This is a genomic window from Candidatus Thiodiazotropha sp. AKAK3 (assembly GCF_058244645.1).
The window spans coordinates 1-108,404 of sequence record NZ_JBSYOQ010000018.1 but is presented as its reverse complement, the minus strand read 5'-3'; the positions used below and the strand labels follow the sequence as shown (position 1 = coordinate 108,404).

Here is a 108,404-nt window from a genome sequence, read left to right as displayed (position 1 = left end):
CCATGCCCCACCATATAAGGTGGGAAATAGTGATAAGTTGCAGAGATATTCGTTCAGGATCCAGAGTGATCATCGACTATATGTCTACTTCTCAGCCCTTTTGGTGGGGCATGGCCCCACCCTACTGGGGGAAGATAATTTCAATCCGCTTTATAAGAAACTGGCATCAACCTGAATGGTGAATGGCCCGGTTGGCCTTAAGTTGATCTGGCATCTGGGGATGCCAAGCACCACGCTCTCCACATCACATTGTCCTGCTCCCCATCCTCCGAAGCTATTACCGGCGCCTGGTGCCGCTTCAAGAAAGAGAGGCAGTGCCTCCAGATTATTCAATACGGTATCTGGTGCTGTATACGATCCTGAGCATAGACCTGAAGCGCATGCAATTGGACTACCAGCTATTGGTTCAGCAAATGTAGAGGTGACAACACCTGTAGCACCTGAGACGTTTACATTGATATTAAATGTGGTTAGAGCTGAATAGTTGGCGACACAGACTTTTCCGCCATCCATAAGAATAGAGGTCTGATTTGGATCAACGGCATCTGGTGTACCACAATCAGTGCCTCCTGCAGGCCAGCCGGCAAAGTAGTCTCCACTGGCAGTATGATGTGTCAGTACTACAGTGGTACTGTCTGCAACATTAGCATTGCAGGTACCGGGACAGTTGATAATCTGATTCATTCCGGCATCGACACCAGTGACATAGCTGCCATTGATATTGTTGTTCATGATCACTGTGAGTGAATGGGGGCCAGCAATGTTAGGAATAAAGACAGCTCTGCAACTGATATCTGCTGAAGGAATGGTAACTTGACCGTTGGTACATCCGTTACCTTCCCAAGTATAAAACTGATAGCCTGGGTCAGCATTTGGAGTGAGTGTGATGAGGCTGCCTGAGGTGTAGTCTTCGGTGCAGTCTCCAGGGCAGGCGATGCCTGCTGGCGCGCTGTTTACCGTGCCGCCTACATCAGCTGTACGCACGCCATTCTCTTCTCTGACTACAGAGAGATTGAGGCGATAGGTGTTAGTATTTACCGGTGGCGGTGAGTAGCTGATGACACAGGTTTTTGGCCCATCCATGATCACTGTCGATTCATTCCGATTGTTCGGGGTCGGTACCCCGCACTCTCTCCCTCCACTAGCCCAACCACTGAAGTAGTCGCCAGCAGCGGTGTGATGTGTCAGTACCACTGAACTGTTATCTGCGATATCTGCGTTACAGGTTCCCGGACAGTTGATAACCTCATTCATTGCTTCATCGACACCAGTGACATAACTACCATTGTTGTTGGAGATGATGATCCTGAGTTGTTGGGTCTGTTGCGCATCGGGTATAAATATTGCGCGACAGGCGACATCAGCGGTGGGGATGGTAACCGCGCCATCAAAACAGGCGCTGCCTTCCCAGGCGTAGAATCGGTATCCCGGATCGGGGTTTGGTGTCAGTGTGACCAGGGCGCCAACTTCATAGGTTTGAGTGCAATCCCCTGGACATACGATACCTGCTGGACTACTGGTCACCGATCCACCAATGTTCGGTGTGCGTACACCACTATCGTCGAGCTCTACATAGACCATCAGGTCTTGTGAATCTGTAGGGGGCGTTGGCGGGTCTTTGGTAAATTCTGCAATACAGTATTCATCAGCTGTGGATAGGATGACAATGCCATTTTCACAGTTGCCTATACCAACCTGAGAGTCGTTGAATCTAAACCAACCGGAGAAACTATACCCTTCGTCAGGTATTGCAGTCAGGCGAATCTCTGTCTCACCGTTGAGTTTGTCATGGGGTTCGCTAAAGCAGCTATCCGGACAATCGATACCTGCGGGTTGACTGGTGACACGTCCACCTATATCGGAGGTTCGTTCTCCATCTTCAACGCCGACAACTTCCACCTGTAGATAGTTGAGTTCATTTGAACCTGTCCGTTCAAATACCACTTTACAATGTTTTGTGTTGTCCATGTTGATCAGAGTGTCCGGGGTTTGCGCAGAGCAATCCCAGCGCCACTCCAATAGAGATGAGCCTGGTTTTGGCGTGGCAGTAAGGGTGACATTGGAGCCAACCGGCAGGCTTTGCCAGCAGATTTGTCCTGTGCATCGCAAGCCTGGCACGCTGCTTTCCACAACACCATTGCCAGTGCCCGATTTGTATATGATCAAACGGTGACCTGCTGTCCCGGAACAGGTAGTGTCATCCCCCAGGTTGAGCACAGGGGTTGGCCAGGCCCAGTTAGCGCCGGTTCCATCGCCTCTGCTGCCACCCGTGTTATTTCCCCAGGCAAGCATACGACCAACTGATGGATAGTCTGCAACACCACAGCTATCGTCGGCCTCTACCGCCATGGCTGTGTTACCACCAGCGCGAATGGCGATTACGTTATTGGTGGCGTTAACCGGGCGAGGGACTGCAGATTGGCCTCCAGGCAGTCCGGTCATCTGGCCGAAACTGTTATCTCCCCAGACCCAGGCTGTCCCGTCGCCTTTGCGGGCAACGACGAAATGTTTCCCGGTTGCTACCTCAACCACACTATCGATCTGTTGATTCAGTACGACCGGACAATCTCTATAGATTGGGCAGGAGTATGGATTCAAATCCTGCTCAATATAACCAAGCTCACCATATTGGCTATTACCGAAACCATAGATTTGACCCTCTTCGCTCAGGGCAATCACAAAGTCACCACCTCTGTAGATGCTGGCTATTGGCGGTAGCCCACCAATCTCTTCAAGTAGTCGATAACTCAGTACGTCCTGATCCAGACTGCCGAAAGGCACTTCATTGAACCCACCAGTGATATGGGTCTGGGCTTGATAAAAGCCAATAGTGCCATCCTGGTGTAATCCAAACAGGTATTTTTCATCTTCCCAATGAGTAACCAATCCTCCAATCCTGACTCGCTCCATGCCGACGATTTGACGGTTATGGTGTACTTCCCACAGTTCGCCATTGGCCAACCATGCCCAGGGCCAGGTATAGGGGCTGTCGTTGAAACGGCAGAATAGCGAAACAATGTTGCTGAGTTGGTTTTTCTGTTCCAGTTGTCGAAAATCGAAAGCGTTATAGTTTTCTGTAACGATGGGAGAACTGAAAACCCAGACACTGCCATCCCGATCCAGGGCATATCCCAGTGTTCCCGAGCAGAGACCAAAATCTTCAATACTGTCCAGGCCAGGTAGTGGGCTGGGAAACATATGGGCAGGCCCTTTGTTGAGGTCTTTATTGCTGTTTTCAGCCAGTTCTGTTGGATCATAGTCAAAGTACTCTTCACCCCACGACCAGAGCTGGCCAGTGGTATCTAGAGCAAGCGACCAGGGGGTATCGGAATGTGGGGCAGGTGCTACCTCGAAATCAACGACTGGGGGTGCGTTAATTGGTGCGGCATCAAAAAGCGTTACAGGCAGGTGACCTTGCAGATGCCTCTCTAAAACCGGTTCGCTGCTACCCGCTTGATCCTCGCCGTCGATAAGCAGTGCAGCACGTACTCTTCCTGTCCTGCCTATTAGCTCATTAGTGGCTGTGGCTGGAGCAGTGACGGTTCTAAGTTCACACAGAGGATCATTGTCGACGCAGGGGAGTGCTCCGCTTAGGGTAAAGCCCGCTTCACTGAGTTGGGCGTAGCGCAATGCAAATGACTGATTACTCTCTTTACTCCAACGAAACTCGACCTGTTCACTCTCTCCTGGTCTGAGCACCAGTGAGGCAGGCACCGTGCCCAATGTGGGTAGAGTCCACGGAGTTGAATCTTCACCACCACAACCGGTGAGTAGTATTGACAGACAGAAGAGTGTTGCCAAAAAGCGTTCTATATTCATAGGCCATAGTCCTTGAGAGCTGGTCGTATCCGGGCAGGATTGATCCGGCAGCTTAGGGAGCTGATTGGTGGCTGAACTCCCCATCAGGCTGAATCACAAGCCCTTCTCTGATATTGTTTCTTATGGCTGGCAGTGTACGAAGAGTGACCTCACAGGTAGCTCACATCCGGGGTCCGTTAACCCTGTGAATATTACCGTTGGTCGGTTGAGGTATCTGTGATATGGGGAGAGAGGAAGAGAGTTACACCAGAATGATTAAGCCGTCATCTCTTTAACCAGTGTCAGGATGGCATTACCAGGTGCAATACCCAGTTCCTGATCAAAGATACGACTGCAGCGCTGATAGATCCGCATGGCTTCGCCTGAACGTCCCTGGTCGAGGTGGTAACGAATGAGCTGTTCATATATTGGCTCGGACATAGGGTCGATTTGTAAAGTGTGCTCCCAGAGTTCGACTGCCAATTTGGTTTGTTCATGAGATAGCAGTGCATCAGAAATTTTTAGGGCGAGATGTAGAAAACTGCTATGCAAAGACTCTCTCGGTGCCAGGAGCCAGCCACTCTCATCACCAGCAAATAACCGACCTCTATACCAGCGCATCAGATGGTTCATGGCTGTGATGGGATCACTGTCGGTGAGTTTGACTGTTTTCAATGCTTGCGTGGCCCAGGTATCCAGCCAGACATATTGAGGATTGAGGGAGACTCGGCCAGCGTTGACTTCAATGGCTTCAGCCCCTAATAGTTTACGCAAGCGATGCAGCAGGTTATCCAGAGCGTGACTGGATTTGTCTGCATCCCTGTCGGGCCAGAGATGATCGATAAGCAGCCACTTTGCAACATCTCTACCCCCTTCGGCGATGAGGGCGCTGAGCAGTTCGACGGGTCTTTTGTGTTTACCAAGACTCAAATCCAGCACGGTACCATTTTGTATTATCTCAAAGTGGCCTAGGGCGCGAATGCGTAATGGCCAGGGCCAGTTGTCGTCCAAAGGGGAGAGTTTTTCAGGGTGTAATTGCCAGCGACTGACCAGTTTCTGTATATAGCCAGACCAGATATCTTTTTTTGCCGCGAACAGAGCGAGATCAGCCACCACAAAGTGGATAAATCCCTGGTAGGCGTAAATGCCCTCTTGTTCTGCCAGGGTAAATGCGGTTTGCAGATATGTAGTGCAAGAATCAATGTCGCTCTCGGTTAAAGAGAGCCAGGCACGACTGATGTCATGCATGACCAATAGCATGTGACTTCCGCTTTCGTTACAAAGATGTTTCAGTTCCTGCAGCTCCTCTTGGGCGGCAGGGATATTACCAATTGCTGCGAATAGCTGTGCGCGTAGATTGGTATTCAGTGCCACACCAAAATCAAAAGCCAGATCTGCACTGAGCAGCTTAGACTCTTCACTCTGTGCCAATGCTTGTGCAGTATCTCCACTCAATGCTGCAAGCCAGGCGGACATGAAGTCGTGATGGGCAATATCCATTCGGTGACCAGGTCGAATCAGCTCATGAAACTCCTTCAGCCCTTGTTGGGCCTGCTGGTTGCGTCCCGCCATGATGTCACAATAGACACGATAGGCTCGGGGGTTACTGCGGAAGGCACCCCCGGCGGCACTTTGTGATAACAGAATTGCACCATCCAGGGTCTCTTCGGCTGTCTCCTGGCCAGCAATAAGTTGATGCAGACCAACCATCGAACAGGCTAACAGACGTAGTGGTGTTGGCAGTGCCGGGTTGTCGAGTGCGGGGAGCAGGTGTTTTGCCTGGGCATGAAGACGAGCAATCTGCCCGGTACTGGCGTAGTGGAAGGTGAGATAGGAGAACATTGCCAAACGTGGCGTCTTCAATGGCATCATACGGGCACAAAACTCACTGAAACGAATCAGGGTGCGTAAACGGGGATGCTTTGGTGCAATCAGTGTCATGATCACACCAGCAAAGGTGGCAGTTTTGGCCCGCATGGGGAAATCAGGACAGCGTGGGTGTCGACGCCGAAGCTCGTCATACTCCGCGAGCCACTGTTTAAGTGGATGGAGGTCATCGAAGACCAAGGCCATCGATTCGGAGATTGCCAACCAGGATGAATATTGACCCAAAACATCTTCGCAATCACGAAACTGGTTGAATGCAGTCTCGAGTAGCGGCCAAGCCTGATGGGGTTGATCGAAACGTTGGCAACTGCCAAGCCAATAGCATAACCAGGGGTCACTACTACGAACATTCTCAGGCAGCATCTCTATCCAATGTTTAAGCACCTGGGTGCTGCCATCCAGTAGCATTGTTTCCGCACGTTGTTTAATCAGCTTGTGCAGTTCAGGCCACTCTTCAGCACTGATATAGCACTCGCCTGCATCATAAAAACGGTTCTCCTTTGTTAAGGTTTTAGCTATGGCAATGGTGCTGTCACTCCTGTTCAACTCAGGCATCTCATGCCATTTCCGGGTAAAGGTTTTCAGCAGCAATGGATGGAGTCGATAGATTCTGGTGCTATTTCCTGTCGTCTCTACAAGTGGTAGTTCTGCCAACAGTTGATGGCTGCGTTTAGCATCGGCACTGTTCATCGATGAGGTGATCAGGGCGGGTGTTATTTCCGGGAGTAAACTGAGTTGAAGTGCCAGCTTTTGATCTCTGGTATTGAGTGTTTGCCAGAGGAGGTGGCCAGGGTTTAGCTTGCTGCCACTACTCTCAGCAGGTGGATAGGCATGGATTGTGGCAGCAAGGGGACCAATCCACCCTTCGCTGAGCCGATGAAGGGATGCAGCAGATTTGCTGTTGCTGGGCTTTTTCCTGAGATGACCGGCTATCTCTCCACACTCTATCTGGGTCAAACGCAGATCCTCTGGATTTATACAGCAGATCTCATTGTTTGCTTGAAGATATTCCGGGAGGGTGGATTGGCTGATGTGAAACGTCAATCCAGAGGATTTGCGTTGAACTGAAAAATCATACAAGGCCTCGATATGTGTTTTGTTATCACTCAATAGCTCGATATTGTCCCAGACAAAGGAGGCGTTTTCGGCAAGCTGAGATGCTATTGAAGAGAGCAACTCCTTGAGTGAGAGCAGAGGATCATCGAATGGTGCTGGCTTGGGGTATTTGCCCAGTAGAGGGGAGAAAGCCGTGTGGAGCCGCTGAAAAAAAAGTGCAGCATCTCTATCTCTATGTTCAAGACGAAACCAATAAACCGGGATGTCAGGTTGGTTGTTCAGGTGTTGGGCTACAGAGGATGTTTTTCCTGAACCGCTTGGTCCATTCACCCAAAACATTTGATGCTTTTTCTGAAGGTTGATCCACTGTTGGCTTAAGCGAGGGATCGGGACAAGATGATCTGTTGTCGGCGGTGATGTGGATAGAATATGAATCGATTTCATAACCCGCTATTCCCAAGAAAGCCAGGTCTTCCATGATGATGTAGTCCCTTCTGGCCACGAAATGTGGTTTTGTTTGAGGAACTTTACTGATTGGGAAGAGTATAAGCAAATTCGCTGAGGCCTTCTGAAATCAGTTTACTGTTCGAACTGTGGCTCATTGTTTTAACCATGAATAAACACTTATGTCATAAGCTATGATGCTCATTTGTCGGTTTCCTTTTGTAAGTGGGTGGTGTTTGAATGATTGGAGTGATTCAATCTAAACTTGCGCTATAGCATAAGATGCAACTATTCGAATATTGTGAATTAGATGAAAGCTAAAATTAAACACCAGGATCTTGAGAACGAGTTTTATACTGATGAGCTGTGTCATATTATTGAGGTGTCTAACTCTAATGATGATCCCGGTCTATCGATCGCAAGAGCGAGAGTGGAAGCGGGTGTAACTACCCGTTGGCACCGGCTTAAGGAAACGATTGAGCGCTATCTCATTGTCTCAGGTCGTGGGCGTGTGGAGATAGATGATCAAAAGCCTGTCGAAGTGGGTGCCGGTGATGTGGTAATTATTCCGCCAATGTGCCGTCAGCGTATTACCAATTATGGAACAGATGATCTGGTTTTTTATGCTATCTGTTCACCTCGTTTCTTGAGTGTGAATTATCTGGATAGTGACTCTGCTTAGCGTTGGTTATAAAAATGTGACGTACATGGTGACGCCATGCCTCACCAATAGGTAGTCGAGAAGTTGTAACTTTAAAACCGCGTCATAATGGAATAAGAGAAGGGGGCAGTGAAAACGTTGTAGTTAACTCTTGTAGGAAGGTAACTGATTGATGTTGGATATTGAACGTGACATTACGCTTTTGGAAAGCATCTTAAATGACTGGAAAAATGTGATCGGTCCTGACTATTTGGGTTACAGAAATCATGTTTATCGAATGGTAAATTTCTCTCTTGCGCTAAAGCCATGCAGTGATGAGGAGCGGGAGAAGGTCATCATTGCGGGTGCTTTTCATGATATCGGTATATGGATAGAAGATACGGTTGACTATATTCCGCCTTCAATACCACCGGCAATGGATTATTTAAAGTGCAGAGGTCTTGAGTCCTGGTCGGAAGAGATTCGATTGATGATCGAAGAGCACCATAAAATTCGTGAATTTAAAGATGACGCATCTCCTCTGGTGGAGCTTTTCAGGAGAGGGGATCTGGTCGATTTTTCATTGGGTTTGTTTAAGTTTGGTCTTCAAAAAACATACATCGATCAGGTGAAAGCTGCGTTTCCAAACGAGGGGTTTCACAGGAGTCTGTTAAAGCGGGCTGGAAAGTGGTTGCTGAAGCATCCATTGCGACCGCTTCCGATGATGAAGTGGTAATTTAATCTGCTGGTGTAATCAACTACTCTCCGCGGTGCGGGCATCTGGATCAAAGGTGTGATTGAAGCTTATCGATTTACAGCCCAGATGGTGGGGCATGGCCCCACCCTACAATAATCGATTGGTAGGGTGGGGCTGTTCGGGATTGGTAGGGTGGGGCCATGCCCCACCATAAGCCAGAATGGGGCGTAGGGTGCCGGCCCTGCCGCACCATTGAGATAGAGATGATATCTGGAGTAAGGATCTCTTAGTAAGGATCAGGAATTACCTTACGCTTCTTAAACCGTCGGTGAATCCAAAGATACTGTTCCGGGGCATAGGCAACTGCTTTTTCAATCAGCCCATTTATGCGTGTTGCGTCATACTGAATATCCTCGGAGGGAAAATCCTCAAGGGGAGAGTGGATCACCAGTTTATAACCGCTGCCATCCGCTTTGCGGTAGCCTGAGAAGAGTATCGTCTGAGCACCACTGATCTTTGCCAGGCGAGAGGTTGCGGTGTTGGTGCCGGCAGGTTCGCCGAAGAAGGGGGCTAGGGTGCTGTTCTGTCCCTTGAAGCTCTGGTCCGGTGCGTACCAGACAGGCAGGTTCTTTTTTAGCGTGCGTATTACCTGACGGATTTCGTTTCTCGGGATGGCCGCTTCGAAACGCTCACGCCGGTTGCGATTGAAGGCCCATTCGATGACCGGATTTTCATGGGGGCGGTACATCACAGCGAAGGGTTGAAACAGACTCAGCAGACGACCGGTAACCTCAAGGTCGGTGAAGTGGGCGCTGAGCAGGATGATTCCTTTGCCCCGTGCAAGGCTCTGTTGCAGATGTTCTAATCCTTCGATCTCGACCAGGGGTTTCAACTTGCTCTCTTTGGCCCACCAGGCAAAGCCGATCATCAACATGCCGATGCCGAGAGATTCGAAGTGTTGGCGGAGAATGGTCTGCCTCTCCTGCTCAGTCTTGTCTGAAAAGCAGATCCCCAGATTGACCGCGGCAATGTGTTTGCGTTTAGGCGAGAGGTGGTAGATCAACCGTCCTATGGCGCGGCCAATGGAGAGTGTCATGGAGTAGGAGAGGAGTTGGCTGGTGAGCCAAAGCAGGCCTAAACCGAGCCATGCAGGCCAGTTATAGGGTGAATAGAGTGAGTGTTTACGCTTTTTTGCCATGCTCTGTTCTGGAATTCAGCTTGTTACTACCTGTCGCCCCCCCTAAACTAGGGCGTTTGTCGCAATATATGTTAACGGTTTGATGCAATTTCAGCTTCCTGACTTCAGTAAGGCGCGTGTTCTGGTAGTGGGCGATCTGATGCTTGATCGCTACTGGCAGGGTGCTGCCGCCAAAATCTCCCCCGAAGCCCCGGTTCCCGTGGTTCATGTGCATGATACCGAAGAACGCCCGGGGGGTGGGGCAAATGTTGCCTTGAATATGACCAGTCTCGGTGTGGAGGTTGGTTTATGCGGGCTGATTGGTGAAGACGAAGCGGGTAGCCGCTTGGTCACTGAGCTGACCAATGCGGGGGTTCAGTGTCTGCTGCAGAGAGAGGTTGGGGTACCGACCATAACCAAGCTGCGGGTCATCAGTCAGCATCAGCAGTTGTTGCGTTTGGATTTTGAGCAGCCCATGTGGCAAGTAGACCTGACCGAGCTGGAAGGGCTGTACGAACAGCAGCTGGGCGACTGCGACCTTGTGATTCTGTCTGATTATGCCAAGGGTACCTTGCAGCAGCCACAGCGTCTGATTGCCGCAGCGAGGGCGCAGGGTGTGCCGGTATTGGTAGATCCGAAAGGGAGTGATTTCGAAAAATATCGTGATGCGACACTACTGACCCCGAACCTGAAGGAGTTCGAGGCGGTGGTTGGCCATTGCGAAACCGATCAGGTTCTTAATGAGCGGGGCATGGCGTTACGGGAGAAACTGAACCTGCAATCGCTGATGATCACCCTGAGTGAGCGGGGATTGTTGTTGATTCAGAAAGATGTGCCGCCCCTGCATCTGCCCACAAGGGCAAGGGAAGTGTTTGACGTCACAGGTGCCGGGGATACTGTGATCGGTGTATTGGGTGCCGGAATGGCTGCAGGTATGCCGATTCAGGATGCGGCTGGGTTGGCCAATGTTGCTGCCGGTCTGATGGTCGGAAAGCTGGGTGCCGGCAGTGTCAGCCTGGAAGAGCTCAAAGGGGCACTGATCAGTCAGGGTGATTTCGATTTTCATACCATTCTGAGCCGGGAAACCCTGGCTGAGGCGACCAGGGTGGCGCGCCAACAGGGTGAGCGGATCGTGATGACTAACGGTTGTTTCGATATTCTGCATGAGGGGCATGTGCGTTATCTTCAACAGGCCAAACAGTTGGGCGATCGTCTGGTTGTGGCTGTCAATGAGGATGATTCAGTGCGTCGTCTGAAAGGAGCTGGGCGGCCGATCAATACGGTCGAGCAGCGGATGGCGGTACTGGCTGGTCTGGCTTCGGTGGACTGGGTGGTGCCATTCGGTGATGATACCCCCGAGTCATTGATCTGTGAGATCAAACCAGACCTGCTGGTGAAGGGAGGTGACTATAAACCGGAAGAGATCGCTGGTTACGACTGTGTAGTGAAAAACGGTGGTGCGGTTCAAGTGCTCGATTTTCTGCCCGGTGTGTCGACCAGCCGTATCGTGGAGGCGATGCGCGATGTCGAATGATAAAGGTGGGGTGGATGGGCCCGGTATGTCAGGTCGTGAGCTCTATCTGCGTCTGTTGCAACGGGTAAAACCCTACTGGAGACAGTTTGGTGGGGCGCTTGGGGCGATGGTACTGCTGGCATTGACTGAGCCGGCGATTCCAATCCTGATGAAACCGATGTTGGATGGTAGCTTTGTTGCGAAAGATCCTGACTATGTTTTCTGGTCTCCGATACTATTGATCCTGCTGTTTACTGTGCGTGGGTTGATGAACTTCGTCACCAATGTGGCTTTTGAATGGGTCGCAGGAAAAGTGGTTCTCGATCTTCGCAGGATGATGATCGAGCGCATACTCACCATGGGAACGACCTATTTCGATGCCAACGCCACCGGAACCCTGATCTCCAAGGTGACCTATAACGTCAACCAGGTGACGATGGCGGCGACCAAAGTGTTAACCACGCTGGTCAAAGATACCATCGTGGTGATTGGTCTGATGGCCTACATGCTCTATCTGAACTGGATGCTGACGATGGTGATCTTTCTGGCCTTGCCGCTGATCGTGGTCACTGTTCGTCTATTGGCGGTGCGCTTGCGTCGGGTTAATCGTTCTCTGCAGACGACCATGGGGGTAATGACTCAGGTGCTCGAGGAGTCGGTGCGCGGCCATAAGGTCATTAAGATCTTCGAAGGGCGTCCCTACGAACAGAAGCGTTTTCTGGAACGGGCCAATTGGGTTCGTCGTTACAACATGAAGAGCAAGGTTGCAGGCTCCGCCCATATGCCGCTGGTGGAGATTGTAGGCGCAACCATGATTGCATCACTGGTCTATGTGAGTACCCATGATACCTTTCTGGGTGAATTGACTATTGGTGGATTTGTCTCATTGATGGCTGCTATCGGCCTGCTGTTCTCACCACTCAAGCGGCTTACCGGTATCAACCAGCCACTGCAAAAGGGGCTTGCGGCAGCTGAGTCAGTATTTGGTCTGATCGATGAACCTGCAGAGGTCGACACCGGTAGCAAGCCATTGCAGCGTGCAGAGGGACGGGTAACTTTCGAGTCGGTTTCGTTTCGTTATCCCAATATGGAAAAGGATGCGCTGAAGCCGATCAGTTTTGATATCGAACCGGGTACTACAGTGGCCTTGGTGGGGCACTCCGGTGGCGGTAAGACCACGATTGCGAACCTGATTCCCCGATTCTATAACCCAACAGGCGGACGTATTCTGATTGATGGGATAGATGCCCAGGAGCTTAGCCTGCTCGGCCTGCGTCGACAGCTCTCCTATGTTGGGCAGGAGTCGGTTCTTTTTGACGATACCGTAGCGGCAAATATCGCCTATGGCGCAACGGGCGAGCCGACCAGGGAAGAGATTATCGAAGCGGCAAAAAGTGCTCATGCTCTGGAATTTATCGAGCGGCTTCCTGACGGTTTCGAGACCCGCATCGGAGAGGATGGGGTCAGACTTTCCGGTGGTCAGCGTCAACGTCTGGCGATTGCCAGAGCATTGATCAAAGATGCACCGATTCTGCTACTGGATGAGGCCACATCAGCGTTGGATACCGAGTCGGAACGCCATGTACAAGCCGCACTTCAGGCACTGACCCATGAACGCACTACCCTGGTGATCGCCCACCGGCTCTCCACTATTCAGCATGCGGACAGGATTCTTGTGGTGCACGACGGTGAGCTTATAGAGCAGGGAAAACATCAACAGCTGATCGATCAGAAGGGCGCCTACTATCAGCTCTGTCGCCATCAATTCAGTGAGCAGTTTGAGGATAAGGATTAGTCCAATCAACTGCCATGCGATATATCTATACCCTACTGTTGCTGCTGCTAGCGCCACTCTATCCATTGCGTCTTTTCTGGCGGGCCCGCAAAGCCCCAGCCTATAGGGAGCGATGGCTGGAGCGTTTCGGACTCTTTGACCTGCCAGAGCGGCAGGAGGGTATCTGGATACATGCCGTTTCAGTAGGTGAGGTGCAGGCGATCGCCCCCCTGGTTGGTCGATTGCTGGATCAGTATCCATCGCATCCGTTGCTGATCACCACCACCACGCCGACAGGGGCTGATCGTGTCAAGGCGCTGTTTGGTGCAGAGGTGGAGCATCGTTATGCGCCTGTTGATCTGCCCTGGGTTGTGCTGCGTTATCTTCAAGCCTTTCGGCCACAGCTGTTGATTCTGGTTGAGACAGAGATCTGGCCTAATCTGATCTACTACGCCAAGCGGGAAGGTGTGCCGACCCTGTTGGCCAATGCCCGCATGTCAGTACGCTCTGCTCGGGGCTATCACAAGCTGGCGGGTCTGACGCGTCAGGCATTGCGTAACCTGACCATGATTGCACCTCATGCAGAAGCTGACGCAGAACGGTTTCATACCCTGGGTGCAAGACCCGAGCAGCTGGAAGTTATCGGCAGTATCAAGTTTGATATCCATCTTCCCGGCAGTCTGCTGGAACGGGCCGATGTCTTGCGTCGTCAGTGGGGCGCTGGGCGACCGGTATGGATCGCTGCAAGTACACACGAGGGTGAAGATGAGTTGCTGATTCAGGCCCATATTGAGGTTCAGCGAACCATTGCTGATGCCTTGCTGGTGTTGGTGCCCCGTCATCCAGAACGTTTCGAACGGGTCGCTCAGCTGGTTGAGGAGTCGGGCTTTCAACTGGTCAAACGGAGTGAGCAACGACCCTGCGACCCAGAGGTCGGGGTGTTCCTGGGGGATACCATGGGTGAGCTGACCCTGTTCATAGGTGCCTCTGATGCAGCCTTTATCGGTGGCAGCCTGGTGCCTCATGGCGGACACAATATCCTCGAGGCTGCTGCACAGGGTGTTGCTGTGGTGTTTGGGCCGCATATGTTCAACTTCAGCGAAATCAGCGAACTTTTCCTCAGCCAGCAGGCAGCGGTTCAAGTGGAGTCACAGCAAGTGTTGGCTCAGCAGATTACCCAATGGCTGAGCGATGCCAGTGAACGAAGTCGTTTTGGTGAGGCCGGTAGAGAGTTGGTGGATCAGAATCGTGGCGCACTGGATAGATTGACCAGACTGGTAGAGCAGTTGCTCGATAACTATTGACCCTATAGTTTATTTTCAACTGCATTGATACTCGCTCGAGTATTACCGCTCACGTTTAACCTGTTTCAGAATCTAATGCTATTTGTTAGAAGGGTGTGCCCAACCTCACCCTAGGGCCTATTCAATTAGTGTTAACAGGTCCGAGGCAACTATCTATAGGAAATATGGTGCGGCAGGGCCACACCCTACGTAAAGTAGGAAATAGGCCCTGAATAATTGGGGAATTCGCTTAATAAGGGATATTCGCAACCTATACTCGATGGATATATGGAATATTGACGCTCGTTAGCTGCATAGGGGCGTAATGGAGGGGGCGTGAAGAAGAACCGAACCAAGTCATCGAGTTCCAAGCAAGCTAAGTCCAAAGCAGTTAACAGGAAAAAAATTAAACAGCCTGAGACCACTCCGTTTGCTGATCTTGTGGCGCGGGAAAACCTTGCTGAGCTGCAACGCACAGTAAGGCGTTTGGCAAATCGTGACGGGCCAAAGGTCAGCGCTATGATGCGTCGACTCAGTAAGCCTCTCTACACTTTGCAGCAGTTGCATCGTCTCGCCAGCTCTGTGCTGAAGCATGAGCCTGATGCTGATATAGCGCTACGCAGTGCAATCAAACAGATCCTGGAATCCCATTCTCACCTCTCCGGCGGTCGAAAACGGCTAGCGGATCGAGCGCGCTCGGCGCCAAAACAACATGCCGACTTCGATCAGGCCCGGATAGTCCAGCTGGGTGGCCTGGCGGGTCTCTACATGGGGGCTACCATGGCCTATCGTGGTGGTGCAGGAATGTCCCAGGCCTTCGATGTCATTGCCGGGTTGAGTGAGTGTGTTGGGTATCTAGAAGTGGCGCGAGGGGCTCAGTGGCGTGGAGGGGATGCGGGATTAAGCAGTTTTCTGCAGCAGAACCAAGCCCTCAACTGGGGAGAACCTGGCTCGGGTGATCCCTCTTACCCTAATGGGGATCCCACTGGAGATCCTTGGGGGCCAGGTGATCCCATCGATCCTGAAGGCGACCCTTGGGGGCCAGGTATCGACCCTGGCTTTGGCCCAGGTTCACCCTGTCCACCACCACCTGAAATTCCAGATGAACTGGTGCGTGCAGGCTGTGAAGATCAGCTGCTTCAGGTACTTGAAGAGGGGGCGCCGTCGGTAGCCTGGTATGGACGGATAACCGCCTTTGCCGATGGTATCGAGAGCATCGTCATGGAAGGGACCTGTGCTGGTCAACTGTTGATCATCCACGGCTCTGGGTTTGGTTTCACCCAGCCGGATAACCGTCTGTTGGTACTCCGTGTCAGTGGCCGATGTCGTACTGTTGAGGCAGACTCCTGGAGTGATACAGAGATTGTCATTACTCTGCCTGATGGTGTGCAGCCAGGCCCAGTCGGTTTCTATGATCCTCACGGTGTCAACGCCTGGAACCAGTTTGCCGGTCAGGCCAACGCCGATGCCCGGTCGATCCTCTCCGCAAGCCGATGTCTTGGGTCGCCACTGCTGTTTCCGCAGTGGCCGACAATCAGGGGCATCCCCTGTCCTCCCGATATCGGGGTCAACTACCTGGATGTTGGTGAACCTCTAATCAATCTCTTTGAGGCTGATTCACGGGACGATGAGGGGTTGGGAGAGGTTGGTGATTCAGTGTTGGCATCACCAGGTGATTCGGTGGTGCTGCGTTGGTTTGTTGAACGTGCAGAGACTCTGACTCTGCGGCGAATCAGCAACGACGGCCCAGATTTTGGGGGTAATCCTGAGGTGGTTATCACTACCGGTAGCGCCTGGACCCTTCAACCCCTGACCCACACTGAACCAGCGCTATTCAGCTATGAGCTTGAGGCGAGTAACGAGTGTGGGGTGATGCGAAAGCAGGTTCGCATCCTGGCGAGTAAGCGGCCGCAACTTGAGATTACTCATGCAGAGATTACCCAGGGTGTGCAAACTGAAGAGAATGAGGTGGTGCTGGTGGCGGAGAAGAGAACCGGTGTACGTCTCTTCGCAACCCATCAGCTTGCAGGCTTCGGCGCTCTTGATCGGCTGCCAGGGGTGAAGGGGCGACTGCGGGTGCGTGAACATGGAAACAACCCCTGGTGGCCCTGGATGGATGCGGTCAATGGCTCTGCAGATGCTACGCCAAATCCGGGTGTAACCATCGATCTGCCTGTTGAACCTGAGCGGCGTGAAATTGAGGATACGCTCAACTTCCTTATCCCTTTTACTCTCTGTTTTGGTGAGATCGATATTCAGCTTCAGGTCAGGGTTGATGATGCCGCAGCACCACCAGGTGAGCGGGGTTATCAGGACTCATTTTCGATGACCATCGAAGCGGTAGAGTTTGCAGCTCGGGCGAAGCCCTTTGTCCGCTATATTCCGGCAACCATTGTGATTACCGATGCCACCCCTGCAGTATCTTTTGTGGCAACGAATCCTCCCACCAACAGTGAGTGTATAGAGGTGATCAACAGCGCTTACCAGCGTTATCTGCCAGCGGTGCCTGAGGTCGTTGAGCGCCATCCGACCCTATCCGTTACCATTGGTGCAGATGCCTGGGTGATAAGCACCCCGGCAGGTAATATCGATGTCCCATCCGGTTGGTCGCCCTCGAACCAGTTCGATATTCTCGGAAACGCCAATCTACAGTGGCTGCAACTGATTCGTGCTTGCCAGTTTCTTGATTTTACGGGGTTTCTCTGCTCCGATGAGGATGATGCGATATGGACTTTACTCACCCCGATCAACTCCTGGGGGCGAGCACTTCCTGAATCCAATATCCTGCTCTCGCCGGTGAATCAAGAGACCCTTGCCCATGAACTTGGCCATATCTATGGCCAATCACATCTTGCGATCACCTGCCCGGACGACGATTCACCTCCTGCTGCCAATCCACTGGATGAGACCACCCACCCGGATTACTGGGAGGATGGTGGAGAGGTTACCGATGTGGTCTGGGATATCGACAACAATGAACTGATCTTTGCAACTGACGATGAGGCAGGACGGGTATTCGACCTGATGACCTACTGTACAAGACGCTGGACCCATCCCCAGCGTTGGCAGATGATGTTTGACATCATCGGAGAGTGAATCATGAAGCGATCACAGATCCGTCACGCGGCAACCTTTCCCACTAAGGGCGAGCGTGGTATTGAATATATCGAACTGGCTGGTGTGATCGATGTTAAAGGTCGATTTCATACCTTGCCGATACGGTCTAAAGCGGTAGTCCGGTCACAATCCAGATCGTTTCAAATGCAGGAAGAGCCGCCACTCGAGCTTGAACTGCTGGATAAATCGGGCAAGGTATTGAGTCGAGAAAAAGTGATGCAACACCATCCAGTGGTTTGTGCCCGTCAGGATCCCGGCTGGTGTCTGGTGCGAGGGCGTATTGCATTGGTTAGTGGAGCCTACAGCTTAAGACTCAACCGTGCAGATCGAGTCATCATAGAGCGGTTAATAACGGATGCACCAAGGCTTACTCTTGATTGGCCACATAAGCGGGTTTCACGCAAAAAAAGCTTCACCCTGGAGTTGGATTATTCGACACCGGAAGAGGGTGCGTTGATCGAGGTTCATTTGATCTGTGATGGCAGCCGTTCCCGCTTTATTGGTGCCGGTAGACCAAACAAAAAACTGACACTACGATTTGATGATCTGCCCGGAGGCAAAGCCTGTCAGTTGTCAGTGACCTACTCCAACGGAGTTCGCAGCACTACTGTGTTGAGTGAGTCGTTTGAGCTTGCGCCAAGGCGGGGGCGTGTTGAGCTGGTTCATCCGGAGGAGGATGTAAAAGTACCCTCATGGCAGCCGATCCCACTCTATGCCAGATACTCTTCTGCTGAGATGGATAGTCCGAAAGAGACGCGAAAGGTGGTTGCGGAGTTGGTATGGAAACTTGATGGACAAGAGGTAGGGCGAGGACCGAGAGGATTACTTGCGGCACAGGATGAAGGTAAACATCGTCTGACTTTACATGCGAATGGCAAAGAGATTGAATCCCGGAAAATCCATATAGAGAAGTCAAAGAAGAGTGCAGGGTTGGCAGCGTTTGAATGGTACAAAATCTATGACGCACCACACTAGGTGATTTCCAAAAGCCGTTTTGCGGTGATGCGAAATTCTGAAGGGTAACCAAAAGCATTGTTGATATATTCGATGTTGTCTATTGTTGTTCTGCAGTTGACATGGCTATGTCCATAGATATGGATGTTTGCGTTCAGGTTGCGTATCTGCTGATCAAGTAGCGGGCTGCCTAAAACCGGGTATATGTCACGGAATCTTTTAGGGATATAGCTCGGCATTAAATCGATACGTGGCAGGAAATGTGAAAAGGTGATAACGGTTTGAGAGTCAGGCCGCTTAGTGACCTCATTCTTCTGCAGGAAAAAACCATTTTGAGCAGATGGGGTGTCTAATGCTTCAGGCCATTTGCAATGGGTAAAGTCCATCCATCTAGCCAGCAACGCCTCACTCATCTCACCAAAACTCAGATCGTACCAGGAAAAGAGAGGTATGATGGATATCCCCTGTATCGTCATTTGTTCCGTTATCACGCCATGCTGCTGAGCCAATGACAGAAGTTCGGAAAACTTATTGATAGAGTCTGTCTGTGACTCACCTCTAACCCATATATCGTGATTGCCAGGCACATAAAAAACGAATTTAAACTTACTGCTCAATTGTTCGAAACATTTAGCAGTACGGGGTGTTGAATCTGAAATGTCACCCGCCAGGATCAGAGCATCATCGACATAGTCAGAGTGGGAAAGTGATTCAAGCCAGCGATCATTCTCTTTGTAGTCGATGTGGATGTCAGAGATCGTGAAAATTCTCATAGAGTGGATGGGGTGCTCTGGTTATTAATGGACATTCGACGCCTTAGGGTGTTTTGGTGGGGCATGGCCCCACCCTACCCGAGAATAAAATTTGTCATTCAGCAAGACTGCTCTAACGAATAATGACAGGCGGTGGTTTTACACCGATTCCAGTAGTCTCTGCAACAATCTTCTGTGCAAGGGATTGACCCAGTTCCTGTGCCTCGGTCTGTTGCATCTCAGCGTTTGCTCCCGCTTCCTCACCCTCCTGTTTCATATAGAGTGTCTGCGTGGGGAAGGCGAACTCGACTCCGAGCCCTTGAGCCAGACGAAGAATATCCAACATAAAGCGGTGACGCTCTCGTAATTCAGTGCTCCACTCCGGAGTCTCCCAAAAGACATAGAGCAACACATCCAGAGAGGAAGCGGCAAACTCATTCAGGTAGACGTGATAGTAGTCTTTACGCATATAGGGGTGTTGCCGTACCAACTCTCTAACGCCTTCACAAAAGGCTTCGATACGATCTGGTGGCGTGTCATAAGTGAGCGAAAGCTTGCAGGATAGACGGCGATAGCGACGTTCGCCCATATTGTCCACTGTGGCGGTAATGAATTTTGAGTTGGGAACGGTGACCACCGAATTGTAGAAGGTTCTGATCCGGGTGCTGCGAAAACCGATCCGTTCAACGCTGCCTTCAGCGCCATCGACAATGACCCAGTCTCCAACCGAGAATGTGCGATCCATCAAAACTGTTACCGAACCAAACAGGTTCTGAACCATATCCTTGGCAGCCAAAGCAAAGGCCAGACCACCAAGACCAAGGCCGGCGAGCAGACTTGAAATGTCGACGTTGAGATTATCGGCGATGAAAACAAAGCCGATCACAGTAACGAATATCTTCAGTGTTCTGGGTATCAGTGGGACCAGCGCATCGTCCAGTTTATTGTCGGTAAGCTGAGCGCGCTTGTGTAAAAATGCTGAGACCAGATCAACCAGGCGATAAGCTGCCCAGACGCCAGAGATACTGGCGAGAAACTTAACCGCCACCAGCAGTATCAGCATTATATTTTCAGTCAGCCCTATCAGATTGATACCACTCCACCAGATGAGTGCCATCGCCATCAGGCCCAGGGGGCGAAGAATATCCTCAGAGATCTCCTTGAACTCATTATGGATGGTTTTATTACGCCAGCTGCGAACGCCGGAGCGTAGAAAAGAGGAGAGCAGTTTGTCGGCTATAACACCCAGAAGAATGGTTCCGAAAAGAGCTAGCCATTGCCAGTTAGGTAGTAAAAAGGTAGAAGATTTCAGCGAGTCAGGGATCTTCTGACGAAAACGGATGTGCCAGGGAATCTTGCTGGACTCTTCATCTTTGCCACTGACCCGATCGGTATCGGCAACCTCATCCAGGATGGCTGCTAATTGGCTGACGGTGTTTTGATCAAACAGCCAGGCACCGGACTCTGTGCGAGCAATTCTAATATCTCCATTTTCATAGCTGTGAAAGAGATAGGTTTGTCCATCGGGATTGTTTGGGATTTTATCCAATTCAATTACCCGAGTTCGATCCAGAACCTCGATCAACATCCAGGAGAGATCGCTACCCTGTTCCTTCCTTACCAGAGAGTTGATGCTGGAGAGATCCAGGGTAGAGATTGCAGCCTCAATACGTTCTGGTGATCCCCGTTTGATGTCGTTCATGGCATGGAGAAAGGTCTCCATGGTGGCACGAGGGGATTTCAGGGTTTGCGGGATGGTTACAGATTCAGTTTTACTCTCTTCAGGGTTGGTTTCAGAGGTCTCTTCCGCCCAGCTGCTGTTAATCAGACAGGTGAGAAGGAGAATGAAGAGGAGTGTGTTGAGGTGGTTTATCCGGTACATGTGTCTATTTCTTGAGTGTTATTTAATCTGGAGGTTAGTGTACCTCGTCATAGATTCTGTACCATTCAGAGCGGGCGTATTGGGGCGGCTCCCTCCGGGCGAGCCTGGAAGGGGTTATCCGCGGTGTTATGCCTCTTGGCAAGGGAGGGGCCATTCCCTGCGAGGCATGCCTTGCACCCCAAGGGCACTTCCTTCGGGGCGCGGCTAACCCCTTCCAGACTCGCTGAATGGTACAGAATCTATGACGAGGTGCACTAGTTTAACCTAAAAAAGATCAGTTGGACGGCACGAAGTGTGCGTTTGTGGTGGTGCAGGGCAAGGGTCGCTCCTGCACATCCCTGTGCCCGCTACACTTGTGGCGTCTCTGCACAGCGCGCAACGACGCGGAATAGTTCGCTATTCCAAGGAGTTGCAAAACAGCCACGCGTCGTCACAAATGTGTAATTCACAGTGTAGCGTTTTTTTTAGCCACCAAGTGACCATGTGCATCGAAGCTATTTTCACCCTAATCCGCTCAAAAGTTGCAGTGGGGGCGATCTGGATCGTCTCCCGAGGTCTCCGGTACTCGTCTTCCCGTTTTTTGAGGTCTATTTTTAGATACATAGGCTGTGTATGGAGTTACAGGAGCAGCTCCGATGCCATTAATTGATGCAGTGGGACTATCCCTTATAGAGAACCTCTACACTCTTGTCGACAGGCTTAAAACCCTGAAGGCGACATACTCAGTCGTCGGGTTACTAGTAATAGTTGGTTAACTTTATTTTGCGGATATCATGAGGGCCATCGACTACCTCAACTCTTTGTGCAAAATCTTCGGATTTTTCATAGCTCCAGCAGATAGGATCTTTCGATGGCAAAACTATCAAGTCTACTGGCGCATGTTCTCTTTCATGAAAATCATCAGCCATTAAAAAACTGATCTGTTTCTTGATGGCTGTGAATGGAATTAGTGAATAATCGCCCCAAACAGGTAGTGTTTTAATTTGTGACATGCCTTCATTGATTTTTAACTGATTTAAATCATCTATCTTCATATCTTTTAATGGAGAAAAAACAGCTTCTTCCGGCGGTGAGATGGTCGTGGTCGTTATCTTGGTGTTGGCTCTTTCAAATGTTGTGGAATGAACAAGCCTGTGTAGTATCGAAGCACCTGTACTGTAGCCTATTATTTTTATAGTAGTTACATTATCAGGTAAACTATGTAAATGATTATTCCAGAGCGTGGCGAGTTGATCGATGGATTCTGTATGCTCGTATCGAACAGCAAAGACACTTTTGCCAACAGCTGGTGGATATATGCTGATCGGCTCAAACGGATCGGCAAATAAACCGGTGATGAAATAGATGACACTGTTCTGTATATCACCTGTATCGAAGCGATCGAAAACAGGGAACTCCCTGTCAGCTATGAAGTTATAAGTAATTTGGTTGGGTATATTTGAATTACTGTTCTCATCGAATAGTGTTTTGAGTTGGGTGAAGCTTAAATCCTTTACTTTTGCCAAAGGTACTTGAATATGGTATTCGCGTTCAAGTTTCTGCACAATTTCAACACCCATTAACGAATCAATACCGTAGTCCAGAAATAGTTTCTTCTCATCGAGCTTAGTATCGTGGTTTAAACCGAGAATACTTTTGATGCTTTTAGTTAATGTATCAAAATCTCCAACTTCAATACTGCTTATGGGGGCGATGCCTTGAGTTGATAAATCTTTATTAAGCGGCACGTAGCTAGCTACGACAGGTGGGCTGCCACATAGGATCTTATTTAATGATGAGAGGCAGGATTTAAGGCTCTGCTCCTGGGTTGCCAGTGCTTCAATGTGGACCTTCTCTCTGTTCTCAGATACGAACCCAACATCCCCAATTTCTCCCCACTGTATCGAGGTTGCAGGTAGCCCATCGTTTCTACGCTTGGTTGAAATAAGATCTAATGCACTATTTGCATAACCATATGCAGATTGGCCAGGATTACCAAGGCTGGCAACCAGTGAAGAGAATATTACAAAATGTTGCAGATGCTCGCAGTAGAGTCGCGTCAGTATGTCGATATTTGATGCGGCATCGACTTTTGTAGTTACAACCTTCTTATAATCTTCATGGGATTGGTTTATATAGAAGGCATCTTGCAAAACCATGGCGAGGTGGAATATGCCAGCTATTGGCGAAACATCATTGAGTTCCAGAAGTAGGTCCTGTGCCTGTTCCCTAAATGCGACATTCTTGGTTGAAATAATGACATTGATACCCAGGGATCTGAAATAGTCGACTCGCAGGCGCTGATATCCGTTTGTTATTCCCCGCCGAGAGGTTAGGCAAATTGTTTTCGCGCCTCTTTGAATTAACCAGTCAGCCAGCTCCAATCCAAATCCACCCAGTCCACCGGTAATTAAATAGGCCCGTCTGGGATCGCACCAGAATTTTTGTTGGCATACCAGGAGTTCCTGTTTTGTGGCAAGTTCTTGCTCGTCCTTCACTTTTATGATGACTTTGCCTATGTGCTTACCATTTGCCATAAAACGGAAGGCATTTTCAAGATCAGTATGGTGAAATTGATGGTTGGTGAGTGGTTTTACCATGCCATTTGAAATGCCATCAGCCAGCAGGCTATTGACTAGTGCAAGTTCATCGCCATCCTCAAGAATAATGTTGTTGACGCCAACGCCTTTGACAGAGCAGTCACGAAGCAGAATCTCCATGCCGATCTGGGTGTTGTTGTTTGCATCATATTTGCCGATCTCCAGGAATTTGCCAAAACTGTCCAGAAGCCTCAATCCAGTTTTTAATTTATCGTCAGATAAGGAGTTGAGTATTAGATTGACCCCCTTACCTTTGGTCAGGTTCATGATCTCTTTTTCGAACTTGGTATCTCTTGAACTGAATATGTGGCTATCAGGAATCTCAGGAAACATCGAATTGATGAATTTGCGCTTCTCATCATTACCTACAGTAATAAATATTTCGCACTCATGGTGAAGCGCAACACGGATTGCTGCCTGACCGACACCACCTGATCCAGAGTGGATCAGTACTCTATGACCAGTTTTAATTTGGCCCCGAATAACCAGGGCTAATATGGCGGTCATGTAGACAACCGGGACTGTAGCGGCTTCTGCCAGAGACCACTCTTCGGGTATCTCCCAGATGTGATGTCTGCTGCAGCTCTTAAGTTTGATTTTTGTCTTCTGGTTGAGGCCAAGGTAGCCCATTACACGTTGACCACTGGTACTGATTCCTGAAAACTCACCACCGATCGGAATTTCGAGTCGTTCATCAAATGCAGATGATGGCAGTTTGCCGCTGGCAAGCATGACGTCTTTAAAATTCAGGCCGCAGTAATAGACGTCGTAATCATGATCTGATTCAAGGTGCTGTGGGCTGGTTGTCCACTTGAGACTGGATAAATCACCCAGTTGTGAAACTACCATGGTTGCATTCCCAGACAAAACTTCGTCAGAAGGTTTGAAATTATGATAACGATAAGAGCCCCATTCTCCCTCCTTGAAAACATTCATGAACAGATCTTTCTCATAAGCTTGCGTTAACATAGTCGGTGATGGCATGTTGTTATCTTCGAAAAAGAGACATCTGAGGCTTTTGGTTTCCTCTTTTCGAAGGCAGTTCATCATTCCAGGAAGACCAGGTGTTGTTTTTGCATCGCCAGAGACCCAAATGCGCTGGTTGTTGGCCTCTTCTTGTGCGGTTAATGAATGTTGTATCTTTTTGCGAAATTCTGCCGTGTAGTCGTTGTATTGAATAGATTTGTGTGCGTTTGATCTCTTTTTTCTACACAAATAGAGGGTCAGAAGTATGCCGTCATCTTTGATGGATACAATCTCAAACCCTGCCTGCTTGAGTAGTTGTTGCCATGTCTCGTGGGTAACCAGAGCGCCATAGCTACGGACGTCAGGATCGTTGTAATCCCAAAGTTCGTCGATGAAGCCCCACATGCAGGCATTTTGTGCGCCACCATGCGTTGTTTCGTGAAGAAGAAAAAATCCATCATCATTCAAAGCATGATAAATATGCTGTAATGAATTCAGAATATTGTCAGCAGCATGGATAGCATTACTTGCGACAATCAGGTCTAAATCTTCTCCTACATTGGCGGGCGCCTGCTGGTCAATGTCCCAGATTTCAAAGCGAGTTATTGCTGAATATTGCTTGAATTCATCTTCTAGTGGTTTAAAAAAACCGCTAGATATGTCAGTGATAAAGTAGGTATCTTCAGTGGACTGTATCAATGGTAGCAAGTGGCTTGTTATGCCGCCGGTGCCTGCGCCAATCTCACATACCTTTAGGGGCTTTTTATGGGGTATGTTTTCCAAAAAAACAAAATGGAGTTCTTCCAGGTAACCCTCAGAAAACAGATACGAACCTGCCAAGTCATTATTGTAAAGTGAGCGATACTCGTTAAAAGAGAGTATTGCAGAAAGTGGCTCATCGCGAAGTATTTCCGGATTGCTATATAGATGCTGCGCCAGCCTTAACGATATCCCTCGAGGATGGTTTAAATAGTATTCGAGTTTGCTCTTATCTATTTCAGTGTATTGTAATTCCTTGATCTGTTGTTCGAGTTGAAGAATGTGAGGAGGGAGTGGCTTGGAGTCAAGTTTTAATTCTTTGATAACACGCTGCGCGTTGTTGAATATATACTGTGTTGTCAGCTTAATGTAATTCCTGATCTCATCATTTGCTTTTTCATTGAATATATTAGACTCAAAATAGGGTGTAAACTCATAGCTTTTCAGTGCACTGATTGTGCGATCTTTGTGTGGTGGTATTACGGTAAATTTTGCGCCTTCAACTAATATTGAATGGGTATAGAATTGATTTAAGTAGGGCTCGGAATAGGCGGGCAATATCGAGTAATCAGGTTGCCGCGTAGGATCTATATTGATCTTTCTGACAAAAACAGGAATCTTGGTTTGCCTCTTTGTATCCCGGACAATGGTTGTATGAACAAGACAATCCAGGAATGTTGCCCAATTTCCATCCCAGTGAATTTTGATTACACTGCCATCCTGGCTGATGCTTTCAACTTTCTTGAATTCAGGGCCGTAGTCATAACCACGAAGTCTCAGTTCTTTATACAAGTCGTGGCTTGTTAAGAATGACTCCCCTTCATACTCTGCGATGGATTGCTCTACCTGGTCCCCAATGCTCCAGGCGTCCTGGTCAGTGACTGTTACATGACCGTGTACAACCAGATTACTACCCTCGGTTACTTCAAATGATTCAGATACCGGGAGATAGCGTACTGTCAGAGTGATTTTGCCACTCTTACTTAGTGTGGTTGCTCGTTTTAGTGTTACATCTCTGAACTCGACAGGCGTCTCATCCAATTTGCGCATTTCTATTTCTGCTAAGGTTTGCCAGACAAGATAGAGATACCCCACACCTGGAAATATTATTTTACCATTTAATACATGGTCAGAGATGAAGGCATATTGCTCGTCTTTTAGGTCTATCTCGAAGTTGCGCTCATATTTTCCTGAGGAGTTGGGGTTATAGTGAAAAAAGTCAGCAACCTCCCAGTCGGCATCATGGTTCCAGTCTACTCTATGAAGCGAAGGTAGAGATCTTGAGTAGCACTCTTCATCCTCTGGGTACAAGGCAGGCCAGGCTATGTCCTGGCCTAAACAGAATAGTTTGCCCACGGCTTGATGAAAGCTATCGGTATTGTCAGAGTTTCTGCGCATTAAACCCATATAGTTGATGGCAGGTTTTTGCGCGGTAATTAGAGAACTCAATAGCAAATGAGGCCCAACTTCAATAACTGTTGCATTGTCTGGGATATTCTCAATGCCCTGTTTGAAGTGAACCTGGCAAAGCAGGTTGTCGACAAAGTAATCAGTTGAAGCATATTCAGCCTTATGCCAATCATCTTTCGGATGGCATGTGCATATCCATTTTTTCGATCTTGCTTTGGGCTGGATAATAATCTTTTCAAGTTTAGAGCGAAATGCTGCTTCGGCTGGTGCAATCATTGGGCTATGAAAGGCTATACCGGCAGACTTTACATGCCTAACCTCAATATCTCTTCTTTTCAGACCCTCTGACCACTCAGCTATTTTATCTGTTGGGCCTGAAAATGTTACGCTCTGGTCATTATTATGGCAGGCAGGGAAAATATCTTCGTTACTCAATTCTTGAGCCGATAACCAATCAATGGCAACACTAGCCATACTGCCTTTTGCTGAAGGCGTCTCCTCAACTACCCGGCCTCTCCAGTAGGCAATTTCCATGGCTTGTTCTTTTGTTATTGCACCATCAGCATAGGCTGCTGCAATTTCACCAATGCTATGCCCAACAAAACCATCAGCCAGAATATTAAGTTCTTGAAAAGCATCAATAAATGCTATCTGAATAGCTGCTATACCAATGAATGAGTTTAACGCAGTATCAAATGAATCAGATCTGGAGCTGGTTAATAGCCCTGCCAGATTGAAGTCAAACTGTGTTAGATGATCATGGCAGGCCAAGAGTGACTTATTCAGGATAGGGACATTGAGCAGTGCTTTACCCATCCCTTGCCACTGAGAGCCCATACCATTAAATACATACCATATCTCGTTTTGGGTGCTGTCTTTTTCTCCACTGATAGTTTGAACATTACCGTTTGAGTTTATAAGCAAGCAGTGTCGATAGGGGAATTTTGCAGTTGGACGATTGGCGATATTCCGTTGATGACTTGCTATGTCAAGAGAAGTTGATGAAATTCTCTTCAATGACTCAATGATTGTTCGATGTCCATCTTCGGTGCGACAGGTAACAGGGATAATTTGAATCGGCTGATAATCTTCAGTGGTTGCTTTGGATGCCTTATATTTTGCTAGAACTGCATGCGCATTCGTACCACCGAAACCAAAGCTGTTGACTCCAAGAATCCCTCCACAATATTTTTGATTACTGGTAACAACATTAATCCGCCCATTATGCAGTCCGGGTATTTTTTCGTTAGGTTGATTAAAGTGGAGGTTGGCAGGTATTGTATTGTGCTCCATGGCGAGGAGTAGTTTGATCAGGCCAGCCATTGCTGCAGCACCCTCAGAGTGACCCATATTGGATTTGACTGATCCTATGTTGAGGGGTTTGTTCCGCTCTTCAGTAAAACGGGACAGAGCATTCACCTCTTGTGGGTCACCTGCTGGTGTGCCTGTGCCATGTGCTTCTATGTATTCGATCTCCTGGAGGTCTATATCTGCCCTTTTATAGGTCTCTTCCAATAGTGCCTGGTGTGCAGAGCCGTTAGGGAATGTGATCCCTTCAGTAGTATGTCCATCGCTGTTTACACCTGAAGCTAATAGTACTGCACGCCTCCTCGCTTTGATTCCTTCTCTTGTCAGAAAAAGTACACCGATTCCCTCTGAACGGACGTAGCCTTTACCGTTATTGTCAAATGAGCGACAAACACCGTCACTTCCAACCATTTGCAATTTATGAAAGCCTAAACTTATGGCTGGATTTAAAATAATGTTTGTTCCACCAACAAGAGCGTAATCACAGCGGCCTTCCCGTATTGAGTTTAATGCGGCATCTAATGCGACAAGGGACGATGAACAGGCAGTGTCTATCGTCATAGACGGGCCTGTAAAGTTGTAGTAGAAGGAGAGGCGGTTGGCAAACATCGACAGAGTAGTGCCAGTATTTTCGTAACCGCTGAATTTATGAAGCTGATTACTGAAATTTGATTGAGAGTCGCTGGAGTGGGCGCCGATGAAGACGCCGACTTTTTTTGTTTTCAGGGATTCGGGTTGCAGGCCTGAATCTAGAATTGCTTCATAGCTTACTTCAAGCAACTTTCGAAGCTGGGGGTCCATTTTATGGGCCTGTTTTGGGTGCACTTCAAAAAAATCGGCATCAAATTTTTCGATGTCTTGAAGTGTGCCTAGTCTCTTCGGTATACCAAAGGCCCCACTGGGCCAACGCTTTGGCTCATTCGAAACCATATCCACGTGATTGGTGAGATTGTTCCAGAACATTTCTGGTGAGTCGGATTTTGGAAAACGGCATGAGAAGCCGCTTATATAGACTTTACGAGCCACTGTAAGCACTCCATTGCATCAATTATCATTGTGTTTTATTTAGTGCATATTAAATTTTTGAAATCAATCCGGCTTTTAGCATCCCTTACAAAAGTTTCGAGATTAATCACACATATTTAAACATCATTGGCTATTAATGGGGCCGTACTATCTGATTAAAGCTCTCATTACCTAATGAGGTTAACTACCCAGTCTGAGCTGAAGGATTGTTAAGCTCGTGACATGAATTTTCCTGTACTGGTGTTGATCTTGATGGTTTCACCTGGTTCCAGGTATTCAGGTACTTGAATTTCGAGTCCTGTAGCCAGGGTTGCCGGTTTGTTACGTCCTGTAGCGGTAGCACCCTTGATGCCGGGTGCAGTATCAACGATATCCATGTTGACCGTGGGTGGCAATTCGATGGCCATTAATGCACCGTCCACCAAAAGAGCGGTTATTCCTTCCAGGCCATCGGTTATATAGGGGATCTCATCCTCCAGCTCATTTTCATTGAGACTGTATTGGCTGTAGTCATCCAGGTTCATGAAGACATAATCCTCCCCGTCCTTGTATGAGTATTGAACTGCCGTGCGCAAACAGTCAGCCTCTTTCAGCATGTCGTCGCCTTTATAGGATTCATCCAGTTTCTGGCCAGTTTTCAGGTTGGTAAAGCGAATCTTGTAGAGGGTCGAGGCGCCACGGGAGGATGGGCTTTTGGCATCGACATTTTTAACGGCATGGGGTATGCCATTGATCTCTATAACGACGCCTTTTTTTAAGTCACAGGCTTTTGGCACAGGTGAATCCCCTTATAATACGAGCTTATGGTTAATCATTATTAACTAAAGTAAGTTATTGACATGTCTGGTTAAATATTGGATTTTATCACTATACTAAAGTGTAAGTTCAGTAAACCGACAAGATTTAACGAAAATCCATGTTCAACTGAAGACGCTAGGTTAAACAGTATGATTGAATCTAGGGCGGCAATTATAACCAGTAGCATCAGCAAAGCGAAATAATGAATATTTGTGCTCAATTAAATAGGAGCGATTTGCTTATTATATGGTTTCAAAACAGACACTATCGTGTATGAATAAAGTGCTAGATCAATTTCTGAATCAGATTCCTGGTTTCCGATGAACCAGTATAAGACCCTTGCGATGCTCGTTATTGGCCTCTGGTATATACTACTGGGTATTGTATTTTTCATAGTTCGTCCTGAGCTGGCATACAGCTATGGCCATTGGTTGCATGGATTTTCAAACAACCTACCTCAGATCACCGCTTCGCTAAGCCTGCCAATACTTGGCCCAGCTTTCAGCTCTACCATACAGACATACAGCACACTGTTTTGGCTTGCTTGGGGCTTGCTTTCTCTGCCACCGTTGTTGTTGTTGTACTTCGTGTGGCGCAGCAACGATAGTCAATGGGTAGTTGCTGGAACGCTTTGGAGTGGTGTCTATCTGCTGTTAACAGCGATTCTGTTAATTTTCGTTGCGTTTGGACTTTGGCTGCCTTTTTCCGTTGCTTAATAACGTGTTATAGGTACTTAAAATGAGGTTGTTTACATAAGGCTGAAGCATTTTATCCTTGTTCAATGACCCTGATAAAAAGAGTCACTTAGCGCTTTGGGATGGTACTAATAGCAGGTTTGGTCAAACACAGAGTTTCACATAGGCGATGTGGGCTGCGACTATGCCACCAAAGGTGAGGTAGATGCTGATGACCAGTGCTAGCGCCAATGAGATGATGGCAAACTGGCGGGTACGAAATGGGAATAGAATCAGGAACAGAAGGAGCGGGAGTGTGGTAATAAGATATAAACCCGGGGTTCCTAATGCTTGGTACCACTGAGTTAATAAAGGCAAGGTTTCATGGTCTGCTGTAAGGCGGATATCCTGGGAGACACCCTCCAATATTGAGACTGCAAGATAGGTCAGCGGTAGGACGAGCGGCGGCCAAAGAAGTGCTAATAGCCAGTATGCGTGGTTATTGTTTTGAACAAGGACTCGTGAATTCATTAAGCTACTTACAGTAGTAAGAGAAATAACTGATAAGCTTTTTTTGCATTTTATTCAGGTATTGTAGAGTCATAGTATCGGTTGTATTTTCTTAGCGAAAAAGTGGCATCTGAAAATATTCTGTCAGTATATTCTTTTTCAGCGTTATAAGCACCTTCACCTGAAAACCAACTCCATTTTTTCGATTGATGCTCTCCTCTTGCTCCTATTGCTGCACCCTCCGGGCTCGATATGGCACCAGCAGAGAGCAAGCCAAAGCCATGATACCATGGGCCAAGTTTATCGCCGGTTTTATCATCTGCTGGCCTAAGATTGTGAAGTTTTTTTGCTAGGCTGCTATAGGGTTTTAGTTTTTTCGCTAAGTCTGGAATTATTTCCCATTTCCCATTTCGTGCACGAGCAAACATACGTTCGATTACAGATCTTCCCTTTTTTGTATTGATCTTAAGAACAGCATGCCCGGTCATTACAGCTAAAGGATAACTTCCATCACTGACATCAAGCGATAGTTTTAAAACATCTTCTGGTAACAAGGAGTGTGGTATTGCTCGCATGATCTTTTTCTGCAACGCCACTTCTGTTGATGCGGTCATGGCTGCATAGGGATTATCATGTCGATGGTCTGGTGGAAGATCGTCTCCGGAAAGCAATTGGATAAACTTTCCTTCTCCAGCCACCATTGATACAAGTGGTGCATTTCTCAGGTACCCCCTGACTACTCCATCCCGTTGATCAGTGATAGTCTCGCCAGGTATTACAGCCTTATTATTAATGCCATTATAGGATTTTGCAGTTTCAATAAGCTTATCTACATGTATCTTAACCCAGCGCTCCCAAGCTCCTCTTGAAATTCTTTTGTCATCCAGGCCTCTAAAATCTCTCACTTCTTGAATATTCTCCTCAAGCCATGTGAGAATTAATCTATTTTGTCTACCTTGAAAGGTATTTACCTCTTTTTCATAGTCAATTTTGGCTTTAGGGTCGTAGTAGGTTTTTTTTAGTTTTTTATATTCTTTATCGAAGTCATCATAACTTAAAGGTTTTTGCTGAAGAATTTTTGTTAACTTTAATTTTTCAGCAACAGATTTGTATTTATTCGAGAAGCATTGCTTATAATTATTTTGATGGACTTTAAGTTCAGACTCTCTGATGTCATATCTCTTATTGAATTCTGTATCGCTGAGAGAGGTGTTAGCGTTAAGTCGTTTCATAGCGCTTTTGGCGTTTCTTATATCGGAATCATACTGCGAACAAGAATGGGTTTTTTTAATCCCAATTTCTAACTTGAACATTTCATGCATCAACGAAACCGTAGAGATCTGTTCGCCAAGTTTTTTTACCTCTTCTGCGGGAGGGGGGCTGCCAGTACGAGAAACGGCGGGTGATGTCGAGGCAATACATATCAGGGTAATAACAGATAGTATAAATAAGTACGAGGTATTTGATTTATTATCTAATGACTCGGACGGAATCTGCCTGCTCATATTCTTTCTCCATGCCTGACAATAAAGAAGGCATTGAAATGTTATTATAATCTATCCGCTATCTAGAAAAGCCGATAAGTTATGATCACTGCACGGGTTTGGCTTAGGGATCAGTCTTAATTCGGAGATGAACCAGGACAATAGGTATGTTTTAACCCTTTCCACTTGTTATTCTTACAGACAACACATGAACTATTTCCCGCTGTTCCGAGTGGTCCTGGAAAGAACCCCCAGTAGGGTTGACCATCTGGATAATATTTACCATTTGTTGGGTTTGGGCAATAATCATTGTACCCGCTATCCCCGTAGTCAGCGTAAGTGTCAGTTGGAGCGGTGCGCCGTCTCTCAGGAACGCTATTTACATCTGTCCCTCCCTGGTCTTCTTCAATACTAAATATCTGATTCAACATCTGCATTTGCTGATCACGGTTGCGCTTTTTCTCGAGGTTCCTTTGCTCACGTAATCTATTTTTTTCTCTTTGCGCTTCACGCTGAGCTGCCCATTTTCTGGTCAATTCGGAACTGTATTGCTCTGCTGAGCTAAGCCCAGGAGTAATTGCTGTACTCATGAAAATGATAACAATGCTAAGTATTAGAAATAGTGGTTTCATGGTAAATCCAAAATTAGTAATGAAAGACAAGTAAGCGTTAGGTGATGGGTTAACTATTTGCAGGCAACAGTAATATAAGTAATATGAATTTTATAGCGAGTGCTTTGATTGTCTTTGCCGGCGAATATCAGTAGTTGTAATTCATCTTCAGGATAGTCCCTATAGTCAGCAGTAAATTCAAAACTATGCCTGCCTCTACCAAGATTCCTGGAATTTCCCTCTATGGCTTTCGCAGTGCCACTTCCTGAGTGTTTTATGACCATGACATAAAAGGGATATTCGCTCTCTAATTTTGTTCGAAAGATAGCATCATTTTCGAAGGTTATACGCTTGCTTATAGCCTTGTGTTTTGTGCCATATTTCGCTTGGTCCGGATATGTAGCACTGCCGGATGCGGGCCATATTTCTCCAATATTACAACTTGAGGCAAAAGTATGGAGTGGTATGAAGAGCAGGAAAAGAAGCGTAATGGCACTTAAAGTAGAGGCGTCAATTGATTTAATTAAATTGGATTGAGACTGGCAGCTATTTTTGTTAAATGGGGTCGTTGTATTGTTAATATCAATCCAGTTAATGTTCGATTTACTATCTGATTGGTTATTTTCTTTATTTACTAAAGATGGTTGCACTATTATCTACTCCAGAATGCAAAACCGACTTATAAATCAGTATTATCATGTAAAGATTGGGATTCTTGTCTTATATGGTAGACAGTGTCGAGTATGTTTGCTTATTAGTGAATTGACATGGGTCAAATGAATAACTATTAGAGGCATTTCATAAACCAATAATGAAATGTTAAAGCACTGCGATGGTGATAGGATTAAACGCAATATTTCAGACGATTGTATGGAGATGCGGGTAATCAAAACAGTGCGTTGCATAATATGCCCGATACTCTCTATGTTGGCTTATTATTTAACTTGCATCCATGCAGGCACCAGAATAGCAACTGGGAGAGTGGCTAATAAGAGTTTATCCAGCTGTCGCGATTTAACCCCAAAGTTAGTTAGGGAACAAGAGTGTTACCCTATCCCAGGAATTAAAGGAGTTGAGAGGTCAGTAGCTACTTTGAGTCTATCGCTTCCGTCCGGAATAATTCTGGGTGCAGCCTGCCGCACTATATTCAACTCAAAAAAAACACCTGATGAGCAAGCCTACATCCATCTACACAGACATGGGTGAGTTCAAGGAAAGCAAGAGGAATTCTGGTGAACCCATACCCTTATGGACGACAGGGTCGCACACAAACTGAGATCTTATTGAGTATACGTGATTTTGTGTAAGCCAATTTGGTGCTGTTCATCAATTACGGCAGTTCTCCAGGTATATGTACGCAGCCCTCCATTAAGATGCGCGCACTACGGCTCATGATGACTTTTTCAACAATCCAGTTGCCATTCTGCTGAAATGCGGCCGCTCCGACTTTTAGTGTACCGGAGGGGTGTCCGAAGGTAACCGATTCCCGCTCTCCGCCACCTGCAGCGAGATTGACCAGAGTGCCTGGGATTGCTGCTGCAGTACCAATGGCAACGGCGGCTGTTCCCATCATTGCGTGATGAAGTTTGCCCATTGAGAGGGCACGCACGTTGAGGTCGATGGCGCTTGCTTTGATCTCTTTACCACTTGAGGCGGCATAGCCGCCAGGTGGTGCGACAAAAGCCACTTTGGGAGTGTGTTGTCGCTTGGCTGCCTCTTCCAATTTTTCAATCAGCCCCATCTTGATTGCTCCATAGGCTCGAATGGTTTCGAAGCGCTCCAGCGCAGCAGGATCACCATTGATAACTTCCTGAAGCTCTGTGCCGCTGTAGCCAATCTCACCTGCATTGAGAAAGATGGTTGGTATGCCGGCATTGATCATGGTGGCTTTGAATGTGCCGATTCCGGGGACTTCCAGATCCTCCACCAGGTTGCCGGTGGGGAACATGGCTTCGGAGGGATCGACCGGACTCATGAATTCTATCTTTACTTCTGCAGCTGGAAAGGTAACACCATCGAGTTCGAAATCACCGGTCTCCTGTACCTGACCATCAGTAATGGGTACATGGGCGACTATGGTTTTTTTAATGTTCTTTTGCCAGATGCGCACAACCGCGATGCCGTTGTCGGGGATACGATCCTTCTCAACCAGTCCACTGGCGATGGCAAAAGAGCCTACCGCTGCAGTGAGATTGCCGCAGTTACCGCTCCAGTCGACGAAGGCTTTATCGATGGCAACCTGGCCGAAGAGGTAGTCCACGTCGTGATCCGGCTTTTCACTTTTTGACAGGATGACTGTTTTACTGGTACTGGAGGTAGCCCCTCCCATGCCGTCGGTCTGTTTGCCATAAGGATCCGGGCTGCCAATGACTCTTAACAGCAGTTTGTCTCGGGCTTCGCCGGGTACCTGGGCTGCCTCAGGCAGCTCTTGCAGATTGAAGAAGACGCCCTTACTGGTGCCGCCTCGCATATAGGTGGCAGGGATTTTAATTTGTGGTGCGTGAGCCATTGCTAAACCTTATGTCGATTGAGTTACTGTTGATCTCTTCGTTTTCATCTTATGTGTGGGAATCTATATCCACCATGAGCCTCCTGCCTGGTTTTCCCTCTCTCCCGCATGGGGAGAGGGGGGGTATGGCGGAGAAAATTGTGGTAAGGACGGATTCGGTTTGATTCATGATTTCATGGTTCCAGAAGCGTAGCAGTTGAAAACCCTGCTGGCGTAGCCAGGTGTCGCGCCGGTGATCTTTAGTGCTTTCATTGTGCTGGCCCCCATCGCATTCGATAATCAAACGGGCACCAAAATGGACGAAATCCACCACGTAAGGCCCAATGGGTTGTTGGCGACGGAATTTCTGACCGGAGAGTCGATGGGCTCGTAGCTGTTTCCATATGAGCCGCTCGGCGTCGGTCATGTTTTTGCGTAGTCCTTTTGCGAAGTTTCGTTGATCCATGTTGTTCTTCCTTGATCTGGTTTTTCCTTTGGTCGGAAGGGAGGTTTTCTCCCCCTCTCCCCCAGCCCCTCTCCCGCAAGGGGAGAGGGGAGTTGATATGGAGAAACGCTGTATATCCCTGCACATTATCCATGAGGTGTCCCTCTCTCCCTTTGTTCGGAAGAGAGGTTTTCTCCCCCTCTCCCCCAGCCCCTCTCCCGCAAGGGGAGAGGGGAGTTTGTATGGAGAAATGGTGTATGTTCCTGCACATTATCCATGAGGTGTCCCTTTTTCTCTTTGTAGGATAAGAGTATTGATGGGAAAGAATGCTGCATCTCCTTGCACACTATGCATGAGGTATCCCCCTCTCCCCTTGCGGGAGAGGGGTTAGGGGAGAGGGGGAGAAAACGGCCACACAGGGTGTGATCAACATCAAACTGTTCCCGACTGCAGAAAGTCCTGAGCAAATCGCTGCAGCACACCACCTGCACCGTAGACCGATACCTCTTCTGCTGTATCGAGGCGGCAGGTGACTGGAATCTCGAGGCGCTCGCCATTGCGCCGCTGCATCACTACAGTCAGGTCGGCCCTTGGGGTCGGTTCACCGATAACATCAAATGTCTCCGTACCGTCAATCGAGTAGGTCAGGCGGTCATCTCCCGCCTTGAACTCCAACGGCAACACGCCCATGCCCACCAGGTTGGTGCGGTGGATACGTTCGAAGCCTTCGGCCAGAATCGCTTCCACGCCAGCCAGACGAACTCCTTTCGCAGCCCAGTCTCTGGAGGAGCCTTGACCGTAGTCGGCGCCGGCTACGATGATCAGCGGCTGTTTGCGGGACATATAGGTTTCGATGGCTTCCCACATGCGCATTGGCTCACCCTCGGGTTCAAGACGGGCCAGTGAACCCTGGATGACCTCGTTTTGATCATCTCTGCACATCTCATTGAGCAGTTTGGGATTGGCAAAAGTGGCCCGTTGCGCTGTCAAGTGGTCTCCGCGATGGGTGGCGTAGGAGTTGAAGTCCTCTTCCGGTAGCCCCATTTTTTCCAGATACTCCCCCGCTGCACTACTGGAAAGGATGGCGTTGGATGGGGATAGGTGGTCGGTGGTGATGTTGTCACCCAGAACTGCCAGTGGACGCATACCACTGAGACTACGCTCTCCTGCCAGTGCCCCTTCCCAGTAAGGAGGGCGGCGTATGTAGGTGCTTTGAGGTCGCCAATCATAGAGGGGGCTCTCGGCCTGCTCCCGCTCACCCAGCTCGAACATGGGTTGGTAGATCTGTATGAACTGCTCCGGTTTTACCGACTGACTGACAATGGTGTCGATCTCTTCATCGCTGGGCCAGATATCGTTAAGGGTGATCGGGTTACCCTGTTTGTCGTGGCCAAGTGCATCCTTCTCTATATCGAAGCGCATGGTACCGGCAATAGCGTAGGCTACAACCAGGGGAGGGGAGGCGAGGAACGCCTGTTTTGCGTAGGGGTGAATCCGACCATCAAAGTTCCGGTTGCCGGAGAGCACCGCTGTTGCGTAGAGATCACGGTCGATGATCTCTTGCTGGATTTTTGGGTCGAGGGCGCCACTCATGCCATTACAGGTGGTGCAGGCATAAGCGACAATACCAAAGCCGAGTTGCTCCAGTTCCGTCAGCAGTCCTGAGGCTTCCAGGTAGAGTTTTGCCACTTTTGAGCCGGGGGCGAAAGAGGATTTGACCCAGGGCTTGCGAACCAGGCCCAGTTCGTTAGCCTTACGCGCCAGCAGTCCTGCCGCGACGACATTGCGGGGGTTGGAGGTGTTGGTACAGCTGGTGATCGCAGCGATGATGACGGCGCCGTCTGGCATCTCTCCAGGTCTCTCCTCCCAGTGGCCGGCAATGCCTCGCTCAGCCAGGGCTGAGGTTGGCAGACGGCGATGGGGGTTGGATGGCCCGGCCATGTTGCGTTCTACTGTGGAGAGATCGAATTCAATTACTCGTTCATACTCCACTTCCTGCAGCGCATCGCTCCAGAGACCTGTTGTCTTGGCATAGTTTTCAACCAGCGCCACCTGTTCTGCCTCACGGCCAGTCAGCTTCAGATAGGAGAGGGTCTGCTGGTCGATGTAGAAGAGGCCTGCAGAAGCACCGAACTCAGGGGTCATGTTGGAGATGGTGGCCCGATCACCAATGGTGAGGCTCTCGGTACCCTCACCAAAGAATTCAAGATAAGCAGAGACTACCCGTTGCTGACGCAGAAACTCGGTTAGCGCCAAAACAATATCTGTTGCAGTAATACCCGGCTGCCGTTGTCCGCTCAGTTTAACACCGACGATCTCAGGCAGGCGCATCATTGAAGCCCTGCCCAGCATGACATTCTCAGCCTCTAATCCGCCAACGCCGATGGCAATCACACCGAGTGCATCAACATGAGGCGTATGGCTGTCAGTGCCAACGCAGGTGTCGGGGAAGGCTACACCGTCCCGTGTCTGGATGACAGGTGACATCTTCTCAAGATTGATCTGATGCATGATGCCGTTACCGGCGGGAATCACATCGACATTGTCGAAAGCGGTTTTACACCATTCGATAAAGTGAAATCGATCCTCGTTACGGCGATCTTCGATGGCGCGGTTTTTTTCGAAAGCCTCCGGGTCGGACCCCGCATGTTCAACTGCCAGTGAGTGGTCGACAATAAGTTGTGTCGGCACCACTGGATTGACCTTGGCTGGATCACCACCCTTGTCGGCAATCGCATCCCGCAGGCCGGCCAGGTCGACCAGTGCTGTCTGGCCGAGGATATCGTGGCAGACTACCCGTGCCGGGTACCAGGGAAAATCCAGATCACGCTTGCGTTGTATGAGTTGCTTCAGGGCATCTGTCAGCAGGTCATGATCACATCGACGCACCAGCTGTTCCGCAAGCACCCTTGAAGTGTAGGGGAGCAGTTCGTATGCGCCGGGTTGGATTGCATTTACTGCCTCGCGGGTATCGAAATAGTCAAGGTCGCTGCCTGGTAGGGGTTTGCGGTAATCGGTGTTCATGATGATGTTTTCTCTTAAACCAAGCGGTAGTTTGGTGGGGTACGGCCCCACCCTACATTATGGATTACGCGGTGGAGGAGCAGAGTCTCACCCTACACTCCGGTCTCACGGTAGGGTGGGGCCATGCCCCACCACGGCGGGTTAGTGGTCAGTCAGAGTCATTCGACTCGAATAGCCTCTAGCTGTGCTATCCGCGCTCTTCAATAGATACGAACTTACGATTCTCCGGGCCGGTATAGTTAGCGGAAGGTCGGATAATCTTGCCGTCTTCGCGTTGCTCGATCACATGCGCACCCCAGCCACTGACACGAGAGATGACAAACAGGGGCGTGAACATATCGGTGGGTACACCCATCTGGTTATAGGAGACTGCAGAGAACCAATCCAGATTGGGGAACATCTTCTTGATCTCCCACATCACGGCTTCCAATCTGTCAGCAACACTGAACATGGTCATGTTGCCTGCCTCTTCAGAGAGACTTTTTGCTACACCCTTGATTACCTCGTTGCGAGGGTCTCCTACGGTGTAGACCGGATGACCGAAACCGATCACGATCTCTTTGCGCCCAACACGCTCGCGAATATCAGCTTCTGCCTCATCAGCAGTGTGGTAACGACTCTGGATGCGGAAGGCCTCCTCGTTGGCGCCGCCGTGCTTTGGGCCGCGCAGAGCGCCGATGGCGCCGGTGATGGCGGAGTACATATCGGAGTTGGTGCCGGCGATGACACGAGCGGCGAAGGTGGAAGCATTGAACTCATGCTCTGCATAGAGCACCAGCGAAGTGTGCATTGCACGAACCCAGCTCTGCTTAGGCTTCTCCCCGTGCAGAAGATGGAGAAAATGGCCACCGATGGAGTCATCATCGGTTTCTACCTCAATGCGTTTACCGTTGAACGCATAGTGATACCAGTAGAGCAGGGCAGACCCAAAGCTGGCCATCAGTTTGTCGATGATCTGGCGTGCCTCAGCGGCTGGATGACTCTCCTTCTCAGGTATGCAGCTACCCATTATCGAGCAGGCAGTACGCATCACATCCATCGGATGTGCAGAAGCGGGAATTGCCTCCAGTGCCTGCTTCAATGCCTGGGGCAGGCCTCGCATCGACTTTAGTTTGGCCTTGTAGGCAGCCAGTTCTGATGGGGTTGGCAGGGTACCGTGAATCAATAGATAGGCGATCTCTTCGAACTCTGCCTTTTCGGCGAAGTCGAGAATGTCGTAACCACGATAGTGCAGGTCATTTCCGGTACGTCCAACAGTACAGATGGCGGTGTTGCCTGCTGCAGTGCCGGAGAGTGCGACAGACTTCTTGGCCTTGGGGAGTATTTGATTGGGCTCGCTCATTAGGCGTTCTCCTCTGATACGAAAAGTTGATCTAACTTCTGTTCGAAATCGTGATAACCGAGATAATCGTAGAGATCAGCCCGACTCTGCATGGTGTCTACAACGTTCTTCTGAGTACCCTCTTTACGAAGGGTCTGATAGACATTAAGCGCAGCGGCGTTAGCCGCCCGAAAAGCACTCAAGGGATAGAGCGCGATACTGACACCTGCTCCAGCAAGCTCCTCAACTGTGAAGAGTGGTGTGGAGCCAAATTCAGTGATGTTAGCCAATACCGGTACCTTTACCGCATCGACAAATTCGCGATATTGAGAGAGTTCGGTCATAGCCTCGGGGAAGATCATATCGGCCCCGGCTTCGACACAGGCGCAGGCCCGGTCGATAGCGGACTGCATGCCCTCAACAGCAAGCGCATCGGTGCGCGCCATGACTACGAAGTCGTCGTCCAGTTTGGCATCCACTGCAGCCTTGATACGGTCGACCATTTCAGTCTGGGAAACAATGGCCTTGTTGGGACGATGCCCACAACGCTTCTGCTGCACCTGATCCTCCAGATGGACTGCGGCAGCACCAAACTTGTTCATGTCTCGGATGGTCCGGGCGATATTGAACGCTCCTCCCCAGCCGGTATCAATGTCGACTAAAACCGGCAACTCAGTGACTTCGGTTATACGACGCAGATCGGTGAGGACATCTTCCAAAGTGGTAATGCCGAGATCAGGAATGCCGCAGGAACCGGCGGCGACACCACCACCTGAGATGTAGAGAGAGCGATACCCTGAGGCCTCAGCGAGGCGGGCGTGGTAGGCATTGATCGCACCCACGCACTGCAGAGGTTTCTCCTGTTCAATGGCGGCCCTGAATTGGGCGCCAGGGTTCTGGTGTTGGGTCATTTCATATCCTCAAATTGATAAAAATGGTTTTGAGCGTTTTTAGTGTTCGCTATGCTCACTGTTCATTCGATCCCCTCACCCCGGCCCTCTCCCTGTGGGAAAGGGGATCTACTTAATAAAATTGGGCGCAAGTGGTCTTATTTGCTATTTCCCCAATCTCAAATGTGGCGATTCAGCCGATTCAAGATTTCCCTCTCCCCAAGGAGAGGGCCAGGGTGAGGGGATAAAAAGCAAATAAAAATTCATACCTTCTCCTGGCACGGTGCGGCAGGCCGCACCCTACATTTGGTATTTGTCCGTAGGGTGCGGCCCTGCCGCACCATTACCCACTCATCACTCATAACTTTTCCAGATGTTGCCGATTTAAGATTTCCCTCTCCCCCAGGGAGAGGGCCAGGGTGAGGGGATAAAAAGCAAATAAAAATTCATACCTTCTCCTGGCACGGTGCGGCCCTGCCGCACCATTACCCACTCATTACTCATAACTGTTCCAGAAAGACTGCCTCCACATTCCTGCGGGAAGAGCGGATATGCTGTCGCATCAACAGCTCAGCCATCTCAGCATCCCGGGCGGTGATGGCATTGATCAGGTAGTGATGCTCCTCATAGGCCTGTTGGGAGCGTTTGCTGCGCATGCCGAACTGATATCGGTACATGCGTAGCAGGTGGTAGAGGTCGTTGCATAACAGGGCGATCAGCTGATTGTTTTTACTGCCTTGAACAATGCGGTAGTGGAAGTCGAGATCCCCCTGTTTCTGGAAGTAGGCCTGGCCACGCTGTTCGGCTATCTGTTCACCATGCTGCTGCAGCAGGGTTTGCAACTCCTCGATCTCCATCTCTGTCATATTTTGTGCTGCCAGGCGGGCTGCCATGCCCTCCAATGCCTCTCGAAGTTGGAATATTTCGATCAGCTGCTCATACGAGAGGGTGACAACCCGTGCGCCCAGGTTAGGCTTGCGCTCGACCAGCTTTCGGGCCTCCAGTCTGGCGATGGCCTCTCTCAGGGAGCCTCGACTGACGCCGTGCTGGCGGGCCAGTTCAGGCTCACTGATCTTGCTGCCCTGGGGTATCTCCCCCTCGACGATAGCTCTCTGCAGGGCATCGAAAAGGCGATCTGTGAGGGTGATATTGATCGTATCAGCACCGTTTGTAGTCGATTGGTTTTGCATATGATTGCTCAAAGTGTCGACATAATTAGCTTATATATCTAAATAATGCCTAATATATAGACTATATTTTTAAATGTGTCGACACATTTTGTTTAAAAAAGTCTGTGGAGTGATAATTGAGCATGAGAATTTTCAGGCTCTCACTCCCAAATAAGGCTATTTGCCATAACCCATCTGCTGAAGAGATGAGGAGATTTCATCGAGGATTGCCGGGTCATCAATGGTCGCTGGCATTTTCCACTCATTCCCATCCGCAATCTTGACCATAGTGCCGCGCAGGATCTTTCCGGATCGGGTTTTTGGAAGACGATTGACGATTGAGATATGTTTGAAGGCTGCTACAGGCCCAATCTGATTGCGTACCAGTTTCACCAGTTCGCTGCACAGCTCATCCACAGGGCGATCCACACCGGTTTTCAAAACCACAAGACCGAGGGGTAGCTGACCCTTTAGCTGGTCGGCAACACCGATTACAGCACACTCCGCCACATCACTATGGCTGGCCAATACCTCCTCCATCTGACCGGTGGAGAGACGATGACCGGCAACATTGATGACATCGTCGGTTCGGCTCATGATCCAGAGATAGCCATCTTCATCTTTATAACCAGCATCGCCAGTCAGATAGTAGCCGGAGTGTGCCCGCAGATAGGCATCCACGAAACGCTGTTCATTGTTCCATAGCGTTGGCAGGCAGGCGGGGGGAAGGGGCTGCTTGATAACAATGTCGCCCATCTCGCCATCAGGCTTCTCTTGACCCTGTTCATCAAGAATTCGCACATCATAGCCAACCATTGCGACGGTCGGCGAGCCAGCTTTTACCGGTAGTGGCTCAATCCCCATGGGATTGGCTGCAATGGCCCAGCCGGTTTCGGTCTGCCACCAGTGATCGATGACAGGTTTTTCCAGCATGGTCTCTGCCCAGTGCAGGGTATCCGGATCACAACGTTCACCTGCAAGATAGAGTGTATCCATACAGCTGAGATCGTACTTGGACATGTAGGCGCCCTGAGGGTCTTCCTTTTTTATGGCGCGAAAAGCGGTGGGCGCAGTAAACAGGACTTTCACCTTGTATTCACTGATCACCCGCCAGAATGCGCCTGGATCGGGGGTTCCGACCGGTTTTCCCTCATAGATTACAGTGGTGCAACCCGCTAGTAGAGGCGCATAGACAATATAGCTGTGGCCAACCACCCATCCGACATCTGAAGCAGCCCAATAGACATCCCCTGGGTCGATGTTGTAGATGTTTTTCATAGACCAGAGCAGCGCAGCGGCATGTCCTCCGTTGTCTCTGACCACCCCTTTGGGTTGGCCCGTGGTACCGGAGGTGTAGAGGATATAGAGTGGATCGGTTGCCGCAACCGGGACGCAATCCGCCGGCTCTGCCTGGGCTAATGCTTGATCCCAATCAGAATCCCGCCCATCTTGCAGTTCTGCGGTCAGTTGAGGTCTCTGCTTGATGATGCAGGCATCCGGTTTATGTTGAGAAAGCTCGATCGCTTCATCCAGTAGAGGCTTGTAGGCCACCACGCGACTGGGTTCGATGCCGCAGGAGGCAGAAAGCACCATTTTTGGTTTCGAGTCGTCGATTCTTGTGGCCAGCTCTTTGGCTGCAAATCCACCAAACACCACTGAGTGTATTGCACCGATCCGGGCGCAGGCGAGCATTGCGATGGCGGCTTCAGGAATCATCGGCATATAGACGATAACCCGGTCACCTTTTTCTACGCCCCGGGCAGTTAGTGCCCCAGCCAGTCTGGCTACACGCTCGCGTAGTTCGTAGTAGGTGAAGGTTTGCTTCTGATTGGTAACAGGGCTGTCGTAGATCAATGCCAGCCGATCGCCATTGCCCGCATCGATATGTCGATCCAGGGCATTGAAGCAGGTATTGAGCTGACCGCCGACAAACCAGCGGGGTGAGGGTTGGGCGCTCTCATCCAGAACCTTGTCCCAAGGCTTATCCCAATGCAGTCCCTGGGCAACATCACCCCAGAAGGCTTGTGGGTCATCCAAGGAGTGTTTATAGATCTCAGCATATTTGGACATGTGACGGGTTCCTCTGGTGTCTGTTTGTCGATTATATGTCGACATAATTTGGTAATAACTGCCTCAAGGTCTCTAATATATAGCCAATGAATTGAAATATGTCGACACTTTGTGCCTAATACCGCTAAATTTATATGGATAAATCTGCTTTTTGAGTGGTAGAAGATCAGAGGTAAGGATCAACAGGGCTGTTGATGGCATGAACAGTTATGGGGATCTGCTGTGAGGCGGGCATAAGCAGGGCGACATGGTAGCGCCTGCCCGAGACACTGATGAGGGGATGCTCTGATCGAATGGATTCGATCAGAGCATCGGTTCAGTCTATACCTTGAAACGGTCGACCAGAGTCTTGAGTTGATCTGCCAACCTGGCCAGTTCATCGCTGGCCAGAGCGGTCTGTTGAGCACCTGATGCAGATTGTTCAGTCACAGAGTTGATACTGAGAATGCTGCGGTTAATCTCCTCGGTAACCGAACTCTGCTCTTCAGCAGCACTGGCTATCTGGGTATTCATTTCAGAGATGCGAGTCACTGCAGTGTTGATTTTCTGCAAAGCCTCTCCAGCTGATGCCGCCTGTTCAACACCGGTTTGAGTCATCTCCTTGCCATTTGACATAACCTTTACTGCATTGTCAGCGCCATGCTGGAGTTTACTGATCATCTCCTCGATCTCTTGAGTCGAGTCCTGGGTGCGTCCGGCCAGGGTTCTAACCTCATCAGCCACAACAGCAAATCCACGACCCTGCTCTCCGGCTCGTGCAGCCTCTATTGCAGCGTTGAGAGCCAGCAGGTTGGTCTGCTCGGCAATGCTTTTGATGACATCCAGGACACTTCCGATATTGCGGCTTTCATGCTCAAGTTCCTGAATTACTGTTGCCGCTTGTTCCACCTCTTTCGCCAGGTCGCCAATGCCTTCGATGACTTGATCGATGACCTCTCTGCCCTCGACAAAGGTGCTGTCTGCCTCTTTTGCTGCAGTTGCTGCATCGACCGCATTATGCGCCACCTCGTGTACGGTGGCACTCATCTGATTGATCGCCGTTGCAACCTGACTGGTTTCGGTCAGCTGCTTGTTGATGCCTTCAGTGGTCTGATTTGTGACTGAGGAGGTCTCTTCTGCCGCCGAGGCCAGTTGCACCACTGAGTCCTTGACCTGGTTCATGGCATCATGGAATTTCTCTGCCATTTGGTTGAATGAGACAGCGATGTGTCCGATCTCGTCTTTGCTGCTGTAGTCTATCCGGGCGTTCAACTCTCCATCCGCGAGCTGTTTCGCGGTCTTCTCAACCACACTGACGCCTCTGGAGATGCCGCTGATGGTGATGTAGGCCAGTGTCATACTGATCAATGCACCCAATACCAGGCTGGTAGTGATCAGGGTTATCATGCTGTGGTAAGACTGATCCGTCTCAGTGAAAGCGAGTTCAGCTTGATGCTCAACCGAGTCCAGTAGTTTTTTGGTTGTCACATTGATTTTATGCAGGGATGGATTGATGACCTTCAATAACACTTCATTGGCTTTATGGTATTCCCCCCCTTCAAGTAACTTAGTGGTGGCTTTCAGTCCTTCACTCTCATAGCGCTTTAGTTCTCTATTGAACTCATCGGCCAGTTGTTTTTCCTCACTTGTCAGGTGAGAAGCGATAAATTCCGCCCAGTGTTCGTCGACCGATTCTACATTTTTATCGACTTTCTGGATGTGCATGGATGGTGGGTGGTTATGCATGGCCGCAAAGGGTGAGCTGGGGTCATGCTGGAGTGACAGCAGAAGTTGTGCGCGACTGTCTTCTAGTTTTTCAAGAATTGTCGACAACAGATGCATATGTTCCATATCGGTGTGGTATAGCTCATCGATTGCATGGTCAGCCTGCTGCATACCCCTGAGTCCCAATAGTCCCACAAATAGCGAAACGAAGAGCAAAATGCCCACAAGAATATAGAGTCGTAGTTTGATGGGTAGGTTATTTAGAATTGACATCGAGATCACCAGAAATTGAGTGTTAAACTGACCTGACATTCGGAAAGCGCTCTCCGAATGGCTAATAGTTAGTCTTTTTCCTCAATATCCCTGAGTAGGAGAGGTTAATTCGAAGTCAGAAATCGCTGTGTATGATGAATATAGCGATGTTTAATTGGATAACTTGAGTCTCTTTTTCATAATAAATATGAATAATTGTTAACTTTAGCGGTGGTGCAGAAATGCAGAGTTGTGAGGGATAATTCAGAGTGAATTACCCAGGTTTACCAAACATACAGGTTATGCATCGAGGGGTGGCTGGATTGTGGGCGTCGAAAGTTGTTAGCAGTTAACGACTGATTCAGGGATCGGTGTACACTAGCCATACCCGATCCCGAATCAATCATTTGCGCCTCATCTGATTAACTGAGAAATCTCTTTGAATTTGGGGTGGGTTGCATCGCCCATCCATTCAAATATGACAGATTCCATATTGGTGATGTTGATACCGCCGCGACGCATGCGCATGATGGCGTTTTCACGGTGGACGGCCTTACGGGATGCGATGCCATCTTCCGCGACGAAGACCTGGTATCCCCACTGTTGTAGACCGGCCGCAGTTTGTAAGATACAGATGTGGGCCTCCAGGCCCACCATCACAATCTGTTTCCGCGCACCGTTTTCAGCCAGCTCCTCTTCGAATCCGGGGGCGGTACAGCAGGAGAAGGTCAGCTTATCTTTAGCCTTGGTGTGTGGGGGAAGGTGCTCGGTGATTTCAGAAAGTGTATTTCCCAATCCCTGCCCATAGTGTTCCGAGAGGATGATGGGAATGTCCAGCATACTGGCGGCTTTGCTCAGCTGGACGATGCTGGGGATCATCAGTGCCAGATCCTGATCAGGCATTGCCTTGGTCAGTCTCTCCTGGGTGTTGACAATCAATAGTTGACTGGTTGCTGCATGTGTCAGTGGTAATGTGCTCTTATTTATGCTCATGATATCCCTCTACTCGTCATAATAATTATATTTCCCACCCTGCTGCTTGGTTCCAATCAAAGGCAGCTAGGGCCTATTTGATTAGTGTTAACAGACCCTAGAGGAGGGGTTAGAACTCAAACTCCACCGGAGCGGGAGCATTCTCTAAAGCTGCTACTTCGGTTTCAAAAATGCTCTCTTCCTGGAATATCTTCTCTTCATGTCTTGTGATTAGGATGCACTGCATCACGGGTGGGACACCGATAACAACAAACATCCGTCCCCCGATAGCCAGCTGTTGACGAAATATTTCAACCTGCTTGCTGGTAGGCAGTGAGCCGGTAACAGCTATCGCGTCAAAGGGGCCTCCCTCCACGGGCTCTGCCAGGGCGTCACCTGTCAGCAGTGTTACATTTTGCAGGCCTTGCGCTTCGAGCTTGCCTGCCGCCGCATCGGTAAACTGCTGATGGATATCTATAGAGACAACCTCTTTGGCAAGGTTTGCCAGACAGGCGGTGAGATAGCCACTACCTGTCCCTATCTCCAGCACTCTGTTGTCAGGCTGTAGATCAAGAGCCTGCATCAGTCGACCTTCGATACGTGGGAACATCATCTTCTGTCCGTGACCGATCGGAACTTCTATATCTGCATAGGCAAGATCGTTGTAGGCCTCAGGTACAAATGCCTCTCTGGGCATGGTTTCCATTAGCGACAAGACGCTTGGGTCGATAACTTCCCATGGGCGGATCTGTTGTTCCACCATGTTGAAACGGGCTTTTTCGAAGAGGTTTGCCATCATTATAAATATCCTGAAATTTCTTATGGTTTAGTCTGGCAGACGCATTAGACTACGTTTTTTGACCCTTGCGGGCAAGATTCCAGAAGGAATAGCTCTCTACCGGGATAGGTAGTGGGTTCGGATTTAAATCCTTGTTTTTTATGGGATTTAGAGTTTTAAATGGTTGATGGTTTTAGTATTTATTTCAAGCTATCCTTCTAATATTTAAGGATAATTTTAAGCTTTAACCTATATTTTACTGGCTCGCTGATAATGGCTTTTCAACCTCTATGTTATGAATAGAGGATCCCCTCTCTGGCCGCACTTTTTCAGCCACGCTATAAAAAAGCCTGATTCAGGTTATACTCTTCCCAATCAAAGGCTAGGGGTGTCCGGTGTTTATATCCTGGACTGAGAAAGACCCTTAATCACCTGATCCGGATCATACCGGCGGAGGGAAGCTGAAACCTACTGAGGTCTACGCACTCTCTGCCTTAGCGAGGTTTCCTAAATGAGTGCCATTCCAGAAGATTTCATCAAAAAGACCGCCAGTCTGTCGGAGGAGGTAACTCGCCCCTTCTACAACTCACGCAAGATTTATGTTGAGGGTTCCCGACCCGATATCAGAGTGCCGATGCGTGAGATCAGCCAGGAAGAGACTTCTGCCAGTTTTGGTGCCGAGGAGAATCCGCCGATTCCGGTCTATGATACTTCAGGTCCATTTACCGACCCTGAGCAGCATATTGATCTGCTGCTTGGTATGCCGGATCTGCGCAGTGGCTGGATCGAAGAGCGCAATGACACTGAGTTGCTGAGCGGGCCAAGTTCTGAATTTGGTCAAGCTCGCCAGAACGATCCACAACTCTCCCATCTGCGATTCGAGCACATTCGAGCGCCTCGCCGTGCGAAAGCGGGCGGTAACGTAACTCAGATGCACTATGCTCGTCAGGGCGTTATCACTCCAGAGATGGAGTTCGTGGCGATACGCGAGAATTGCCGACTCCAGGAACTGCGTAATGATCCCCAATATGCAAAGCTGCTGCGACAGCACGCCGGGGAGAGTTTTGGGGCACAAATTCCAGATCAAGTGACCCCTGAGTTTGTACGTTCTGAATTGGCGGCTGGTCGAGCAATTATCCCTGCGAATATCAACCACCCTGAGCTTGAGCCGATGATCATCGGTCGTAACTTCAGGGTAAAGGTCAATACCAATATCGGTAACAGCGCCATCACCTCATCGATTGGTGAAGAGGTAGAGAAGATGGCCTGGTCGGCACGTTGGGGTGGGGACACTCTGATGGACCTCTCAACCGGTAATAACATCCATGAGACCCGTGAGTGGATACTGCGGAATGCACCAATGCCGATAGGTACTGTGCCCATCTATCAAGCCCTGGAAAAGGTTGATGGCAAGGCTGAAGAGTTAAGTTGGGAGATAATGCGTGACACCCTGATCGAGCAGGCTGAACAGGGGGTCGATTATTTCACCATCCATGCAGGGGTGCTGTTGCGATATGTACCTCTCACAGCCGAGCGGGTGACCGGTATTGTCTCCCGTGGCGGCTCGATCCTGGCCAAGTGGTGCCTGGCCCACCATCAGGAGAACTTCCTCTACACCCACTTTGTGGAGATCTGCGAGATCATGAAGGCCTATGATGTGGCGTTTTCCCTGGGTGATGGTTTACGTCCAGGTTGTCTGGCCGATGCCAATGATGCGGCGCAGTTCAGTGAGCTGGAGACACTGGGTGAGCTTACCAAAGTGGCTTGGGAACATGATGTCCAGGTCATGATCGAAGGGCCGGGCCATGTGCCGATGCAGATGATAAAGGAGAATATGGAGAAGGAGTTGCAGGACTGCTTTGAAGCGCCTTTCTATACCCTTGGTCCTCTGGTGACTGATATCTCTCCCGGCTATGACCACTTCAGTTCCGGTATCGGGGCGGCACAGATTGGCTGGTACGGTACCGCCATGCTCTGCTATGTCACACCGAAAGAGCATCTGGGTCTACCCAACAAGGAGGATGTAAGGGAGGGTATCATTACCTATAAAGTTGCTGCTCATGCTGCTGATTTGGCAAAGGGTTTTCCCGGTGCTCAGTTGCAAGATAATGCCATGTCCAAAGCCCGCTTCGAGTTTCGTTGGGAGGATCAGTTTGCTTTGAGTCTGGATCCTGAGAAGGCGATTGCTTTTCACGACGAAACCTTGCCTCATCAGGCGCATAAGGTGGCGCATTTCTGTTCCATGTGTGGACCCCACTTCTGTTCCATGAAGATTACTCAGGATGTGCGGGAGTATGCCAAGACCCTTGGTGTCACTGATGGAGAAGCACTTGAGCAAGGGATGCAGGAGAAGGCTGTCGAATTCAAAACCCAGGGAGGCAAGCTCTATAAAGAGCTATGAGGCTTGATCGATATATCAGTCAGGTCACTGAACTCAGTCGCTCCGAAGTACGTAGTGCTATCCGGGCTGGACGGGTCTCGGTCGATGGCTCAGCTATAGTACAACCTGCCCATCAGGTGGCTATAAGTGCCTCGGTATTGTTTGATGAGCAGATACTGGCTGCGCCGCTGCCTCGCTACTATATGCTGAACAAGCCGGCTGGCGTGGTGTGCGCCACCCAGGATCCCAGTCATCGAACTGTCCTTGATCTTTTGCCTCAGGTCAGATCTGACAAGCTGCATATTGCTGGGCGTCTTGATATCGATTCCACGGGCCTTGTTTTAATTACTGACGATGGTCAGTGGTCCCATCGTGTCACATCTCCGCTCAAGGCCTGTGGTAAAACCTACCGGGTTGAACTCAAATCTGCACTCAGCGATGCTGATGCGTTGCAGATTGAGCAGGGAGTGACCCTTCATCACGAGAAGAAGCCGACTCGTCCGGCAGTGCTACAGAAGCTGGGTGAGACTCATCTGCGCCTGACCATCACCGAGGGTAAGTACCACCAGGTTAAACGGATGTTTGCGGCAGTCGGCAACCGGGTAGTTGCCTTGCACCGGGAATCGATCGGTGCTTTGACTCTTGACGAACACCTTGATCCTGGAGCACATCGTCCACTGACCCCGGAAGAGGTTGATCTCTTTTAACCAGTCTGAAGACAAAAAAACCGTAGTTGCTTATCTGCTTAATTTCGCCTGGCAGTTAAAGTTATTCCTATGATCGGCCGACGATATTGTCGTAGTGTGCAAATAGCTAGGGCCTGTTAACACTATTCGACTCGGTTCTACTGTGACTAATTACTACATAAAACAGACCTAATGTTATCCAAGGTGGATGAATACCTGAAGCTGGTATCCTCATGGAAGAAGTGATTGGGGGGATGAGAATTAACTCATTAAATCTGGGTTTTTAACCTACTACACTTTTTCTATATCTTGGTGATTTTTTTTGGGTATCTATCGTGCGAGGTAAGGTTTCAGTAGCGACTGGTCATTGGTTGCAGCTCTCTGAAGATTCTATTTTGAATTTGCAGGAGGTAATCGATGCCTGTGATGTTGGTATCTGTTTGGTGGATGCCGGTAATCATGCTCTGATCTGGAACAACTGGTTGAACAGTCACTTTGGATTGTCTGATCGTAAAAGAGAAGCCCAGCCAATAGAAGATCTTTTTCCCTCCCTTGCCGGACCAAGATTTAATGACATGGTGAAGGCAGCAGTAGATCAATCGAAAGCGCATCAAAACAGTTCTCTCGAAAAGCAGTTTCAAACACCCCGTCATTTCTTCAAATTGGATATGTCACGTTTTATCCGGGTCAGCGTTCGTCCACTGGTAATGCATCCAGGATATTGTCTGGTGCAGATCAATGAAGTGAATGCTGAGCAGAAGGAACTGGATCCACTGAATAGCAACAGACTCTCTAAATACAGTACCCGTGCCATTCTCTCCTCCGTGGAAGATGCGGTTATTTTGTTGGCTGCGAATGGCAGGGTTGAATTCGTCAATCTGGCTGCGGAGAGTATGACGGGCTTTCAAAGCAATCAGATCGCAGGGCGCTCTTTGACAGATGTTTACCAGGTTTACGATGAGTCAGCTCACTCCAGCGAAATGCTTGGTCTGAAGCAGATTCTGGCCGATCAGTGCCGTCAATTGGTATTGACCCATCGTGAAGGGTTGAGTATCCCCATTCAACAGACGATTACCCGCCTGAAGGCTGATGATGGCACTCTGGATGGTATCGTTGTGGTGTTCAAGGATACCAGTCAGTCGCGGAAACTGGCGGCCCAGTTGAGCTGGCAGGCAAGTCATGATCCGGTAACCCGGCTCTATAATCGCGCCGAATTTGATCGGCGACTATCACACCTTCTTGAAGAGACTGTGTTTGATGAGGAGAGACACTGTCTGCTCTACCTGGATATTGATCGCTTTATTGTGGTTAACGACAATTGTGGCTATGCAGCTGGTGATGAGCTTCTGCGTCAACTGGCAGCACTGATAAAGCGCTCTATACGTAACAGTGATCTACTTGCCCGTTTGGGCGGAGATGAGTTTGCAATCCTGCTTAGCCAATGTACCGTTGAAGCAGCTGAAACCATTGCTGAGAAAATACGCAGGGCTGTGCATGGTTTCCGTTTCGCGTGGGCTGGCAAGACCTATGCCCAGAGCATAAGTATCGGCATGATTCCCATTGATAATCACAGTCAGAGTGTTGAACAGATACTCGGATTTGCAGATATTGCCTGTCAGACTGCGAAAGAGGAGGGGCGTAACAAAATCCATATCTATGATTCGGTGGACAGCCCTGCTGCCAAACGCCATGGCGAGGCGCAGTGGGTAACCCGCATCAGAACTGCCTTGGAGGATGACCACTTCACCCTCTATGTTCAGCCGATTTCTTCGGTTACCTCAGGCGATGAGAAACGGGAGCATGTGGAGGTACTGATCCGACTGCTGGATGAAGAGTCGGGAATAGTCCCACCTGGCGCCTTTATACCCGCTGCTGAGCGCTTTGGTTTGATGCCTGCAATAGATCGCTGGGTAATCGATCAGGTCACCCGCTTTATCATTTGCAATCGTGCAGTTTGTCTGGCATCAGGGCGACGTTTCTTCGTTAATCTCTCGGGCCTCTCTGTGTGTGATGATGAGTTTTTAAAGTGGATACTAGAGACAATACAAGAGCACGATATCCCGGCAGGCATGCTCTGCTTTGAGGTTACTGAAACTGCAGCTATCTCCAATTTGACCTCTGCCGAACATTTTATGCGGACCCTGCAACGTTATGGTTGCGAATTCGCCCTGGATGACTTTGGCAGTGGTCTCTCCTCTTTCGGTTATCTGAAGCATCTGCCGGTGGAGTATCTGAAGATAGATGGCGCCTTTGTCAAAGAGATGCTCGACAATCAGATAGACGACTCCATGGTGGATGCTATTAATCGAATTGGTCATATCATGGGGCTGGAGACCATCGCAGAGTTTGTCGAGAACTCTGAAATCCATGAACGCCTCAGAGAGATTGGCGTGGATTTTGTTCAGGGTTACGGCATCTGCAGGCCCTTTCCAATAGATCAACTGCTGAGTAGCCGTTAGTTTTTTTATCGAAGAAGTTATGATGAATCGTAGGGTGCGGCCCTGCCGCACCATGTACAGCTGAAACCAAACCACCTAACGAGTCGGTGTAGCAATCCGGGAAGATTGGTGCAGTGTTCTCCCGGATTCCGCTTCACTTCATCCAGGCTACGGGTTGCTGTATTCAACGAGTACAGTGAATCGCCGGGGGACAAAACTGAATCGTGATGACTCCCGAAACAAATTCACCTGTAGGGTGCGGCCCTGCCGCACCATGTCCAACTGAAACCAAAAACACCTAACGAGTCGGTGTAAAAACGCTGCTGGTAATTGACAAACAATCTGGGTTTTTTTAGTGAATGCTCACCCTGATGGTGCGGCAGGGCCGCACCCTACGATTCATCATGGCTTTGAGTGGAACATCAACAAAATCGCCAAGATCGAAAAGCAAGGTAGCCTGGATGGAGTGAAGCGGAATCCGGGAAGATTGGTGCAGTGTTCTCCCGGATTCCGTTGCACTTCATCCAGGCTACGGGCTGCTGTATTCAACGAGGAGAGTGATTCGCCGGGGGGGCGAAACTGAATCGTGATGGCTCCCGAAATAAATTGATCTGTAGGGTGCGGCCCTGCCGCACCATCAGGGAGAGAATTCTCCAAAATTGCAGAAGCACATAGCAATCACAGCTCAGCCTTGAGCCTGCTTCTCGCCATGGTGTCGGCAACCTTCACTGCATAGATCAAACTTCCAAGATCAGCCTGGTCTGTTCCCGCCAGGGGTAGTGCCGTGCCATGATCTACTGATGTGCGGATGATCGGCAGTCCCAAAGTGATGTTGACCGCATGGCCGAAACCGATATGTTTCAGAACAGGTAGGCCCTGGTCGTGGAACATCGCCAGCACAGCATCGGCCTGCTGAAGGTGGATCGGTGTGAACAGCGTATCGGCAGGTAGAGGCCCGATCAGTTGCATGCCCTGACTGTTGAGTTCTGCCAATACAGGTTCGATCACCTCGATCTCCTCCCGTCCAAGATGGCCCTGTTCCCCTGCGTGAGGATTGAGTCCGCATACCAGGATTCGAGGTTGTTTGATGCCAAAGCACTGCTGTAGGTCGTTATGCAGAATGGTGGCGACTCTGCGCAGACGCTCTTTGGTGATTGCTTGACTGACATCCTTGAGTGGTAGGTGAGTGGTTGCCAGTGCAACTCGTAGCTCCGGTGTCGCAAGCATCATTACCGGGTGGGCATTGTCACACAAGCCGGAAAGATACTCAGTATGACCGGTAAAAGAGAGACCGGCATCGTTGATCACCCCTTTATGCACCGGGCCGGTAACCATGCCATTGAAATCCCCATTGAGGCAACCTTCGGTAGCGCGCTTCAGGGTTTCAATGACATAGGCTGCATTGTCCGGATTGAGCTTGCCACAGCGCACCTCATTTTGTAGTGACGCCGGCAGATAACGCAGTTGTCCTGGGGGTAGTGGCGAGGGCGGCTGATCTGCTTCAAACGGATGCAGTTTCAGTTCCATTCCCAGGCGTTCCGCCCTCAGCTGCAACAAGTGAGGGTCAGCAATAGCGATAATTTCTGTTTCCGGATAGGGCCGCTGGGCCAGCATGACGCAAATATCCGGTCCAATACCGGCGGGTTCGCCGGGAGTAAGTGCAAGACGTGTTATCAAGGGGTATTCAACTCTTCCAATAGTACTTCAACATAAGCCTCGTCACGCAGGCGACGCAGCCATAGCTCAATAGCCTCTTCCGATTTCTGCTTCTGGATTTCCTGCCGCGCTTTGTTCTTAATAACCTCTTCAGTACTGTCGTGCTGGCGTCGTTCCAGAGGCTGTACGATGTGCCAGCCAAACTGAGATTTAAAGGGCTCACTGATCTGATTCAGCTCCAGGGCATTCATCTGTTCCTCAAATTGAGCAACCAGGTCACCAGGATTTGTCCATCCCAGGTCACCCCCTTTTATAGCCGAAGCCTTATCATCTGAGTGTGACCTGGCCAGGGTTTCGAATAAATCTCCATTGATGATTCGGTCTCTAAGGGTTTCAAGACGCTGACGGGCTTCGTCATCAGAGACGATTTCATTGGTGTTGATCAGAATATGCCGGGCATGAGTCTGATTAATGATCATTTTCTGGCCGCCTTTCACCTCAGCCAGTTTTACAATATGAAAACCTGATGCATTCCGAATCGGTTCGCTGATACTGCCGCTATCCATTTCGTCGACTACGCTGGTGAAGAGGCTGGGTATGCGGGAGGTCTCCACCCATCCGAGGTCACCCCCTTCCAGGGCCTGTCGGCCATCAGAGTATCGTATCGCCAATTCGTTGAAATCAGCACCTTGTGTAAGTTGTTCGTGGATCTCGGATGCCTGCTTCTTGGCTTGTTGGACATCCTGCGGGGAAGCGCCTTCCGGTGTAGCAATAAGGATGTGAAAAAGTCGAACCGCGGTTCGCTGACGGCTGGAACCCATCTCCCGGGCAAGAAAGTTCTTAATATCCTGCTCAGTAATATTGATGCGATTGATCACCTCTTTCTGTTTCAGGCGGTTGATCAGGATGTCTTCCCGCAGCTGCTCTCTGAACAGGGGGAATCTGATGCCATCCGCTTCCAGGGTCTCACGAAGCTGCAGCAGTGTGATTTTGTTGGTTTCAGCGATATTGGAAATGGCCTTGGTCACCGTAGCATCATCCACTCTCAGGCCCAGTCGATCAGCGGCCTGCAGCTGCAGGCGCTTGGCAATCATACGCTCCAGAATCTGCTCCTGAAGAATCTGCATGGGGGGCAGGTTGGTGGGCTTTTGTGTCATTTGCGCCAACATTTCCCGGGTCTTATTGTCGAGTTCGCTCTTCGCGATGACGTCATCATTGACTATCGCCACAATGTAATCCAACTCTTTTACAGCCGAGAGTGAAGCGCTACTGGTGATCAGCAGGCTTAACAGTATAAACAGGGAGACAAGTGGGTATCGTTTAGTCATTAATATCGCTCAGGCTGGAAACCGTAAATAGACTGTTGCAGCTCCTGATCAGCCGATTGGCCAAGTGCACCGAGGCCTCGCAACTCAAGTTGCAACATAAAACGCGTCTCCTCTTCTTCATCTTTATCCTCATTTGCCACATAACGCTGATAGAAGGTTCTGAGTTTCCAGCAGCAGCGGCCACCATACTCGAAACCCACTATTCTATTCATATTCCTTTCATAAAGGTATGAGTGCTTCCATTTTCCGAACAAACTGAGTTTATGGCCAAATGGCCAATAGGCAGAAATATCCAGATCCTCGATAGAATTTCGTTTGAAATTGTAATCAATATTGAACAGCTCTTGCTCATCGGAGTGGTAGCGCAGGGTGAATCGGCCCTTATCGATATTCTCCTCTTCCAGATGAGGATTTCTACGAACACTCAGGGTGGTTTGCCAGGCTCTACCAAAGTGGGCTGCCAATTCAGCCACAACAGCGGATGATGGGTCATCCTCAACCGACCCAGTGAGTTGTACCTCTCTCTCCTCGGAGTAGTAGATCTGACCAATACTGGCACGTAATCGTTCCTGACCATTATCTGCTTGAAACCAGCGGGTAGTCACTCCGAAGGCGATTTGATTGGCATCGCCGAAGCGATCACTTCCGGTAAAACGATTTTCTTTAAACAGATTGGTGAATTTAAGATCCAGGTCGGCGGTATCGAAATCGGGTATAGCTGATTGATCCTCATAAGGGGCATACAGATAGTAGAGTCGGGGTTCCAGTGTCTGGTAGGCTGAATCGCCAAACCAGGAGGTCTCCCGCTCAAAAACCAGTCCGCTGTCGAGGCTGAAGGCGGGTACGAAGTAGTCTGGTTTGGCCTCTTCTGTTGCAGAGTCCCTTTCGAGATCGTAACTGGCGTAATTCAGGCTCACGCTGGGGATCAGGTGTCCCCAGCTGCGCCTTAGCGGCAAGCTGATGTTTGGACGTAGAATCAAGCGTTGACCATTGGTCAGGCTGTCGTGTTTGAAATGGGTATACTCCCCTGTGAAACCGAGTTGAAGTCCAAACGGATTGGAGAAGTTGGAATAACTGGTATGAAACTGAGGCAGGCGGCGATAGGGACGGTTGCTTTCACTCAATGTCTCATCAATGGTCTGGAAGCTCTGTACCCGGCTCAGGAAACGCCAGTCATTGAAGCGATAGCGAATCTCTCCGACCCGTTCTAAATTTCGGGTACTGGTGATGGCCAGTCCTGTACCGAAATCGTCGAGATAGTCACTGTCACTTACCGCATTGGTTTCAATGCGGGTGGTCAAACCACGCATCGGACGACTGGCATGATAAAAGCGCAGTGCCCGCCGCTCCTGGCCATGTTCCGAGCTCTCCAGCTGATCATTGGGTAGAAGCTCGCCACTGATTTCAGTTCGCTGTCTGTCACCCAGATAGCGCAATTCAGCACCCATCATAAGACCCCGCTTACTCATCCAGCGTGGCGTCAGGGTGGCATCATAGTTGGGTGCGAGATTGAAATAGTAGGGGGTCGAGAGTTCACTCCCCAGACGATTGGATGAGCCGACGGAGGGGACAAGAAACCCCGTTTTTCTTCTATCATCCACTGGAAAGGTGAAGTAGGGCAGGTAGAGAATCGGTATCCCCCCCAAACGCAATCGTGCATGTTTGGCGCTTCCCCAGCCCTCGGCCATATCTATCTCCAGCTCTGAAGCGGCCAGACTCCAATCATCTCTTCCTGGAGGGCAGGTGGTGTAGGTTACACTCTGATATCTCGACTGCTGCTTGCTGAGAAGATCTATTTTTTCAGCATATCCACGGGCGTTGGCTGTTGTGAGCCTAAATTCCGTATCACTCAACCAGCCACGGTCATTGTCCAGCTCGAGATATCCCTGGTTGGCGCTCATCAACAATCCAGGTTGCTGCAGGTAGAGGTTGCCGAATAGCTCAGCAGCACGACGGCTCTCCCAATAGGTTAAACGATCCGCCTCTGCATAACCGTCGAGACGCCAGAGTTTAACGGCGCCATTTAATTCGCTTTGCCCCCTGTTTTGATCATGAACCATCCAGTCTGCATGAATCTGAATTGGCTCCATAGGCAGGGGTCTTGGGGGAGTGTCAGGGTCATTCAGTTGGTTTTCCGGATCGCAATAGTCCCAGTTGACCCCTTGCTCCAGCCTGGTCGATTCCGCGGCAACCGACAGTGCAGACCAAAGCAGTAGCAGTTGCAATAGATGAGGTTTAAACATTAAGTGGCTTGGGCCTGTGAACACGAATCCAATAGACTCTGCCGGGAGAGAAGCTCCTCTCCAGTCGGGCAGAATCAGCAAATGATAACCTAGTGTGGTGTAACGTATAAACTGTACCAATCAGAGGCCCGTCAATGCCTCAAGACCAGGCGCAGCGCGCAGGCAATGGCAGCGTCCTTGTCAAGCGCAGCAACGCAGGATTGAGGCATTGACGGACCTCCCTTCGGGCGAGACGCTAAGCCGTCATCTGCGTCGTTGCGTGGCTTGGAAAGGGCGCGCCATTCCCGGCGCCACGCGCCTAGCAGCTAACGGCTTAGCGTCTCGCTGATTGGTACAGTTTATACGTTACACCACACGAGCTGGAGAGAAAAACAGCCCCAGGTAGTAATTTTCTTCGTTGATTCGCTGGGGAACCTTTGTTTATGTGGTGTTTCATACAGAGTGACAATATTGGCGCAGGCCTAATTTTGCACTAGTTCAAAGCCTGGCTATTGATAAATCATCACGCAGAGCGGGATAAATTCGCATAGAATCCACCCACTAAGTTACATGAGGATAACGCTTGACCACTGTTACACGCCGTTTTTTGATGACACTGACCATTCTGATCGTCACTGTCATGGTTGTGGCGCTACTGATTGCCACGCGACCTGAAGCAAATGTGGAGATCAATGAACCTGCAATTACGCGGGTCGAGGTGACCCAGGTCGAACAACGAGACATCCTCCCCGAAGTGACCTATACAGGCGTGCTGCGCCCCCGCCTGACCGCCTCTTTGAGATTCGAAGTCTCTGGAGAACTGCAGGTTCGTCATGTCGAACCAGGTTTTCAAGTGGAAACGGGGGGGCTGTTACTGCAATTGAAAGATGCCGACTATAGGGATGCGCTGATTGAGGCGGAGTCGCAATTGAGTGAGACCCAGGCTACGTTGAAGCGTGACCGTACCCTGCTTGAACTTGCAAGAGAGAATCGCGGTTTGGCTGAGCGGGAATATGAACGACTCGAAAAACTGGGTAAGGGCTCTCTGGCCTCGGTTTCAACCCGCGAAAGTTCTCGTCAGCAGCTGATCAATCTTCAGAGTGAAGAGGCTCGCCTCTCTTTCAGTCTGGAGAGCAGTTTGGCGCGTATGGAGCGGCAAAAGGCAGCCATCAGCCGTGCACAGCGGAATCTTGACCGTACCTCTCTACGGGCGCCATTCTCAGGTCGGGTCAATCGGGTGATGGTGGAGGCAGGAGACTATATATCCGCCAACACGCTGGTAGTGGAGTTGATCGATACCAGCACCCTCGAGCTGCAGGTGGCTGTCAGCAGCGATGTGGTGTCTGCGCTCACCCTTGGCCAGAAGCTGGAAGTCGATGTCGATGGTCAGACGGTTGAGGGTGAACTGGTTGCTTTGCAATACGATCCAGATACCCAGACACACACCTACCCGTTGCGTATACAGATCCAGGAGGAGGGGTTGATTCCTGGGCAGTTGGGTCAGGTCAGGCTACCGCTACGCCCACGAAAGAGTGCGATGATCGTTCCGGCATCCGCGCTATTGCGTGAGGAAGGTAAATATTATCTCTTTCTGGTGCAGAATAAGCGTTTGGTACGGCAATCGGTCACGCCTGGAATACGCCATGGAAATTTACAGATTGTATTGAGTGGTGTGGAGCCGGAAGCACTACTGGTGGCGCGAGATGTTGATGTGTTGAGCCATGACATCGAAGTTCAGATTGAAGATCAAAGGCTCTCCAGTGATTGATTTTTCGATCCGTAATCCACTATTGGTAAACCTGTTTCTGGTCATCATTCTGATGTCTGGCTTGATCTCCTGGTATGCCATGCCACAAGAGATGTTTCCTGTGGTGGAGCAGGATAAAGTCAGTATAAAAACCTTTTTTGAAGGTGCTTCTCCAGAGGAGGTTGAACGTCAGATTACACTACCCATAGAACAGGAGCTGGATGGCCTGGCAGATATCGATGTGATCAGCTCTACCAGTAACGAGGGCGGCTCGAATATTCTCATCGATTTGAAGAGTGGATCTGATGTAGATAATTTCATGCGTAAAGTCCGTACTGCACTCGATCAGGTTGATGACCTGCCCGAAGAGGCGGAAGAGCCGGAACTGGCCAGACTCGAGACCCGCTTCCCGGTGATCTCAGTGAGTTTGTATGGAGAGATCTCCCGCAGTGAACTCTATCTCATTGCTGAAGAGATCAAAGAGGAGCTGATACAGATTCCTGGCGCCGCCTCGGTCGGGGTTGCTGGCGACAGAGATTGGGAGATCTGGGTGGTTGTCGATCCTCAGGTGCTGGCTGCCAGAAGTGTCTCCCTTAACCAGGTCTCGCAGGCTCTGCGTAACAATCTGAGAGATCTGCCTGGCGGTACTTTAAATGCAACGGGTGGCGATATTCGACTGCGGGGTATGGGCGTGGCCCCTGATCCGCAACAGATGTCCACTATCGTATTGCGTAATAACGAAATGGGTGGGCAGTTACGACTCGGAGATATAGCCAAAGTCCAGCTTAGACATGAAGAGGCATTGACCCTGGGCCGCTTTAACGGCAAGTCTTCGGTTAATCTGACCATCAGTAAAACCAGCCAGGCCAGCACTATCGAAGTGGCGAAGTTGGTGCGGAAGTATGTTCAGGATCGTCAGCAAACCCTTCCTGTCGGGGTTAAGTTAGGTTTGTTCAGTGATCTTTCTGTGTATGTCAAAAATCGTCTTGAGACGGTTAAGTCATCCGGGATAGTCGGCCTGGCCCTGGTTCTGCTGGCACTCTATCTGATGCTTAACTTTCGTGTGGCATTCATCACTGCTCTGGGAATCCCGGTCTCATTTCTGGTGGCAGTGATTGCGCTCTATATGCTCGGCTATAGCATTAATATGGTCTCACTGTTTGCGTTTCTTATCGCCCTTGGACTGATTGTCGATGATGCGATCATTGTCAGTGAAAATGTCTATCGTCATTTAGAGTTGGGAGAGTCTCCGGCAAATGCGGCTACCTTGGGTACGAGGGAGGTCTACTGGCCTGTGGTTGCCTCGACTTCAACCACCATTGCGGCATTCATGCCGATGTTTGCCATTGGTGGCACCATGGGCGCGTTTATATCGGTAATCCCGGTTGTGGTGAGCGCATCACTGTTAGGATCACTGTTGGAGGCATTTGGTGTACTACCCTCTCATGCCAAAGAGATGCTGCGCAAAGCAAGAACTCGAAAGGCTGGAAGAATTGACTGGTCTGCATTAAATCGCCGCTATACCAAACTACTACGCACCTGTTTGGATTATCGATATCCAGTGGCGATGTTGAGCATTGGTGTATTGGTTATTGTGGTTACCTTTGCGGCCACACGAATTCCTTTTCTTCTATTCGGTCATGTAGATGTTGGGCAGTTCTTCGTCAACATAGAGGCGCCCAGTACTTACAGTATCGATGACTCCTCCCGACTGGCAGAAAAACTTGAGAAGACCCTCATGCAGACTTTGGGCGATGACGAGTTGGATACTCTGCTGACCAATGTGGGGGTAACGTTTATCGACTTTCATCGGGTGAAGATGGGCAGTCGCTATATTCAGTTGATCGTCGATCTGAAAAAACAGAAACCCCAGGGCTTTATCGAACAGTGGATATCGCCAGTAGTCAGCTTGAAGTTTAGCTGGGAAGGTAGTCGTGAACGCAGCTCCGCAGAGGTTATTGATGAGGTGCGTAGTGCCCTGCAGCAGATACCGGGTATTCAGCGAATGTCTATTCTGCGTGCCCAGGGAGGGCCGGCTGGTGCTGATGTTGAAGTGGGTATTTTAGGCGAGTCAGTCGATGAAATCAGTCGCTCTGCTGAATTGATACGCGGTTTCATACAACGACTGCCGGGTGTGTCGGATGCGCGTCAGGATATGGATCCGGGAAAACTTGAGTATCGTTATGAACTGAATGAGCGTGGGCGACGGTTAGGACTCTCTCAAACGCAATTGGCCGATGCGGTGCGTACCGGCTTTCTGGGGCTCAAACTCTCTTATGTCAGTTGGCAGGACAAGCGAATTCCAGTTCGGCTGATTTACAATGATGAGATTCGTCACGATGCCGGTGCTTTGACCCGTTTACCCATTACATTGGATGATGACCGTACCGTCTATCTGGGAGATGTGGCGGATATTCAGGAGGCCAGGGGGTACAACGCAATCAGTCGGCGAAATCTAAATCGTTTGGCCACGGTAACCGCCGAAGTGGATGCAAAGATCACCACTCCAAATCAGGTTCTTGAGCAGATTAAAACCGAGTTTTCAAAATTGCCGGACGGGCAGCGGATGATTTTTCTTGGAGAAAAGAAAAAGGCTCAAGAGTCAATGGCTGGTATGAAACGGGCTGCGATAATTGCTCTGGCAGTTATCTTTTTTATTCTTGCTGCACTATTTAAGTCACTGCTTGATCCATTGGTGGTTATGTTTGCCATACCATTTGGCGCTATTGGTGTAATACTTGGTCATTGGATATTTGGTTACCATTTACAATTTCTCTCATTGGTAGGGTTTCTGGCATTGACCGGTATTGTGGTCAATGACTCTTTGATACTTATTGATTTTGCAAAGCGTCTAAGGCGTGAAGGTTGGGAACGAAAAGCGGCCCTTGTAGAAGCCGGTCGAGTACGTATTCGTCCCATTCTCTTGACCACGGCAACCACATTCCTTGGTATATCTCCATTAATATTCTTTGCTACAGGACAGACCGCATTTCTCTCACCTATGGCTGTAAGCCTGGGATTTGGTTTGGTGTTTGCAACAGTGCTGATTCTGCTGGCGCTGCCATGTTTCTATCTGATCGCAGATGATATGCGCAGTCGAGTATTAAAACAGCAGGAGAACCCTCCAGTGGACGACTATATCTCAGAAAGCCCCTAGTGGTTGTGTCGCAGCTTTATGGATTGCCAGGTTTAGAAGTAGAAGAGTGAGACACTACCCCACCCTTGTGTGAATCTTTTTGGTGCTATTATTTCGCCCTCCCTGACCGGCTGTTCCTCAGTATCACGCCCTGTGATAACGGAATCTCAAGAGGCACATTCGTCAGGGTTGGCGTAGGGTGGGGCCATGCCCCACCACATCAGTTTAAAAAATAGTATGAAGTTATTGGTGTTTTTCAATCGAGATCTACAGTAGCAGTGAATAACTAACCGCATGTTGCAGGGATAGCTCTCCACCCAACACGTGTTACAAGGATTTACTCATTTGAAGATGATCAGGTGACGCAGCTAAAGCTATTGTGTACATTCCTACGGGTTTGAATATCGGTTAACGGCAACTGGAGCTTACATGCCACAACGTATCGAGCAGCTGAAAGATTGGTTGAACACTCTGCCTGGAATGGATAATTACACATTTGAGCCGGCATCGGGTGATGCCAGTTTTCGGCGCTATTTTCGTATCGGCGTAGCAGATAAAAGCTATATCGTAATGGATGCACCGCCAGAAAAAGAGGATACAAAGCCATTTATTCAAGTGGCAGAAGCTTTTGAAAGTATTGGTTTGAATGTCCCTCATATCCACGCCAAGAATCTCGAACAGGGTTTTTTACTACTTGAGGATTTAGGTGAAACCCTCTATCTGGATAGCCTGTCGAAGCAGACAGTAGATCGTTTGTATGGCGATGCATTGGGTGCACTTGTCACACTACAGGCCTGTGGCCCAGTTAGCGGTTTGCCTCTATATGATCGAGAATTGTTAATCAGCGAGATGAGCCTGTTCAGTGATTGGTTGATAGAGCGGCATCTGAATTTGACCCTGAGTAGTGACGAGCGTCTTTTTTTGGAAAAGACCTTCAACGAACTTGCAGATAATGCACTGCAACAACCTCAGGTTTGTGTCCATCGGGATTACCATTCACGAAACCTGATGGTGACTAAATCACATAATCCCGGAGTAATCGATTTTCAGGATGCAGTTGTTGGGCCGGTGACCTACGATCTGGTCTCTCTTTTACGTGACTGCTATATCGACTGGTCAAAGGAACAAGTCGAGGATTGGGTAAAGGGCTATTTTGAATTGGCTTGCCAATCGGGTGTTTTAAGCCAAGAGCATGAAGATCAGTTTTTAATCTGGTTTGACCTTATGGGGATTCAACGTCATCTGAAAGCAAGCGGTATCTTTGCCAGACTTAATCAGCGTGACGGAAAGCCGGGCTACCTGCAGGATATACCGAGAACATTGAACTATATCGTTGATGTTGCCAGTCGACACAGATCGATGGCTGATCTTGGTGGTTTCTTGAGTGGACGGGTTCTTCCTGCGTTAAGCAATAGACTCTAAGCAAAGTGCTTTACTGACGCTGTTTGTCAGAGGTCTGTAAGATAAACGCAGCAGCGTATCATTCTCCCTACTGAATAGTGTTTACCAACCACAGATACCCTATTTTAATCAGGTAATTCATGCTGTTAGTTCAGAGTTTGAATTCTTAATATGACGTATCTATCTGTATTCACGAACTATTCTTAGAAAAAAACAGTTTGCTGTTGCGATGTTTATTTGACAACAAATAGCGCAACATAAACCAAGTATTTTGCTTGGTCTTACTCTGAACTTAAGTAATAAATTAAGCTAAAATAGTACGTTAACTTATTGATTACATATTTATTTAGTTTTTATAAATTCTATGTGTATCAAATAAACAACAAATTAGTTTTATGTGTCTTTTATGCAAAAAAGGGCTTGCAATTTAAGTTTTCGTTGTCTAATATTCGCATCGTAGTCAAATTTTCTACCCATCAATTCTTCGGAGTTAACTCAAATGAAAAAAGTACTCTCTTTGGCAATCGCCGCTGCCCTGGTGGCTCCTGTTGCAGCTATGGCTGATGCCACTATCTACGGTAAAGTCCGTCAGTCTCTCGATATCGTTGATTTCTCTGATGCGGGCGGCGATGATGAAATCCAGATCAACAACCGTACTTCACGTCTTGGCGTTAAAGGTTCAGAAGACCTGGGTAACGGCCTGACCGGTGTTTATAAAATTGAGTATGGTGTAAACATCTCTACTAACGTTGGCGGTAATGAGTTTGCTGGCAACGGTGGCCTGGGCGCTCGTAACGCTTTCGTAGGTCTGGCAGGTGGTTTCGGTACTGTTGTACTGGGTCGTCATGACACTCCTCTGAAAATCTCCACCGGTTCTCTGGATTACTTCGGTGACACCGCTGTTGATAACAACCTGGGCTACACCGAAGATCTGCTTGATCTGCGCGCTGACGGTACCCTGGCTTACATCTCACCTGCAATGGGCGGCCTGACTGCTGCCATCGCTCTGGTTCCTGGTGAGAACACAACTGAAGTTGAAGGCGAAGAGGCTGATGGCCTGACCGACGCTTACTCTGTAGCTCTGATGTACTCTAACTTCGGCGTTTTCGCTTCTATCGCTTATGAAGTAGCTACTCCTGAGACCACAGTTCATCCTGTAGTTGGTGGCGACGCTGATGATCACGAAAATATGCGTTTAGGTCTTGGTTACGACGGCGGCATGTTCAAAGTTGGTCTGATCTATGACACCATCGAGAACCCAGTAGACGATTCTACCAGTATCATGCTCAACGGTTCTGTGAAAGCAGGTCCTGGTGCTGTTAAGGCTAAATACTTCAAGGTTGATTCTGATGATTCTACCGGTAGCCTGTTCCGTACCGACAGCCACGATGGTTTCGGCTTCGGTTACGACTACAACCTCAGCAAGCGTACCCAGGTTGCTGCTTACTACGTAACCTCTGAAATGGATGACAGCGGCGACAAATCTAGCGTTGTCAGCTTCCAGGTCAACCACAACTTCTAATCATTATTAGAATTTAGGTTGTCTCAAAAAGGCGGGGCTCTCTGAGTCCCGCTTTTTTTTGTCTTTTTTTTATACTTCTTACCCTAGACAGATTCTTCTGAGGTTCTTGAGTAAAAAAAGTGTGTGAATCGGAGTGAGATTGATGCGAGATTCAGTCTCAGTGAGAAAGCTTACGAATAACACCCCAATAGATCTAATGACATCGTCGATTCGGTTCGTAACTATTTGGTGCCCAGATGGTTATACAGAGATCGAACGAGTATCAGTAGGGTATGAGGCGTAGGCAGGTCAGAGGGGCAAAGCATCTTACCCATAATGGTAAGATACCCAGCCCCTAAATAGAGAGGGGGAAACGGTGGGTATGCAGCCGTCCTTCAATAGCTCAATTTGTTGTTAACACTATTTTGCCGGCACTCATACGATTATTGCGAGTGCTTTTGCTGTCTCGATCCTATTTGGGGTGTACTGTTTTCGGACCCTCTTCTGTACCCAGGATCAATACATCCGCCCCGCGCAATGCAAATATTCCAGTCGTCACAACACCAGCGATGGCATTGATCTCATGCTCCATCTCTCTGGGTTTCATGATTTCAAGATTATGTACATCAAGGATGGCGTTACCATTATCTGTTATGAAATCTTCACGCCAGACAGGGGTGCCACCAAGTTTTACGAGTTGTCGGGCGACATGGCTCCTTGCCATAGGAATAACTTCAACAGGAAGTGGGAATGAGCCCAGCATGTCTACCAATTTGCTCTGGTCGGCGATGCAGACAAAAGATTTACTGGCGCCAGCGATGATTTTTTCCCTGGTCAGGGCGCCACCGCCACCTTTGATCAGGTTGAGATAGTGGTCAGACTCATCAGCACCATCGATATAGACCTCCAGGTCGCCAGTCGAATTCAAGTCCAAGACAGGTATGCCATGGCTTTTCAGTCGTTCTGTTGAAGCATCAGAGCTTGAGACTGCACCCTCTATCTTGCCTTTTACGGTAGCGAGATAGTCTATAAAGTGGTTGACTGTAGAACCGGTGCCTACACCAATGATACCGCCTGTGACATATTGTAAGGCAGCTTCAGCGGCCTGTTTTTTTAGTTCATCTGCATTCATTTGATCCCTCCGGGTACTGCTAGTTAGGCTTAATGAATAAATGGTAATTAAAAACGTGACCAGAAACCATCAGATATGCCCAAGCAAAAAGTACTTGGATCTCTGATATGTTTAATTTATTCCTTAGCACACTAGGCTTGTAATTGATCTGATGACTTAGTTGTTGTCTGTAAAGAGATGCTTTAGGCCTCGCCGGTTACGAGGGATTAAGGTGTGGAAGCATCAAACACAAAAAAATAAGCATCTCAGAACTGTTTTTGTTCGGTTTTAAACCGGCAGTGGGTAATAATACCCATGCAAGTTGAGAAAGTCAGTTATTGTAACCCTGATTGTCATTTGGAATGAGCCAATGCCCCTAGCTTATATAGAAAAAATTCTTCGAGCACGTGTTTACGATGTAGCGAAGGAGACGCCTTTAGATCGCATCAGCCTTCTATCGTCCCGCCTGGACAACCAAGTGTTATTGAAAAGAGAGGATATGCAGCCCGTATTCTCTTTTAAACTGCGTGGCGCTTACAACAAGATGGTCAGTCTGCCTGAAAGCAAACGTGAGCAGGGTGTGATTGCTGCGTCAGCCGGGAATCATGCACAAGGGGTCGCCCTGGCGGCGCAGAGGCTGAAGATTCAGGCATTGATTGTGATGCCAAAGACTACACCATTGATAAAGGTTAAATCAGTACGAAATCTTGGCGCGAAGATCGTCTTGGCGGGTGACTCCTATGATGAGGCTTATGCGAAATCGGTTGAGTTGGCAAAGGAAGAGGGTTTGACCTTTATTCATCCGTTTGATGATCCAGAGGTAATTGCGGGGCAGGGCACTATAGGTATGGAGTTGTTGAGGCAGCATCCTACTCCACCAGAGGCAGTGTTTGTTCCTGTTGGTGGAGGCGGATTGATTGCTGGGGTTGGTGCGTATATCAAATATGTCTACCCTCAAGTAAAGGTTATCGGTGTTGAACCGGAAGATGCACCCTCTCTATATACCGCCTTGGCATCGAAACGTCGTGTTAGGTTGAAGCAGGTGGGCATATTTACCGATGGTGTTGCAGTCAGGCAGGTCGGTAAGGAGACCTTCCGTCTGGCTCGTAAGGTTGTAGATGAGGTGATCCTGGTTAATACAGATGAAATTTGTGCTGCAATCAAGGATATTTTCGATGATACACGGACCATAGCAGAACCTGCTGGAGCGCTCGCTATTGCTGGATTGAAACGCTATGTAAAACGTGAGGGTTGTCGAGGAAAAGACCTGATTGCTATCAATAGCGGTGCGAATATCAATTTTGATCGTCTACGCCATGTTGCTGAACGGGCTGAGTTTGGTGAACGTAGGGAAGCTCTGTTTGCAGTACAGATCCCTGAAAAGCCTGGTAGCTTCTTTCGTTTCTGTCAACTTATTGGCAAGCGAAGCATTACAGAGTTTAACTATCGTTTCTGTGATGCAGTAAAAGCGCAAATATTTGTTGGAATTGAGTTGAGTGGCGGCGACGAAGAGCGTGAGTCACTATTCCAGCGATTTTTGGATAAAGGTTACTCTGTTGTTGATATGACCGATAATGAGACTGCCAAGTTGCATATACGATATATGGTTGGCGGGCATGCTAAAGGGATCGGGGATGAATGTCTGATACGTTTTGAGTTCCCAGAGAGGCCTGGTGCGCTACTCTACTTCCTTAACCATTTGGGTAAGGAGTGGAATATAAGTCTGTTCCACTATCGGAATCATGGCGCGGCCTATGGGCGTGTTTTGATGGGGATTCAGGTGCCGCAAACTGAGAAAAGTGAGTTTATACGGAAACTTAAAGGTCTTGATTATCCCTTTTGGGATGAGACTGATAACCCGGCATACCGCTTGTTTGCTGGAGTTAGCGAAGATTGAGAGGGCGAGAAGCAACAAACCCCGCATTGCGGGGTTTGTTGTTGCTAATGCCTAGCTCGCGGCCCTTTTCTTTCTAGGAGTCACTTTCCTAGGACGTGCCGGTCTCTTTTTGGCAGCTACCTTCTTTTTAGCTGTCTTTTTCTTGGTGACCTTTTTCTTTGCCACCTTTTTCTTAGTAGCCTTCTTCTTAGCTACCTTCTTTTTAGCCGACCGCTTTTTAGTCGTCTTCTTAGCTACCCGCTTCTTAGTGGCTTTCTTCTTTGCCACTCTCTTCTTGGTAGCCTTCTTTTTAGCTGTCTTCTTTTTGGTCACTTTCTTTTTAGCGACCTTCTTTTTGGTAGCTCTCTTCTTCGCTGCTACCTTTTTCTTAGCTACCTTTTTCTTGGTGGCTGCTCTCTTCTTAGTTGTTACCTTCTTTTTGGTAGCTCTTTTCTTAACAGCTACCTTCTTGGTTGTGGTTGAACGTTTTGCTGCTGCCTTCTTTTTGGCGGCTTTTTTCTTCGCCATGTATGTTCCCTCCCAGAAGAACTACCTAACAGATGAACTGAGTATAATTCAGCTTTTAAAAAAATCCAGAACATAAAGCAATCTTTTGTTAATTAATTCAACTTGTTGTTACTTTTTTTGCCCATGTAAGTCTATTTTGACGTGATTACGATCAAAAATGGGTGTTGATCTTATATTTCTCGTTAGAGGTTGAAGTAGAAAAATCAGGATATCTGTTTAACTTCTTTCATTTGAATAACGATATGTAAGCCTATCTGATGGCGCCACTCTATGGAGCCGCTAGATAAAATATGATTAACATCCCTTGTTGTTGATCTGCTTTCTGATGCAATTCTACCTCTTTCAAAAGCCTCTTTAACGCTTTATGAAGTCAATCAGTATGCTATGGCTCCATCCAACTGCATTTTTTATATCGCTAAGAGATGCAATAACGTGACTATGTTATGGCTCTACTTATGAGTGTGTATAGTTTGCCAACTACCACTGAACCGAATGAGGCGTTGTCATGTTATTGATGTGATTCTATATGAATCAAGATTGATGCTGATCGTTGGTTGATGTCATATCGGCGTACTATGTTTGATAGTGATACCAGCTTAGGCTTATGCGCTGATTCTTTAACTCAAACCACCTGATTATTGATTTAACTTTGCTCATGAAGGGTCGTATTCTTATTTGGTGAGGTTGTCAGATAGAAGGTCATGATTCATTGCAGGGAGCGCCAGTGTTGTCCGCAAAACTATGTTCAGCAGTGGTTTCTCCGGTTAAATGGAGTGTCAGAAAGAGTAGAGACCTGATTCAGTTATGACCTGATCGAGAGGAATATCCCATGTATTGCTATCCAGCAGGGGTTGTAATTGAAAATCATGTGCCAGACCGACCATCTTAGGGCCTCGCAGGTGAGTACGAAATCGTTTGAATGCAAATGTACGATCGTAATACCCACCCCCCATGCCTATTCGGTTGCCCTCCAGATCAAAAGCAATCAGTGGCACGAACACCATATCCAGAGACCAGGGACTGATTAACTGCTGATATTTGAAGATTGGCTCAGGGATACCGAATTTGTTGGGCTTTAGCTTTGAGTTGTAGGAGTAGGGGGCAAACAAGAGTCCAATGTCAGGGATATTTCGCAATATCGGCAGGTAGGGGGTCTTTGCAGACCTTAGCGCTTCAGTCAGTAGTGGATATGGGTCGATTTCACCTGAGACAGCATGGTAGAAAGCGATACGCTTACTCTGTCTGAAGGCTTTGAGGTTAGATGCTAAGCGAGATATCTGCAGACTATGTCTTCTGAGTGTCTGCCGGCTCAGTTGGCGACGTTTGGTTTTGATCTGTTGTCGAAGTAATTGAATATGCATGGGTATTGATGGAAGAAGTGACACCCCCGTTTGTGCCGTCGCTTACCATTGTTCTTGAACCAGAGGGTTCAAGTGGGGACAACAGTAGCAACCTCAGGCTTTCCGCATGAAAACGGACATGCACACCGGTGCTAGCATTATGTCCCCAGGGTAGATATTAGGCTCAAGAAAATACCCGGGTCACTAACATGCACCACAGGGGGGTCACAACTTAAGGCTAAACCTATTTTGATCAAAGTTCCAGTTGATTGGTGGTGTTGAGTGCAATCTCGATCTTCTCTTGCAGGCTCTTGATGCGTCGCGTGATGTTTTCAGAGCCGTCATCCTTGGTTTTCTGGCTGAGGAGAAGATCGTTGGCAATATTCAGTGCTGACATCACCGCGATTCTCTCAGTACCAATAATCCGCCCACCCTGGCGAATTTCACGCATCTGGCCATCTACATATGCTGCAGCCTGTAACAGTGACTCACGCTCATCCGGGTGGCAGGATATGCGATACTCTTTGTCCAGGATCGAGACGGTGACCGGTAAAATATCGCTATTCACTGAGGTGCTTCCATTGATTTAAGCCGGGTGATCATGGCTTCAACTCGGGTTCGTGCCAGCTCGGTTTTCTCAATCAATGCGGCTCGTTCTGCTACAAGGTTGTCCTGTCTCATACGTAAGGATTTATTTTCGTCCTTGAGGTAGGAACAGGCGCGTATCAGCTCTTCAACACGGACTTCGAGTGCCTGCAGATCAAATTCGGCTGGATTTTGTGTCTCTTTCTCTGTCATGGGCATCAATATAGTGGGCAGTTTGTGGTGGGTCAATCACTATAACTGCATGATATGATTCGAATCTATAAACTCCATGCTGGAATTGGTCATGCTAAGTCGAGCACTACACTAGTCTACAGCAAGGCATCATAACTAATGTAGTACATCTACACTAAGTTCATATAATCCAGCCGAAGAGATGTAGTCGTGAGTCTCACATTAAAAAATAGATGTTACGGGAGTTCAAGAAATCTTGAACCAGCTTGTGTTTGTTGCCAAAGGAATCACTCTTTTTGAGGGGTAAGGTCTTGATTCCGGGTATCCTTGAAGTCGATAACACGAACAATTAAGGTGCTGCACTGTTAACAATTTAAGAGGCATGAAGGAAATGAGATGTTAGATGATAAGCAGATGCCTGAATATGAGCATCTCGAGAAGCTACTAGGGGTCATGAGTTCAGATGTCGGGGCGAGTGAATTGCACGGCTTAATCAGTGGATTGATTTGTGCCGGTACGCCAGAGGCAGCTGTTGATTGGATTACAGCATTTTTCGAAGCCTGGCCCGCTGAAGATCTGCTGGCTCAAGAAGCCAGAGAGCTTATCGGGCAGCTCTATTATGCTTCCAAGCGTCAGATCACTCATGATGAATACTCATTCATGCCTTTACTTCCTGAAGAGGAGGAATCAATTGCGCAACGCGCCAAAGGCTTGAGTGAATGGTGCGAAGGCTATCTCTATGGGCTTGGGTTGGCTGGGGTAACGGAAAGCAATCTGTCTGGCGATGCTAAAGAGGCGATTCAGGATCTGAGTCACTTTACCCGCCTGGACTATGAAGAGCTTGAATCGGGTGAAGCAACAGAGATGGCCTATGTTGAACTACAGGAGTTCCTTAAAGTGGTTACACTGCTGATGTGGGAAGAGCTGGTCAGCATTAGGGGAGATGAGAGTGCAGATAAATGAGTTTAAGCGCCGTCGGCGTGAATTGATGCGTATGATGGGGCCGGGCAGCATTGCGATCCTGCCTACTGCTCCTCAGCTGATTCGCAACCGCGATGTGCACTATCCTTATCGTCCGGACAGTGATTTTTTCTACCTCACAGGTTTTCCCGAACCTGAGGCGGTGTTGGTTCTGATTCCCGGTCGCAAGCAGGCTGAATATATCTTATTCAATCGTGAATCAGATCCTGTTAAAGAGTTATGGGATGGCGCCAGAGCAGGACAAGAAGGGGCCTGTGAAAAGTATGCTGCAGATGACTCCTTTCCAATTGGTGATCTGAATGACATTCTGCCCCGAATGTTGGAGCAGTGTGAGCGAATCTTCTATGTCATGGGATGTAATCCACAATTCGACAAGCGGCTATCAGAGTGGATAAACACAATCCGATGTGAATCCCGTACTGGTGCTCAGGGACCTGTGGAGATAATTGCCCTTGATCACTATTTACATGAGATGCGTCTGTTTAAAAGTCGTTCCGAGTTGAAGGTCTTACGCCAAGCCGCGAAAATCTCCGCCCAGGCGCACAAGAAGGTCATGCAGGCATGCAAGCCGGGTGTTTGGGAGTATCAACTCGAAGCTGAGTTCGTCAAGGTGTGCAGTCATCAAGGTGCAAGGGATCAAGCTTATCCACCTATTGTTGGCGGTGGTGAGAATGCCTGTACATTGCATTATATCGATAACGAAGCGCAGCTTCAGGCGAAGCAGATGCTGCTGATCGATGCCGGGTGTGAATATGACTTCTATGCCTCTGACATCACTCGAAGCTATCCGGTAAACGGTAGCTTCAGTGAACCTCAGCGTCAGTTGTATGAATTGGTACTGGCAGCCCAGGAAGCCGCAATCGAGAAAGTGAAGCCAGGTAATCATTGGAATGAGCCCCATGATGCGGCAGTACGAACCATCACTCGTGGCTTGATCAAGTTGGGGATTATCAAAGGAACTCTGGCTAAATCCATTCGTGATGAAAAATATAAACCCTTCTTTCCCCATCGAACCGGTCATTGGCTGGGAATGGATGTGCACGATGTAGGTGATTACAAAGTGGATGGTACTTGGCGTATGCTCGAACCAGGGATGGTTTTAACCATTGAACCCGGCCTCTACATACCTGCAGGTACAAAAGGTGTGGCAAAAAAATGGTGGAATATTGGTATCCGCATTGAGGATGATGTGGTTGTAACCAAGCAAGGGTCTGATGTGTTGACTAAGGATGTTCCGAAGACGGTTTCTGAGATTGAATCGATAATGGCAGGATGAACGGCGTGACGGATCAATATGACATTCTGATAGTCGGTGGCGGTATGGTTGGCGCCAGTCTTGCCCATGCCCTCAGCGGTCAGGGTTATACGATTGGTGTAATAGAGGCTTGGCCATTGGATTCCACGCTCCAGCCAAGCTATGACGATCGGGTTATAGCACTCTCCTGGGGGAGTCGTTTGATACTTGAGGGCATGGGTGTCTGGCGTGGTATTGAGCCGGTTGCTCAGCCTATATTGGATATTCATATCTCTGATCGCGGACACTTTGGCTTTACCCGCCTGAATCATCAGCAGGAGGGAGTTGATGCTTTGGGGTATGTGGTCACTGCGCGAGCCCTTGGCACTGTTTTGCTGAATGAGCTTGAGCATCGCCCTGATGTCAATTTGATCTGTCCTGCAAACTTAAAAAGTTTTTCTATTTCGGATAATCGTGTCGAAGTGAAAATCGAACATGAAAATGTTGAGCGTCAAATCAACAGCCGACTGTTGGTTGCAGCAGATGGTGGAGATTCACTGGTGAGGCGATTTCTTTCAATACCCTTGAAAGAGCGAAGTTATGGTCAGACCGCAATTATTGCCAACCTTAGCAGTGATAGAGCACATCAGAGTGTCGCCTATGAGCGCTTCACTGATTCCGGGCCACTTGCCCTGTTGCCAATGACTGATGATCGTCTCTCAATGGTGTGGACGGCGGAAGATCATCAGGTCGCTGATTTGATGGGGCTTAAGGATGATCTCTTTTTAGGGCGTTTGCAGGATAGGTTCGGTTATCGTTTGGGGCACTTATGCCGTTTGGGCAAGCGGGTCGCCTATCCGCTGCGCCTTCGCCAAGCTGTGGAGCAGGTTCGTTCTCGCATTGCTCTGGTTGGAAATGCGGCTCACGCAATTCATCCAGTCACCGGTCAGGGGTTCAACCTGGGTTTGCGGGATGTTGCCGTACTGGCAGACGTGCTTGTTGAAGCCGCAAAGCATGGAGAGGATCCAGGAGATCTTTCCCTGTTAAATGAATATCGCAAATGGCGCGAGGGAGACCAAAACAGGGTGGCGGCCATTACTGATGGACTGGCGCGCCTGTTTGCCAATCCGTTTGGTCCACTAAGATTGATGCGTAATCTGGGACTCGTTGGTCTTGATCTGTTGCCTGGTTTAAAGCATCAGGTTGCCAGGCAGTTTATGGGTGTTAATAGCAGGCGCCAATCAAAATTGGGTAGAGGAGTTTAATCATGACAGATCCAAAGTCGCAACCTGACTTCGATTTACTGATTGTTGGCGGCGGCATGGTGGGTAGTGCTTTGGGTTGTGCTATGGCGGATGCAGGGTTTGATGTCTGTATCGTGGATCTACGGGAACCCGCTCGCAGTTGGCCGCAACAGGAGGTGGACCTTCGAGTCTCTGCCTTGACCCGCGCTTCACAGCGAATTCTGGAAAATCTTAAAGCCTGGCCACGGATGAGCGAGATGCGGATCAGTCCCTATAGTAAGATGGAGGTTTGGGATGCGGGTGGCAATGGACGCATTCGATTCAGTGCAGCAGAGATCGGCGAAATAGATCTGGGACATATCGTTGAAAACAGAGTCACCCAATTAGCTTTATGGGAGCGTCTTGAGTCCTACCCGAATGTGCGAATCAGCTTTCCCGAGCGGGTGAGTAGTTTGGATTTGAGCCAGGTGCCTGAAGTTGTCCTTCAGAGTGGTGAGCGTCTGACTGCAAAACTGATTGTCGCTGCTGATGGGCGTGATTCTGAGGTCAGACACTTGGCAGATATTGCAACCAAGGGTTGGGATTATGATCAGCATGCGATTGTCGCCACGATCAAGCCGGAGAGGTTTCATCAACATACCGCAATGCAGCGATTTATGAGTTCTGGACCACTTGCACTGTTACCGATTGATGATGGGCGATGCTCTATTGTCTGGTCCACTTCACCGACTCAAGCAGAAGTGCTGATGGCGCTTGATGATGCCTGTTTCTGCGAGGAGCTGACTCAGGCCAGTGAGTCTGTTCTGGGGGGTATTCTTGAGGTCGGGCCTCGTGGTCTCTTTCCGCTGCGCCTCGAGCATGCAGAGACCTATATCCAACCTGGGTTAGCCCTGATCGGGGATGCGGCTCATGCAATGCATCCGCTTGCGGGCCAGGGGGTCAACCTGGGTCTGATGGATGCGATGACGTTGGTCGATGTCCTGACTGATGCACGTAGAGCCGGCAGGCCCATTGGCTCTATGAGTACGCTGCGACGTTATGAGAGAGCAAGAAAAGGGGCCAATATTGCAATGCTAGGCGCGATGGATGGATTCAAGCGTCTGTTCAGCAATGAAGTGCCCCCGTTGAAGCTGCTGAGGAATCTGGGCTTGAATCTCGCTGACCGTTCAGGATTTTTAAAGCAGCAGCTGATACGCCGAGCGCTGGGGGTTATTGGGGACAGACCCAGATTGGCCCGTTGACCATGATAAATTCTGAGGTTTTTGCCGATTGGCAACGGCTCGGTGGCAAGGTATAGTCTCAACTCGACCCGCCCCCGTGGGAGAGATCGGTGAAAGCCGACGCCGAAGGCGCAAAACCGCCCGGAATCGCTCAGGCAAAAGGACCGTGGGGGTAAGCCATCGTTTTGTAAGGCTTAGATCGACTCTGGAGAGTGGTGTAATAGCACCCACCGACGGGGCAGGCGCCCTAGATTGAAGTGCGCCAAACTCTCAGGTTTAGGACAGAGGGGCGGCGTGGATGTATTCATCCGCGCCGCCCTTTTGCGTTTAAAACCGAGAGAATGTTAATGAATAAACAGACAGTTCTTTATGCCAAGCATCAGGCGATGGGTGCAAAGCTGGTTCCATTCGGTGGCTGGGATATGCCACTGCATTACGGTTCGCAGTTACAAGAGCACCATCAGGTGCGAAGAGATGCAGGGATGTTCGATGTCTCTCATATGACCGTAGTCGACCTGAAAGGGGCTGGGGTCAGATCCTTTCTTCGCTATCTTCTCGCGAATGATGTCAATCGCTTAAAAGTTAAAGGCAAGGCGCTCTATACCTGCATGCTCAATGAGCAGGGTGGGGTGGTTGATGACCTTATCGTCTACTATCTCGGCGATGAGTGGTATCGGTTGGTGGTGAATGCCGCCACTACCGAGAAAGATCTTGCATGGATGGAGGCCCAGTCTGCTGAATTCGACCTGAAGATAACGCCAAGGCGTGATTTAGCCATGATTGCAGTGCAGGGACCGAATGCAAAATCGAAGACCCTGCCCCTGCTCTCTCAGCAACTGCAACAGACCGGCTCTGATCTGAAACCCTTCAACGCGGTTGCTGATGGCGATTGGTTTCTCGCCAGTACAGGTTATACCGGTGAAGATGGCTTCGAGATTATGCTGCCTGGAGATCAGGCTGCAGATTTCTGGCAAAACCTGAATGATGCCGGGGTGGCGCCTTGCGGTCTTGGTTCAAGGGATACCTTGCGTTTGGAGGCTGGAATGAATCTCTATGGTTCCGATATGGATGAAGTGACGACACCACTGGAATCGGGCCTGGCCTGGACGGTAGCCTGGGAACCCGATGATCGACAATTTATAGGTCGAGGGAAACTGGAGTCACAGCGAAATGATCCACAGAAAAAGAAATTTATCGGATTAGTCTTGACCGGACGAGGGGTGCTGCGTAACCATTTGAAACTGTTTAATGGAGAGCAGGAGATTGGTGAGATCACATCAGGGGGATTTGCTCCCACCCTGGAGAGATCCATCGCTTTTGCCCGTGTATCAGCTGATGTTGGCGACCACTGTGAAGTTGAAATTCGCGGTAAACGGGTTCCGGCAGAGGTGGTAAAACCACCATTCGCACGCCAAGGCAAAGCCGTTTTGGCACTCTGAAATCAACTATTTCTAAAGGATATTCACATGAGTAATGCACCTGTAGACCGCCGTTATGCAAAATCTCACGAATGGGTAAAAGATGAAGGTGACGGTAGTTTAACTATTGGTATAACAGATCACGCTCAGGAGCTGTTAGGTGATCTTGTCTTTGTCGATCTGCCGGAAGTTGGACAAACCCTCGAAATAGGAAATGATTGTGCAGTTGTTGAGTCGGTTAAAGCTGCCTCAGATGTATATAGTCCTGTGAGTGGTGAAGTGATCGCTATCAATGAGGCACTGGATGGTGCGCCTGAAACCATCAATGAAGATGCTTTCGGTGAAGGCTGGATGTTCAAAATCAAACCATCTGAGACAGCTGAATTAGCAAACCTGCTGGATGCAGAGAGTTACGATGCCCTTGTAGCAGAAGAAGAGTAAGGCTCAAGGTTCCTTTCAAGTAAGACACGAGGCGGGTATGCCATTTATCCCTCACACTGAAGAAGATATTCAGGAGATGCTATCGACCATAGGCGTTGACAGCATCGATGACCTGTTTGATGAGATTCCTGAGGCGCTACGTTGTGGCGAGTTGGAGGAGATTCCCTCTGGTCTGCCTGAAATGGAGGTCTCCAGATTGATGCGGGCGCGGGCCCGCACTGATGGTCAGCCACTCTGTTTTATTGGGGCGGGAGCCTATGATCATCACATCCCCGCTGCAGTCTGGGAGCTGACCACTCGGGGTGAATTCTATACGGCATACACCCCTTATCAGGCAGAGGCCAGCCAGGGAACATTGCAACTATTGTATGAGTTTCAGTCGATGATGACTGGTCTGATGGCTATGGATGTCTCCAATGCCTCGCTCTACGATGGTGCTTCGGCACTGGCTGAGGCGGTGCTGATGGCTGTCAGAGCAAATCGAAAATCCAAATCGAAGCGGATTCTGATGCCAAAAAATCTGCACCCAGCTTATCGCCGGGTGGTCTATAGCATAGTTCGCAATCAGCAGATTGAGTTGGTGGAAGTCAACTATGATAGCGCCAGTGGTCAGGTCGATATGAGTGATCTGGAGCGGTTTGCAGGAGAGGATTATGCGGCACTGGTTATTCCTCAGCCCAACTTTTTCGGCGTACTGGAGCAGACGGATGAGTTGACAGACTGGGCCCATCGCAACGGTATGTTGGCTATTGCGGTGGTCAACCCACTGGCAATGTCGATCCTTAAACCTGCAGGTGAATGGGGTGAGCAGGGTGCGGATATCTGTTGTGGTGAAGGACAGCCACTAGGTGCGCCACTGGCTTCAGGGGGGCCCTATTTCGGATTCTTATGTTGTACCGATAAATTGGTTCGCCAGATGCCTGGCAGAATAATCGGCAAGACTGTCGATCTGGATGGTAAACCTGGATATGCACTGACCCTGCAAGCTCGTGAACAACATATACGACGTTCGAAAGCGACGTCCAACATCTGTACCAATCAGGGGCTGATGGTGACTGCTGCGACCATACACATGGCGATCATGGGTGCGGAAGGTTTGCAGCGGGTCGCTGCCGCCAGCCATGCCAATACACTCAAACTCAGTCAGGCACTTTCAGGCTTGCCGGGCGTGAAGCCAAAATTTACTGGTTCGGTTTTTCATGAGCAGGTACTTGAACTACCCATTGAAACCGGTGATGCGTTGCGTCTGCTTGCTGCTCACAATGTGCTCGGTGGTTATGATCTGAAAGAGGACTACCCGGAGTTGGGTAGTGCTCTACTGGTATGTGCTACCGAGTTGCGCAGTGATGAAGATATTGAGAGCTATCGCGGCAAGTTGGAACGGGTGATTCAATCTCAAGTCGAGACGCCCTGTCAGTTGAAACCTGATTGGTAAGCGGGGAACTATGATTTACGACTATTCAAGAAACGGTCGCCGGGCTACAGCCCAGGCACCTTTAGAGATGGCTGAATTGACTGATATCCCAGAAGAGATGCGTCGCACCAGTCGACCTTCTCTTCCCCAGGTATCTGAGATGCAGGCGGTGCGACACTATACCCGCCTTTCACAAAAGAACTTCTCCATTGATACCCACTTCTATCCGCTGGGTTCATGCACCATGAAATATAACCCCAGGGCCTGTAATACTCTGGCCAGCTTGCCTGGGTTGGCAACCCGCCATCCACTGGCGCCTGAAACACACAGCCAGGGTTTCCTCGCCTGTATGCATGAGCTACAGGAGATCCTCAAAACAGTGACTGGAATGCATGCTGTCTCTCTCTCTCCAGCAGCTGGTGCTCAGGGTGAGTTTGCCGGTGTTGCGATGATCCGGGCCTACCATGATGCCCGGGGTGATACGGCGCGAAATGAGATCCTGGTTCCGGATGCTGCACATGGCACCAACCCGGCGTCAGCTGTGATGTGTGGTTATAAAACAAGGGAGATTCCAACCGGATCGAATGGAGACATCGATGTGGCGGCGTTGCAAGCCTCATTGGGGCCACAAACCGCAGGCATCATGCTGACCAATCCGTCTACTGTTGGTGTTTTCGAGAGGCGCATCAAAGAGATTGCTGGCATGGTGCATGAAGCTGGTGGCCTCCTCTACTATGATGGCGCCAATCTGAATGCCATCTTAGGCAAAGTGCGCCCGGGTGATATGGGTTTTGATGTTATCCATATGAATCTTCATAAAACATTTTCAACGCCTCATGGCGGCGGTGGTCCGGGTGCAGGTCCTGTTGGGGTGAGTGAGCGGCTGGAACCCTATCTACCTGTTCCCTTGGTTGCTTTTGATGGCCATGATTATCGCTGGCTTACTCAGAAAGATCGTCCTGATACCATCGGGCAGCTCTCGGCGTTTGCCGGTAATGCCGGGGTCTTGTTACGTGCATATGTTTATGCCCGCTTGCTAGGTCGCGAAGGAATGCACCGGGTATCGGAATTTTCCACCCTGAATGCCAACTATCTGTTGAAACGTTTAATGGATGCCGGTTTTGATGCCGCTTATCCGACACGCAGAGCCAGCCATGAATTTATTCTGACCTTGAAGAAACAGGCCAAAGAACTGAACGTGAATACCATGGACTTTGCCAAACGGCTGCTCGACTACGGGGTGCATGCACCTACCACCTATTTTCCGCTATTGGTGCCAGAATGTCTGCTTGTCGAGCCGACTGAGACTGAAGCCAAGGAGGAGTTGGATCAGTTTGTCGACATTATGTGCAAGATAAAGGGTGAAGCTGAGAGTCAACCTGATGTGGTGAAAAATGCACCACACACCATGCCGGTAAAAAGGCTTGATGATGTGAGAGCTGCACGTGAGCTCGATCTGGCCTGGAAAGAAGAGTAGTCAGGATAGATATGATTAAGCTCTCTCTCTTATCTCTGTACAATAGTCACAACTAAAACTTATCGCGACAAGAGGTAGCTATGTCGGCATTGATCTGTGGTTCATTCGCATTCGATACCATTATGGTCTTTCATGACCACTTCAAACATCACATTCTTCCCGAACAAGTCCATATCCTGAATGTATCTTTTCTGGTGCCTGATATGCGCCGGGAGTTTGGTGGTTGCGCAGGGAATATTGCCTATAACCTGAATATGCTGGGAGGCAAAGGAAAGCCGGTAGGGACTGTTGGCGATGATTTTGAACCCTATGCGAAATGGATGGGCGAGTGCGGTGTCAGTCTGGATCATATTCGAGTGATACCGGGTAGTTATACTGCCCAGGCTTACATCACAACTGATAAGGACGATAATCAGATTACCGCTTTCCATCCGGGAGCGATGAACCAGGCCCATGATATCGATGTCTCAAAAATTGAGGGTTGCACATTGGGAATGGTATCTCCTGATGGACGTCAGGGCATGGTGGATCACGCCAAACAGTTTGTAGAGAGTGGGGTGCCTTTTATCTTTGATCCTGGTCAAGGCATGCCGATGTTCGATGGGGATAGTCTGCTTGAGTTTGCGGAACAGGCGACATGGATGGCCTTCAATGATTATGAAGCCATGCTGATGCAGGAAAGAACCGGGAAGAGTCTGAAACAATTGGCGCAAATGGTTGAGGGTGTAGTTGTTACCCGTGGTGCAGAAGGTTCTGAGATTATTACCCAGGATAAGGTTTTCGAGATCCCCAATGCTCCGGTAAAAGCGGTAGTTGATCCCACGGGCTGTGGTGATGCTTATCGTGCCGGCCTGATTTATGGTCTGATGAATGATATGGATTGGGAGACCACTGGCAGAATAGCTTCATTGATGGGCGCGGTAAAAATTGAACAAGCTGGAACCCAAAATCATTTTGTCACTGTGGAAGAGTTAGGGCATCGCTTTGAGAAGGCATTTGACTATAAGTTCTGAGCTTATTAACTCGGTGACTAAGTATTCTCTTACGCCCTGGTCTAAATTTGTGATGCTAAATCTTGCTCTGTTTTGGGAGGTGTGAAAATGGATGATTGCGATAGCCATCAGCCATCATTGAAACCTGTTGATGAAGCACTCTCCTACCTGCTGCAACAGGCAGTATCGGTTATAGAGAAAGAGTCAGTGCCGTTAGAGCAGGCCTTAGGCAGGGTGTTGGCTGAGCCTGTCAATAGTCAGGTCGATGTGCCTCCCTGGGATAATAGCGCCATGGATGGGTATGCACTGAGGTCATCAGATCTCTCTGGAGAGGTCGAACATCTGGTTATCGATCAACGCATAGCCGCAGGATCGGTTGGAGAGCCATTGGCGCTTGGATCTGCCGCTCGCATCTTTACCGGTGCGCCAATTCCGCCAGGTGCGGATGTCGTTGTCATGCAGGAGGTCTGCGAAGCGCGTGATGATCACCTGATCGTCAATGAAAAAACCCTCGTCGGTGCAAATATCAGACGCGCCGGAGAGGATATTTTACAGGGAGAGGTGGTTCTCAAGCCGGGCTTGAGATTGGCGCCCCAGCACCTTGGTTTGGCCGCCTCGGTTGGTGTTGATGAGCTGAGAGTCTACCGGAAGCTTAAGGTGGCGCTGTTTTCCAGTGGTGATGAACTGGTTATGCCAGGCAAAGATCTGGGGCCCGGGCAGATCTATAATTCCAATCAATTTACCCTTGTGGGCCTGGTGCAGCAGCTTGGTTGCGAAGTGGTTCAGATGGGTATCGTGGAAGATACCTTTAAAGCAACTTGTGAAGCCCTGCAGCAGGGGGCAGAAGAGGCGGATCTGGTGCTGGCTTCCGGGGGCGTTTCTGTCGGAGAGGAGGATCATGTGAAGCCGGCAGTGGAGAGTCTGGGTTCTCTGGAGTTATGGAAAATCGCCAGCAGACCAGGAAAGCCGTTGGCTTTTGGACATATCAATGGAACACCATTTTTAGGTTCACCCGGTAATCCGGTTTCACTATTTGTAACCTTCTCGATATTCACCAGGCCCTATATCAAGAGTATGCAGGGGGTGACTGAGGGTATGCAGCCCCTGGCGCGTAAGGTTGTTGCGGGTTTCAAGAAAGGCGACTCGGACAAACGCCAGGAGTATGCTCGCGGACGGTTGGAAGTTGATGAGCAGGGGCGAGAGGTGGTGAGACTCTTTTCCAATCCTTCATCCGGAGTACTGACCTCAGTAGCCTGGGCCAATGGATTGGTGGTTCTACCGCCATTGACAGCTGTTGCTCCTGGGGATCTTGTTGATTTTATTCCCTATAGTGAGTTGATGGTCTAATCTCAAGAGCCTATCTGTTGAAACTGTTTGGCCTGTTGTTCTAAGCCTGATTAGCGTAGGTTCACCGAACAATTTTTCAGAAAAATTAGCAAATTAGTCACAGAATGGAGCGGTCAACTGAATTTTTTAGGTTCAAATCGCTGCACCCTATTCGGTAATGCCGAAACGGCCGTTTCAGTCTGCACTGAGGATTCCTGAATGATTCAACTACGTCTATTTGCCAGATTTCGTGAAGAGCTGGGAGTCGATTCCGAGTCTATAACGTCGGATAATATCTACTGTGTTGAGGATCTTTTACAGCAATTGCGTGAAAGAGAGGGTGCCTGGTCACGACTTTTAGCTGCTGACCAACGCATAATGATGGCAGTTAACCAGGAGATGGCTAATTCACAGACCCCTTTAGAGGAGGGGGATGAGGTAGCACTATTTCCACCGGTAACTGGAGGCTGAGAAATGTTCAGCATCAGCATTGAGAGTGAGCCGTTTGACCCGAATCTGGAAGTGGATCTGTTGCGGGGCGACAATCCAGCCATTGGGGCGGTGGTGAGCTTTGTTGGTCTTATGCGTGACCTCAATGATGGAGATAGGGTTGATCATCTCTTTCTGGAGCACTATCCCGGAATGACTGAGAAGGCCTTGGAGAAGATTGTCTCAGTAGCTTTTGAGCGCTGGTCTTTGCAGGGATGCCGTGTGGTACACCGGGTAGGGGCGTTAAAACCCACTGATCCCATCGTATTGGTCGCAGTAGCTTCATCCCACAGAAAAGAGGCTTTTAAAGCTTGTGAATTCATTATTGACTATTTAAAGACTCAGGCACCTTTTTGGAAGAAAGAGGCTACTGAAAATGGTGAGCGATGGGTTGATGCAAGGCAAAGTGATGATGAAGCTATCCGTCAGTGGAGCGAAGAGAATAACTAGGGCCGATTCGGTTAGTGTTAACAGATCCTGGTGGCCCACAAGCAAGTCTCTTGATATCACCCAAACCAGGGTGATTAGATGAGTGAAAAGTAGATTTTCAACAGCTAATTTCACCTCTTTTTCTACCACTTCCTGGTATCTCTTACAGAGCTCTGCACAATCCATGCTAAAGGTATGGTTTTTTAAAGAAATCCCAATTGTCGCCGCCTATCTTATTACGATTGTGCTTGCACGATTTTGTATGGATAGGGTGACAGGAGAGGTCGATGAACAAGCGCCTGGGATTGATGCTTGGCTTGATATTTTTACCTATGCCAGGGTTTGCGAATGATTCAACGCTGAGCGTGAGACTGGGTAGTTTGGGGTTTGGTATTGAAGCGGGGATAAACCTGACCGATCAGTTTTCTGCCCGTTTAGGGTTGAATCGATATGATCTGGAGTTCGACGAGCGCGTCGACGGCATTGAATATGATCTTGATCTTGAAATGCGCAGCATATCGCTACTTGCTGACTGGCACCCCTTTGAGTCATCTTTTCGCTTTACAGCAGGAGTGTTTCGAAATAACTCTGAAATCACTGGCGCAACTCGATACGCGATCACAACCATAGGTGACACTGTCTATCGGGATGTAGGGCTGGAAGCTGATCTGGATTTCAGATCTTTTGCACCGTATTTTGGTTTGGGTTGGGAGACAGGCTTATTTAACGCTCATGGCTGGGGCTTCAATGTGGATCTTGGATTATTGTATCAGGGTTCCGGAAGCGTGAACTTAACAGCCACAGGGTCAGCTGCTGACCTGGTTGATCCCAATGATCTTGCACTGGAAGAGCAGCGCTTCGAAGAGGATATCGAAGACTTCAAGTACTACCCTGTTTTCTCTTTTGGGGTCTCTTACAGGTTTAAGTAGAGTGGCTGTCCATAAGTCGATATAAACAGCAGTTCAAATCCATCTGTGCATTGGCTGAAATCCTCATCGGATTGCCAATGAATAGAGTATAGAACCAGGGAATCTTGAGCACCGGGACGCCAAAAGAGCATCCCGGTATTGAAGGGGAGCTATTTCTTGTTCGAGTGAAGCAAAACCTGTTCAAATATATTTCTTTTGATCCGGCTACGTATCGGTTCAGGCAGATTATGCCAGGCTTTAGCGACCTCGATGGACTCATCATCCACTACTGTCGAAGAGTTTTCTCCGAACATCAGCCAAGCTGGATTAACATCCAAAACTTGAGCGATCTCGTCGATTTTTCTGGGGCGCAGGCTTTTACCGTTCTCTATCTTCTGGATCACGGCCTGGTTAGTGCCAGCACGAAGCGCCAGCTCCTCTTGCGTCCAGCCTCTTTCCCGTCGTTTTCTGCGTAATCTAGAGCCTAGAGTATCCATTTCCCGCGGTATATAAGTTTCAAATTTTTGTGCGTGTACGTAGCTCATTGTCCTTCCCGTTGGATGCCAAAAGGTTATTGCATCATCTTGTACCTGGTAGCGGCGCAGCCAACAAAAACTTGACACTTTGAATTTGTACGTCACGGCGCTTGTGAAATTAATTCCAGTACAGGGGAATTGTGTGACAAGCATCACAGCATACTATCATGGCTTGTGTGTCGGGAAATGGTTGATTTACAAAAAATTGTCACATTGGAGAATGGGATTCCTGTGATAATATGCCTGCCATGCTGACCTACCCCGACATTGAACCTGTGCTACTGACCCTGGGGTCAGTCAATATCTATTGGTATGGCGTGATGTATATCATCGGCTTCTTTGGGGGGTGGTGGCTCGGGCGGGTGCGCGTGGGTAAGCCTGGCATTGTCTGGAGTGCGCCTCAGGTGGACGACATCGTCTTCTACATCGTGCTTGGGGTTGTATTGGGTGGGCGAGTCGGTTACCTCCTGTTCTATGATTTAGAGAGTTTTTTAGGAAACCCGCTCATAATTTTCATGGTTTGGGAAGGCGGTATGGCCTTTCATGGCGGCCTGGTTGGTGTTTTGTTAGCGATGTGGTTTTTTGCCCATAAAGAGGGGCATACTTTTTTTGATGCAACTGATTTTATTGCACCGTTGGTGACCATTGGTCTGGGTGCTGGGCGACTGGGTAACTTTATCAACGCTGAGCTATGGGGAGGCGTAACCAATCTCCCATGGGGGATGCGGGTACCTTGTGTCGAGGCAGATAGTCTGTGTGCCAGGCTGGGGTTGAGTCCCGATGCGGTTTACTCTCCCCCTGTACATCCAAATCAACTCTATGAGTTCCTGTTGGAGGGCGTGCTGCTGTTTCTGATCCTATGGATTTTTTCTTCCAAGGCCAGGCCAAGAATGGCGGTTTCCGGTCTATTTCTGATCTGTTACGGTATTTTCCGCTTTGGCATTGAGTTTGTACGCATGCCGGATCTACATATCGGCTATCTGGCATTTGGCTGGTTGACCATGGGTCAGTTGTTGAGCCTACCTATGGTTTTATTTGGTATTCTGCTGTTCTATCTGGCCTACAGACCCATCGTCAGCCGTTCCCAGGCTTGAACCTCTGAACCTAACCGATTATGGTGCCGGTTGTTAATCAGACCTTTAGGCAATAGCATGCAACAGTACCTTGATCTTATGCGCCATGCGCGCGATAACGGTGCCACCAAAGAAGATAGAACAGGCACTGGTACCCGAAGCATATTTGGCTATCAGATGAGGTTTAATCTGCAGCAGGGTTTTCCACTGCTCACCACAAAAAAACTCCACCTGAGATCAATTATTCATGAATTATTGTGGTTTCTTCAGGGAGATACCAATATCCGCTACCTGAAGGAGAATGGTGTCAGAATCTGGGATGAGTGGGCAGATGAGAATGGTGATCTTGGGCCTGTTTATGGCTATCAATGGCGGTCGTGGCCGGCGCCTGACGGTGGACATATCGATCAGATCAGTCAGCTGGTTCAACAGATCAAGCAGAATCCAGACTCACGGCGACTGATTGTCTCTGCCTGGAATCCCGCGCAGGTCGACACCATGGCGCTCCCCCCCTGTCACTGCTTATTTCAGTTCTATGTGGCGGAGGGGCGACTCTCTTGTCAGCTCTATCAGCGCAGTGCGGACATTTTTCTTGGTGTGCCGTTTAATATCGCCTCATATGCACTGCTGACCATGATGATGGCTCAGGTAACAGGATTGAAGCCTGGGGAGTTTGTGCATACATTTGGCGATGCTCATCTCTATCTCAATCACCTCGAACAAGTAGAATTACAGCTTGCCCGCGAAACCAGAAATTTACCCAGAATGTCGATCAATCCAGAGGTAACGGATATTTTTGCTTTTCGCTTCGAGGATTTTGAATTAACCGATTACGACCCGCATCCACATATCAAGGCACCGGTAGCCGTTTGATATTTTGTCCATATTATAAGGAGTGCAAGTGTCCGTAATCTCTCTTATTGCAGCAGTGGCCCGGAATGGGGTGATTGGTCACCAGAATCGCTTGCCCTGGCACCTGCCCGCCGATCTGCAACACTTTAAGTCCCTGACCCTGGGGAAGCCGATAGTGATGGGGCGAAATACCTGGGAATCATTACCGGGTCTGCTACCGGGCAGGCAGCATATCGTTATAACCCGAAACCCAGACTATCAGGCGCCTGGTGGTCAAGTGGTGCACTCCGTGGATGAAGCTTTGGCGGCAGTGGCGGGTGTACCTGAGGTGATGATTGTTGGGGGTGGTCATCTCTATTCCGAGATGATGCCAAGAGCGGATCGTCTCTATCTGACACTGGTCGATGCTGATGTGGAAGGTGATGCTTATTTCCCTGAGATTGAACGGAGTCAATGGCGGGAGGAGAATCGAGAAGAACACCTTGCAGATGAAAAGAACACCTTTAGCTATTCATTTGTGAATCTGGTGCGTAAATAGACTTTCGGGGAGATGATCTTCTGGGTCTGAATGAATGGATTCTCTTCAACCTGGAATCGACAGTCAACTGCAGATTCCAGGTTTAACCGCTCCGCCTGGATGAGCAGGGCAGGTGATAAGGTTTTGGTGGCTTGTGCTTCCTGATTCGAAGTGCAGTGAGTTGTCCACCCCAAAAGCAGCCACTATCCAGAGACCACACATTGTTGATTTGGCGGTAACCCAGGGTAGACCAGTGACCAAACAGGATGCGGTCATTTCTGGTTTTTCTTCCAGCAATGGCATACCAGGGAATTGAGCCGTTAAGGTGCTGCTCCGGCGGTCCTTTATCCCGCATCGCGAGATGGCCATCCTTAGTGCAATATCTAAGGCGAGTAAAACAATTGGTAATGAAGCGCAATCTCTCTATGCCGCGTAAACCTTCTTTCCAGATGTCAGGTTTATTGCCATACATGTTTTGGCAGTAGTCATGAAAACCAGGGCCCCTGAGGGTCGACTCAAGTTCAGCAGCACATTTTAAAGCTCGGTTGAGATCCCATTGTGGCGGTAACCCCGCATGAATCATGCTATAGCCCCTTTTGGGGTGGTGATACATCACCGGGCGATGACGTAACCACTCAATCAGTTCACCGCTGTCGTGGGCATCGAGGATCTCTGCAAGGCTACCATGTTTCTGATGACTGGTATTACCTTGAGAAAGCGCAAGAAGATGCAGGTCATGGTTGCCTAAAACTGAAACCGCACGGCTCCCCAGAGATTTGATGAAACGGATAACCTGAAGTGATTTAGGACCTCTATTGACCAGGTCTCCGGCAAACCAGAGCTTATCTTTGGCGGGGTCGAAATGTATCAGCTCCAACAGGCGCTGAAGCTCATCATAACAACCCTGTACATCCCCAATTGCATAAATAGCCATAGTTAACTTTTATTTTTTATTAGTGGTTTGACTGGTGGTGTAATAGTGAGTTCAGCGCGTCTGTTTATATGAAACTACATGTTTGACTATTGGATAGTGATATTTCTGATTGGATCAATGCAGGCTGCCTGGACGTGCAAGTGAGAAGGCAGGGATTAAGGCGTCGAAATGGTTGCCTTGTGCATCGATCATGTCATAGCTTCCCTGCATGCTGCCGACAGGCGTGTCGAGTACAGTACCGCTTGTGTAGCGAAATGTCTCTCCTGGATTGAGATGTGGTTGCTCACCGACTACCCCTTCACCCCGGACTTCCTGCGTTTTGCCATTGGCATCGGTAATGATCCAGTGACGATTCATCAATCGCGCCGAAGAGTCGCCTTCGTTGCGAATGGTTACCGTATAGGAAAAGACATACCTCTGTTCCTTGGGTAGTGATTGAGATTCGATGTATCGTGTCTCAACCTGAACTTCGATATCGTGCTTCGTTTCCTCTTCCATTTTTCTCAAACCTGGCCGTTATTTATTTTGGTACTGCAAAGGATAAAACCTGAATCTGCTGGACTAAGCTGGCTCATTGCGCAAGTTGTCTACTCCTGAAGTTAAAAAAACCGCTCAAACTATGGATGAAGCTAAGGTTATTCTCCCATACCTGAAAACCAAGGTCTGACACTCTGCTTCCATCATGAACCCACTGTTTCAGGTTAAAGATTACTGAGGCGCAGAGGGGAGTGCAACGGCTAGTGGGAGAAAGATTATTGTTCAATAGCCTCTTCAAAGAGTTGGGTCTATTTCCATGAGATTGGTTCAGGTTTGCTGTAATGAGCAGAATATTACCTGAACAAGGCTATTCAAGGTGCCGGGTTAATACTACCACAAGATAGCCTGTGCAAATGGCGTCGATCACTGGCTTGGCGTTGTCTGCTGGAAAAAATCAGTGGTTCATGCATGACATTTCAAGAAATAAATTCGGATGCCGATATGGTTTGCAGGGAATGTGATAGGAATTTGACTCAAATGAGAGTGGGTTTATTGATATTGATGTTGCTCGTCACCCAAATGGGTATGTCTGCTGAGCTTACCTCGGAGGCTCAGGCTCTGCTTGCGGCTGGGACGTTGGGGCAAGTGGAGCGGGTCAATGATCTGCTATCCCAAGGGGTTGATGCTAATAGTACTAACCCTTCCGGTCGATCTGCTCTGCATATGGCAGCTTTTAATGGAAACCTGCAGACGGTGCGTGCTTTGTTAGCCGCGGGTGCTGATGTCAATTTGGCTGATAAATCTGGCCAGACCCCGCTAATTGATGCGGCAGCATTCGGTCACCTGGAGGTGGTTAGGTTGTTGATTCAACGCGGTGCTGATGTCAATGCAGCAGATCAGGCTGGCAATACGCCGCTGGGGCTGGCTAATCGGGGAAAGCATACTCAAGTGTCAGCTCTGCTGAGTGAAATGGGTGCTACAGAAAGTGCGGCTAAAGATCAGAAGTAATCTTGTGAGTTGATATCACAAAGGAAGGTATTTGGTTTATTCGGGTGCAACAACGTGATGAATGTCAAAGTAAACATTGTAATGTACACGAATAATTAATAGTAAGTCATTGATTGAGAAAGTAAGAGATATGAATAGACAGCATCCACATCATAAACCGGATTTCTTTGCCGTGGTGGTGGTGTTGGTCATGATTGGCTTTGGGTTGACACTGGCTGTCCAGGTCAGCGCCATCGATCGGCATGAGGTTGTTCACAGTGAGGTTTCTCAGGCTAAAGCTGGATAGACCGAAGAGATCCAATTTTTTTCAAATGAATTGTTTCAAAAAGAGTCTGTTTTCGGCAAGACGCTCCTGTTTATAGGTAGAAGACCGATTTCGTCATCACTTTTGATGTAAGTTTCATGGCGGCCCTGATGGGCTGAGGTAGAGTGGCTCCACCGGCTTCCAGTGCCATCACAGCATGCTGAGCTTCATCGATTTTCATCTGCTCCAGCACAGCATGACTTTTTTCGTCTTGCGGTGGGATTCTACTGATATGGTCATCCAGGTGGGATTCAACCTGATGCTCGGTTTCAGCAACAAAACCCAAACTCCATTTGTCTCCTGCTATTCCTGCGGCTGCGCCTAGCATGAATGAGCTGGCATACCAGAAAGGGTTCAGCAGGCTTTTTCGATTGTCGAGTTCAAGCAGTCGATTCTCGCACCAGGCAAGATGATCGTTCTCCTCTTGTGCGGCCCTCTCCATGCGTTCTCTCACCTCAGGCAGACGGGCTGTCAAGGCTTGGCCTTGGTAGAGGGCTTGGGCGCATACCTCGCCGGTATGGTTGATACGCATCAGTCGAGCAGTCAGATCCCGCTCCTGGTCACTCAGATCTGCTTCTTTGAGCTTATCTGCTGGATTCTTCCGTTCAGTGACCTGAGGTCTGCCAAACAGGGTCCTCACCGCGGTATCCAGACCGATCATCAGTTGATCAGTCATTTTGAATTTTCGTTCAGTCATCAGCAAACCATAGCGTCAATTGCAGGGTGTGTTCAACCCTGTTTGATTATCCTTTCGGGTTGTCGTTCCACTGATTTAGAATCAATTCAATTGGGTGAAAAACTTCAATTGAGAGATCTGCCTCCTTGATCAGTTGTCGAAACTGCATGGCGCAGCCAGTATTGGTAGTGATCAGGAGGTCAGCGCCAGAGGCTTTCAAACTGTCGATTTTAGCCTGTCCGAGCCGCAATGAGAGTTCTGGTTGGGTCAGCATGTAACTGCCGGCGGCACCACAGCAAAGACCATTTTCCTCTAGTTCAAACAGTTGTAGGTCAGGAATCTTACTCAATAACTCCCGAGTCCGGTCACTGCGCGCGGAGCAGGGTATGTGTATGGCGGCCTTTTTGTGTAGTGATTTCAGGGGAGGAAAATCACCGACAGGCAGCTGTAGAAGAAGATCTGTGACTGAGATCAGAGGAAGGTTGCTGGCGCTCTGCTCATCAAGCTCAAGATGGCAAGCTGTGGCTATGGTTAGCAGATATTGTGCGCTGCTTCTGAGGGTTTGCTGGCGGACGGTGTCACAGTGTTGTTCTGCATCGGCAGCATAGCCATTGTGGCGGTGGAGTGCGCCACAGCAAGAGTCTTCTACAGGTATGTCAACTGCGTAACCAAGCCTGCTCAGTATCTGTAGAGTGCTTTGGATCAATCTATCTTCAACTTGAGACCCCACACAACCAGTAAACAACTGAACACTCCGGCCTGTGGGCTTTGATGCGGGGTAAAAACCGGCTCGATGGCTGGGTTTTGATGGTAGATGATCGGCAATAGAGAGCAGTCGACGAATTCGTGGTAGAGGCAGGTAACTTGCCAGAGCAACCAACCCGGAGCGGCGAAATATCTGGAAAACTCTATTCCAAATGTTAATGCGTCTGACACTGGATAATTGATCGATAACAGATTTCAGCAGATATCTGTGGTGGTGTTTTGTCGTGATCACTTCCCGGCTGGTATCCAGCAGTTTGCCGTAACGAACGCCGGATGGGCATGCGGATTCACAGGCGCGACAACTGAGGCATCGATCAAGATGTATTTCGATATTCGAATGGAGATCGATCTCCTCTCTGACCAATGCCTGAATCAGACTGATCCTGCCGCGGGGAGAATCAGCCTCGCTGGCCAGCAGGCGATAGGTAGGGCATACAGGTAGGCAGAGACCGCATTTTACGCAACGGTCTGCTTCAGCAAGCAGGTCTTCTGGTGTCACAATGGGTAGAGTTATAGGGAAAGATCACCATTTTACCTGAATTTTCGTGAGAGTTGGAGACGACTTACAGATTTATATGAAAATAGGGATGAAGGCGTCAGAAATTGTGGATATAGGTCAATCTCATCTGCTTTACTTGGTTGTGAAGCGAATAACGCTTAAGATTCCCAAAGAGATTATGGCCTTTTAGAGTGGAACTCAAAGGTCATAGTGTTCATTACATAGACGAGGCCACCCTATGTCCTACTATCGCTACCATCTTTTCTTCTGTGTCAATCAGCGAGAGGATGGACGTGCCTGCTGTGGAGAACACGGTGCAAAATCGATGCGCGACTATCTGAAGGCGAAGGTTAAGGAGGCGGGTCTGAATGGGCCTGGGGGGGTCAGGGTGAATACAGCCGGTTGTCTTGATCGCTGCGATCTGGGGCCGGTGATGGTTATCTATCCCGATGCGGTCTGGTATACCTATGTAGATCGTGAGGATATTGATGAGATCCTGCAGCGACATCTTATCAACGGGGAGAGGGTTGAAAGATTGGCTGTATGATCTTCCTGTCTGGTGAAGGTATAGAGTAGAAACATAGCCTGAATCAGTTGGTAAATTGGCGCTACGGGAATTATATTCCCGTAAAGGTGTTTTGATTTTTTCTAAAGCGCTAACTGATGCTGCCGCTATGATGTAGAAGCCGAGGATTGAGTGATTTAAGTGGCTTGCAATCCCTGATGCAAAAGCGTGACCTGTGTTTGTATTAAGGTGAAAAAATTGCCATTTGATTGCTTATAATTCCTTGCAATAGTCGAGTGTTTGTATACTATTAAGAAATTAGTCTAAGTATCCTTCCTTAATGGACTGTTTCGTATGGGATTTTGGAGTTTGCCATGTCAGGTTTAGCCCGGGTTGTCACCCCTTTTATTCTTATGTTCCTGCTTGCTGCCTGCGGTGGTGGTGATGCTGAGACACCTTGGGATGGCACTGGGGGTACTACTGATGGGACTGGTGACACAATTGATGATGTGGGTGCAGATCAGGCGACTATCTACCTTGGCAACGGATCAGGATCCTCGTTTGAAATTGGCGAGCTGAATGTTGCAGTCGCATCTCTGTCTGCAGGTGGCCAGACTTCAGTCAGGGCAACACTCGCAGATTTAGAAGGCAACCTTTATCAGGATGTTGCCTCAGTCGCTTTCTCCACAGATTGTTTGGCTTCTGGATTGGCGACCATAGATACAACCGTAGACACAACTGATGGGGTGGTAACCGCAACTTATATTGCTCAAGGCTGTTCCGGTACAGATACTATACGTGCTACTGCAACAGTAAATGGTAATACCTCAACAGCAACAGGAAACGTGAATATCCAGCCTGCTGAGATCGGTTCCATGCAGTTTGTCTCTTCTGAGCCTTCTGTTATCGGTATCCGTGGCGTAGGCCTGACAGAGGTATCAAAAGTCTCATTTCAAGTGCTTGATACCAATGGTAACCCAGTTTCTCAGCAAGTGGTTAATTTTTCACTGAATTCTGATATTGGTGGGGTTTCAATACCGCCAGGTTCTGAGAAATCTACAAGTGATATCAATGGTATTGTAAGGACAGATGTTAAGTCTGGTACTGTACCTACTACTGTTCGTGTTACAGCTTCACTTGAGACCAATTCACTGATTTCAACCCAATCAGATGGGCTGGTAATCTCAACGGGTGTATCAGATCAAAACAGTATCTCTCTTAGTGCTGAAATATTGAATCCAGAAGGGATGGATTACGACGGTACAGAGGTAGATGTTACCGTTCATGCTGCTGATCACTTCAATAACCCAGTACCAGATGGGACGGCGGTTTACTTTACTACTGAGGGTGGGCAGATTCAGTCGCAGTGCCAGACAGACGATGGGGCCTGTACGGTAGTTTGGACCAGTTCTAATCCCAGACCCTTGGAAGATTTGCTACCTGGTGGCATGGGACGAGTGACGATTCTGGCTACGATGTTGGGTGAAGAGTCATTCGTTGATGCTAACGGTAATGGCGTTCTGGATAGTGGAGATACTCCGTTTGCCTCTATTCCAGAGGCCTATCGTGATGATAACGAGGATGGTGTCCGAGATCCGGTTACCGAAGAGTTCGTCGACTTTAATGCCAATAACATCTATGACGGTAGCAATGTGGATCCAAACTATAATGGCGCGCTATGTTGCGACGCTAGTGCTGTAACAGAGGCTGAGCAGGCTGTTGCATCCGGTGAGGATCCGGGGGTTTGCTTTGGGGTTACCCCGGTAACTATCGTTACATGTAGCGCAGAAAAGAACATCAATGTTCGTGATAGTTTAGTGCTTGCTATGTCTGAATCATTTCCTGTTATTTTGTATGAAGGGCAGGATGTAAATGTCAGTGGAGGATTTTTAGAGATCAATCTTCCAGGTGGTCTTTCGAGTTATATTTTTACTATAAGAGGTGCAGTGTATGGTCAGGTTATGCCCGCCGGGACAAGAATCACTTTCACCACAACAAATGGCAAGATAGAAACAAATAGCTCTTTTGAGGTCCCAAGTACTAACGCTAATGCCGGTCTAAATTCTGATGTTGTTGACTACAGGGTTGCATTTACACCAACGATCAACAGGCAGGAAGGGGATGAGACCGGTATCCTGACGATAACAGTTACGACCCCTCTCGGTACAACATCAAATGGTTATGTAGTTATTAACGACTAAATAACCTTTTATACATTAAAACCTGCCTGTCTCAGGCAGGTTTTTTTATGTCTAGATATCCTGTGTATATTGATTTGGACAAGAACTTTTATTATAAGGTTGAGTTGTTATTTTTGTATTAAGTACTACTGTTTCCTTGACGCCCACGTATCTCATCGACACAATGAACCAAATGATTTCCAACCAGCAAGCATGATGCTCAGACAATCATTGTGAACAGTGCACACCCCCTCGTCAAAATTAGAGATCTCCACTTCTACCATGGAGATCGCCCCATATTCCAAGGGATGGATATCGACATTCCCAGGGGCAAGGTCACCGCGATCATGGGGCCCAGTGGGACAGGTAAGACCACCTTACTGAAATTGATCGGCGGCCAGCTGCGACCCTCCAAGGGCACCATCGAAGTGGATGGTGAGAATGTCCATAAACTCTCACGAAAGGCGCTCTATAAGCTGCGTATGCGAATGGGGATGCTGTTTCAGAGTGGGGCACTCCTGACCGATCTTACTGTCTACGATAACGTTGCCTATCCTTTGCGTGAACACACCAACCTTCCGGAATCTATGATCCGACGTCTGGTGTTGATGAAGCTGGAGGCCGTTGGCCTGCGCGGTGCACGGGATTTGATGCCCTCCGAGCTGTCCGGTGGTATGGCAAGAAGAGTAGCGCTCTCGCGGGCTATATCCCTTGATCCAATGATGGTGATGTATGACGAGCCTTTCACCGGACAGGATCCCATATCCATGGGCGTGTTGGCTCAATTGGTGAGACGATTGAATGATGCGGTTGGCTTGACCAGCATCCTGGTTTCTCATGATGTAGAAGAGACGGCAGGTATATCAGATCTGATTTATGTGATCTCTGGCGGAAAGGTGATTGAGTCCGGCTCCCCTGATGCCTTGATGGGCTCCGATTCACCGGCTGTGAAACAGTTCATGAGCGGATTGCCAGATGGACCTGTCGGCTTTCACTATCAGGCACCGACTTTGTCAGAAGACCTGTTGAGCATGAGAGGGGCGGGATAGTGTTTGATCTATTGGCCAATTTCGGACGCGTAGGGCTTGGTGCCCTGGAAAGACTTGGACGAGGTCATCTACTACTGGTTCAGATCCTTTTCGGCTTGACCAGTCTGCTGCCCCGTTTAAAGCTTTTAGCTGCACAGATCCACAGTATCGGCGTACGCACCACGACAATTATCGTGGTCTCAGGTCTGTTCGTAGGTATGGTGCTGGGGCTGCAGGGCTACTATGTGCTGTCACAGTTTGGCGCCGAGGATAGTTTGGGTGTGATGGTGGCAGCGTCCCTGGTGCGTGAGCTGGGGCCTGTTGTTACCGCATTACTGTTTGCAGGGCGTGCCGGGTCAGCTTTGACTGCTGAAATCGGCCTGATGAAGGCGACTGAGCAGCTGTCAGGTCTGGAGATGATGGCGGTTGATCCGATTCGTCGCATCTTGTCGCCGCGATTCTATGCCGGTTTTTTATCCATGCCTCTATTGGCCGCCATGTTCAGTGCGATAGGGGTTATCGGTGGCTATTTCGTCAGTGTGGGTCTATTGGGTGTTGATGATGGGGCCTTCTGGAGTCAAATGCAGTCGAAGATCGACTGGAATGAAGACGTCCTCAATGGCGTAATCAAAAGCTTTGTGTTCGGGTTCGTATGCGCCTGGATAGCACTTTTTCAGGGATACGATGCGATCCCGACGTCGGCGGGTGTCAGTCAGGCGACTACCCGGACGGTTGTTCATTCAGCGTTGGCTGTGCTGGTGCTGGATTTTGTACTGACGGCGTTGATGTTTGGAGAATAATCATGCAGACAAAACAGTTGGAAATTACCGTCGGTTTCTTTATGGCGTTGGGCCTTGTGGCGCTCTTTTTTCTGGCGATGCAGGTGAGTAATCTTGCCAGTATTTCAGCAAATGAAGGTTATAAGATAACCGCCCGTTTCGATAATATCGGCGGTTTGAAGGTCAGGTCTCCGGTATCAATGGCTGGTGTAAGGGTGGGTCGTGTCGCTGGAATTACCTATGATCAGAGTAGCTTTGAGGCGGTAGTGACTCTCGCTATAGATCCTGAGTTCAATCAGATTCCAGATGACAGTATCGCTAAGATATACACTTCAGGTCTGCTGGGTGAGCAGTATATCGGTCTTGATCCTGGTGGCAGTCTTGAGAGTCTGGAGCAGGGAAGTGAATTGATGATGACCCAGTCTGCACTGGTTCTGGAAGAGATTATCGGACAATTTCTCTTCAGCAAGGCTGAGGAGAACGCAATCTCCGATGAGCCTTGAAGCCGTGAGTGAAGCAAGGATAGAAAAAGCAGACGGATCTCAATTTCAAGTGCATGGCGCGATGACATTCGAACATGCAAAGGTTCTGTTGCAACAGTCAGAAAAGTTGTTTGTTGCTCTACCAGAGATCGAAATCGATCTTTCTCAGGTCGAAAAAGCGGACAGTGCGGGTCTTGCATTGATGCTGGAATGGATGGCCTGGGCTGCAGAGCGGGAAACTAAGGTCAGTTTTATCGGTGTGCCTGAGGCTATTCTATCAATAGCCCACTTATGCCAGATTGAATCCCTGCTTGATGGTTATATCGCCCATCCGAGTCAGGTTTAAATGGAATTTTGTCAATTAATGTCGGGTTATTAACATTTAGGCCTTGAAATGTGATCATTTTTAAGATTCAATATTCAATCCTATCCAGTTGTTCCCCTCGATATAGTTAATTCGTCTCACGGTGTGTCACTGGATTCAAACAGATTAATAGTGGCGGATAGCATCCGTTCAAAAAATCCCCAAGCATTCAGTTGGAGATCCTCAATCAATGAGTGAGCAGATTGTTCATATAACTGACGACTCTTTTGAGTCTGACGTACTTCAATCAAGTCAGCCAGTTCTGATCGACTACTGGGCCGAGTGGTGTGGTCCATGTAAGATGATTGCCCCAGTACTGGATGAAATCGCTAAGGAATACGGCGATAAGCTAAAGGTGGCTAAACTTAATATTGACGAGAACCCCAACACCCCGCCCCGTTATGGGATCCGTGGTATACCAACCTTGATGCTTTTCAAGAATGGTGAAGTTGAGGCGACTAAAGTCGGGGCCGTATCAAAATCACAACTTGTGGCATTCATCGATAGTAATTTATAGATAGAGCTCAGGTGCAGGACGTATCACCACTGTCTGCCAGCTTCCGATCATTGTAGACTCCTCGCACTGTTCAGGCCTGAACTGATAAAGAATCAAAATATATAGTAATCAACAATCCCGGAACGGGCCTATTTCCTTCCAAACTCATTTCTCAGACAACAACAACTCCTAAATCATTATGAACCTTACCGAATTAAAGAAAATGCCTGTGCCAGCACTGGCTGACCTTGCAACAACCATGAAAATAGAGGGTATGGCGAGGACCCGCAAGCAGGATCTGATCTTCGCTATTCTCAAAGCCCACGCAAAAAAGGGTGAAAGCATCTTCGGTGATGGGGTGTTGGAGATTCTCCAGGATGGGTTTGGTTTTCTGCGTTCTGCAGACAGCTCCTATCTCGCCGGTCCTGATGATATCTACGTCTCGCCGAGTCAGATTCGTAGATTCAGTCTACGTACAGGCGATACCATCTCCGGTAAAATTCGTCCTCCTAAGGATGGTGAGCGTTACTTCGCGCTGTTGAAGGTTGATAAAATCAACTACGACAAACCGGAGAATGCGAAAAGTAAAATTCTATTCGAGAACTTTACTCCACTGTTTGCCAATCAGCGTTTTCATCTGGAGATTGGTAATGGCAGCACCGAGGATATTACCGCTCGAACCATCGATCTGTGTGCGCCAATTGGTAAAGGACAACGCGGCTTGATCGTCTCCCCGCCAAAAGCGGGTAAGACAATGATGTTACAAAATATCGCCCAGTCGATCACCAATAATCACCCAGAGTGTTATGTGATGGTATTGCTAATCGATGAACGCCCTGAGGAGGTCACGGAAATGGCCCGCTCGGTACGCGGGGAAGTCATTTCGAGTACCTTTGATGAACCGGCTACCCGACATGTTCAGGTTGCTGAAATGGTAATTGAGAAGGCCAAACGGTTAGTCGAACACAAGAAGGATGTGGTGATTCTACTTGATTCCATTACTCGTCTGGCGCGTGCCTACAATACGGTAATTCCTTCCTCAGGTAAGGTATTGACTGGTGGTGTCGACGCGAATGCACTACATCGCCCAAAACGCTTTTTTGGTGCTGCCCGAAACGTCGAGGAGGGTGGCTCTCTGACCATTCTTGCCACAGCGCTGGTAGATACAGGCTCTCGTATGGATGATGTAATCTATGAAGAGTTTAAAGGCACTGGCAATATGGAAGTCCATCTTGATCGACGTATCGCAGAAAAACGTATCTTCCCTGCAATAAACATAAATCGTTCTGGTACCCGCCGCGAAGAGTTGCTGATGAAGCCGGATGAGCTGCAGAAGATGTGGATTCTGCGCAAGATACTTCATCCTATGGACGAATTGGCAGCGATGGAATTCCTTTTTGATAAGCTGAAAGTCAGTAAGACTAACGATGAGTTCTTTGATGCCATGAAGGGCTGAAAATAGACTATTAGGCCGTCGGGCTTGTAGCAATAAAAAATGGGGGCCTAAAGCCCCCATTTTTTATTGCCTGTTTATTTTATCTCACTGCCTTAACCTAAAAAGATCAGCTGGACAGAATGAAGAGGCGATTTGGGTTTTTGGTTTAATCAGACTGTGTCATTGAAGAGGCAACAACCAGTGGATTCTCTGCGGCTATACTTTAGACAGAGTGTAGCTAAGGTCGAGGCAAGAGGTTACAGTTTGGCTTTTAAGGCGTGTTGTTTTGTTTAAAGTAGTCTGAAAATACTCTGTTTGTTGTTGGGTTAAATAATTAATGAAAGCCATGATTCTGGCCGCTGGCCGTGGCGAGCGCATGCGGCCATTGACCGACAAGTTGCCAAAACCTCTGTTACCCGTGGCTGGAAAGCCACTTATTGTTCATCATATCGAAAAGCTCGCGGCTGCCGGCTATCGGGAATTGGTGATCAATCATGCCTATCTGGGGGAGATGATCGAAGCTCACCTGGGTCGGGGTGATCAGTGGGGGGTTGATATTCACTACTCTGCTGAAGGCAAAGCCCTGGAGACTGGGGGTGGTATTTTCAAGGCACTCTCCCTATTGGGTGAGGCGCCGTTTGTTGTGATCAATGGGGATGTCTGGTGTGATTTTGATCTTTCCGGCCTCTCACTTTCGGTTAATGACCTAGCGCATTTGGTTATGGTTCCAAATCCTGGTCACAATCCACGAGGGGACTTTTACTTACAGGGCAACCGGATCTCAGAGCATCAAGGAGAGTGTCTGACATTCAGCGGTATTGGTGTCTACCACCCCAGGCTTTTTGAGGGCTGTCGCTGCGAAGCTTTTCCTTTGGCACCTCTGATACGCAGAGCGATATCTCAGAGTGGTGTTTCAGGTGAACGTTACAACGGCAACTGGGTTGATGTAGGAACACCGGAGCGATTACGCGCACTGGAACAGGATATGTAGCACCACACTAAATGGGCAAATCATGGGTCAGGAGATCTATTCCAGCAACTTTTCAGAATCAGACTTCGCAGAGTTTCAGCGGCGACTGATATCTGAAACCCGTCTTCTTGACGAGTGGTTCATGGATGGCTTGATCGGTGATCAGGGTCAGATCGGGGGATTGGAGCTCGAAGCTTGTATACTCGATAGTCAAGGTAATCCAGCGCCGCTCAACCAGGTTTTGCTGCAAGGCTTGGATAAGCGGTATGTGGTGCCAGAACTGGCAACCTTTAATCTGGAAATCAACACAACCCCCCGTTCCCTGAGGCAGGGTGCTTTAAACGAGATGTACCAGGAACTACTGGGCATCTGGCAAGAGTGCAACCAGCAAGCTGAAAAATTTTCAGATCAAATGGGGATGTTTGGCATATTGCCCACCCTTCGCCAAGCAGATCTCAGTCTGGAAAATATGTCACCGCTGAACCGCTATCGGGCGTTGAATGATCAAGTATTCAAGTTACGTAATGGGCAGCCGGTTGAACTGCATATTGATGGTCCTGAGTCACTCGACCTTTGTCATGATGATGTGATGCTTGAATCGGCGGCAACCTCTTTTCAAATCCACCTGCAGGTGGCTGTCAGCCAGGCTGCAAAACTCTATAATCTGTCTAAGATCGTCTCTGCTCCGATGGTTGCATTGAGTGCTAACTCACCCTACCTGTTTGGTCGGAATCTCTGGGATGAGACAAGAATTCCTCTCTTCGAACAGTCAATTTCGGTGGGGGCTTCCGATTTGACCAAGCGAGTCAGTTTCGGGATTCGCTTTATCTACCAGTCTATGATGGAGAGTTTTCGAGCCAATTTGCAGCGCTATCCCGTCCTGCTTCCCCGGTTATTGGATGAGCCAATTGAAAAACTGGCTCATTTGCGACTGCACAATGGCACCATTTGGCGCTGGAACCGTCCCTTGATCGGCTTTGATAAAAACAACAAGATCCATCTCCGTATTGAGCATCGGGTTGTGCCTGCTGGCCCCAGCATGCCGGATATGATTGCCAATGCCGCTTTCTATTTTGGCCTTGTAACCGGTCTGGCTGAACGATATGAGCGGCCTGAAGAAGAGATGGGATTTATTCGCGCGCGTAGTAATTTCTATCAGGCTGCCAGGTATGGTTTGCGATCCCAACTCTATTGGTTTGGCTGGCAGCGTCTTCCTGCTGCACAGTTGATTGGCGAACAGCTGTTACCTATTTCAAAAGACGGACTGCTTTCACTTGGCATCGATCCTGAGTCAGTCGACCATTGGTTGGAGATTATCCGTAAACGGGTAACTCTGGGTGTCAATGGGGCTATCTGGCAAAAGCAGTGGGTAGCGAAGTATGGAGTGGATATGCAGGGATTGACCAAGGCCTACCTTGAGAGGCAAGAGCGTGGCAAGCCTGTCCATGAATGGGATATTTAGTTTTGTAGAATCAGTATGTTAAAGCAATACGACTACTTACCAGACAAGCTGCTCTCTTTGCAGGCTCATCAACTAGCCGATAGTCTGCCTGGCCCAAGTTTGATTCACCTGCCTGGAAGGAAACAGCCGCCGCTATTTGTTTCCGTATTGATGCATGGCAATGAGCAGGTGGGTTGGGAAGCGATTCGATTGTTGTTGAGACGCTATCAGGGTGGCAAAGAGCTGCCTCGTTCATTGAGTATATTCATTGGGAATGTGTCAGCGGCTACGCGGCATAAGAGGTTGTTGCCGGGGCAACCTGACTATAATCGAGTCTGGCCTGGTAGTGAGCTTGAGGAGAGCCCTGAGAAGCAGATGATGGCTCAGGTGGTTGAAATAATGCGGCAGCGTCAACCCTTCGCCAGTGTCGATGTTCATAACAATACCGGTCTCAATCCTCACTATGCCTGTGTTAACAGATTGCATGGTCCATTTCTGCATCTTGCACTACTTTTTTCCCGCACGGTGGTCTACTTTCTTCGTCCAAAGGGGGTTCAGTCGATGGCATTTGCAGAACTTTGTCCCTCGGTTACCCTAGAGTGCGGCAAAGTGGGCAGTGCATATGGTGTCGAACATGCGTTGCAGTACCTGGAGGCTTGTCTGCACCTGGCGGAGCATCCACTTCACCCTGTTGCACACCAGGATATTGATCTGTTTCATACCGTGGCACAGGTTAAGATAACCAAGGATACCAGTTTCGGCTTTATACCCAATGAGAGCCAGCTGGTATTCGATCCCGATCTCGATCATATGAATTTTCGAGAGTTGCCTGTGGGAACATTCCTCGGATGGGTTAATGGCAGAGGACTTGAAGCACTGGAGGTCAGGGATGAGAGTGGCTCCGATGTGGGCTGTGACTATTTTCATATCGAAGAGGGGCAGCTCTGCCTCAATCGCATGGTAATGCCCTCGATGCTGACAAAAGACCTGGAAGTGATAAGAGAGGATTGTCTCTGCTATCTGATGGAGCGCTATATGGCCCATGTGGATGATGATAATCAAGGGGCCTCTGAATAGTCCTGGCCGAGTTGTTTTCAGGGCTACTTCAGAGAGTACCAAAATTGCCCCAGAAGCTCATGCAGGCCCAGTGAAATGTTCATTGCCGCAGTCATGCTGGGGATGAATCTTTCATAGTTGGGTCGCTCTCCCTGCAGCTGGTATTCAAAGTTGATCGGCGCCGGAATTAACTGCACACCATGGCGCTTGAAAGCATCCGCAGCTCGAGGCATATGTGCAGCATCGGTAATTAATATAACTTTTTTGATATCCAGCCCATCGATGAGCTGGGCAATGTTACGGGCATTCTCCCAGGTGTTTCTACTACGCTTGTCCATATGCTGGACAGATATGCCATAGTCCAGAAGTAGAATCTTTGCTGAGATCTCAGCTTCTGAATCACCCTTGCCACCAGGCTTGCCTCCGCTTGGAATAATCGGTAATCCGGTCTCTCTAGCGATATTTGCAGCATAGCGAAGACGGCTCAACAATCGCAAACTTGCAGTGTCAGATCCATACTCCGGTGCTTCACGGTAGCGCCCTCCTCCAAGAACAACGATTGCCTGAGCCTGATTGTCTTGTATCTGCTGTCTGCTCAGGGGAGGGTGCTTTTGAAGGGTTGAGAAAATCAATTCCCCGGTGATCGGTAGACTCAGTGTTATCTGCAGAAGTAGCGCTATTACAACCAATTTACGACCAAAGGCGGTAGCCCATAGCAGCAAGCCGATAAGGCCAAGCATAAGGGGGCCTGCCGGGGGCAGGATCAAAGTGCTGATTAATTGGGTGTTGAGGCCGTCCACTCTGTTAACTGTGGTTAGGTGTTCAGTAGTGGATTTGCTTGTAGGTCAGCATGGTAGGAGGAGCGCACCATAGGACCACTGGCGACACTGGTGAAGCCCATCTCTTCAGCCATTCTACCCAGTTCTGCAAACTCCTCTGGGGTGACGAATCGATCCACAGGTAAGTGGTCACGACTGGGTTGCAGATACTGACCCAGAGTGAGCATTTCACAGCCATGCTTGCGAAGATTCTGCAATACTTGCAGAACCTCTTCTTGTTTTTCCCCCAGTCCCAGCATCAGTCCCGATTTTGTTGGGACTTTGGGTTGCTCCTGTTTGAATCGCATCAGCAGATCCAGTGAGCCTTGGTAGTCAGCACCTGGGCGGGCCTGACGATAGAGACGAGGCACAGTTTCAAGATTGTGATTGAAGACATCCGGTGCTGACTCAAGTAGTGGCTTTAGGGCTTGTGCTTCACGTCCTCGAAAATCCGGGACCAGGATCTCAATCTTGGTTAGTGGCATCTGTTCACGAATCGCTGCGATGCATTGTGCAAAATGGGCGCCTCCCCCGTCACGGAGATCGTCCCGATCCACCGATGTGATCACAACATATTTGAGTGCCATCGCAGAGATTGCCTCAGCAAGTTGTTGTGGTTCTTGTTGATCCAATGGTTGGGGTTTGCCGTGGGCCACATCGCAAAATGGACAGCGCCGGGTACAGATATCCCCCATGATCATAAAAGTTGCAGTGCCATGCTGAAAACACTCCCCAAGGTTGGGGCAGGCAGCCTCTTCGCAGACAGAACTTAGACCTTTATCGCGCAGTATTCGGCGGATGCGGCTCACATCACGGCCCAAAGGTGCTTTGGCCCGTATCCAGCTGGGCTTTCTCAGGGTGGTTTGGGTTGGTTCGACCTTTACCGGAATACGGGCAAGTTTAGTTTTACCCCGTTGATGACTCTCTGGCTGGGTGCGTGAAGGTGGTAGAAGGTCTTTAGTCGTACTCATTGGGTTCATCCGGATCAACGAAGCTGAGAGTGTAGCCTAAACGCTCCGCCAAGTGTTGCGCCAATTCCCGGCCAAGACTGGGTAAATCTGCATCTATATTCAAGTCAGCTAACTGAGTGACCTGCAGCCCCGGATAGCCACATGGATTGATTCTGCTGAAAGGTTCGAGATCCATATCCACATTGAGGCTGAGCCCATGATAACTGCATCCCCTGCGTACGCGCAGACCAAGAGAGGCGACCTTTGAGGTCTCTATGTAGACGCCTGGTGCATCTTTTCTGGCGTTGGCTTTGAGCCTATGCTCGGCCAGTAAGCTGATTACAGCGGCTTCCAGGTGGGTTACCAGACCACGAACACCTAAATGAGCCCGACGTAGATCGAGTAACAGATAGGCGATGAGTTGTCCTGGGCCGTGGTAGGTGACTTGACCGCCCCGGTCACTGTTGACTATTGGGATATCGCCCGGGTTGAGCAGGTGCTCTGGCTTGCCTGCCTGACCAAGGGTAAAAACAGGGGGATGCTCAAGCAACCAGAGTTGGTCGGGGGAGGAAGGGCCTCGTTGATTGGTGTAGTCCTGCATTGCCTGCCAGGTTTTGGCATAGGGTTGGATACCCAGAGACTTCACCAGCAACATTGCAGTTAAAGTGCCATGACAACTTTTTCGTGGGCACTAAGGTCAACGTAGATTGCATCGAGCTGAGCCTTGCTTTCTGCACGCAGGGTAACGGTAACCGAGACCCATTTACCACCTTTACTGCTACGGCTGTTGACGGCTGTTTCAGTGATACCCGAAGCATGACGACTGATCAACTCCACCACCATCGCCTCGAATCCCGGTTCAGCCTTGCCCATTACCTTGATGGGAAAATCACAGGGAAATTTTAATAGTGTCTCTTCTTCTTCCAACGGGTTACTCCAGCCAGAGAAGGGCGCTGTCTTTTATCTGTTGCCAGAGGTTGCCTTCAGGGATTGTCTTTAGAGCAATCAGAGTGGCGGAGGTAACCGGTTCGCCATCCAGAGTGACCATGACCTTTCCAAGAGATTGCCCCTCTTGTACCGGCGCCATGATCTTGGGTTCGATCTCGAGGTTTGCATCCAGGTTTTTATATTGATGCCTGGGAATAGTCACATTCAGGTCTTCACTCAGACCCAGTGGTAACTTATCACGCGCTCCTTTCCAGATCCTGACCCGATTGAGTGCTTCACCAGCAGCATACAGTTGGTGGGTTTCATAAAAACGAAACCCATAGTTCAACAGACTTTGGCTTGCCTGGGCTCTTGCCTCTTCACTTTTGGTACCCATAATTACGGAGACCAGGCGCATATTCTCTTTCATTGCAGAGGCTACCAGGCAGTATCCTGCTCCCTCGGTATGGCCGGTCTTCATGCCGTCAACGCTACTATCCCGCCACAGCAGTTTATTTCGGTTGTGCTGCTCTATATTATTGAATAAAAAGGATTTCTCTTTGTACCATTGATAATATTCCGGAAACTCATGAATCGTCGCTCTGGCAACCTTGGAAATATCAGCTGCCGTGGTGTAGTGGTTTTTGTGGGGTAGCCCGGTGGAGTTCATAAAGTGGGTATCAACCATTCCCAGGCGCTGAGCGTGATTGTTCATCAATTCAGCAAAGGTGCTTTCACTGCCGGCGATATGTTCTGCAAGTGCTACACAGGCATCGTTGCCGGATTGAATGATCATTCCTTTGATCAGGTCTAACATTTTGACCCGTTTGCCAACTTCGATGAACATCCTCGATCCTGGTGTGCGCCAGGCCTTTTCACTTACCAGCACAGTATCTTCGAGATTAATATTACCCTGCTGTAACTCCCGAAAAATGGTGTAGGCGGTCATGATCTTGGTCAGACTGGCCGGTTCGAGTCGCTTGTCTGAATTTCGTTCGGCAAGGATTTTACCGCTGTGAAAGTCCACCAGCAGATAGCCGGTAGCAGAAACCTCAGGAGGTGCTGGTAAGGGGGTGGCAGCCTGCAAGGGTAGCGAGATTAGAGCTACAAGCCATATGAGCGAGAGGTTGAAATATTGCGCAAGTTGATACATGGGTGTTTTTATTTAATTCGTTAAGTTGGTTCTATTGTAGTGAAGTAGCGGGGCGTTTCATATTGTTTGATGTGAAGTGACCCTCTAGTGTGGTGCGTCATATAAATCCTATATTTAGACAAGGCCAATCTCAGTTTGCGTTTAAATCACCTGCCTCGCCCTGCGGGAAGCCACTCAAGCCGCGATTGCGGCGTTGCACCCCTTGGTAAGGGAACAACCATTACCTGCGGGCTGCGCCTTGCACTCACGGCTTGAGCGGCTTTCTAA

Annotated in this window: 85 protein-coding genes, 1 other RNA gene and 3 riboswitches; of the genes, 46 read left to right on the top strand and 40 right to left on the bottom strand. The window is 49.1% G+C overall.

Translation table 11 applies throughout. The features are described 5' to 3' along the window. Positions 1–150: 150 nt before the first annotated feature. Positions 151–3,819 carry an InlB B-repeat-containing protein gene (locus tag AC4IE7_RS02490; RefSeq protein WP_490775217.1) on the bottom strand — a complete coding sequence of 1,223 codons (3,669 nt, stop codon included), beginning with the start codon at positions 3,817–3,819 and terminating at the stop codon, positions 151–153. 255 nt (positions 3,820–4,074) lie between these two features. Beyond that, entirely contained in the window at positions 4,075–7,185 is a 3,111-nt protein-coding gene (locus tag AC4IE7_RS02485) for an AfsR/SARP family transcriptional regulator (RefSeq protein WP_490775216.1), read from the bottom strand. Between the two features lie 310 nt (positions 7,186–7,495). Between AC4IE7_RS02485 and AC4IE7_RS02480 the strand changes: the two genes are divergently transcribed. Both AC4IE7_RS02480 and AC4IE7_RS02475 read left to right on the top strand, forming a co-directional pair. Next, the gene (locus AC4IE7_RS02480; protein ID WP_490775215.1) at positions 7,496–7,867 is read left to right on the top strand and encodes a cupin domain-containing protein; all 372 of its coding nucleotides are present in this window, start codon (positions 7,496–7,498) and stop codon (positions 7,865–7,867) included. A gap of 151 nt (positions 7,868–8,018) precedes the next feature. Further along, complete coding sequence (locus tag AC4IE7_RS02475) at positions 8,019–8,561, top strand: hypothetical protein (RefSeq protein WP_490775214.1); 543 nt, start codon at positions 8,019–8,021, stop codon at positions 8,559–8,561. Positions 8,562–8,808: 247 nt separating this feature from the next. Here the strand turns inward: AC4IE7_RS02475 and lpxL are convergent, their stop codons facing one another. Beyond that, on the bottom strand, positions 8,809–9,720 hold the full coding sequence (gene lpxL, locus AC4IE7_RS02470; RefSeq protein ID WP_490775213.1) for an LpxL/LpxP family Kdo(2)-lipid IV(A) lauroyl/palmitoleoyl acyltransferase: 912 nt from the start codon (positions 9,718–9,720) through the stop codon (positions 8,809–8,811). A gap of 82 nt (positions 9,721–9,802) precedes the next feature. On the opposite strand from lpxL, the gene hldE reads away from it, so the two are divergent. The 5 genes from hldE to AC4IE7_RS02445 all read left to right on the top strand — a co-directional run bounded on the left by hldE (position 9,803) and on the right by AC4IE7_RS02445 (position 18,361). Continuing rightward, positions 9,803–11,233, top strand: a complete 1,431-nt coding sequence (gene hldE / locus AC4IE7_RS02465) for a bifunctional D-glycero-beta-D-manno-heptose-7-phosphate kinase/D-glycero-beta-D-manno-heptose 1-phosphate adenylyltransferase HldE (RefSeq protein WP_490775212.1) — start codon at positions 9,803–9,805, stop codon at positions 11,231–11,233. Next, on the top strand, positions 11,223–13,007 hold the full coding sequence (msbA, locus tag AC4IE7_RS02460; RefSeq protein ID WP_490775211.1) for a lipid A export permease/ATP-binding protein MsbA: 1,785 nt from the start codon (positions 11,223–11,225) through the stop codon (positions 13,005–13,007). The genes hldE and msbA overlap by 11 nt, the downstream gene beginning before the upstream one ends. A gap of 14 nt (positions 13,008–13,021) precedes the next feature. Beyond that, entirely contained in the window at positions 13,022–14,290 is a 1,269-nt protein-coding gene (gene waaA / locus AC4IE7_RS02455; RefSeq protein WP_490775210.1) for a lipid IV(A) 3-deoxy-D-manno-octulosonic acid transferase, read from the top strand. A 315-nt stretch (positions 14,291–14,605) separates the two neighbouring features. After that, on the top strand, positions 14,606–17,365 hold the full coding sequence (locus AC4IE7_RS02450; RefSeq protein WP_490775209.1) for a hypothetical protein: 2,760 nt from the start codon (positions 14,606–14,608) through the stop codon (positions 17,363–17,365). A 3-nt stretch (positions 17,366–17,368) separates the two neighbouring features. Next, positions 17,369–18,361 (top strand): hypothetical protein, encoded by a 993-nt coding sequence (locus AC4IE7_RS02445; protein ID WP_490775208.1) that lies wholly within the window; start codon positions 17,369–17,371, stop codon positions 18,359–18,361. On the opposite strand, the gene AC4IE7_RS02440 is transcribed toward AC4IE7_RS02445, so the two are convergent. The 4 genes from AC4IE7_RS02440 to efpL form a co-directional block, all read right to left on the bottom strand. Next, the gene (locus tag AC4IE7_RS02440) at positions 18,358–19,113 is read right to left on the bottom strand and encodes a metallophosphoesterase family protein (protein WP_490775207.1); all 756 of its coding nucleotides are present in this window, start codon (positions 19,111–19,113) and stop codon (positions 18,358–18,360) included. The two genes, AC4IE7_RS02445 and AC4IE7_RS02440, sit on opposite strands and share 4 nt — an antisense overlap. Positions 19,114–19,225: 112 nt before the next feature. After that, entirely contained in the window at positions 19,226–20,974 is a 1,749-nt protein-coding gene (locus AC4IE7_RS02435; protein WP_490775206.1) for a mechanosensitive ion channel family protein, read from the bottom strand. A 737-nt stretch (positions 20,975–21,711) separates the two neighbouring features. After that, a complete protein-coding gene (locus AC4IE7_RS02430) occupies positions 21,712–29,022 on the bottom strand; it encodes a beta-ketoacyl synthase N-terminal-like domain-containing protein (protein ID WP_490775205.1) in 7,311 nt (2,436 codons plus the stop codon). 209 nt (positions 29,023–29,231) lie between these two features. Then, entirely contained in the window at positions 29,232–29,798 is a 567-nt protein-coding gene (efpL, locus tag AC4IE7_RS02425; RefSeq protein ID WP_490775204.1) for an elongation factor P-like protein EfpL, read from the bottom strand. 342 nt (positions 29,799–30,140) lie between these two features. On the opposite strand from efpL, the gene AC4IE7_RS02420 reads away from it, so the two are divergent. Continuing rightward, on the top strand, positions 30,141–30,536 hold the full coding sequence (locus tag AC4IE7_RS02420) for a hypothetical protein (RefSeq protein WP_490775203.1): 396 nt from the start codon (positions 30,141–30,143) through the stop codon (positions 30,534–30,536). A 123-nt stretch (positions 30,537–30,659) separates the two neighbouring features. Here AC4IE7_RS02420 and AC4IE7_RS02415 read toward each other — a convergent pair whose 3' ends face one another. The 14 genes from AC4IE7_RS02415 to AC4IE7_RS02350 all read right to left on the bottom strand — a co-directional run bounded on the left by AC4IE7_RS02415 (position 30,660) and on the right by AC4IE7_RS02350 (position 48,233). Next, the gene (locus AC4IE7_RS02415; RefSeq protein ID WP_490775202.1) at positions 30,660–31,025 is read right to left on the bottom strand and encodes a hypothetical protein; all 366 of its coding nucleotides are present in this window, start codon (positions 31,023–31,025) and stop codon (positions 30,660–30,662) included. 50 nt (positions 31,026–31,075) lie between these two features. Continuing rightward, positions 31,076–32,509, bottom strand: a complete 1,434-nt coding sequence (locus AC4IE7_RS02410; protein WP_490775201.1) for a hypothetical protein — start codon at positions 32,507–32,509, stop codon at positions 31,076–31,078. A 116-nt stretch (positions 32,510–32,625) separates the two neighbouring features. Further along, positions 32,626–33,120, bottom strand: coding sequence for a V-type ATP synthase subunit E family protein (locus AC4IE7_RS02405; RefSeq protein ID WP_490775200.1), 495 nt, complete (start codon positions 33,118–33,120; stop codon positions 32,626–32,628). Positions 33,121–33,173: 53 nt separating this feature from the next. Then, positions 33,174–33,749, bottom strand: a complete 576-nt coding sequence (locus tag AC4IE7_RS02400) for a hypothetical protein (RefSeq protein ID WP_490775199.1) — start codon at positions 33,747–33,749, stop codon at positions 33,174–33,176. A gap of 680 nt (positions 33,750–34,429) precedes the next feature. After that, complete coding sequence (gene prpF, locus AC4IE7_RS02395; RefSeq protein ID WP_490775198.1) at positions 34,430–35,608, bottom strand: 2-methylaconitate cis-trans isomerase PrpF; 1,179 nt, start codon at positions 35,606–35,608, stop codon at positions 34,430–34,432. 49 nt (positions 35,609–35,657) lie between these two features. Then, entirely contained in the window at positions 35,658–36,053 is a 396-nt protein-coding gene (locus AC4IE7_RS02390) for an endonuclease domain-containing protein (RefSeq protein ID WP_490775197.1), read from the bottom strand. Positions 36,054–36,464: 411 nt separating this feature from the next. Further along, positions 36,465–39,056, bottom strand: a complete 2,592-nt coding sequence (gene acnD / locus AC4IE7_RS02385; protein ID WP_490775196.1) for a Fe/S-dependent 2-methylisocitrate dehydratase AcnD — start codon at positions 39,054–39,056, stop codon at positions 36,465–36,467. A 187-nt stretch (positions 39,057–39,243) separates the two neighbouring features. Beyond that, the gene (gene prpC / locus AC4IE7_RS02380; protein ID WP_490775195.1) at positions 39,244–40,398 is read right to left on the bottom strand and encodes a bifunctional 2-methylcitrate synthase/citrate synthase; all 1,155 of its coding nucleotides are present in this window, start codon (positions 40,396–40,398) and stop codon (positions 39,244–39,246) included. Then, positions 40,398–41,288: a methylisocitrate lyase gene (prpB, locus tag AC4IE7_RS02375; RefSeq protein WP_490775194.1), complete on the bottom strand. Its 891-nt coding sequence runs from the start codon at positions 41,286–41,288 to the stop codon at positions 40,398–40,400. Before prpB ends, prpC begins: the two co-directional genes overlap by 1 nt. Before the next feature lie 479 nt (positions 41,289–41,767). After that, positions 41,768–42,457 carry a GntR family transcriptional regulator gene (locus AC4IE7_RS02370; protein WP_490775193.1) on the bottom strand — a complete coding sequence of 230 codons (690 nt, stop codon included), beginning with the start codon at positions 42,455–42,457 and terminating at the stop codon, positions 41,768–41,770. 156 nt (positions 42,458–42,613) lie between these two features. Further along, positions 42,614–44,551, bottom strand: coding sequence for a propionyl-CoA synthetase (locus tag AC4IE7_RS02365; RefSeq protein ID WP_490775192.1), 1,938 nt, complete (start codon positions 44,549–44,551; stop codon positions 42,614–42,616). Positions 44,552–44,827: 276 nt separating this feature from the next. Next, positions 44,828–46,483 (bottom strand): HAMP domain-containing methyl-accepting chemotaxis protein, encoded by a 1,656-nt coding sequence (locus AC4IE7_RS02360; RefSeq protein WP_490775191.1) that lies wholly within the window; start codon positions 46,481–46,483, stop codon positions 44,828–44,830. A 393-nt stretch (positions 46,484–46,876) separates the two neighbouring features. Further along, positions 46,877–47,455: an isochorismatase family protein gene (locus tag AC4IE7_RS02355; protein WP_490775190.1), complete on the bottom strand. Its 579-nt coding sequence runs from the start codon at positions 47,453–47,455 to the stop codon at positions 46,877–46,879. Between the two features lie 109 nt (positions 47,456–47,564). Then, positions 47,565–48,233 carry a protein-L-isoaspartate O-methyltransferase family protein gene (locus AC4IE7_RS02350; protein ID WP_490775189.1) on the bottom strand — a complete coding sequence of 223 codons (669 nt, stop codon included), beginning with the start codon at positions 48,231–48,233 and terminating at the stop codon, positions 47,565–47,567. A gap of 353 nt (positions 48,234–48,586) precedes the next feature. Then, positions 48,587–48,688, top strand: a riboswitch (TPP riboswitch). A 35-nt stretch (positions 48,689–48,723) separates the two neighbouring features. Here AC4IE7_RS02350 and thiC point away from each other — a divergent pair. The 4 genes from thiC to AC4IE7_RS02330 all read left to right on the top strand — a co-directional run bounded on the left by thiC (position 48,724) and on the right by AC4IE7_RS02330 (position 54,299). Beyond that, positions 48,724–50,613 (top strand): phosphomethylpyrimidine synthase ThiC, encoded by a 1,890-nt coding sequence (gene thiC / locus AC4IE7_RS02345; RefSeq protein ID WP_490775188.1) that lies wholly within the window; start codon positions 48,724–48,726, stop codon positions 50,611–50,613. After that, positions 50,610–51,299 (top strand): 16S rRNA pseudouridine(516) synthase RsuA, encoded by a 690-nt coding sequence (gene rsuA / locus AC4IE7_RS02340; protein ID WP_490775187.1) that lies wholly within the window; start codon positions 50,610–50,612, stop codon positions 51,297–51,299. Before thiC ends, rsuA begins: the two co-directional genes overlap by 4 nt. A gap of 314 nt (positions 51,300–51,613) precedes the next feature. Then, positions 51,614–53,737, top strand: coding sequence for an EAL domain-containing protein (locus AC4IE7_RS02335; RefSeq protein WP_490775186.1), 2,124 nt, complete (start codon positions 51,614–51,616; stop codon positions 53,735–53,737). A gap of 334 nt (positions 53,738–54,071) precedes the next feature. Further along, the gene (locus AC4IE7_RS02330) at positions 54,072–54,299 is read left to right on the top strand and encodes a hypothetical protein (protein ID WP_490775185.1); all 228 of its coding nucleotides are present in this window, start codon (positions 54,072–54,074) and stop codon (positions 54,297–54,299) included. A gap of 95 nt (positions 54,300–54,394) precedes the next feature. Here the strand turns inward: AC4IE7_RS02330 and pdxA are convergent, their stop codons facing one another. From pdxA to AC4IE7_RS02315, 3 genes are read right to left on the bottom strand one after another with little or no spacing between them, the layout of a single operon-like run. Beyond that, complete coding sequence (gene pdxA / locus AC4IE7_RS02325; protein ID WP_490775184.1) at positions 54,395–55,393, bottom strand: 4-hydroxythreonine-4-phosphate dehydrogenase PdxA; 999 nt, start codon at positions 55,391–55,393, stop codon at positions 54,395–54,397. Next, positions 55,390–56,700, bottom strand: a complete 1,311-nt coding sequence (locus tag AC4IE7_RS02320) for a peptidylprolyl isomerase (protein WP_490775183.1) — start codon at positions 56,698–56,700, stop codon at positions 55,390–55,392. Before AC4IE7_RS02320 ends, pdxA begins: the two co-directional genes overlap by 4 nt. Further along, positions 56,700–58,943: an LPS-assembly protein LptD gene (locus AC4IE7_RS02315; RefSeq protein ID WP_490775182.1), complete on the bottom strand. Its 2,244-nt coding sequence runs from the start codon at positions 58,941–58,943 to the stop codon at positions 56,700–56,702. The genes AC4IE7_RS02320 and AC4IE7_RS02315 overlap by 1 nt, the downstream gene beginning before the upstream one ends. A 562-nt stretch (positions 58,944–59,505) precedes the next feature. On the opposite strand from AC4IE7_RS02315, the gene AC4IE7_RS02310 reads away from it, so the two are divergent. The 4 genes from AC4IE7_RS02310 (at position 59,506) to AC4IE7_RS02295 (ending at position 66,728) form a co-directional block, all read left to right on the top strand. Continuing rightward, positions 59,506–60,690, top strand: coding sequence for an efflux RND transporter periplasmic adaptor subunit (locus AC4IE7_RS02310; RefSeq protein WP_490775181.1), 1,185 nt, complete (start codon positions 59,506–59,508; stop codon positions 60,688–60,690). Beyond that, positions 60,644–63,826: an efflux RND transporter permease subunit gene (locus AC4IE7_RS02305; protein WP_490775180.1), complete on the top strand. Its 3,183-nt coding sequence runs from the start codon at positions 60,644–60,646 to the stop codon at positions 63,824–63,826. The genes AC4IE7_RS02310 and AC4IE7_RS02305 overlap by 47 nt, the downstream gene beginning before the upstream one ends. A 408-nt stretch (positions 63,827–64,234) precedes the next feature. Continuing rightward, on the top strand, positions 64,235–65,227 hold the full coding sequence (locus AC4IE7_RS02300) for an aminoglycoside phosphotransferase family protein (protein WP_490775179.1): 993 nt from the start codon (positions 64,235–64,237) through the stop codon (positions 65,225–65,227). 478 nt (positions 65,228–65,705) lie between these two features. Beyond that, positions 65,706–66,728: a porin gene (locus tag AC4IE7_RS02295; protein WP_490775178.1), complete on the top strand. Its 1,023-nt coding sequence runs from the start codon at positions 65,706–65,708 to the stop codon at positions 66,726–66,728. A gap of 451 nt (positions 66,729–67,179) precedes the next feature. Here AC4IE7_RS02295 and rpiA read toward each other — a convergent pair whose 3' ends face one another. Then, complete coding sequence (gene rpiA, locus AC4IE7_RS02290; protein WP_490775177.1) at positions 67,180–67,839, bottom strand: ribose-5-phosphate isomerase RpiA; 660 nt, start codon at positions 67,837–67,839, stop codon at positions 67,180–67,182. Between the two features lie 349 nt (positions 67,840–68,188). On the opposite strand from rpiA, the gene ilvA reads away from it, so the two are divergent. Continuing rightward, a complete protein-coding gene (gene ilvA, locus AC4IE7_RS02285; RefSeq protein WP_490775176.1) occupies positions 68,189–69,715 on the top strand; it encodes a threonine ammonia-lyase, biosynthetic in 1,527 nt (508 codons plus the stop codon). A gap of 51 nt (positions 69,716–69,766) precedes the next feature. Here the strand turns inward: ilvA and AC4IE7_RS02280 are convergent, their stop codons facing one another. The 5 genes from AC4IE7_RS02280 to AC4IE7_RS02260 all read right to left on the bottom strand — a co-directional run bounded on the left by AC4IE7_RS02280 (position 69,767) and on the right by AC4IE7_RS02260 (position 72,360). Then, positions 69,767–70,222 (bottom strand): hypothetical protein, encoded by a 456-nt coding sequence (locus tag AC4IE7_RS02280; protein ID WP_490775175.1) that lies wholly within the window; start codon positions 70,220–70,222, stop codon positions 69,767–69,769. Positions 70,223–70,998: 776 nt separating this feature from the next. Continuing rightward, the gene (locus AC4IE7_RS02275) at positions 70,999–71,583 is read right to left on the bottom strand and encodes a 5-formyltetrahydrofolate cyclo-ligase (protein ID WP_490775174.1); all 585 of its coding nucleotides are present in this window, start codon (positions 71,581–71,583) and stop codon (positions 70,999–71,001) included. 19 nt (positions 71,584–71,602) lie between these two features. Next, positions 71,603–71,788: non-coding RNA, 6S RNA (gene ssrS / locus AC4IE7_RS02270), on the bottom strand. A gap of 27 nt (positions 71,789–71,815) precedes the next feature. After that, positions 71,816–72,130, bottom strand: a complete 315-nt coding sequence (locus tag AC4IE7_RS02265) for a cell division protein ZapA (protein ID WP_490775173.1) — start codon at positions 72,128–72,130, stop codon at positions 71,816–71,818. Further along, entirely contained in the window at positions 72,127–72,360 is a 234-nt protein-coding gene (locus AC4IE7_RS02260) for a TIGR02449 family protein (RefSeq protein ID WP_490775220.1), read from the bottom strand. Before AC4IE7_RS02260 ends, AC4IE7_RS02265 begins: the two co-directional genes overlap by 4 nt. Positions 72,361–72,735: 375 nt before the next feature. On the opposite strand from AC4IE7_RS02260, the gene AC4IE7_RS02255 reads away from it, so the two are divergent. From AC4IE7_RS02255 to AC4IE7_RS02195, 13 genes are all read left to right on the top strand, one after another. Then, the gene (locus AC4IE7_RS02255; RefSeq protein ID WP_490775172.1) at positions 72,736–73,302 is read left to right on the top strand and encodes a UPF0149 family protein; all 567 of its coding nucleotides are present in this window, start codon (positions 72,736–72,738) and stop codon (positions 73,300–73,302) included. After that, entirely contained in the window at positions 73,283–74,596 is a 1,314-nt protein-coding gene (gene pepP, locus AC4IE7_RS02250) for a Xaa-Pro aminopeptidase (protein ID WP_490775171.1), read from the top strand. Before AC4IE7_RS02255 ends, pepP begins: the two co-directional genes overlap by 20 nt. After that, positions 74,593–75,819 (top strand): 2-octaprenyl-6-methoxyphenyl hydroxylase, encoded by a 1,227-nt coding sequence (ubiH, locus tag AC4IE7_RS02245; RefSeq protein WP_490775170.1) that lies wholly within the window; start codon positions 74,593–74,595, stop codon positions 75,817–75,819. The genes pepP and ubiH overlap by 4 nt, the downstream gene beginning before the upstream one ends. Before the next feature lie 2 nt (positions 75,820–75,821). After that, on the top strand, positions 75,822–77,039 hold the full coding sequence (locus AC4IE7_RS02240) for a UbiH/UbiF/VisC/COQ6 family ubiquinone biosynthesis hydroxylase (RefSeq protein ID WP_490775169.1): 1,218 nt from the start codon (positions 75,822–75,824) through the stop codon (positions 77,037–77,039). A 67-nt stretch (positions 77,040–77,106) separates the two neighbouring features. Beyond that, positions 77,107–77,195, top strand: a riboswitch (glycine riboswitch). 18 nt (positions 77,196–77,213) lie between these two features. Beyond that, a riboswitch (glycine riboswitch) is annotated at positions 77,214–77,313 on the top strand. A 52-nt stretch (positions 77,314–77,365) separates the two neighbouring features. Further along, positions 77,366–78,457 (top strand): glycine cleavage system aminomethyltransferase GcvT, encoded by a 1,092-nt coding sequence (gene gcvT / locus AC4IE7_RS02235; protein WP_490775168.1) that lies wholly within the window; start codon positions 77,366–77,368, stop codon positions 78,455–78,457. Between the two features lie 27 nt (positions 78,458–78,484). Beyond that, entirely contained in the window at positions 78,485–78,877 is a 393-nt protein-coding gene (gcvH, locus tag AC4IE7_RS02230; RefSeq protein ID WP_490775167.1) for a glycine cleavage system protein GcvH, read from the top strand. Positions 78,878–78,914: 37 nt separating this feature from the next. Then, positions 78,915–80,312 (top strand): aminomethyl-transferring glycine dehydrogenase subunit GcvPA, encoded by a 1,398-nt coding sequence (gene gcvPA / locus AC4IE7_RS02225; protein WP_490775166.1) that lies wholly within the window; start codon positions 78,915–78,917, stop codon positions 80,310–80,312. Positions 80,313–80,322: 10 nt separating this feature from the next. Continuing rightward, entirely contained in the window at positions 80,323–81,768 is a 1,446-nt protein-coding gene (gcvPB, locus tag AC4IE7_RS02220; RefSeq protein WP_490775165.1) for an aminomethyl-transferring glycine dehydrogenase subunit GcvPB, read from the top strand. An 80-nt stretch (positions 81,769–81,848) separates the two neighbouring features. Continuing rightward, positions 81,849–82,781, top strand: coding sequence for a carbohydrate kinase family protein (locus AC4IE7_RS02215; protein WP_490775164.1), 933 nt, complete (start codon positions 81,849–81,851; stop codon positions 82,779–82,781). 87 nt (positions 82,782–82,868) lie between these two features. After that, positions 82,869–84,107, top strand: a complete 1,239-nt coding sequence (locus AC4IE7_RS02210) for a molybdopterin molybdotransferase MoeA (RefSeq protein WP_490775163.1) — start codon at positions 82,869–82,871, stop codon at positions 84,105–84,107. A 198-nt stretch (positions 84,108–84,305) separates the two neighbouring features. Next, positions 84,306–84,557 carry a molybdopterin converting factor subunit 1 gene (moaD, locus tag AC4IE7_RS02205; RefSeq protein WP_490775162.1) on the top strand — a complete coding sequence of 84 codons (252 nt, stop codon included), beginning with the start codon at positions 84,306–84,308 and terminating at the stop codon, positions 84,555–84,557. Positions 84,558–84,560: 3 nt separating this feature from the next. Then, positions 84,561–85,025: a molybdopterin synthase catalytic subunit MoaE gene (gene moaE / locus AC4IE7_RS02200; protein ID WP_490775161.1), complete on the top strand. Its 465-nt coding sequence runs from the start codon at positions 84,561–84,563 to the stop codon at positions 85,023–85,025. Between the two features lie 266 nt (positions 85,026–85,291). After that, a complete protein-coding gene (locus AC4IE7_RS02195) occupies positions 85,292–85,933 on the top strand; it encodes a hypothetical protein (RefSeq protein ID WP_490775160.1) in 642 nt (213 codons plus the stop codon). Between the two features lie 149 nt (positions 85,934–86,082). Here AC4IE7_RS02195 and AC4IE7_RS02190 read toward each other — a convergent pair whose 3' ends face one another. Beyond that, entirely contained in the window at positions 86,083–86,457 is a 375-nt protein-coding gene (locus AC4IE7_RS02190; protein WP_490775159.1) for a helix-turn-helix domain-containing protein, read from the bottom strand. 239 nt (positions 86,458–86,696) lie between these two features. On the opposite strand from AC4IE7_RS02190, the gene lgt reads away from it, so the two are divergent. Genes lgt through folA form a run of 3 tightly spaced genes read left to right on the top strand, consistent with a single transcriptional unit; the run spans position 86,697 to position 88,911 of the window. Continuing rightward, the gene (gene lgt, locus AC4IE7_RS02185) at positions 86,697–87,542 is read left to right on the top strand and encodes a prolipoprotein diacylglyceryl transferase (protein ID WP_490775219.1); all 846 of its coding nucleotides are present in this window, start codon (positions 86,697–86,699) and stop codon (positions 87,540–87,542) included. Positions 87,543–87,599: 57 nt separating this feature from the next. After that, a complete protein-coding gene (locus tag AC4IE7_RS02180) occupies positions 87,600–88,394 on the top strand; it encodes a thymidylate synthase (RefSeq protein ID WP_490775158.1) in 795 nt (264 codons plus the stop codon). 28 nt (positions 88,395–88,422) lie between these two features. Further along, positions 88,423–88,911: a type 3 dihydrofolate reductase gene (folA, locus tag AC4IE7_RS02175; protein ID WP_490775157.1), complete on the top strand. Its 489-nt coding sequence runs from the start codon at positions 88,423–88,425 to the stop codon at positions 88,909–88,911. Positions 88,912–88,993: 82 nt separating this feature from the next. Here folA and AC4IE7_RS02170 read toward each other — a convergent pair whose 3' ends face one another. Together AC4IE7_RS02170 and apaG are read right to left on the bottom strand one after the other, a co-directional pair. Next, positions 88,994–89,824, bottom strand: a complete 831-nt coding sequence (locus tag AC4IE7_RS02170; RefSeq protein ID WP_490775156.1) for a symmetrical bis(5'-nucleosyl)-tetraphosphatase — start codon at positions 89,822–89,824, stop codon at positions 88,994–88,996. Positions 89,825–89,938: 114 nt separating this feature from the next. After that, the gene (apaG, locus tag AC4IE7_RS02165) at positions 89,939–90,322 is read right to left on the bottom strand and encodes a Co2+/Mg2+ efflux protein ApaG (RefSeq protein WP_490775155.1); all 384 of its coding nucleotides are present in this window, start codon (positions 90,320–90,322) and stop codon (positions 89,939–89,941) included. Between the two features lie 516 nt (positions 90,323–90,838). Between apaG and AC4IE7_RS02160 the strand changes: the two genes are divergently transcribed. Continuing rightward, on the top strand, positions 90,839–91,309 hold the full coding sequence (locus AC4IE7_RS02160) for an ankyrin repeat domain-containing protein (protein ID WP_490775154.1): 471 nt from the start codon (positions 90,839–90,841) through the stop codon (positions 91,307–91,309). Between the two features lie 130 nt (positions 91,310–91,439). Next, positions 91,440–91,595 (top strand): hypothetical protein, encoded by a 156-nt coding sequence (locus tag AC4IE7_RS02155; protein ID WP_490775153.1) that lies wholly within the window; start codon positions 91,440–91,442, stop codon positions 91,593–91,595. Positions 91,596–91,665: 70 nt separating this feature from the next. Here the strand turns inward: AC4IE7_RS02155 and coq7 are convergent, their stop codons facing one another. Further along, a complete protein-coding gene (gene coq7, locus AC4IE7_RS02150; protein WP_490775152.1) occupies positions 91,666–92,310 on the bottom strand; it encodes a 2-polyprenyl-3-methyl-6-methoxy-1,4-benzoquinone monooxygenase in 645 nt (214 codons plus the stop codon). 46 nt (positions 92,311–92,356) lie between these two features. Beyond that, positions 92,357–93,553 (bottom strand): (Fe-S)-binding protein, encoded by a 1,197-nt coding sequence (locus AC4IE7_RS02145; RefSeq protein ID WP_490775151.1) that lies wholly within the window; start codon positions 93,551–93,553, stop codon positions 92,357–92,359. Between the two features lie 238 nt (positions 93,554–93,791). On the opposite strand from AC4IE7_RS02145, the gene AC4IE7_RS02140 reads away from it, so the two are divergent. The 11 genes from AC4IE7_RS02140 (at position 93,792) to AC4IE7_RS02090 (ending at position 104,310) form a co-directional block, all read left to right on the top strand. Next, the gene (locus AC4IE7_RS02140; protein ID WP_490775150.1) at positions 93,792–94,100 is read left to right on the top strand and encodes a (2Fe-2S) ferredoxin domain-containing protein; all 309 of its coding nucleotides are present in this window, start codon (positions 93,792–93,794) and stop codon (positions 94,098–94,100) included. A gap of 332 nt (positions 94,101–94,432) precedes the next feature. Beyond that, positions 94,433–96,259, top strand: coding sequence for an Ig-like domain-containing protein (locus AC4IE7_RS02135; protein ID WP_490775149.1), 1,827 nt, complete (start codon positions 94,433–94,435; stop codon positions 96,257–96,259). A gap of 212 nt (positions 96,260–96,471) precedes the next feature. Beyond that, entirely contained in the window at positions 96,472–97,287 is an 816-nt protein-coding gene (locus AC4IE7_RS02130; RefSeq protein ID WP_490775148.1) for an ABC transporter ATP-binding protein, read from the top strand. Next, positions 97,284–98,066 (top strand): lipid asymmetry maintenance ABC transporter permease subunit MlaE, encoded by a 783-nt coding sequence (gene mlaE / locus AC4IE7_RS02125; protein ID WP_490775218.1) that lies wholly within the window; start codon positions 97,284–97,286, stop codon positions 98,064–98,066. The genes AC4IE7_RS02130 and mlaE overlap by 4 nt, the downstream gene beginning before the upstream one ends. Positions 98,067–98,068: 2 nt before the next feature. Next, the gene (gene mlaD / locus AC4IE7_RS02120; protein WP_490775147.1) at positions 98,069–98,548 is read left to right on the top strand and encodes an outer membrane lipid asymmetry maintenance protein MlaD; all 480 of its coding nucleotides are present in this window, start codon (positions 98,069–98,071) and stop codon (positions 98,546–98,548) included. Continuing rightward, positions 98,538–98,873, top strand: a complete 336-nt coding sequence (locus AC4IE7_RS02115) for an STAS domain-containing protein (RefSeq protein ID WP_490775146.1) — start codon at positions 98,538–98,540, stop codon at positions 98,871–98,873. Before mlaD ends, AC4IE7_RS02115 begins: the two co-directional genes overlap by 11 nt. 208 nt (positions 98,874–99,081) lie before the next feature. Next, positions 99,082–99,408 carry a thioredoxin TrxA gene (gene trxA, locus AC4IE7_RS02110; RefSeq protein ID WP_490775145.1) on the top strand — a complete coding sequence of 109 codons (327 nt, stop codon included), beginning with the start codon at positions 99,082–99,084 and terminating at the stop codon, positions 99,406–99,408. A gap of 178 nt (positions 99,409–99,586) precedes the next feature. Next, positions 99,587–100,843 carry a transcription termination factor Rho gene (rho, locus tag AC4IE7_RS02105; RefSeq protein ID WP_490775144.1) on the top strand — a complete coding sequence of 419 codons (1,257 nt, stop codon included), beginning with the start codon at positions 99,587–99,589 and terminating at the stop codon, positions 100,841–100,843. Positions 100,844–101,159: 316 nt separating this feature from the next. Further along, positions 101,160–101,813: an N-acetylmuramate alpha-1-phosphate uridylyltransferase MurU gene (gene murU / locus AC4IE7_RS02100; protein ID WP_490775143.1), complete on the top strand. Its 654-nt coding sequence runs from the start codon at positions 101,160–101,162 to the stop codon at positions 101,811–101,813. Positions 101,814–101,835: 22 nt separating this feature from the next. Continuing rightward, positions 101,836–103,254 (top strand): glutamate-cysteine ligase family protein, encoded by a 1,419-nt coding sequence (locus tag AC4IE7_RS02095; protein WP_490775142.1) that lies wholly within the window; start codon positions 101,836–101,838, stop codon positions 103,252–103,254. Positions 103,255–103,269: 15 nt separating this feature from the next. Continuing rightward, complete coding sequence (locus AC4IE7_RS02090; protein WP_490775141.1) at positions 103,270–104,310, top strand: M14 family metallopeptidase; 1,041 nt, start codon at positions 103,270–103,272, stop codon at positions 104,308–104,310. Positions 104,311–104,333: 23 nt separating this feature from the next. Here the strand turns inward: AC4IE7_RS02090 and AC4IE7_RS02085 are convergent, their stop codons facing one another. The 5 genes from AC4IE7_RS02085 to AC4IE7_RS02065 all read right to left on the bottom strand — a co-directional run bounded on the left by AC4IE7_RS02085 (position 104,334) and on the right by AC4IE7_RS02065 (position 108,137). Further along, positions 104,334–105,029 (bottom strand): YdcF family protein, encoded by a 696-nt coding sequence (locus AC4IE7_RS02085; protein ID WP_490775140.1) that lies wholly within the window; start codon positions 105,027–105,029, stop codon positions 104,334–104,336. A 74-nt stretch (positions 105,030–105,103) separates the two neighbouring features. Continuing rightward, entirely contained in the window at positions 105,104–106,078 is a 975-nt protein-coding gene (gene lipA, locus AC4IE7_RS02080; protein ID WP_490775139.1) for a lipoyl synthase, read from the bottom strand. Continuing rightward, positions 106,065–106,712 carry a lipoyl(octanoyl) transferase LipB gene (gene lipB, locus AC4IE7_RS02075; RefSeq protein ID WP_490775138.1) on the bottom strand — a complete coding sequence of 216 codons (648 nt, stop codon included), beginning with the start codon at positions 106,710–106,712 and terminating at the stop codon, positions 106,065–106,067. Before lipB ends, lipA begins: the two co-directional genes overlap by 14 nt. 5 nt (positions 106,713–106,717) lie before the next feature. Further along, positions 106,718–106,984, bottom strand: a complete 267-nt coding sequence (locus AC4IE7_RS02070; protein ID WP_490775137.1) for an HP0495 family protein — start codon at positions 106,982–106,984, stop codon at positions 106,718–106,720. A 4-nt stretch (positions 106,985–106,988) separates the two neighbouring features. Continuing rightward, positions 106,989–108,137, bottom strand: coding sequence for a D-alanyl-D-alanine carboxypeptidase family protein (locus AC4IE7_RS02065; RefSeq protein WP_490775136.1), 1,149 nt, complete (start codon positions 108,135–108,137; stop codon positions 106,989–106,991). Positions 108,138–108,404 lie beyond the last annotated feature (267 nt).

Coding starts and splice junctions, on each gene's coding strand:
- prpF (WP_490775198.1), bottom strand. CDS start 35,608: ATGGCTCACGCACCACAAATTAAAATCCCTGCCACCTATATGCGAGGC.
- waaA (WP_490775210.1), top strand. CDS start 13,022: ATGCGATATATCTATACCCTACTGTTGCTGCTGCTAGCGCCACTCTAT.
- msbA (WP_490775211.1), top strand. CDS start 11,223: ATGTCGAATGATAAAGGTGGGGTGGATGGGCCCGGTATGTCAGGTCGT.
- AC4IE7_RS02350 (WP_490775189.1), bottom strand. CDS start 48,233: ATGATGGCAAACCTCTTCGAAAAAGCCCGTTTCAACATGGTGGAACAA.
- AC4IE7_RS02160 (WP_490775154.1), top strand. CDS start 90,839: ATGAGAGTGGGTTTATTGATATTGATGTTGCTCGTCACCCAAATGGGT.
- AC4IE7_RS02410 (WP_490775201.1), bottom strand. CDS start 32,509: ATGAGCAGGCAGATTCCGTCCGAGTCATTAGATAATAAATCAAATACC.
- AC4IE7_RS02475 (WP_490775214.1), top strand. CDS start 8,019: ATGTTGGATATTGAACGTGACATTACGCTTTTGGAAAGCATCTTAAAT.
- AC4IE7_RS02365 (WP_490775192.1), bottom strand. CDS start 44,551: ATGTCGACATATAATCGACAAACAGACACCAGAGGAACCCGTCACATG.
- lipA (WP_490775139.1), bottom strand. CDS start 106,078: ATGAGTACGACTAAAGACCTTCTACCACCTTCACGCACCCAGCCAGAG.
- AC4IE7_RS02370 (WP_490775193.1), bottom strand. CDS start 42,457: ATGCAAAACCAATCGACTACAAACGGTGCTGATACGATCAATATCACC.
- AC4IE7_RS02215 (WP_490775164.1), top strand. CDS start 81,849: ATGTCGGCATTGATCTGTGGTTCATTCGCATTCGATACCATTATGGTC.
- apaG (WP_490775155.1), bottom strand. CDS start 90,322: ATGGAAGAGGAAACGAAGCACGATATCGAAGTTCAGGTTGAGACACGA.
- AC4IE7_RS02090 (WP_490775141.1), top strand. CDS start 103,270: ATGTTAAAGCAATACGACTACTTACCAGACAAGCTGCTCTCTTTGCAG.
- rho (WP_490775144.1), top strand. CDS start 99,587: ATGAACCTTACCGAATTAAAGAAAATGCCTGTGCCAGCACTGGCTGAC.
- gcvPA (WP_490775166.1), top strand. CDS start 78,915: ATGCCATTTATCCCTCACACTGAAGAAGATATTCAGGAGATGCTATCG.
- coq7 (WP_490775152.1), bottom strand. CDS start 92,310: ATGACTGAACGAAAATTCAAAATGACTGATCAACTGATGATCGGTCTG.
- AC4IE7_RS02085 (WP_490775140.1), bottom strand. CDS start 105,029: ATGCTTGGCCTTATCGGCTTGCTGCTATGGGCTACCGCCTTTGGTCGT.
- AC4IE7_RS02360 (WP_490775191.1), bottom strand. CDS start 46,483: ATGTCAATTCTAAATAACCTACCCATCAAACTACGACTCTATATTCTT.
- AC4IE7_RS02275 (WP_490775174.1), bottom strand. CDS start 71,583: ATGCATATTCAATTACTTCGACAACAGATCAAAACCAAACGTCGCCAA.
- AC4IE7_RS02440 (WP_490775207.1), bottom strand. CDS start 19,113: ATGAGAATTTTCACGATCTCTGACATCCACATCGACTACAAAGAGAAT.
- AC4IE7_RS02280 (WP_490775175.1), bottom strand. CDS start 70,222: ATGGCGAAGAAAAAAGCCGCCAAAAAGAAGGCAGCAGCAAAACGTTCA.
- AC4IE7_RS02115 (WP_490775146.1), top strand. CDS start 98,538: ATGAGCCTTGAAGCCGTGAGTGAAGCAAGGATAGAAAAAGCAGACGGA.
- rsuA (WP_490775187.1), top strand. CDS start 50,610: ATGAGGCTTGATCGATATATCAGTCAGGTCACTGAACTCAGTCGCTCC.
- AC4IE7_RS02210 (WP_490775163.1), top strand. CDS start 82,869: ATGGATGATTGCGATAGCCATCAGCCATCATTGAAACCTGTTGATGAA.
- AC4IE7_RS02155 (WP_490775153.1), top strand. CDS start 91,440: ATGAATAGACAGCATCCACATCATAAACCGGATTTCTTTGCCGTGGTG.
- pepP (WP_490775171.1), top strand. CDS start 73,283: ATGAGAGTGCAGATAAATGAGTTTAAGCGCCGTCGGCGTGAATTGATG.
- acnD (WP_490775196.1), bottom strand. CDS start 39,056: ATGAACACCGATTACCGCAAACCCCTACCAGGCAGCGACCTTGACTAT.
- AC4IE7_RS02420 (WP_490775203.1), top strand. CDS start 30,141: ATGAACCAGTATAAGACCCTTGCGATGCTCGTTATTGGCCTCTGGTAT.
- AC4IE7_RS02190 (WP_490775159.1), bottom strand. CDS start 86,457: ATGAGCTACGTACACGCACAAAAATTTGAAACTTATATACCGCGGGAA.
- AC4IE7_RS02170 (WP_490775156.1), bottom strand. CDS start 89,824: ATGGCTATTTATGCAATTGGGGATGTACAGGGTTGTTATGATGAGCTT.
- AC4IE7_RS02240 (WP_490775169.1), top strand. CDS start 75,822: ATGACAGATCCAAAGTCGCAACCTGACTTCGATTTACTGATTGTTGGC.
- moaD (WP_490775162.1), top strand. CDS start 84,306: ATGATTCAACTACGTCTATTTGCCAGATTTCGTGAAGAGCTGGGAGTC.
- AC4IE7_RS02480 (WP_490775215.1), top strand. CDS start 7,496: ATGAAAGCTAAAATTAAACACCAGGATCTTGAGAACGAGTTTTATACT.
- rpiA (WP_490775177.1), bottom strand. CDS start 67,839: ATGAATGCAGATGAACTAAAAAAACAGGCCGCTGAAGCTGCCTTACAA.
- AC4IE7_RS02305 (WP_490775180.1), top strand. CDS start 60,644: ATGACATCGAAGTTCAGATTGAAGATCAAAGGCTCTCCAGTGATTGAT.
- gcvPB (WP_490775165.1), top strand. CDS start 80,323: ATGATTTACGACTATTCAAGAAACGGTCGCCGGGCTACAGCCCAGGCA.
- thiC (WP_490775188.1), top strand. CDS start 48,724: ATGAGTGCCATTCCAGAAGATTTCATCAAAAAGACCGCCAGTCTGTCG.
- lpxL (WP_490775213.1), bottom strand. CDS start 9,720: ATGGCAAAAAAGCGTAAACACTCACTCTATTCACCCTATAACTGGCCT.
- prpB (WP_490775194.1), bottom strand. CDS start 41,288: ATGACCCAACACCAGAACCCTGGCGCCCAATTCAGGGCCGCCATTGAA.
- ilvA (WP_490775176.1), top strand. CDS start 68,189: ATGCCCCTAGCTTATATAGAAAAAATTCTTCGAGCACGTGTTTACGAT.
- AC4IE7_RS02135 (WP_490775149.1), top strand. CDS start 94,433: ATGTCAGGTTTAGCCCGGGTTGTCACCCCTTTTATTCTTATGTTCCTG.
- AC4IE7_RS02260 (WP_490775220.1), bottom strand. CDS start 72,360: ATGACAGAGAAAGAGACACAAAATCCAGCCGAATTTGATCTGCAGGCA.
- ubiH (WP_490775170.1), top strand. CDS start 74,593: ATGAACGGCGTGACGGATCAATATGACATTCTGATAGTCGGTGGCGGT.
- prpC (WP_490775195.1), bottom strand. CDS start 40,398: ATGAGCGAGCCCAATCAAATACTCCCCAAGGCCAAGAAGTCTGTCGCA.
- AC4IE7_RS02255 (WP_490775172.1), top strand. CDS start 72,736: ATGTTAGATGATAAGCAGATGCCTGAATATGAGCATCTCGAGAAGCTA.
- gcvH (WP_490775167.1), top strand. CDS start 78,485: ATGAGTAATGCACCTGTAGACCGCCGTTATGCAAAATCTCACGAATGG.
- AC4IE7_RS02355 (WP_490775190.1), bottom strand. CDS start 47,455: ATGAGCATAAATAAGAGCACATTACCACTGACACATGCAGCAACCAGT.
- trxA (WP_490775145.1), top strand. CDS start 99,082: ATGAGTGAGCAGATTGTTCATATAACTGACGACTCTTTTGAGTCTGAC.
- AC4IE7_RS02300 (WP_490775179.1), top strand. CDS start 64,235: ATGCCACAACGTATCGAGCAGCTGAAAGATTGGTTGAACACTCTGCCT.
- gcvT (WP_490775168.1), top strand. CDS start 77,366: ATGAATAAACAGACAGTTCTTTATGCCAAGCATCAGGCGATGGGTGCA.
- lgt (WP_490775219.1), top strand. CDS start 86,697: ATGCTGACCTACCCCGACATTGAACCTGTGCTACTGACCCTGGGGTCA.
- AC4IE7_RS02485 (WP_490775216.1), bottom strand. CDS start 7,185: ATGAAATCGATTCATATTCTATCCACATCACCGCCGACAACAGATCAT.
- lipB (WP_490775138.1), bottom strand. CDS start 106,712: ATGTTGCTGGTGAAGTCTCTGGGTATCCAACCCTATGCCAAAACCTGG.
- AC4IE7_RS02195 (WP_490775160.1), top strand. CDS start 85,292: ATGAACAAGCGCCTGGGATTGATGCTTGGCTTGATATTTTTACCTATG.
- AC4IE7_RS02315 (WP_490775182.1), bottom strand. CDS start 58,943: ATGTTTAAACCTCATCTATTGCAACTGCTACTGCTTTGGTCTGCACTG.
- AC4IE7_RS02415 (WP_490775202.1), bottom strand. CDS start 31,025: ATGAATTCACGAGTCCTTGTTCAAAACAATAACCACGCATACTGGCTA.
- AC4IE7_RS02405 (WP_490775200.1), bottom strand. CDS start 33,120: ATGAAACCACTATTTCTAATACTTAGCATTGTTATCATTTTCATGAGT.
- AC4IE7_RS02320 (WP_490775183.1), bottom strand. CDS start 56,700: ATGACTAAACGATACCCACTTGTCTCCCTGTTTATACTGTTAAGCCTG.
- mlaD (WP_490775147.1), top strand. CDS start 98,069: ATGCAGACAAAACAGTTGGAAATTACCGTCGGTTTCTTTATGGCGTTG.
- AC4IE7_RS02435 (WP_490775206.1), bottom strand. CDS start 20,974: ATGTACCGGATAAACCACCTCAACACACTCCTCTTCATTCTCCTTCTC.
- AC4IE7_RS02140 (WP_490775150.1), top strand. CDS start 93,792: ATGTCCTACTATCGCTACCATCTTTTCTTCTGTGTCAATCAGCGAGAG.
- AC4IE7_RS02390 (WP_490775197.1), bottom strand. CDS start 36,053: ATGGATCAACGAAACTTCGCAAAAGGACTACGCAAAAACATGACCGAC.
- AC4IE7_RS02095 (WP_490775142.1), top strand. CDS start 101,836: ATGGGTCAGGAGATCTATTCCAGCAACTTTTCAGAATCAGACTTCGCA.
- AC4IE7_RS02295 (WP_490775178.1), top strand. CDS start 65,706: ATGAAAAAAGTACTCTCTTTGGCAATCGCCGCTGCCCTGGTGGCTCCT.
- AC4IE7_RS02065 (WP_490775136.1), bottom strand. CDS start 108,137: ATGTATCAACTTGCGCAATATTTCAACCTCTCGCTCATATGGCTTGTA.
- hldE (WP_490775212.1), top strand. CDS start 9,803: ATGCAATTTCAGCTTCCTGACTTCAGTAAGGCGCGTGTTCTGGTAGTG.
- AC4IE7_RS02490 (WP_490775217.1), bottom strand. CDS start 3,819: ATGAATATAGAACGCTTTTTGGCAACACTCTTCTGTCTGTCAATACTA.
- AC4IE7_RS02180 (WP_490775158.1), top strand. CDS start 87,600: ATGCAACAGTACCTTGATCTTATGCGCCATGCGCGCGATAACGGTGCC.
- AC4IE7_RS02445 (WP_490775208.1), top strand. CDS start 17,369: ATGAAGCGATCACAGATCCGTCACGCGGCAACCTTTCCCACTAAGGGC.
- moaE (WP_490775161.1), top strand. CDS start 84,561: ATGTTCAGCATCAGCATTGAGAGTGAGCCGTTTGACCCGAATCTGGAA.
- murU (WP_490775143.1), top strand. CDS start 101,160: ATGAAAGCCATGATTCTGGCCGCTGGCCGTGGCGAGCGCATGCGGCCA.